This is a genomic window from Bacillus sp. FSL R5-0523, assembly GCF_037975295.1.
In the GTDB taxonomy this organism is placed as follows: Bacteria; Bacillota; Bacilli; order Bacillales; family Bacillaceae; genus Bacillus; species Bacillus subtilis.
The window spans coordinates 2,323,404-2,436,317 of sequence record NZ_CP150251.1; the positions used below are offsets into that span (position 1 = coordinate 2,323,404).

The 112,914-nt window shown below is 44.2% G+C and carries 129 protein-coding genes, 1 tRNA gene, 1 pseudogene and 1 riboswitch (2 of these 132 running past the window's edge); of the genes and pseudogenes, 32 read left to right on the forward strand and 99 right to left on the reverse strand.

Translation table 11 applies throughout. From position 1 onward, the window contains the following. A protein-coding gene (locus NYE53_RS11740; RefSeq protein ID WP_033884655.1) for a TIGR00375 family protein crosses the window boundary here: on the reverse strand, positions 1–1,039 show its 5' portion. It extends 125 nt beyond the left edge of the window; 1,039 of the gene's 1,164 nt are visible here — the first part of the coding sequence; the start codon lies at positions 1,037–1,039; the stop codon falls past the left edge of the window. Next, a complete protein-coding gene (gene nudF, locus NYE53_RS11745) occupies positions 1,036–1,593 on the reverse strand; it encodes an ADP-ribose pyrophosphatase (protein WP_004398600.1) in 558 nt (185 codons plus the stop codon). Before nudF ends, NYE53_RS11740 begins: the two co-directional genes overlap by 4 nt. A 74-nt stretch (positions 1,594–1,667) precedes the next feature. On the opposite strand from nudF, the gene mciZ reads away from it, so the two are divergent. Both mciZ and NYE53_RS11755 read left to right on the forward strand, forming a co-directional pair. Next, positions 1,668–1,790 carry a Z-ring formation inhibitor MciZ gene (mciZ, locus tag NYE53_RS11750; RefSeq protein ID WP_003230420.1) on the forward strand — a complete coding sequence of 41 codons (123 nt, stop codon included), beginning with the start codon at positions 1,668–1,670 and terminating at the stop codon, positions 1,788–1,790. A gap of 62 nt (positions 1,791–1,852) precedes the next feature. After that, positions 1,853–2,773 carry an aldo/keto reductase gene (locus tag NYE53_RS11755; protein WP_021479963.1) on the forward strand — a complete coding sequence of 307 codons (921 nt, stop codon included), beginning with the start codon at positions 1,853–1,855 and terminating at the stop codon, positions 2,771–2,773. A 35-nt stretch (positions 2,774–2,808) separates the two neighbouring features. On the opposite strand, the gene NYE53_RS11760 is transcribed toward NYE53_RS11755, so the two are convergent. Then, the gene (locus NYE53_RS11760; protein WP_003230416.1) at positions 2,809–3,033 is read right to left on the reverse strand and encodes a YqkE family protein; all 225 of its coding nucleotides are present in this window, start codon (positions 3,031–3,033) and stop codon (positions 2,809–2,811) included. A gap of 160 nt (positions 3,034–3,193) precedes the next feature. Between NYE53_RS11760 and NYE53_RS11765 the strand changes: the two genes are divergently transcribed. Further along, positions 3,194–4,111 (forward strand): alpha/beta hydrolase, encoded by a 918-nt coding sequence (locus tag NYE53_RS11765; RefSeq protein WP_339248532.1) that lies wholly within the window; start codon positions 3,194–3,196, stop codon positions 4,109–4,111. 39 nt (positions 4,112–4,150) lie between these two features. On the opposite strand, the gene NYE53_RS11770 is transcribed toward NYE53_RS11765, so the two are convergent. From NYE53_RS11770 to NYE53_RS11800, 7 genes are all read right to left on the reverse strand, one after another. Beyond that, positions 4,151–4,390: a YqkC family protein gene (locus NYE53_RS11770; RefSeq protein ID WP_003230411.1), complete on the reverse strand. Its 240-nt coding sequence runs from the start codon at positions 4,388–4,390 to the stop codon at positions 4,151–4,153. Between the two features lie 12 nt (positions 4,391–4,402). Then, positions 4,403–4,726, reverse strand: a complete 324-nt coding sequence (locus tag NYE53_RS11775; protein WP_003226552.1) for an iron-sulfur cluster biosynthesis family protein — start codon at positions 4,724–4,726, stop codon at positions 4,403–4,405. Next, the gene (locus tag NYE53_RS11780) at positions 4,723–5,754 is read right to left on the reverse strand and encodes a bifunctional GNAT family N-acetyltransferase/GrpB family protein (RefSeq protein ID WP_251187978.1); all 1,032 of its coding nucleotides are present in this window, start codon (positions 5,752–5,754) and stop codon (positions 4,723–4,725) included. The genes NYE53_RS11775 and NYE53_RS11780 overlap by 4 nt, the downstream gene beginning before the upstream one ends. After that, the gene (locus tag NYE53_RS11785) at positions 5,747–6,091 is read right to left on the reverse strand and encodes an antibiotic biosynthesis monooxygenase (RefSeq protein ID WP_251187989.1); all 345 of its coding nucleotides are present in this window, start codon (positions 6,089–6,091) and stop codon (positions 5,747–5,749) included. Before NYE53_RS11785 ends, NYE53_RS11780 begins: the two co-directional genes overlap by 8 nt. A gap of 9 nt (positions 6,092–6,100) precedes the next feature. Further along, positions 6,101–6,571, reverse strand: a complete 471-nt coding sequence (locus tag NYE53_RS11790; RefSeq protein ID WP_004398668.1) for a GNAT family N-acetyltransferase — start codon at positions 6,569–6,571, stop codon at positions 6,101–6,103. Between the two features lie 184 nt (positions 6,572–6,755). Further along, positions 6,756–7,094, reverse strand: coding sequence for a YolD-like family protein (locus tag NYE53_RS11795; RefSeq protein WP_153256174.1), 339 nt, complete (start codon positions 7,092–7,094; stop codon positions 6,756–6,758). Continuing rightward, positions 7,091–8,329 (reverse strand): DNA polymerase IV, encoded by a 1,239-nt coding sequence (locus NYE53_RS11800; RefSeq protein WP_072175567.1) that lies wholly within the window; start codon positions 8,327–8,329, stop codon positions 7,091–7,093. The genes NYE53_RS11795 and NYE53_RS11800 overlap by 4 nt, the downstream gene beginning before the upstream one ends. A 165-nt stretch (positions 8,330–8,494) precedes the next feature. Between NYE53_RS11800 and NYE53_RS11805 the strand changes: the two genes are divergently transcribed. The 3 genes from NYE53_RS11805 (at position 8,495) to NYE53_RS11815 (ending at position 10,695) form a co-directional block, all read left to right on the forward strand. Beyond that, on the forward strand, positions 8,495–8,701 hold the full coding sequence (locus NYE53_RS11805; protein WP_095431485.1) for a YqzH family protein: 207 nt from the start codon (positions 8,495–8,497) through the stop codon (positions 8,699–8,701). A gap of 552 nt (positions 8,702–9,253) precedes the next feature. Next, a complete protein-coding gene (locus NYE53_RS11810) occupies positions 9,254–10,507 on the forward strand; it encodes an MFS transporter (protein WP_123373117.1) in 1,254 nt (417 codons plus the stop codon). A 29-nt stretch (positions 10,508–10,536) separates the two neighbouring features. Then, positions 10,537–10,695, forward strand: coding sequence for a hypothetical protein (locus tag NYE53_RS11815; protein WP_014477259.1), 159 nt, complete (start codon positions 10,537–10,539; stop codon positions 10,693–10,695). Here the strand turns inward: NYE53_RS11815 and NYE53_RS11820 are convergent. The 5 genes from NYE53_RS11820 to NYE53_RS11840 all read right to left on the reverse strand — a co-directional run bounded on the left by NYE53_RS11820 (position 10,692) and on the right by NYE53_RS11840 (position 15,280). Beyond that, positions 10,692–11,078 (reverse strand): VOC family protein, encoded by a 387-nt coding sequence (locus tag NYE53_RS11820; protein WP_004398989.1) that lies wholly within the window; start codon positions 11,076–11,078, stop codon positions 10,692–10,694. The genes NYE53_RS11815 and NYE53_RS11820 overlap by 4 nt on opposite strands. A 4-nt stretch (positions 11,079–11,082) precedes the next feature. Further along, positions 11,083–12,042 carry a type I pantothenate kinase gene (coaA, locus tag NYE53_RS11825; protein ID WP_003245966.1) on the reverse strand — a complete coding sequence of 320 codons (960 nt, stop codon included), beginning with the start codon at positions 12,040–12,042 and terminating at the stop codon, positions 11,083–11,085. Between the two features lie 71 nt (positions 12,043–12,113). Further along, positions 12,114–13,460: a D-serine ammonia-lyase gene (gene dsdA / locus NYE53_RS11830; protein WP_339244855.1), complete on the reverse strand. Its 1,347-nt coding sequence runs from the start codon at positions 13,458–13,460 to the stop codon at positions 12,114–12,116. Between the two features lie 75 nt (positions 13,461–13,535). Next, positions 13,536–14,315, reverse strand: coding sequence for an SDR family oxidoreductase (locus tag NYE53_RS11835; protein WP_014480191.1), 780 nt, complete (start codon positions 14,313–14,315; stop codon positions 13,536–13,538). A 5-nt stretch (positions 14,316–14,320) separates the two neighbouring features. After that, positions 14,321–15,280, reverse strand: a complete 960-nt coding sequence (locus NYE53_RS11840) for an MBL fold metallo-hydrolase (RefSeq protein ID WP_327829327.1) — start codon at positions 15,278–15,280, stop codon at positions 14,321–14,323. A 403-nt stretch (positions 15,281–15,683) separates the two neighbouring features. Here NYE53_RS11840 and proC point away from each other — a divergent pair, with 403 nt between their 5' ends. Continuing rightward, positions 15,684–16,520, forward strand: a complete 837-nt coding sequence (gene proC / locus NYE53_RS11845) for a pyrroline-5-carboxylate reductase (RefSeq protein ID WP_339244860.1) — start codon at positions 15,684–15,686, stop codon at positions 16,518–16,520. Between the two features lie 40 nt (positions 16,521–16,560). On the opposite strand, the gene NYE53_RS11850 is transcribed toward proC, so the two are convergent. Next, the gene (locus NYE53_RS11850; protein WP_085186452.1) at positions 16,561–18,204 is read right to left on the reverse strand and encodes a M20/M25/M40 family metallo-hydrolase; all 1,644 of its coding nucleotides are present in this window, start codon (positions 18,202–18,204) and stop codon (positions 16,561–16,563) included. A gap of 171 nt (positions 18,205–18,375) precedes the next feature. Here NYE53_RS11850 and namA point away from each other — a divergent pair, with 171 nt between their 5' ends. Both namA and NYE53_RS11860 read left to right on the forward strand, forming a co-directional pair. Beyond that, on the forward strand, positions 18,376–19,392 hold the full coding sequence (gene namA, locus NYE53_RS11855; RefSeq protein WP_003230377.1) for an NADPH dehydrogenase NamA: 1,017 nt from the start codon (positions 18,376–18,378) through the stop codon (positions 19,390–19,392). 109 nt (positions 19,393–19,501) lie between these two features. After that, positions 19,502–20,263 carry an alpha/beta hydrolase gene (locus tag NYE53_RS11860; protein ID WP_032726094.1) on the forward strand — a complete coding sequence of 254 codons (762 nt, stop codon included), beginning with the start codon at positions 19,502–19,504 and terminating at the stop codon, positions 20,261–20,263. A gap of 42 nt (positions 20,264–20,305) precedes the next feature. Here NYE53_RS11860 and rpmG read toward each other — a convergent pair whose 3' ends face one another. Together rpmG and rnz are read right to left on the reverse strand one after the other, a co-directional pair. After that, positions 20,306–20,455, reverse strand: coding sequence for a 50S ribosomal protein L33 (gene rpmG / locus NYE53_RS11865; RefSeq protein ID WP_003226511.1), 150 nt, complete (start codon positions 20,453–20,455; stop codon positions 20,306–20,308). 81 nt (positions 20,456–20,536) lie between these two features. Next, the gene (gene rnz / locus NYE53_RS11870; RefSeq protein WP_339244863.1) at positions 20,537–21,460 is read right to left on the reverse strand and encodes a ribonuclease Z; all 924 of its coding nucleotides are present in this window, start codon (positions 21,458–21,460) and stop codon (positions 20,537–20,539) included. Positions 21,461–21,686: 226 nt separating this feature from the next. On the opposite strand from rnz, the gene zwf reads away from it, so the two are divergent. Then, positions 21,687–23,156 (forward strand): glucose-6-phosphate dehydrogenase, encoded by a 1,470-nt coding sequence (gene zwf, locus NYE53_RS11875; RefSeq protein WP_071578650.1) that lies wholly within the window; start codon positions 21,687–21,689, stop codon positions 23,154–23,156. Positions 23,157–23,279: 123 nt separating this feature from the next. Here the strand turns inward: zwf and gndA are convergent, their stop codons facing one another. Then, positions 23,280–24,689, reverse strand: a complete 1,410-nt coding sequence (gene gndA / locus NYE53_RS11880) for an NADP-dependent phosphogluconate dehydrogenase (protein WP_003230365.1) — start codon at positions 24,687–24,689, stop codon at positions 23,280–23,282. 109 nt (positions 24,690–24,798) lie between these two features. After that, the gene (locus tag NYE53_RS11885) at positions 24,799–26,043 is read right to left on the reverse strand and encodes a DNA polymerase IV (protein WP_339244866.1); all 1,245 of its coding nucleotides are present in this window, start codon (positions 26,041–26,043) and stop codon (positions 24,799–24,801) included. A 72-nt stretch (positions 26,044–26,115) separates the two neighbouring features. Here NYE53_RS11885 and mifM point away from each other — a divergent pair, with 72 nt between their 5' ends. The 3 genes and pseudogenes from mifM to NYE53_RS11900 all read left to right on the forward strand — a co-directional run bounded on the left by mifM (position 26,116) and on the right by NYE53_RS11900 (position 28,171). Then, positions 26,116–26,403, forward strand: a complete 288-nt coding sequence (gene mifM / locus NYE53_RS11890) for a membrane protein insertion/folding monitor MifM (RefSeq protein WP_087614861.1) — start codon at positions 26,116–26,118, stop codon at positions 26,401–26,403. Positions 26,404–26,432: 29 nt separating this feature from the next. Continuing rightward, positions 26,433–27,260, forward strand: a complete 828-nt coding sequence (locus tag NYE53_RS11895; RefSeq protein ID WP_339244869.1) for a membrane protein insertase YidC — start codon at positions 26,433–26,435, stop codon at positions 27,258–27,260. Positions 27,261–27,441: 181 nt separating this feature from the next. After that, positions 27,442–28,171 (forward strand): annotated as a pseudogene (locus tag NYE53_RS11900) (DUF2071 domain-containing protein). 40 nt (positions 28,172–28,211) lie between these two features. Here NYE53_RS11900 and NYE53_RS11905 read toward each other — a convergent pair. The 3 genes from NYE53_RS11905 to mce are packed head-to-tail and all read right to left on the reverse strand — an operon-like array spanning position 28,212 to position 31,283. Then, the gene (locus NYE53_RS11905) at positions 28,212–29,327 is read right to left on the reverse strand and encodes a tripeptidase T (protein WP_128738003.1); all 1,116 of its coding nucleotides are present in this window, start codon (positions 29,325–29,327) and stop codon (positions 28,212–28,214) included. Positions 29,328–29,344: 17 nt separating this feature from the next. Next, positions 29,345–30,868: an acyl-CoA carboxylase subunit beta gene (locus NYE53_RS11910; protein ID WP_339248537.1), complete on the reverse strand. Its 1,524-nt coding sequence runs from the start codon at positions 30,866–30,868 to the stop codon at positions 29,345–29,347. Then, the gene (gene mce, locus NYE53_RS11915; protein ID WP_339244872.1) at positions 30,861–31,283 is read right to left on the reverse strand and encodes a methylmalonyl-CoA epimerase; all 423 of its coding nucleotides are present in this window, start codon (positions 31,281–31,283) and stop codon (positions 30,861–30,863) included. Before mce ends, NYE53_RS11910 begins: the two co-directional genes overlap by 8 nt. Positions 31,284–31,372: 89 nt before the next feature. Here mce and prli42 point away from each other — a divergent pair, with 89 nt between their 5' ends. Then, positions 31,373–31,465 (forward strand): stressosome-associated protein Prli42, encoded by a 93-nt coding sequence (prli42, locus tag NYE53_RS11920; protein WP_003226489.1) that lies wholly within the window; start codon positions 31,373–31,375, stop codon positions 31,463–31,465. Positions 31,466–31,484: 19 nt separating this feature from the next. On the opposite strand, the gene NYE53_RS11925 is transcribed toward prli42, so the two are convergent. From NYE53_RS11925 to brxB, 6 genes are all read right to left on the reverse strand, one after another. Then, entirely contained in the window at positions 31,485–32,015 is a 531-nt protein-coding gene (locus NYE53_RS11925; RefSeq protein WP_339244875.1) for a L,D-transpeptidase, read from the reverse strand. Positions 32,016–32,066: 51 nt separating this feature from the next. Further along, a complete protein-coding gene (locus NYE53_RS11930; protein ID WP_123373104.1) occupies positions 32,067–33,035 on the reverse strand; it encodes an aromatic acid exporter family protein in 969 nt (322 codons plus the stop codon). 70 nt (positions 33,036–33,105) lie between these two features. Next, the gene (gene artR, locus NYE53_RS11935; RefSeq protein WP_004398740.1) at positions 33,106–33,828 is read right to left on the reverse strand and encodes an arginine ABC transporter ATP-binding protein ArtR; all 723 of its coding nucleotides are present in this window, start codon (positions 33,826–33,828) and stop codon (positions 33,106–33,108) included. Further along, a complete protein-coding gene (gene artQ, locus NYE53_RS11940) occupies positions 33,821–34,480 on the reverse strand; it encodes an arginine ABC transporter permease ArtQ (protein WP_003230340.1) in 660 nt (219 codons plus the stop codon). Before artQ ends, artR begins: the two co-directional genes overlap by 8 nt. A gap of 80 nt (positions 34,481–34,560) precedes the next feature. Continuing rightward, on the reverse strand, positions 34,561–35,328 hold the full coding sequence (artP, locus tag NYE53_RS11945; protein WP_003230337.1) for an arginine ABC transporter substrate-binding protein ArtP: 768 nt from the start codon (positions 35,326–35,328) through the stop codon (positions 34,561–34,563). A 267-nt stretch (positions 35,329–35,595) separates the two neighbouring features. After that, entirely contained in the window at positions 35,596–36,033 is a 438-nt protein-coding gene (brxB, locus tag NYE53_RS11950; RefSeq protein ID WP_003226477.1) for a bacilliredoxin BrxB, read from the reverse strand. Positions 36,034–36,193: 160 nt separating this feature from the next. Between brxB and NYE53_RS11955 the strand changes: the two genes are divergently transcribed. The 3 genes from NYE53_RS11955 (at position 36,194) to bmrR (ending at position 39,266) form a co-directional block, all read left to right on the forward strand. Beyond that, the gene (locus NYE53_RS11955) at positions 36,194–37,087 is read left to right on the forward strand and encodes a diacylglycerol kinase family lipid kinase (protein WP_339244881.1); all 894 of its coding nucleotides are present in this window, start codon (positions 36,194–36,196) and stop codon (positions 37,085–37,087) included. A gap of 100 nt (positions 37,088–37,187) precedes the next feature. Next, the gene (gene bmr, locus NYE53_RS11960; RefSeq protein WP_339244884.1) at positions 37,188–38,357 is read left to right on the forward strand and encodes a multidrug efflux MFS transporter Bmr; all 1,170 of its coding nucleotides are present in this window, start codon (positions 37,188–37,190) and stop codon (positions 38,355–38,357) included. Positions 38,358–38,429: 72 nt separating this feature from the next. Further along, the gene (bmrR, locus tag NYE53_RS11965) at positions 38,430–39,266 is read left to right on the forward strand and encodes a multidrug efflux transcriptional regulator BmrR (RefSeq protein ID WP_003230325.1); all 837 of its coding nucleotides are present in this window, start codon (positions 38,430–38,432) and stop codon (positions 39,264–39,266) included. A 54-nt stretch (positions 39,267–39,320) separates the two neighbouring features. On the opposite strand, the gene bfmBB is transcribed toward bmrR, so the two are convergent. From bfmBB to NYE53_RS12005, 8 genes are all read right to left on the reverse strand, one after another. After that, on the reverse strand, positions 39,321–40,595 hold the full coding sequence (bfmBB, locus tag NYE53_RS11970) for a branched-chain alpha-keto dehydrogenase complex dihydrolipoyllysine-residue (2-methylpropanoyl)transferase (protein ID WP_339244888.1): 1,275 nt from the start codon (positions 40,593–40,595) through the stop codon (positions 39,321–39,323). A gap of 22 nt (positions 40,596–40,617) precedes the next feature. Further along, positions 40,618–41,601 (reverse strand): 3-methyl-2-oxobutanoate dehydrogenase subunit beta, encoded by a 984-nt coding sequence (bfmBAB, locus tag NYE53_RS11975; RefSeq protein WP_339244890.1) that lies wholly within the window; start codon positions 41,599–41,601, stop codon positions 40,618–40,620. A gap of 13 nt (positions 41,602–41,614) precedes the next feature. Beyond that, a complete protein-coding gene (bfmBAA, locus tag NYE53_RS11980; RefSeq protein WP_339244893.1) occupies positions 41,615–42,607 on the reverse strand; it encodes a 3-methyl-2-oxobutanoate dehydrogenase subunit alpha in 993 nt (330 codons plus the stop codon). 21 nt (positions 42,608–42,628) lie between these two features. After that, positions 42,629–44,053, reverse strand: coding sequence for a dihydrolipoyl dehydrogenase (gene lpdA, locus NYE53_RS11985; RefSeq protein WP_339244896.1), 1,425 nt, complete (start codon positions 44,051–44,053; stop codon positions 42,629–42,631). A 20-nt stretch (positions 44,054–44,073) separates the two neighbouring features. Then, entirely contained in the window at positions 44,074–45,165 is a 1,092-nt protein-coding gene (gene buk / locus NYE53_RS11990) for a butyrate kinase (protein ID WP_049141231.1), read from the reverse strand. 18 nt (positions 45,166–45,183) lie between these two features. Beyond that, on the reverse strand, positions 45,184–46,278 hold the full coding sequence (gene bcd / locus NYE53_RS11995) for a branched-chain amino acid dehydrogenase (protein WP_003230309.1): 1,095 nt from the start codon (positions 46,276–46,278) through the stop codon (positions 45,184–45,186). 11 nt (positions 46,279–46,289) lie between these two features. Then, positions 46,290–47,189 (reverse strand): phosphate butyryltransferase, encoded by a 900-nt coding sequence (gene yqiS, locus NYE53_RS12000; RefSeq protein ID WP_017696446.1) that lies wholly within the window; start codon positions 47,187–47,189, stop codon positions 46,290–46,292. A 124-nt stretch (positions 47,190–47,313) separates the two neighbouring features. Then, on the reverse strand, positions 47,314–49,392 hold the full coding sequence (locus tag NYE53_RS12005) for a sigma 54-interacting transcriptional regulator (protein WP_339244899.1): 2,079 nt from the start codon (positions 49,390–49,392) through the stop codon (positions 47,314–47,316). A 152-nt stretch (positions 49,393–49,544) separates the two neighbouring features. Here NYE53_RS12005 and NYE53_RS12010 point away from each other — a divergent pair, with 152 nt between their 5' ends. Then, positions 49,545–49,781 (forward strand): DUF2627 domain-containing protein, encoded by a 237-nt coding sequence (locus tag NYE53_RS12010; RefSeq protein WP_339244901.1) that lies wholly within the window; start codon positions 49,545–49,547, stop codon positions 49,779–49,781. A gap of 42 nt (positions 49,782–49,823) precedes the next feature. Here NYE53_RS12010 and prpB read toward each other — a convergent pair whose 3' ends face one another. The 9 genes from prpB to NYE53_RS12055 form a co-directional block, all read right to left on the reverse strand. Then, complete coding sequence (prpB, locus tag NYE53_RS12015) at positions 49,824–50,729, reverse strand: methylisocitrate lyase (protein WP_339244903.1); 906 nt, start codon at positions 50,727–50,729, stop codon at positions 49,824–49,826. Positions 50,730–50,745: 16 nt separating this feature from the next. After that, a complete protein-coding gene (locus tag NYE53_RS12020; protein WP_015251743.1) occupies positions 50,746–52,164 on the reverse strand; it encodes a bifunctional 2-methylcitrate dehydratase/aconitate hydratase in 1,419 nt (472 codons plus the stop codon). Between the two features lie 14 nt (positions 52,165–52,178). After that, entirely contained in the window at positions 52,179–53,297 is a 1,119-nt protein-coding gene (gene mmgD / locus NYE53_RS12025; protein WP_336154184.1) for a citrate synthase, read from the reverse strand. Between the two features lie 33 nt (positions 53,298–53,330). Continuing rightward, positions 53,331–54,470 carry an acyl-CoA dehydrogenase gene (locus NYE53_RS12030; protein WP_339244907.1) on the reverse strand — a complete coding sequence of 380 codons (1,140 nt, stop codon included), beginning with the start codon at positions 54,468–54,470 and terminating at the stop codon, positions 53,331–53,333. Positions 54,471–54,497: 27 nt separating this feature from the next. After that, positions 54,498–55,361 (reverse strand): 3-hydroxybutyryl-CoA dehydrogenase, encoded by an 864-nt coding sequence (locus NYE53_RS12035; RefSeq protein ID WP_339244910.1) that lies wholly within the window; start codon positions 55,359–55,361, stop codon positions 54,498–54,500. Positions 55,362–55,385: 24 nt separating this feature from the next. Further along, positions 55,386–56,567, reverse strand: a complete 1,182-nt coding sequence (locus tag NYE53_RS12040) for an acetyl-CoA C-acetyltransferase (protein WP_339244912.1) — start codon at positions 56,565–56,567, stop codon at positions 55,386–55,388. A 126-nt stretch (positions 56,568–56,693) separates the two neighbouring features. Beyond that, positions 56,694–57,425: a glycerophosphodiester phosphodiesterase gene (locus NYE53_RS12045; protein WP_339244915.1), complete on the reverse strand. Its 732-nt coding sequence runs from the start codon at positions 57,423–57,425 to the stop codon at positions 56,694–56,696. A gap of 78 nt (positions 57,426–57,503) precedes the next feature. Further along, the gene (locus tag NYE53_RS12050) at positions 57,504–58,124 is read right to left on the reverse strand and encodes an N-acetylmuramoyl-L-alanine amidase (protein ID WP_077671425.1); all 621 of its coding nucleotides are present in this window, start codon (positions 58,122–58,124) and stop codon (positions 57,504–57,506) included. Positions 58,125–58,143: 19 nt separating this feature from the next. Continuing rightward, entirely contained in the window at positions 58,144–58,440 is a 297-nt protein-coding gene (locus tag NYE53_RS12055) for a hypothetical protein (RefSeq protein ID WP_086344612.1), read from the reverse strand. Positions 58,441–58,747: 307 nt separating this feature from the next. Here NYE53_RS12055 and NYE53_RS12060 point away from each other — a divergent pair, with 307 nt between their 5' ends. Together NYE53_RS12060 and NYE53_RS12065 are read left to right on the forward strand one after the other, a co-directional pair. Beyond that, positions 58,748–58,900 (forward strand): hypothetical protein, encoded by a 153-nt coding sequence (locus NYE53_RS12060; protein ID WP_014480226.1) that lies wholly within the window; start codon positions 58,748–58,750, stop codon positions 58,898–58,900. Between the two features lie 72 nt (positions 58,901–58,972). Then, on the forward strand, positions 58,973–60,091 hold the full coding sequence (locus NYE53_RS12065; RefSeq protein ID WP_339244918.1) for an NADH-dependent flavin oxidoreductase: 1,119 nt from the start codon (positions 58,973–58,975) through the stop codon (positions 60,089–60,091). Between the two features lie 465 nt (positions 60,092–60,556). Here NYE53_RS12065 and spo0A read toward each other — a convergent pair whose 3' ends face one another. The 27 genes from spo0A to NYE53_RS12200 all read right to left on the reverse strand — a co-directional run bounded on the left by spo0A (position 60,557) and on the right by NYE53_RS12200 (position 83,358). Continuing rightward, the gene (spo0A, locus tag NYE53_RS12070) at positions 60,557–61,360 is read right to left on the reverse strand and encodes a sporulation transcription factor Spo0A (RefSeq protein WP_003226427.1); all 804 of its coding nucleotides are present in this window, start codon (positions 61,358–61,360) and stop codon (positions 60,557–60,559) included. A gap of 275 nt (positions 61,361–61,635) precedes the next feature. Continuing rightward, positions 61,636–62,916, reverse strand: coding sequence for a SpoIVB peptidase (gene spoIVB, locus NYE53_RS12075; RefSeq protein ID WP_021480004.1), 1,281 nt, complete (start codon positions 62,914–62,916; stop codon positions 61,636–61,638). Between the two features lie 174 nt (positions 62,917–63,090). Then, complete coding sequence (recN, locus tag NYE53_RS12080) at positions 63,091–64,821, reverse strand: DNA repair protein RecN (RefSeq protein WP_029317928.1); 1,731 nt, start codon at positions 64,819–64,821, stop codon at positions 63,091–63,093. A gap of 36 nt (positions 64,822–64,857) precedes the next feature. Next, positions 64,858–65,307 (reverse strand): arginine repressor ArgR, encoded by a 450-nt coding sequence (argR, locus tag NYE53_RS12085; protein ID WP_015384067.1) that lies wholly within the window; start codon positions 65,305–65,307, stop codon positions 64,858–64,860. Positions 65,308–65,404: 97 nt separating this feature from the next. Then, positions 65,405–66,250, reverse strand: a complete 846-nt coding sequence (locus NYE53_RS12090) for a TlyA family RNA methyltransferase (protein ID WP_003230264.1) — start codon at positions 66,248–66,250, stop codon at positions 65,405–65,407. Continuing rightward, positions 66,247–68,148, reverse strand: coding sequence for a 1-deoxy-D-xylulose-5-phosphate synthase (dxs, locus tag NYE53_RS12095; RefSeq protein WP_003245985.1), 1,902 nt, complete (start codon positions 68,146–68,148; stop codon positions 66,247–66,249). Before dxs ends, NYE53_RS12090 begins: the two co-directional genes overlap by 4 nt. Positions 68,149–68,322: 174 nt before the next feature. Beyond that, positions 68,323–69,213: a polyprenyl synthetase family protein gene (locus NYE53_RS12100; RefSeq protein ID WP_339244922.1), complete on the reverse strand. Its 891-nt coding sequence runs from the start codon at positions 69,211–69,213 to the stop codon at positions 68,323–68,325. Continuing rightward, positions 69,203–69,457 (reverse strand): exodeoxyribonuclease VII small subunit, encoded by a 255-nt coding sequence (locus NYE53_RS12105; protein WP_003226409.1) that lies wholly within the window; start codon positions 69,455–69,457, stop codon positions 69,203–69,205. Before NYE53_RS12105 ends, NYE53_RS12100 begins: the two co-directional genes overlap by 11 nt. After that, positions 69,454–70,800, reverse strand: a complete 1,347-nt coding sequence (gene xseA / locus NYE53_RS12110; RefSeq protein ID WP_339244925.1) for an exodeoxyribonuclease VII large subunit — start codon at positions 70,798–70,800, stop codon at positions 69,454–69,456. The genes NYE53_RS12105 and xseA overlap by 4 nt, the downstream gene beginning before the upstream one ends. 137 nt (positions 70,801–70,937) lie before the next feature. Then, positions 70,938–71,789, reverse strand: a complete 852-nt coding sequence (folD, locus tag NYE53_RS12115) for a bifunctional methylenetetrahydrofolate dehydrogenase/methenyltetrahydrofolate cyclohydrolase FolD (RefSeq protein WP_041053509.1) — start codon at positions 71,787–71,789, stop codon at positions 70,938–70,940. Positions 71,790–71,800: 11 nt separating this feature from the next. Further along, on the reverse strand, positions 71,801–72,196 hold the full coding sequence (gene nusB, locus NYE53_RS12120; protein ID WP_003230256.1) for a transcription antitermination factor NusB: 396 nt from the start codon (positions 72,194–72,196) through the stop codon (positions 71,801–71,803). Positions 72,197–72,459: 263 nt separating this feature from the next. Continuing rightward, the gene (yqhY, locus tag NYE53_RS12125; RefSeq protein ID WP_003230254.1) at positions 72,460–72,867 is read right to left on the reverse strand and encodes a fatty acid biosynthesis protein YqhY; all 408 of its coding nucleotides are present in this window, start codon (positions 72,865–72,867) and stop codon (positions 72,460–72,462) included. Positions 72,868–72,887: 20 nt separating this feature from the next. Continuing rightward, positions 72,888–74,240, reverse strand: coding sequence for an acetyl-CoA carboxylase biotin carboxylase subunit (accC, locus tag NYE53_RS12130; RefSeq protein ID WP_003230253.1), 1,353 nt, complete (start codon positions 74,238–74,240; stop codon positions 72,888–72,890). 11 nt (positions 74,241–74,251) lie between these two features. Then, positions 74,252–74,731 (reverse strand): acetyl-CoA carboxylase biotin carboxyl carrier protein, encoded by a 480-nt coding sequence (gene accB, locus NYE53_RS12135; protein WP_003230252.1) that lies wholly within the window; start codon positions 74,729–74,731, stop codon positions 74,252–74,254. Between the two features lie 155 nt (positions 74,732–74,886). After that, positions 74,887–75,543 (reverse strand): stage III sporulation ratchet engulfment protein SpoIIIAH, encoded by a 657-nt coding sequence (gene spoIIIAH, locus NYE53_RS12140; protein ID WP_003230250.1) that lies wholly within the window; start codon positions 75,541–75,543, stop codon positions 74,887–74,889. Beyond that, complete coding sequence (gene spoIIIAG / locus NYE53_RS12145; RefSeq protein ID WP_015714240.1) at positions 75,544–76,233, reverse strand: stage III sporulation protein AG; 690 nt, start codon at positions 76,231–76,233, stop codon at positions 75,544–75,546. Continuing rightward, complete coding sequence (gene spoIIIAF, locus NYE53_RS12150; RefSeq protein WP_003230233.1) at positions 76,226–76,846, reverse strand: stage III sporulation protein AF; 621 nt, start codon at positions 76,844–76,846, stop codon at positions 76,226–76,228. Before spoIIIAF ends, spoIIIAG begins: the two co-directional genes overlap by 8 nt. 13 nt (positions 76,847–76,859) lie before the next feature. After that, complete coding sequence (gene spoIIIAE / locus NYE53_RS12155; protein WP_003230230.1) at positions 76,860–78,059, reverse strand: stage III sporulation protein AE; 1,200 nt, start codon at positions 78,057–78,059, stop codon at positions 76,860–76,862. Positions 78,060–78,077: 18 nt separating this feature from the next. After that, positions 78,078–78,479 (reverse strand): stage III sporulation protein AD, encoded by a 402-nt coding sequence (gene spoIIIAD, locus NYE53_RS12160; RefSeq protein ID WP_003230228.1) that lies wholly within the window; start codon positions 78,477–78,479, stop codon positions 78,078–78,080. A 6-nt stretch (positions 78,480–78,485) separates the two neighbouring features. Next, entirely contained in the window at positions 78,486–78,692 is a 207-nt protein-coding gene (spoIIIAC, locus tag NYE53_RS12165) for a stage III sporulation protein AC (RefSeq protein WP_003153142.1), read from the reverse strand. Between the two features lie 22 nt (positions 78,693–78,714). Continuing rightward, positions 78,715–79,230: a stage III sporulation protein SpoIIIAB gene (spoIIIAB, locus tag NYE53_RS12170; RefSeq protein ID WP_014477309.1), complete on the reverse strand. Its 516-nt coding sequence runs from the start codon at positions 79,228–79,230 to the stop codon at positions 78,715–78,717. Continuing rightward, positions 79,224–80,147 carry a stage III sporulation protein AA gene (gene spoIIIAA, locus NYE53_RS12175; protein ID WP_015714242.1) on the reverse strand — a complete coding sequence of 308 codons (924 nt, stop codon included), beginning with the start codon at positions 80,145–80,147 and terminating at the stop codon, positions 79,224–79,226. Before spoIIIAA ends, spoIIIAB begins: the two co-directional genes overlap by 7 nt. Positions 80,148–80,222: 75 nt before the next feature. Beyond that, complete coding sequence (locus NYE53_RS12180) at positions 80,223–80,504, reverse strand: YqhV family protein (protein ID WP_004398639.1); 282 nt, start codon at positions 80,502–80,504, stop codon at positions 80,223–80,225. Between the two features lie 144 nt (positions 80,505–80,648). Then, positions 80,649–81,206, reverse strand: coding sequence for an elongation factor P (gene efp, locus NYE53_RS12185; RefSeq protein WP_003226377.1), 558 nt, complete (start codon positions 81,204–81,206; stop codon positions 80,649–80,651). A gap of 24 nt (positions 81,207–81,230) precedes the next feature. Next, positions 81,231–82,292: an aminopeptidase PapA gene (papA, locus tag NYE53_RS12190; RefSeq protein WP_015251726.1), complete on the reverse strand. Its 1,062-nt coding sequence runs from the start codon at positions 82,290–82,292 to the stop codon at positions 81,231–81,233. Beyond that, complete coding sequence (gene aroQ / locus NYE53_RS12195; RefSeq protein WP_120028359.1) at positions 82,289–82,735, reverse strand: type II 3-dehydroquinate dehydratase; 447 nt, start codon at positions 82,733–82,735, stop codon at positions 82,289–82,291. Before aroQ ends, papA begins: the two co-directional genes overlap by 4 nt. Before the next feature lie 86 nt (positions 82,736–82,821). Beyond that, entirely contained in the window at positions 82,822–83,358 is a 537-nt protein-coding gene (locus NYE53_RS12200; RefSeq protein ID WP_003230222.1) for a YqhR family membrane protein, read from the reverse strand. 226 nt (positions 83,359–83,584) lie between these two features. On the opposite strand from NYE53_RS12200, the gene NYE53_RS12205 reads away from it, so the two are divergent. Both NYE53_RS12205 and NYE53_RS12210 read left to right on the forward strand, forming a co-directional pair. Further along, positions 83,585–84,541 (forward strand): DUF1385 domain-containing protein, encoded by a 957-nt coding sequence (locus NYE53_RS12205; RefSeq protein WP_017696209.1) that lies wholly within the window; start codon positions 83,585–83,587, stop codon positions 84,539–84,541. Between the two features lie 39 nt (positions 84,542–84,580). After that, on the forward strand, positions 84,581–84,976 hold the full coding sequence (locus NYE53_RS12210; RefSeq protein ID WP_003226367.1) for an SA1362 family protein: 396 nt from the start codon (positions 84,581–84,583) through the stop codon (positions 84,974–84,976). On the opposite strand, the gene NYE53_RS12215 is transcribed toward NYE53_RS12210, so the two are convergent. The 3 genes from NYE53_RS12215 to lipM form a co-directional block, all read right to left on the reverse strand. Beyond that, a complete protein-coding gene (locus NYE53_RS12215) occupies positions 84,973–85,848 on the reverse strand; it encodes a patatin-like phospholipase family protein (RefSeq protein WP_003230220.1) in 876 nt (291 codons plus the stop codon). The genes NYE53_RS12210 and NYE53_RS12215 overlap by 4 nt on opposite strands. Before the next feature lie 125 nt (positions 85,849–85,973). Next, the gene (gene mntR, locus NYE53_RS12220; protein WP_003236923.1) at positions 85,974–86,402 is read right to left on the reverse strand and encodes a transcriptional regulator MntR; all 429 of its coding nucleotides are present in this window, start codon (positions 86,400–86,402) and stop codon (positions 85,974–85,976) included. A 99-nt stretch (positions 86,403–86,501) separates the two neighbouring features. Further along, positions 86,502–87,338 carry an octanoyltransferase LipM gene (gene lipM, locus NYE53_RS12225; RefSeq protein WP_047182867.1) on the reverse strand — a complete coding sequence of 279 codons (837 nt, stop codon included), beginning with the start codon at positions 87,336–87,338 and terminating at the stop codon, positions 86,502–86,504. A 190-nt stretch (positions 87,339–87,528) separates the two neighbouring features. Between lipM and NYE53_RS12230 the strand changes: the two genes are divergently transcribed. Then, positions 87,529–87,909 carry a rhodanese-like domain-containing protein gene (locus tag NYE53_RS12230; protein ID WP_004398485.1) on the forward strand — a complete coding sequence of 127 codons (381 nt, stop codon included), beginning with the start codon at positions 87,529–87,531 and terminating at the stop codon, positions 87,907–87,909. Positions 87,910–87,943: 34 nt separating this feature from the next. On the opposite strand, the gene gcvPB is transcribed toward NYE53_RS12230, so the two are convergent. From gcvPB to gcvT, 3 genes are read right to left on the reverse strand one after another with little or no spacing between them, the layout of a single operon-like run. Further along, a complete protein-coding gene (gcvPB, locus tag NYE53_RS12235) occupies positions 87,944–89,410 on the reverse strand; it encodes an aminomethyl-transferring glycine dehydrogenase subunit GcvPB (protein ID WP_339244931.1) in 1,467 nt (488 codons plus the stop codon). Then, entirely contained in the window at positions 89,403–90,749 is a 1,347-nt protein-coding gene (gcvPA, locus tag NYE53_RS12240) for an aminomethyl-transferring glycine dehydrogenase subunit GcvPA (RefSeq protein ID WP_339244934.1), read from the reverse strand. Before gcvPA ends, gcvPB begins: the two co-directional genes overlap by 8 nt. 29 nt (positions 90,750–90,778) lie before the next feature. Further along, positions 90,779–91,867: a glycine cleavage system aminomethyltransferase GcvT gene (gcvT, locus tag NYE53_RS12245; RefSeq protein WP_339244936.1), complete on the reverse strand. Its 1,089-nt coding sequence runs from the start codon at positions 91,865–91,867 to the stop codon at positions 90,779–90,781. Between the two features lie 170 nt (positions 91,868–92,037). Next, positions 92,038–92,139: riboswitch (glycine riboswitch) on the reverse strand. Between the two features lie 168 nt (positions 92,140–92,307). Here gcvT and NYE53_RS12250 point away from each other — a divergent pair. From NYE53_RS12250 to sinR, 4 genes are all read left to right on the forward strand, one after another. Further along, the gene (locus NYE53_RS12250; RefSeq protein WP_339244937.1) at positions 92,308–93,981 is read left to right on the forward strand and encodes an SNF2-related protein; all 1,674 of its coding nucleotides are present in this window, start codon (positions 92,308–92,310) and stop codon (positions 93,979–93,981) included. A gap of 20 nt (positions 93,982–94,001) precedes the next feature. After that, the gene (locus tag NYE53_RS12255) at positions 94,002–94,796 is read left to right on the forward strand and encodes a YqhG family protein (RefSeq protein ID WP_003230200.1); all 795 of its coding nucleotides are present in this window, start codon (positions 94,002–94,004) and stop codon (positions 94,794–94,796) included. 183 nt (positions 94,797–94,979) lie between these two features. Next, positions 94,980–95,153 (forward strand): anti-repressor SinI family protein, encoded by a 174-nt coding sequence (locus tag NYE53_RS12260; RefSeq protein ID WP_339244940.1) that lies wholly within the window; start codon positions 94,980–94,982, stop codon positions 95,151–95,153. Between the two features lie 33 nt (positions 95,154–95,186). Beyond that, positions 95,187–95,522 (forward strand): transcriptional regulator SinR, encoded by a 336-nt coding sequence (sinR, locus tag NYE53_RS12265; protein WP_003226345.1) that lies wholly within the window; start codon positions 95,187–95,189, stop codon positions 95,520–95,522. Between the two features lie 92 nt (positions 95,523–95,614). Here sinR and tasA read toward each other — a convergent pair whose 3' ends face one another. The 3 genes from tasA to tapA form a co-directional block, all read right to left on the reverse strand. After that, positions 95,615–96,400 carry a biofilm matrix protein TasA gene (gene tasA, locus NYE53_RS12270; protein WP_014477324.1) on the reverse strand — a complete coding sequence of 262 codons (786 nt, stop codon included), beginning with the start codon at positions 96,398–96,400 and terminating at the stop codon, positions 95,615–95,617. 64 nt (positions 96,401–96,464) lie between these two features. Further along, entirely contained in the window at positions 96,465–97,037 is a 573-nt protein-coding gene (locus NYE53_RS12275) for a signal peptidase I (RefSeq protein ID WP_003246088.1), read from the reverse strand. After that, positions 97,021–97,782, reverse strand: a complete 762-nt coding sequence (gene tapA / locus NYE53_RS12280) for an amyloid fiber anchoring/assembly protein TapA (protein WP_339244943.1) — start codon at positions 97,780–97,782, stop codon at positions 97,021–97,023. The genes NYE53_RS12275 and tapA overlap by 17 nt, the downstream gene beginning before the upstream one ends. 270 nt (positions 97,783–98,052) lie before the next feature. Here tapA and NYE53_RS12285 point away from each other — a divergent pair, with 270 nt between their 5' ends. Further along, complete coding sequence (locus tag NYE53_RS12285; protein ID WP_339244945.1) at positions 98,053–98,379, forward strand: YqzG/YhdC family protein; 327 nt, start codon at positions 98,053–98,055, stop codon at positions 98,377–98,379. 41 nt (positions 98,380–98,420) lie between these two features. Here the strand turns inward: NYE53_RS12285 and NYE53_RS12290 are convergent, their stop codons facing one another. From NYE53_RS12290 to corA, 10 genes are all read right to left on the reverse strand, one after another. Continuing rightward, complete coding sequence (locus NYE53_RS12290; protein ID WP_014480252.1) at positions 98,421–98,600, reverse strand: YqzE family protein; 180 nt, start codon at positions 98,598–98,600, stop codon at positions 98,421–98,423. Positions 98,601–98,671: 71 nt separating this feature from the next. Next, positions 98,672–99,046 carry a ComG operon protein ComGG gene (gene comGG / locus NYE53_RS12295; protein WP_339244947.1) on the reverse strand — a complete coding sequence of 125 codons (375 nt, stop codon included), beginning with the start codon at positions 99,044–99,046 and terminating at the stop codon, positions 98,672–98,674. Beyond that, on the reverse strand, positions 99,047–99,430 hold the full coding sequence (comGF, locus tag NYE53_RS12300; RefSeq protein WP_106073563.1) for a ComG operon protein ComGF: 384 nt from the start codon (positions 99,428–99,430) through the stop codon (positions 99,047–99,049). 25 nt (positions 99,431–99,455) lie between these two features. Then, positions 99,456–99,803 carry a ComG operon protein 5 gene (gene comGE, locus NYE53_RS12305; RefSeq protein WP_327829299.1) on the reverse strand — a complete coding sequence of 116 codons (348 nt, stop codon included), beginning with the start codon at positions 99,801–99,803 and terminating at the stop codon, positions 99,456–99,458. Then, entirely contained in the window at positions 99,787–100,218 is a 432-nt protein-coding gene (gene comGD / locus NYE53_RS12310; RefSeq protein WP_080529538.1) for a comG operon protein ComGD, read from the reverse strand. The genes comGE and comGD overlap by 17 nt, the downstream gene beginning before the upstream one ends. Beyond that, positions 100,208–100,504 carry a comG operon protein ComGC gene (gene comGC, locus NYE53_RS12315; protein WP_003230162.1) on the reverse strand — a complete coding sequence of 99 codons (297 nt, stop codon included), beginning with the start codon at positions 100,502–100,504 and terminating at the stop codon, positions 100,208–100,210. The genes comGD and comGC overlap by 11 nt, the downstream gene beginning before the upstream one ends. A gap of 13 nt (positions 100,505–100,517) precedes the next feature. Then, positions 100,518–101,555, reverse strand: coding sequence for a comG operon protein ComGB (comGB, locus tag NYE53_RS12320; protein ID WP_327829298.1), 1,038 nt, complete (start codon positions 101,553–101,555; stop codon positions 100,518–100,520). Further along, positions 101,542–102,612: a competence protein ComGA gene (gene comGA / locus NYE53_RS12325; RefSeq protein WP_004399124.1), complete on the reverse strand. Its 1,071-nt coding sequence runs from the start codon at positions 102,610–102,612 to the stop codon at positions 101,542–101,544. Before comGA ends, comGB begins: the two co-directional genes overlap by 14 nt. 210 nt (positions 102,613–102,822) lie before the next feature. Beyond that, positions 102,823–103,020 (reverse strand): hypothetical protein, encoded by a 198-nt coding sequence (locus NYE53_RS12330; protein WP_327829297.1) that lies wholly within the window; start codon positions 103,018–103,020, stop codon positions 102,823–102,825. Between the two features lies 1 nt (position 103,021). Next, positions 103,022–103,975, reverse strand: a complete 954-nt coding sequence (gene corA / locus NYE53_RS12335) for a magnesium transporter CorA (RefSeq protein ID WP_015483432.1) — start codon at positions 103,973–103,975, stop codon at positions 103,022–103,024. Between the two features lie 142 nt (positions 103,976–104,117). On the opposite strand from corA, the gene NYE53_RS12340 reads away from it, so the two are divergent. Next, positions 104,118–105,446 carry a hemolysin family protein gene (locus NYE53_RS12340; RefSeq protein ID WP_088467262.1) on the forward strand — a complete coding sequence of 443 codons (1,329 nt, stop codon included), beginning with the start codon at positions 104,118–104,120 and terminating at the stop codon, positions 105,444–105,446. Positions 105,447–105,498: 52 nt separating this feature from the next. Here the strand turns inward: NYE53_RS12340 and rsbRD are convergent, their stop codons facing one another. Next, the gene (rsbRD, locus tag NYE53_RS12345) at positions 105,499–106,335 is read right to left on the reverse strand and encodes an RsbT co-antagonist protein RsbRD (protein WP_327829296.1); all 837 of its coding nucleotides are present in this window, start codon (positions 106,333–106,335) and stop codon (positions 105,499–105,501) included. A gap of 86 nt (positions 106,336–106,421) precedes the next feature. Between rsbRD and NYE53_RS12350 the strand changes: the two genes are divergently transcribed. Beyond that, positions 106,422–106,492, forward strand: a tRNA-Gln gene (locus NYE53_RS12350). A 66-nt stretch (positions 106,493–106,558) separates the two neighbouring features. Here NYE53_RS12350 and mgsR read toward each other — a convergent pair. Next, positions 106,559–106,939 carry a transcriptional regulator MgsR gene (gene mgsR / locus NYE53_RS12355; protein WP_003230147.1) on the reverse strand — a complete coding sequence of 127 codons (381 nt, stop codon included), beginning with the start codon at positions 106,937–106,939 and terminating at the stop codon, positions 106,559–106,561. A 231-nt stretch (positions 106,940–107,170) separates the two neighbouring features. Between mgsR and NYE53_RS12360 the strand changes: the two genes are divergently transcribed. After that, on the forward strand, positions 107,171–107,416 hold the full coding sequence (locus NYE53_RS12360) for a DUF2626 domain-containing protein (protein WP_003226300.1): 246 nt from the start codon (positions 107,171–107,173) through the stop codon (positions 107,414–107,416). Positions 107,417–107,455: 39 nt separating this feature from the next. On the opposite strand, the gene NYE53_RS12365 is transcribed toward NYE53_RS12360, so the two are convergent. Further along, on the reverse strand, positions 107,456–108,091 hold the full coding sequence (locus tag NYE53_RS12365) for an MBL fold metallo-hydrolase (RefSeq protein ID WP_014480263.1): 636 nt from the start codon (positions 108,089–108,091) through the stop codon (positions 107,456–107,458). 156 nt (positions 108,092–108,247) lie between these two features. On the opposite strand from NYE53_RS12365, the gene NYE53_RS12370 reads away from it, so the two are divergent. Continuing rightward, the gene (locus tag NYE53_RS12370) at positions 108,248–108,421 is read left to right on the forward strand and encodes a DUF2759 family protein (protein ID WP_003230141.1); all 174 of its coding nucleotides are present in this window, start codon (positions 108,248–108,250) and stop codon (positions 108,419–108,421) included. Between the two features lie 31 nt (positions 108,422–108,452). On the opposite strand, the gene NYE53_RS12375 is transcribed toward NYE53_RS12370, so the two are convergent. The 4 genes from NYE53_RS12375 to NYE53_RS12390 form a co-directional block, all read right to left on the reverse strand. Further along, entirely contained in the window at positions 108,453–108,767 is a 315-nt protein-coding gene (locus NYE53_RS12375) for an MTH1187 family thiamine-binding protein (RefSeq protein WP_003230139.1), read from the reverse strand. A gap of 2 nt (positions 108,768–108,769) precedes the next feature. Next, complete coding sequence (locus NYE53_RS12380; RefSeq protein ID WP_339244953.1) at positions 108,770–109,831, reverse strand: hypothetical protein; 1,062 nt, start codon at positions 109,829–109,831, stop codon at positions 108,770–108,772. Between the two features lie 61 nt (positions 109,832–109,892). Continuing rightward, on the reverse strand, positions 109,893–111,023 hold the full coding sequence (locus NYE53_RS12385) for a M14 family metallocarboxypeptidase (protein WP_251187984.1): 1,131 nt from the start codon (positions 111,021–111,023) through the stop codon (positions 109,893–109,895). Positions 111,024–111,105: 82 nt separating this feature from the next. Next, positions 111,106–112,914: the 3' portion of an LTA synthase family protein gene (locus NYE53_RS12390; RefSeq protein WP_327829294.1), read on the reverse strand. The gene runs 108 nt beyond the window's last position; only the last 1,809 of its 1,917 coding nucleotides appear in the window; its start codon lies beyond the right edge, outside the window; it ends in the stop codon at positions 111,106–111,108.

Consider the following 112,914-nt stretch of genomic DNA (forward strand, 5'->3'; position numbering starts at 1 on the left):
CCTCGTGAAGAACAGCCATTTCTGTTCCGAAGGCTTTTTTTAGTTTGTCCAGCGTTTTCGGGCCTACACCCGGAACAAATTGCAGCGGGATCTGATGTACATATCGCGGACGCGGGACGCGAACTTCAAGCTGATCACTCAATTCACGCAATCTTTCGCTGACTCCCTTGGTAAATCTGGCATTTCCGCAATTCGCGCACGCTGTTTCCCCGCTTACAGCAGGCTCTCCGCACGCTTCGCAAGCCGTCTGATAATATTTCCCCAATAACGGGTCCAAGCCATAATTTGCGATAATTTTCCTGTCATCTTGTCCCTTTAATGCAAGAGCAAATTCAGTAAAATCAGCTGACTGCACATATAGTTCATTATATTCTCTGCCGATTTTCCCCAACGAATGCGCATCAGAATTTGTTAAAAAAGGATACGGATTCAATTGCGATACGTGTGATGCCATGTCTGTATCACAGCTTAATCCAAGCTCCACCGCGTCTATCATAGATGGATCAAAAACCTCAGTTAAGCTTGATTTAACCCCTTTTCCATATAAGCTTTTATGCGGCGTAAAGATATGGGCGGGGATAAACAAGCCGCCCATATCCTGCACTTTTTTTTGCAGGTTTAAGCCCGTTTCATAAATCCGCTGCGAGCTTAAATGAATATTTTTCAGCCGGGCTGACAGCCAGTTTGAAAACTGTTTCATATCAGCCAGCGTCGGCATAAATACGAGCACATGGATCGGTCCGCTGCAGGCTTCATCATAAATCTCCAGCTCGCTCCCCAATAAAAGAGTCGTGCTGCGATAACGGATTCCTCCCCCATCAAGCTCGCGATATTTTCCAGATGAAATGCCTTCCTCAAGCTCTAGAATGACTTCCGGAGAATGACAGTCGATAATGCCGAGGAGTTCAATTCCTTTATGTTCACTGGCTTCAACCAAAATTCTGTCCAGCGTTAATGTTTTGGCGCCTGTTATTTTGACAGCCCTTCCTGTAAAGGTCCGGCCGATATGAATGTGCAAATCCGCGTAAATCTTTTTCATTTTTGTGCTTGGAGCGCTTCTTTCAGTTGAAGATACTGAATCGCGTAGGCTGTTTTAGCATCATATACTTCACGCGATTCAACCAGCTTTAGCGCATCTTCAAGCGTCACCTCCATCACTTCAACAAACTCGTCCTCATCAAGCTCCCGTTTTTCTTCAAGCACAGAAAGCTCCTCAGCAAGAAAAACGTGAACGATCTCATCTGCAAATCCGGGTGATGTATAAAACGCAGTTATTTTTGTCAGTTTTTTTGCTGTATAACCGGTTTCCTCTTCAAGTTCCCGAAGTGCCGTATACTCCGGCTCCTCACCTTTTTCAAGCTTACCGGCCGGAATTTCAACGATCGTCCGCTCAAGCGGCTTACGGAATTGTTTGACCATGATGATTTTCCCTTCATCTGTGACGGCTAGTACCGCTACAGCTCCAGGGTGTTTCACAATTTCACGTTTACTGGCTTTGCCGTTTGGCAGCTCTACATCCTCGACATAAAGATCAATGACTTTACCCGAAAAGATCTGTTCTTTGGCAATTGTTTTTTCTTCTAATGATTTCATTTCTTCATCTCCCGTTCTGTCTCTATATGATGCCCCATACATTTTATCATACTAGAGCAAAAGGGGGCTTCTTCGTGAAAGTGCACCGCATGCCAAAAGGTGTTGTCTTAGTCGGAAAAGCATGGGAAATTCGGGCGAAGTTAAAAGAGTATGGACGCACATTTCAATATGTGAAAGATTGGATCTCAAAGCCATAAAAGTTGAAACTTTAGCTCCTTTATATTACGGTCAATACAAAGCCTAAAAAAGGAGTGTGCACATGAAAAAGCGCAAATTGGGTACATCTGATTTAGACATTAGTGAAGTCGGACTCGGCTGTATGTCTCTTGGAACTGAAAAAAACAAAGCATTGTCCATTCTGGATGAAGCGATCGAGCTTGGCATCAACTATTTGGACACAGCGGATTTGTATGACCGAGGCCGCAATGAAGAAATTGTCGGTGATGCGATCCAAAACAGACGCCAGGATATTATACTGGCAACAAAAGCGGGAAACCGTTGGGATGACGGAAGCGAGGGCTGGTATTGGGACCCTTCAAAAGCTTACATAAAAGAGGCGGTAAAAAAGAGCCTTACACGTCTGAAAACAGATTATATCGACCTTTATCAGCTTCATGGCGGCACGATAGAGGACAACATTGATGAAACGATCGAAGCGTTTGAGGAATTAAAACAAGAAGGTGTCATCCGCTACTACGGCATTTCTTCCATCCGCCCGAATGTGATTAAAGAATATGTAAAAAAATCAAACATCGTCAGCATTATGATGCAATTCAGCCTCTTTGACAGACGCCCTGAGGAATGGCTCCCGCTTTTAGAGGAACATCAAATCAGCGTAGTCGCCAGAGGTCCTGTTGCCAAAGGGCTCTTAACTGAAAAACCGCTTGATCAAGCTTCAGACAGCATGAAACAAAACGGGTACTTGTCCTATTCATTCGAGGAACTGACAAACGCCCGCAAGGCAATGGAGGAAGTGGCTCCCGATCTTTCCATGACAGAAAAGTCGCTGCAGTATCTGCTAGCACAGCCGGCTGTCGCTTCAGTGATTACAGGCGCCAGTAAGATTGAGCAGTTACGGGAAAATATTCAGGCAGCAAATGCACGGCGTTTAACCGAAGAGGAAATCAAAGCGCTCCAATCTCATGCGAAACAAGACATTTACAAAGCTCATCGCTCATAGCAGAAAAACCAGCACCCGTACAGGCAGGTGCTGGTTTATTTATATTGATGCCAATCCATTTGGCTTTCATTTAGGAGTTCTTCAAAGCTCTTATTTTTTTCGATCTCTTTTTTCTTTCTGATCTGTTCTGCTTTTTCTCTTTCCTGCCTCTTTTCATCCTCTTCCTTCAATTGGCTCTTCATCTCCATAAGCTTTGCTTTGATATCGGATTGAAGGCCGTCTTTTAGCTGGTGCTTATCAGCGGATTTTTGTTTTTTCATTCAGACTTCCCCCATGTTTTGTTTTGAAGACAGTTTATCACGGAGCATATACACTGAACAAGCAGACTCTCTTCTGATTACTTTCTCAGCGAAGCAGTGTTTAGGTATAATGATTTTAAACACGAATTACCTATATTTAGTTGAAAGGTGCTGTGACTTGTTGAAGAAAATCTTTTTGGCCATTGGCGCTCTCGTAACAGCTGTCATCGCAAGTGGAATTGTTTTTTCGAATATGATTCTATTCATCAAGAGAAAAACGGATGAAGACATTATCAAAAGAGAGACAGACGACGGACATGATGTGTTTGAATCATTTGAACAAATGGAGAAAACCGCTTTTGTGATACCATCCGCTTACGGGTACGACGTAAAAGGATACCATGTCGCACCGCATGACACACCAAATACCATCATCATCTGCCACGGGGTGACGATGAATGTACTGAATTCTCTTAAGTATATGCATTTATTTCTAGATCTCGGCTGGAATGTGCTCATTTATGACCACCGCCGGCATGGCCAAAGCGGCGGAAAGACGACCAGCTACGGGTTTTACGAAAAGGATGATCTCAATAAGGTTGTCAGCTGGCTCAAAAACAAAACAAATCATCGCGGATTGATCGGAATTCACGGTGAGTCGATGGGAGCTGTGACCGCCCTGCTTTACGCTGGTGCACACTGCAGCGATGGCGCTGATTTTTATATTGCCGATTGTCCGTTCGCATGTTTTGATGAACAGCTTGCCTACCGGCTGAGAGCGGAATACAGGCTCCCGTCTTGGCCCCTGCTTCCTATCGCCGACTTCTTTTTGAAGCTGAGAGGCGGCTATCGCGCACGTGAAGTATCTCCGCTTGCTGTCATTGATAAAATCGAAAAGCCGGTCCTCTTTATTCACAGTAAGGATGATGACTACATTCCTGTTTCTTCAACCAAGCGGCTTTATGAAAAGAAACGCGGGCCGAAAGCGCTGTACATTGCCGAGAACGGTGAACACGCCATGTCATATACCAAAAATCGGGATACGTACCGAAAAACAGTGCAGGAGTTTTTAGACAACATGAATGATTCAACAGAATAAAAAAGCGAAAGGCCTCTTCGGCTCTTTCGCTTTTTTATGTTACAGAACGTCGGTAATGCCATCCATATTTTCTCTGATCCATTCAATCGCAAGATCTATCGTTGTAAACTCCTGCGTCTCGAAGGTCATTTCATCCTGCAATAGCCAGACATCTTTCTTGATGGACTCTGCTCCTCCAATTGACCAGTGAAGCAAGGTATAGGGATGGTTTTGATTCAGGAAGGATACCCACGTTTTATTTTGTGCTGTGTTCTTCATTGCCTTCAGCTTTTGTTCCACGTTTCGCGTCTCCTACTTTACTAATATGCTCATTCTGGGGCTGAGCATTTCAGCCGGGCTTTTCAGCGCCAATGTTTTGGCTTTTTCATTGTAATCGATCGTCATTTGATCGTCAAAAAACACTTTTTGCGACGATTGGATATACAGCGGAATGCCGTTCGTTTCCAGCTGCTCGCACTGTCCCGTTAATTCTTCTGCCAGCCAGATTGTCGGGACACCGCTTACCGCGCAGCCGCATCCTTCTGCATCGTAACGAAGCTGGGCTTTTTTCCCCGGGTTGGCGTCAAACGCCTGCTGCAGTGCCTGTTTTGCTGCATCTGTCACATGTATGTTCATAAGGTGAAACCCCCGTTTTCATCATTTTTGCTATTGTAGCATACAACACTGCCATTCGCATTGTTTCTGCCTTTTTTCCACCGCTTCGCATTTTCTTCTGCAGTCTTGATCCACTCATCTTTCCCTTGTATGTACTGATTGATGCTGTCAGGGTGCTGGGCCGCCAGCCGTTTTTTGAGAACGGCGTATTCTTTCGCTATGTTTGGATGAGCTCTGAGATAATCTCTGAATAACAGATGCCTTTCAATAGCAGGGTTTCCCTGTTCGTACATATGGACATGATGAGTGCGTTTATTTCCGCCCTTTTGGAAATAACGCCTGCCCGCTATGCCGTTCTCACCTTTTGGTGTATAGCCGTTAGCCTTCATTTGTTCATCAAATTGGCTCACGGCTTCAATGCTTCTGACTTCAATTAACATATCAATGATTGGCTTCGCTGCCATGTTCGGTATCGATGTGCTTCCGATGTGATGAACAGCGATAATCTCCGGCCCGAACACAAGTTTCAGCCGTTCTTTTTCTTCATCGTAACATTCTGCCCATTTTTCGTTGTAGAGAACGACCTCAACTTTTCTTTTCGGATACAAATGAAAGACCGACAGCAATAGACCCTGCGCTGCTTTGACGGTTTCTGCCTTTTGGAATCCGGCCTGTGTATAGAGTGACACGGCCGGGGTATTGTTCTCGGCTGTGACTACTTCGATTTTCTCAGCGTCTTCATTATGATCAATGACAAATTGCAGAAGTGCTCGTCCAATTCCTTTTCTGAAACCGTCAGGATGCACAACAAGCCTGCAAATGGTGAGATGATGCATGTTTTTCTCATATGAAATGACACCGATCAGCTTGCCGTTTTTCCGATATCCCGCAAACCGTTCATGGGATGCTTGAATATCCTTCACCTTCTCTTGTAAAGCGGGAATACCGTCAAAACCGATAATCTCTGTTTCCTTTATGTAGGCGGGGATCTGTACGGCTAAAATCTCACGCGCTATAGTGGCTTCCTTATGCTGGAGAAATTCAATCATTCGTGTTCTCCTGAAACAGCCGCTGTCTGTCAACTTTTGCAACGCGGACTGCATACGACTCGTACCAAACGCTTTTTCCTTTTTCTTTTGCCGCTTGATGTTCAGTTTGATGCCTCCAATGGTTAATTGCGTCCATACTGTCCCAATAGGAAACTGTGATGCCCCTTCCATCCGCTTCACGTACGCTTTCCACGCCTAAAAATCCAGGCTGATCCCCCGCAAGCGATACCATCCGCTCCGCTGCTTCTCCATATCCTGTGTCATTTTCGCTTTTGACAGAAGAAAAAATGACTGCATAGTAAGGAGGCTCAGGTGTTTTTGATAAAAAATCCATTATATTTCCCCCTCATATGTTTTTGACAAACAGTACCCTGTCTTGGCCCGGGCCATCATAGTTTGCAAACACTGAGATGCCATTTACCGTCTTGGTGCCCTTTTCAATATCAAACCCCAATTTTGTGTGATATGCGATTGATACCTTATTCACAGGTGAAGTGACGCACTTTACCCGGGTGCAGCCTCTTTGTTTTACTGTTTCGATAAATACATCATACAATTGTTTCCCAATTTGCATTTTTCTGAAATCTGGATGCACACCGGAAAAATGAATGTACGCCGTTTCAGGATCCGATTGCGATTGAAATCCGATTAAAAATCCCGTCATGCTGTTATGTTCGGATGTAATAAAGCTTGTGTCCTGAAAATGCTCAAAAAATAGTCTCGGCAATTTTTCTTTCAGCTGTCTGCCGCCCCACCATTCATTCAGTACAGACGTTACCATTTCATAATCTGAAGACGTGATTGTTCGAATATCCATTACGATTTGATCTCCCTCCGTCTGGCAAAACGAATGTCAGCTCTTTTTCTCACAATATAAAAATTATATTTTGCCTGGCTGGAATTGTAAATGCCTTCTTTCCTTTATCATACGTTTCCAGACTGCCGAGGGAACAATGTTTCATCATTTTAGCCTATTTCTCCCCCAAGCAGGAGGAGAGACTTTACAGCACAATATCAAGCACTTGATCAAGTTTCAGCTTATAAAGCTGATTCTCGTCTCCTTTTATCCATACTGCTTTTTCAAACTCTTCATACCGGCAGATTTTCCCGGTGCAGCGGACAATTTCACCGTCCTGAAAGCAGCTCACAGTGATATCCTGAGCGAACTCCATCGCGGCGCAAAGCGTTTGATTCATCTCTTCCAGCTTATCGGGGTCAAGGATCGGCTTTTGCAGCTTCTGTTTAAGTCGCTTTCTCTCCAGCAGGCTTTGCTTATGTTCCGGCAGAAACATCCTGCTCCCTTCCCACAGCAGGTTGCCCCTTTTTAAATGATCGTTCATTTATAATGCCCCCCTATTTTAGCCGCACGTTCAAATGCCTGGCCTGCCGCTGTCAGTGACGCCGCCCTGATGATTGCTGTGTCGCCGAATCGATTTTTAATGCCGTCCATCACATAGCCTAGGCTCATTTTCTTTGCATAATCCTGAAATAAATTGAGCTGCCATATGTCATCAGATGAGAGCTGAGACAGATTGACACCGAGACGGCGGACAGGTTTCCCGTCCCAAAATGTAAGAAACAGCCGGCGGACAGCCTCATATACATCCTGCGTAGAATTAGTCGGCTCTGCCAGCTTCACTTGCCGGTTGAAGCCCGTCGGCCAATCAAAATCAGCACCCCGGCAGCTCACTGACACCGTCTGCCCCATGACCCCGGCGTTTCGGCTTCGCCTGCACACTTCTTCACTCAGCTCAAGCAATACGACCTTGATTTCTTTGTCAAAGTGTTCGTAGTCTCTCGGGAGAGTCATTCCATGGCCTATCGCCTTTTGCCCGTCCAGAGACGAAGTTGACACAGGGGAATAGTCGATTCCGTTTGCCGTCATCCACAGCACGTGGCCGTTAATGCCCCATTTCTTTTTTAAAAGATCGAGCGGAAAAGCCGCGAGCCCGCCGATCGTGCTGATGCCCATTCGATTTAAATGATGCTTCATGCGGCTCCCGACGCCAAACATGCTGCCCACCGGGAGCGGCCACATTTCGGTTTTCATATTTTCTTTCGTTAAGGTGAAAATGCCGTTCGTATTCTTTTTGGCAAAATTGTCACACGCAATTTTGGCCAGCGCTTTGTTAGGGCCGATTCCGACCCGTGCATAAACGCCGATCTCCCGCATGATTCTGCCCTGAATGCTTTTCGCGATCTCCATCGGCGTCCCAAACAGCTTCTGGCTGCCTGTAATGTCCATGAACTGTTCATCGATAGAATAAGGCTCCACAAGGTCTGTATACTCCTCGAGAATGGCCGTAATTTGCAGTGATACATCAATATACCGCTGCATACGCGGCCGGAGCACAACAGCCTCAGGACACTTTTCCTGCGCCTCCCACAGCCGTGAAGCATTCACCACACCCTTTTGTTTCGCCAGCGGGCAGGCAGCCAATACGACTCCGCCCCTTTTTTCAGGGTCACCCGAAACAATGACGGGCTTATTTTTCAAATATGGATTTTCCGCTTTCTCTACAGATGCATAAAACGATTGCATGTCAACGAGAAAAATCACTTTTTCTTTCATCATACACACCTCTAAAAAGAACTTATGTTCGTTTTTCATTATATGCGAAAGTATGTTCGTTTTATACTGGTAAATGATTCTTGTCTGACAGAAAATATGATCCAAGGGTTTGAGAGAAGAAAAACATTTAGTAGAATAAAAGCGAAGCATAAGGATAGGAGAGTCATGATGGAGAAATTTGTCGAAAAAATGATGGAACAGGCATTGCGGCAATACGGCAGAAACGTTGCTATAGATCCGTTAAGCCCGTATGAAAAACAAAGCCTGAAAGCAGCTCTAGAAGAGAGACGGAATGAAGAACCAGATGAGGATTTGCATGCTCATATAGAAGATATCATTTATGACTATGTCACAAACCAAGGCTTGTTCTCTTAAACGTATGACTGCCAGTGCTTTCAGCCGCTGATGCGGCTTCACTTTGAAAACACCGCCTGAAACAAATAAACAGTTTCAGGCTCACAGAAAAAAGCAGGATTTTCTCACGCTCCATAGATTCATATGGCCTGGCATAAAATTCCCCTCAGTGCTCGCGCAAAACGGAATAAGCTGTCCATGATCACGCGTATACACTTTTTCGAAGAGATGTGCTCTCTTGTTCTGTCATGCGGCCCATGCCGGTTTTCAGCGTACATCTTGATCTCATATCCGGTTTCACTGCCGATATGATCCACGTTCTGGCGGCTTAAACTAACACACTCTCACTGACCAATCGCTTTGCTTTTCATCGGACATCCCGTCATTTTCCTTCTTCAATTTCAAGATGTAAACTCCGTCAGCCACACGCATCCTCAACGCATAGTATATTGCCATCCATACAATCAGGCATACTACATGTCAATAACGAAATATTTTGAACGATCTATTGGAGAAGGAAATTTTTTCATATATGATAGAGAAAGATCATACATACAGGAGAGAATATAATTCATGAAGAAATGGAAAGACATCCACCCGATCAGCTGGACAATTATAATCGGAACCATTTTCGGCAGAATGGCAACATCGATGAGCATTCCTTTTTTAGCGATTTATTTGACAGCCGTCCAAGGCGCATCAGCTTCCTATGCAGGGCTGGTCATTGCCGCGAGCTCATCAGTCGGCACCCTCGCAAGCTTTTACGGCGGATATATCTCAGATAAATTCGGCAGAAAAAACATGATGCTTGTATCGATTTTCGGATGGATGCTGGTATTTGCAGGCTTTGCGGCGGCATCTCATCTCTGGGTGTTTTTTGTAGTCAACGCATTAAACGGTCTTTGCAAATCACTGTTTGAGCCCGCTTCAAAGGCCTTGCTGTCTGATATGACAGAAGAAAAAACGAGACTGCTAGTTTTTAATTTACGCTATGCAGCTATTAATATCGGCGTTGTCTTCGGACCTGTGCTTGGCCTATATTTCGGCTCATCGCAATCGACTACGCCCTTTTTGGTGCCTGCAGTCATTTACGGACTATACGGAATTGTGCTTGCCCTCCAATTTAAAAAACATCCATCCTTATCAGCACCAGCCCAGTCCCGAAATATGAGCGTGCGGGAAGCGTTTATGGTCACGCAAAAAGATTATCTTTTTACCATTGCTTTGGTCGGCATTACGCTATGCACCTTCGGCTACTCACAATTGAGTTCCACATTCCCTCAGTATATGGCGCAGAGCCCCTTGATCGGCAATGGAACGAAGCTGTATGGGCTGATGCTGACATTAAACGCAATCGTTGTGTTGGCGACGCAATTTCCCATTGTCCATTTTGCAAAACGGTTTTCGCCGCTTTGTTCTCTGATGCTCGGTAATGTGATGGTTAGTATCAGCATGGCCATTTTCACCGTATCGCACGGTGTTCCATCAATTGTGATGATTGTCATCACATTTACAATCGGCGAAGTTCTTTTGTTCTCTATGATGGATTTGTATGTAGACCAGATTGCAAAACCAGGATTAAAAGGCACTTATTTCGGGGCAATCGGTTTTTCACAGCTCGGAAACGTCATCGGCCCTTGGGTCGGGGGGATATGTATAGACCTGTTTGGCGCTGGCCGGCCGATTTATATTTTTTCTGTCCTGAGCGGCATTACGCTGCTCGGCCTGCCATTTTTAGCGTTCGCCTATCGGCAAATGAAAACAGAGACCACAAAACACCGTTCCCGTCTGGAAAAGCCGCTTTACATAAAAAACGGAAGAGAATGAATCTCTCCCGCAAACATGAGGTGAAGAACATGAATATAGGTGATGTGATGTTTCAGCTGTTTGTATTTATTATATTTGCCGCTGTCATCTTTGCGGCTGTTACAGGCTTCAAGTATGCGAAAAACCGAAAAGCGCAGCTGGATCGCATTGAGAAAAAGCTGAACAGCCTGTCCGAAGATCACGATTAACAGCTTGGGGCAACGAGCTCTACCTTAATCCGGTCTGGATCCTCACAAAAGACTGCATAATGCCCGTCTCCTCCGGCAAAAGGATGCCTGTCTCGGTACAACACACGATAACCTTTTGCCGTCAATTTTTCAGTCATCTGATCGACTTGAAGCTTGGATTCAGCATGAAATGCGAGATGGTTCAGACCGACTCGGCATCTATGGTATTCCGGCTCTAGAAATGGCTCTTTCGCCTGCACAATCACTAAGTAAAAACGATCTTTCTTCCAGCTGATGCCTGAGCTCCATTTTTGATACTCTTTATAGCCAAGTTCTTTTAAGAACCATCCCCAAAACCGCCTAGACGCCTCCAAATCAGAGACATACAGTTCGATATGATGCACAATTTCATACCCTCCTTACCAGCACTTCCTCGACCTTATGCCCGTCTCCCTTACGCAAAATGAGATCTGACCTGAATTTAGTCGGCAAAATATTTTCATATAAATTCGGCCGGTTGACACTCTCCCAAATCGAGGCTGCCATCTCGTCAGCCTCCTGATCGGACAAGTCTTTAAATTTATGAAAATATGAATCAGGATTTTGAAAAGCAGTTTCCCGAAGAAGGCGAAAACGCTCTAAATACCAAGTGAAAATCCGGCTTTCCTCCGCATCCACATAAATCGAAAAATCAAAGAAATCGGAAACAAAAATACGCGGGTTTTCCCGGTCATCCTCCAAGGTGGGCGACTGAAGAACATTAATGCCTTCAATAATCACAATATCCGCCTGTTCTACAACCTCGAACACACCTTCCTCGCGGTCATAGGTTAGATGGGAATACACCGGGGCCTTTACGCTGTCCTTTCCTGATTTTAAGTCATTCAAAAACTCAAGCAGCGCCTTTACATCATAGCTTTCAGGAAACCCTTTTCTAGACATCATATTTTTCTTTTTCAGCTCGGCAGTAGGAAATAAAAAACCATCTGTCGTGATAAGGCTCACTTTGGGACGGTCAGGCAAACGCGAAAGCAGCTTCTGCAAGATCCGCGCCGTCGTGCTTTTTCCGACTGCGACACTGCCGGCAATGCCGATAATAAACGGAATTTTGGCTGAATGTGGGTGCTTCAAAAAAACATTGACATGCTTATTGCGTTCAGCAGCAGACTTGACATGTAAATGAAGCAAGCGAACAAGCGGAATATAGATCGTCTCCACTTCTTCAACAGATAGATAATCATTCAATCCTTCCACAGCTTTTGCCTCTTCTTCAGATACAGCAATCGACAAATGCCCCCCAAAACCAGACCAAGACTCCCGATTGTGCTGTGTATATAAAGTATGTAAGTTAAGTTCTTTATTTTTCACTGTTTACACCTGACTCTCTGTAGGTTAAAACCCTTACAAAGATTGTAACGGAAAACCTTTTCACTGTCTGCTTATTTTTCATTTCGTTTTTTTAGCAAATCAGCACCAATTCGGTTATACGCGGCCATTTCATCTTTTGGAACCATGCTTCCTCCCGTTCCCCAGACGACATGTACGGCATGTTCCATCTTATATTTCTGACCATAGCGCCTTCCCTCTTCTGTCGAAAAAAGCTGAATCGGCCCGAACATGCCGGCAAGAGCAGAGGGCTCTAAATATTTATCTTCAGATACAGCCAGCATATGAAGCAAAGTATAAAGCGTATTGTCCTCTACCGTATAACAGCCGCTCAGAAGCGGCTCAATCAGCTTGCCGACAAATCCTGACGGCCTCCCTACGGCAAGTCCGTCAGCAGCCGTCTGATTATCCAGGCCGATATCCTGGACGGAGATCTTCTCGTGAAGTCCTGAATAAAGCCCTAACAGCATACAAGGTGAATGAGTTGGTTCTGCGAAAAACACATGAACATCATCTCCGTATAAAAGCTTCAGCCCAAATGCTACACCGCCCGGTCCTCCGCCGACTCCGCACGGCAGATACACAAACAAAGGCGTCTCAAGACTTGGCTTTATATTCATACAGTCAAGCTGTGTTTTTAATCGGCTTGCAGCAACAGCATATCCTAAGAACAGCTGACGAGAATGTTCATCATCAATAAAATAACAGAATGGATCTTGTTCCGCCTGCCGTCTCCCTTCGTTCACCGCTTCGCTGTAATCTGTTTCGTACTCCATAACAGTGACTCCCTTTTGGCGGAGGAGATCCTTTTTCCACTGCTTAGCATCGGCGGACATATGCACTGTCACGCGAAACCCGAGTGCCGCGCCGATGATGCCGATGCTTAAACCTAGATTTCCTGTCGAACCGACAGCAATCGAATAGCGGGAGAAAAACCCGGTATACCGCTCTTCCTGTAAGATGCGGTAATCATCGGTTTCCCGAAGCATTCCTTCTTGAAGCGCGAGATTTTCAGCATGCTTTAACACTTCATAAATCCCGCCCCTCGCTTTAATCGATCCTGAAATCGGAAGCTCATGGTCACACTTTAAAAGCCATCTTCCCGGAAATGGCTGCTGATATGCCGCTTCCAGCTTTTCCTTCATATGCTGCACCTCAAAAAGCGGAGACTCGATGATTCCTTTACCGCCTTTCGTCTCAGGAAACACCTCGGCAATGTAAGGTGCAAACCGCCGCATTCTTTTTTCCGCTTCCGCTATCTCGGTTGCCCACTCATCTGCACGGGGTAATGGCCCCTCTTTCTTGCCTGAGTTTGCCCAGAATACAGGCTCTGCATCAATCAGTTTCTGAATAAACGGATCTTTAAGCAGAGCATCAAGGACTTCTGAATGAACTGACATTCAACAATCTCTCCCTTCCACTATCAAAAACTGCCTCGTGAGAAACAAGCCACTCCACCACAGGCAGTTCCATCATTATTTTTTCATGAACGCGCGTCCTGCCAGCTTTTCTACAAGAGCTGGAAACAGCTGATACAGCTTAGTGCCAGCATTCATTAAACGCGGAAGATTGATCTCCCGCTTTTTCGTAAAAATTGCAGCTGTAATTTGAGCTGCCACGTCATCAGGATCAAGCATCCAGCGGCCGACATTTTTGGCGTAGTCCCCGCCTTTATCAGCAATGGAAAAAAAGTCCGTCTGAATCGGTCCCGGGTTGACTGTTGTCACATAAATGCCGGTTCCCGAAAGCTCCATCCGCAAAGCGTTTGAGTAACCTAACACGGCATGTTTGGTCGCGGAATACAGGCTAGACTTCGGTGTTGCGATTTTCCCCGCTTGAGAGGCGATATTGATGATATGGCCCTTTTTTTGCTCAAGCATTTGCGGAAGCACCGCTTTTGTACAGGCGATCAGGCCGAAGACATTCACATCAAACATCGCTTTCATGTCATCCAATGTAGAGTCTAAAACCGTTTCAAATATACCGAAGCCTGCATTGTTAATCAGTACATCAACCGAGCCGATCTGATCGCGGACCCGGGCGATATCCTCTAGGCGGCCCACATCCAGAGGAAAAATCTCACACTGTCCGCTCCATTCCTCGGTTATTTTCCTTTTGATTTCTATCAAACGATCCTCGCGTCTAGCCGACAGCAGGACATGGGCTCCTTCAGCCGCGCATAAGTATGCGATTCTTTCTCCAAGCCCTCCAGAAGCACCGGTTATCCAAATCCTTTTTCCCGCTATATGTTTCACCCATTTCACCTCTTCATTGTTCTAAAGTATGCGATGTTTCCTTCCCAATATGACGTGATGGCTTCTTCAGCCTCCAACACATCAAGATGCCCTGCCGTTTCTGACATTGTTAAAAACAATTCCTTTTCATATACAGCAGGAAAAAGCTGCTGACAGACCTGAAAAGCGGTCATCGGCTTTTCAGCCAGCATGCGACGAACATCCTCCGTTCGATTCCTCTGCTTGTCAAAACGCTTCTCAATCAGCGCCTGGACACTGGTGATTGGCTCGCCGTGACCAGGAAATACGATTGTTGGCTCTAGATGAGACAGCCTTCGCAAAGACCGCTGATAATCCACTAAAGGCTTTGACCTGACGTCTCCCGCTTTCGGCGCTTCTATAATCGGATTAGACGAGCTGTTGGCCAGCAGTAGATCTCCGCCAAGCATCCTTCCGCTTTTTTCATGGAACAGAACGATATGCGATTCAGCATGTCCAGGCATCTCCAACACAGACCAGCCCTCAAGCCCGTCAATGCCCATACCTTCACTGATTGTTTTTGTCAGAGATCTCGTACAGGAAAATGCGTACGCTGATCGAATCAGCTTTTCCGCCTTCCCCGTATCAAATGGAACGCCTAATTCAGGCAACAGCTTTTGAAAAAAACGTTTTTGCCAATCCATAAAGGCTTGATTTCGGCTGATATAAGGTTCGTTGAACGCATGCCCAATCACTTCGATTTCATCTGAAAAGACATCAAGCAAGCCTGCATGGTCGGCATGATGGTGAGTCAGTACAACCTGCTCGATATCTGACATTTTCACATTTACAGCGGCAAGCTGCTCTTGTAAGGCTCTGGCAGCCTCTTTTGTATTCGGCCCGGCATCGATAAGTGTCAGCGCATCACCTTTTACGAGGTAAACGATAACATCGCCGACAGCAAACGGCGTCGGGATGCGGATCGCAATTACATCTTCAGTTGTCATCCTTTCGCTCCTTGTCTTCATTCATTATTCATATTTTAGCTTTTTCTCGGTCTTATGTCATTATTGCTGAATGAGAACAGACCTTTTTGAAAAAGCTATTGACATTAGCTTGTCCGCCATTGCATAATGAACAACAAACTAAAACGAGAACATTGGAACGCTATGACGAGGAATAGTATACAAGGCAATGGCCTAAGAGAGCGATACCCCCGGCTGAAAGGTATTGCGGCCCGCTTGTTTGTAGAACCTGCCCTCAAGTCGCGGTTAGGAAAACCTAAACGTTTCCCGCGTTACGGGGATTTGAGCTGAGCACAATTTGTGCTAATGAGGGTGGTACCGCGAACCTTTTCGTCCTTTACGTGATGAAAAGGTTTTTTGTTGTTCTGATAGAAGGAGGATATCAATGAAAAAGATAGGATTTGTCGGCGCCGGGTCAATGGCAGAAGCAATGATCAACGGCATTTTGCAAAGCGGCATCACAAAACCAGAACATATCTATATTACAAATCGCTCAAATGACGAGCGTCTGATTGAATTAAAGGAAACGTACGGCGTGCGTCCATGCAGAGATAAAAATAAGTTTTTCACTCACACCGATATCATTATCCTCGCTTTCAAACCGAAAGACGCGGCGGAAAGCATCGACAGCATCCGGCCATATATCAAGGACCAGCTTGTCATTTCAGTACTTGCAGGCCTTACCATCGAAACCATTCAGCATTATTTTGGCAGAAAGCTCGCGGTCATTCGCGTCATGCCTAATACATCAGCGGCAATCAGAAAATCAGCAACCGGATTTTCCGTAAGCACGGAAGCAAGCAAGAATGATATTATTGCCGCAAAAGCTCTATTGGAAACAATCGGTGATGCAACACTGGTTGAGGAGCGGCATCTTGACGCTGTCACTGCAATCGCAGGCAGCGGCCCAGCTTACGTCTATCGTTATATTGAGGCGATGGAAAAAGCAGCTCAAAAAGTAGGATTAGATAAAGAAACGGCAAAAGCACTCATTTTGCAGACAATGGCAGGGGCAACAGATATGCTCCTCCAAAGCGGCAAACAGCCGGAAAAGCTGCGTAAAGAAATCACCAGTCCTGGGGGCACTACAGAGGCAGGTCTTCGCGCTTTACAGGACTCCCGCTTTGAAGAAGCAATTATTCACTGTATTGAAGAAACAGCTAAACGGAGCGCAGAAATCAAAGAACAGTTTGCCGGTGCCGCCTTAGAGAGACATTCTTAGATGTAAGGACAAAAACAGAAGGCACAGTGCCTTCTGTTTTTTATTTTTCCCGCAGCAGCTGGCCGGCAGATTCTGATTGCTTTAATAGCGCGGAGATCGTAAATGAAAGCAAATCGGGAAGCACTTCAAAGGAATAAGGCATATACAATCTTTCCGTCCATTTATGCGGGTCTTTACCAGCCGGACCGACATTTAAAACCGGGACATATAAAGCCTGATTTTTACCGCTTGGCAATGAATATCCTCTGTTAAAGAGCGGCATATTGCTTGTGTATGCATCAACCTCCTGCTTTTCCAGCTGAAGATAACTCAAGTCCGAAAGTCCAGGGAAGTACTGAACCTCCCGTAATGCAATGCCGTATCGCTCAGCCGCATAATGCTTTAACTGATCTGCTGTATTTCTGATCAATTGATCATCCTTTGAAGAAACAGCTGGATAAAGCGGCGGACTATAAAACAGAACGATGAGCGGCGCATCCTCCTTACAAAGCGAAGCAAGCTCAGAAACAATTTTCGTCGAAAAATCCCTGTCTCCAAGCTCCCCCCTGTTAGCAAAGGCATAATTTAGAGCCCGCTCTGTTTCCGAGATCCCCGCACGCTTTTTTGCACGCGAGACCAGCTCATCAAATGTCAAAACAGTGACGTCCCGCTCAATCGGCTGAAATGGCTCAAATTGTTGAAAATCCTGTGTTTTCTTCCGAACGTTCGACATGATTTCCTCCGCCGCCTGTTCTGCTGTTTTAAGCAGCATCTGATGCAGCTCACTAGCTGAGCGTTTCATTGACAGCACATTAAATAATGTGACAGCTGTATGCGGTGTCTGGACTGAATATGCCTCTTTCAAGTCCTTTTGCATTAAGTTTACCGGCGGCGGAGTGACCTCGCCATCAACCTTTTCGCAATAATCAGCATTCAGTTCAAGCAAACGGTTAATCTCAGATACCATTAAATTTGCGTTTAGGCCTGAAAACGGCTCTCCAACATGTGTCTCAATCCCCTTGCAGAAAAAACCCGCAAGCACCTTTCCAATGCTTCCTGTATAAAAATATTGCTGCTGATCGCCGGGAAATTTTTCAAACATCGGTTCGGCATTCAGGCAAGCGGTTAATGTGATATCATGCTTTTTCTCCATTTCCTTCAATGCAGGAACCGCTTCAATCATGCCTCTTGAATTCACTTCCTCGTCCGGAACCGTTATCAACAGCAGATTGCCCTCAAAATGTCCGTTCATTGCCCTCTCCAGCATCGACAGTTGAACACAAAGCCCCGCTTTCATATCCATCGTCCCTCTTCCGAACAGCCAGTCTCCGCTTTCGGCATCTCTTCTCACACGTTCCGGGAGCAGCTCTTCTTTCTCTAAAAAGGAGCTCAAAAGCTCAGCAGGCTTGCAAGCCATATGTTTAAATTCGCCGTAATCTTCTATGTCAACGACATCAAAATGACTCAGCAGAAGCACTGTCTTTTTGACATTCTTCTTTTTGACTAGAGCCGTAAGAAAAGATCTGCCATCGTCCATCGGATGAAGCGTTACATCATCAGGGTGCTTTTGAAAATAGGGCTTGTCCTTCAAAATAAAATAAAGATACTCTGCAAGCGCTGCCTCGCCCTTTGAACCGGTGATGCTTTCGTATTGCACAAGAGAAGTTAAAAGTGCCAGCAATTCGTCCTTCGTCTGCCAATTCATTGATTTCGCCCCTCCTATGAATAAAAATGCTTCTATACTGAAAAATAAACTGATTTCTCGTCTATTATACAGAAATGTTTGACAAAAGCGGTTCTTTTGAGCAGTTTATATGACGGGAAAGAAATGACTTGATATAATCAATCTCTAAAAACCTTACGGGAGGCGAAAGAAATGGCCAGAAAATTATTTACACCTATTACAATTAAAGATATGACGTTAAAAAACCGCATTGTCATGTCGCCAATGTGCATGTATTCTTCTCATGAAAAGGACGGAAAATTAACACCGTTCCACATGGCACATTACATATCGCGCGCAATCGGCCAGGTCGGACTGATTATTGTAGAGGCGTCAGCGGTTAACCCTCAAGGACGAATCACTGACCAAGACTTAGGCATTTGGAGCGACGAGCATATTGAAGGCTTTGCCAAACTGACTGAGCAGGTCAAAGAACAAGGTTCAAAAATCGGCATTCAGCTTGCCCATGCCGGACGTAAAGCTGAGCTTGAAGGAGATATCTTCGCTCCATCGGCGATTGCGTTTGACGAACAATCAGCAACACCTGTAGAAATGTCAGCAGAAAAAGTAAAAGAAACAGTTCAGGAGTTCAAGCAAGCGGCTGCCCGCGCAAAAGAAGCCGGCTTTGATGTGATTGAAATTCATGCGGCGCACGGATATTTAATTCACGAATTTTTGTCTCCGCTTTCCAACCATCGCACAGATGAATACGGCGGCTCACCTGAAAACCGATATCGTTTCTTGAGAGAGATCATTGATGAAGTCAAACAAGTATGGGACGGTCCTTTATTTGTCCGTGTATCTGCTTCTGACTACACTGATAAAGGCTTAGACATTGCTGATCACATCGGTTTTGCAAAATGGATGAAGGAGCAGGGTGTTGACTTAATTGACTGCAGCTCAGGCGCCCTTGTTCACGCAGACATTAACGTATTCCCTGGCTATCAGGTCAGCTTCGCTGAGAAAATCCGTGAACAGGCGGACATGGCTACTGGTGCCGTCGGCATGATTACAGACGGTTCAATGGCTGAAGAAATTCTGCAAAACGGACGTGCCGACCTCATCTTTATCGGCAGAGAGCTTTTGCGGGATCCATTCTTTGCAAGAACTGCTGCGAAACAGCTCAACACAGAGATTCCGGCCCCTGTTCAATACGAAAGAGGCTGGTAATGCCCATAAGAGATATCCTGTAGAGGATATCTCTTTTTTTATTTTTAGAGAAACGATCGGCTAAGGTTCTCCGTCTCCCTAGTAGAACCAATTAGAGGAGATGACTCCAATGAAATCAGCTTGGATGGAAAAGACATATACAATTGACGGATGTGCGTTTCATACACAGCACCGGAAAGGATCAAGCGGTGTAACGATTGTCTTTGAGGCCGGCTATGGTACTTCTTCTGAGACGTGGAAACCATTAATGGCGGACATTGATGATGAATTTGGCATTTTCACATATGATCGGGCAGGCATAGGAAAAAGCGGGCAAAGCAGAGCTAAACGAACAGCTGATCAACAAGTGAAAGAATTGGAGAGTTTGCTTAAAGCAGCTGATGTAAAACCTCCTTATTTGGCTGTTTCACACTCATACGGAGCTGTCATCACCGGTTTATGGGCCTGCAAAAACAAGTATGATATTATCGGCATGGTCCTTCTTGACCCAGCTTTAGGCGATTGCGCCAGCTTTACCTTTATACCCGAAGAAATGCACAAATCACATACGAGAAAGATGATGCTTGAGGGCACACATGCAGAGTATTCAAAAAGTCTGCAGGAGCTCAAAAAGCGGCAAGTCCACTTAGGAAACATGCCTCTTCTTGTGTTGTCATCAGGAGAACGGACTGAGAAATTCGCTGCTGAACAGGAGTGGCAAAACTTGCACAGCAGCATATTGTCTCTATCTAACCAAAGCGGCTGGATTCAAGCTAAAAACAGCTCCCACAACATCCATCATGATGAACCTCATATCGTTCACTTGGCTATTTATGACGTATGGTGCGCAGCGTGCCAGCAGGCCGCTCCTCTTTACCAGGCAGTCAATTAACGTAAAAAAGACCGGGCCGTAAGGGGTTCCCGGTCTTTTATATTATTTTGTTTCACGGTGAAGGGTATATTTCTTTAAACGCGGTGAATATTTTTTCAGCTCCAAACGGTCTGGATTGGTGCGTTTATTTTTTGTTGTGATGTAATTTCGGTCTCCCGTTTCAGTGCAGGCTAAAGTAACATTTACTCTCATAATTAACATCTCCTTATAAAGCGTAATGATTACGTTTTATTATACAACGTCATCACAAATTGTCAAATAAGAGCTCCGCCTTCAGCCTCGCGGGACGTTTACCTCTAAGAAATCATATGCCGCCACGCTATTGGGGAAAACGTCAACCGCTTCTTTTTGAAGCTCCAAAGAAGCATCTCCCTGATATCTTGCGCTGATATGGGTTAAAATGAGCTGCTTCGCTCTTGCTTCTTTCGCTGTTACAGCCGCTTGTTCCGTTGTACTGTGATAATAATCATAAGCAAGTTTACGGTCTTCCTTAGCAAAGGTTGCTTCATGAACAAGCACATCACAATCCCTCGCAAGCTCTTTTAGTTTGTCACTTACTCTCGTATCACCGGAGAACACAACAGATCTTCCCTTTTTAGGAGGCTCCAGAAAATCATTCCCATTGATGATTCGTCCGTCTTCAAGCGTTACCGTTTCGCCTTTTTTGATTTTCTGATATACAGGTCCGGGCGGGATGTTCATTTCTTTTAATACATCAGCCTTCAAGGAACCCGGTACGTCTTTTTCCTGCACACGGTACCCGAAGGCTTCCACTCCATGAATAACAGATACCGCTGTGACAATAAACTGATCGTCCTCAAACACGATTCCTTCTTCAATTTCCTGGACCGCAAGCGGATATGTCAAATGGGTCTTCGTGACGGCAAGGCTTGTTTCAATAAACGCCTTGATCCCTTTAGGTCCGTACACTGTCAGCTCGTCCTCTCCGCCTTGAAAGGAACGGCTCCCCAGAAGCCCCGGAAGTCCGTATACATGATCGCCGTGCATGTGTGTAATAAAGATTTTCTCTATTTTACGAGGTTTAATCGTTGTATGTAAAATTCGATGCTGTGTGGCTTCCCCGCAGTCAAAAAGCCATACCGAACGCCTTTCTTCAAGCAATTTTAATGCCACCGACGTTACATTTCTCGCCTTGGCGGGAATGCCGGCTCCCGTCCCTAAAAAAAGTAATTCCACGTTTCCTTCCTCCTACTAGAACCAGATACCTACAAGAATACAGGATCAAGCGCAAAATGTGAATCTTGCCTCTGAAAAGAACAATCCTTTCGTGCTAGAAACATTTTTTCAGCATTCTGCTTAAAAAAGGGCTTAAATGTTTGCTTTCGTTGAATTTTAGATTTAAAATGAAGGAAATATACGGGGTGTACTAAAATAAAGCTTCGAATAAAGTGAGGTACTTTTAGTGAAAACAAACCAACAACCAAAAGCAGTAATTGTCATATTCGGTGCAACTGGAGATTTAGCAAAACGAAAATTGTATCCGTCTATTCACCGTTTATATCAAAACGGACAAATCGGAGAAGAGTTTGCAGTGGTAGGAGTTGGAAGAAGACCTTGGTCTAATGAGGATCTTCGCCAAACGGTTAAAACATCCATTTCCTCATCTGCAGATAAGCATATAGATGATTTCACGTCTCATTTTTACTATCACCCGTTTGACGTGACAAACCCTGGTTCTTATCAAGAGCTAAACGTATTGCTTAACCAGCTGGAAGATACATATCAAATTCCTAACAACAGAATGTTCTACTTGGCAATGGCTCCTGAATTCTTTGGAACGATTGCAAAAACATTAAAATCAGAGGGTGTAACAGCTACAACCGGCTGGTCCCGCCTTGTCATCGAAAAACCGTTCGGCCATGATCTGCCAAGCGCACAGGCATTGAATAAAGAAATCCGCGAAGCATTTACGGAAGATCAAATTTACAGAATCGACCATTATCTAGGCAAACAAATGGTTCAGAACATTGAAGTGATTCGATTTGCCAATGCGATTTTCGAACCGCTTTGGACAAACCGCTACATTTCAAACATCCAAATCACATCTAGCGAATCACTAGGCGTTGAAGACCGCGCAAGATATTACGAAAAATCAGGCGCCCTTCGCGACATGGTGCAAAACCATATTATGCAGATGGTTGCCCTTCTAGCAATGGAGCCGCCGATCAAATTGAACACAGAAGAAATCCGCAGCGAAAAAGTGAAGGTGTTGAGAGCACTTCGTCCTATTGCAAAAGATGAAGTGGATGAATACTTTGTGCGCGGACAATATCAAGCCGGTGAAATTGACGGTGTGCCTGTTCCTTCTTATACAGAAGAAGATAATGTCGCTCCTGACTCCAATACAGAAACCTTTGTTGCCGGCAAGCTCTTGATTGACAACTTCAGATGGGCTGGTGTTCCATTCTATATCCGTACCGGAAAACGAATGAAAGAAAAGTCCACAAAAATTGTCGTTCAATTTAAGGACATTCCGATGAACCTGTACTACGGCAATGAAAACAACATGAATCCGAACTTGCTTGTCATTCATATTCAGCCTGACGAAGGCATCACGCTTTACTTAAATGCTAAAAAGCTTGGCGGAGCAGCACACGCGCAGCCAATCAAACTCGATTACTGCAGCAATTGCAATGACGAGTTGAATACCCCTGAAGCATATGAAAAACTAATTCACGACTGTCTTCTTGGCGATGCAACAAACTTTGCACACTGGGATGAAGTTGCCCTTTCTTGGAGCTTTGTCGACTCTATTTCTGAAACATGGGCAGCAAACAAAACCTTATCTCCTAACTACGAATCAGGCTCAATGGGACCAAAAGAATCTGATGATCTTTTGGCGAAAGACGGCTTACACTGGTGGAATATATAATAAGAAGAAAAAAGCCGAAAATGTTTACAAGCATTTTCGGCTTTTTTACGCTGTCACAAAGGTATAACAATCTCTTTAATAACAAAACCCCCAAAGCTTAAGAGCTTCGGGGGTTTTTATTGATTACTTCATCCATTCAGTATGGAAGATGCCTTCTTTGTCAGTACGCTCATAAGTATGAGCGCCAAAGTAGTCGCGCTGTGCTTGGATTAAGTTTGCAGGCAGTACGGCTGTGCGGTAGCTGTCATAGTAGGCTAAAGCGCTTGAGAATGATGGCACCGGCACACCTTGGGCAACTGCAAGTGAAATCACTTGGCGAAGCGCTCCTTGGTAGCTTTCTACAATATTCTTGAAATAGCTGTCAAGAAGCAGGTTGTCAAGCTCAGGCTCGCGATCGTAAGCTTCTTTGATCTTCTGAAGGAATGCCGCGCGAATGATGCAGCCACCGCGGAAGATCATAGCGATTTCACCATATTTCAGATCCCAGTTGTATTCTTCAGAAGCAGCTTTCATTTGGGCAAATCCTTGCGCGTATGAGCAGATTTTACTCATGAACAACGCTTTTCTGACCGCTTCAATCAGCTCTTCTTTATTTTCTGTAACAGGCTTCACTTCTGGTCCTGAAAGAAGTCCGCTCGCTTTCACACGCTCTTCCTTCATAGCTGAGATAAAGCGTGCGAATACAGATTCAGTAATAATCGGAAGCGGAACACCTAAGTCAAGTGCGCTTTGGCTTGTCCATTTTCCTGTTCCTTTTTGGCCTGCTTTATCAAGAATCACATCAACAAGCGGTTTGCCTGTTTCTTCGTCTTTTTTCGTAAAGATGTCAGCTGTAATCTCAATCAAGTAGCTGTCAAGCTCACCTTTATTCCATTCAGCGAAAACTTCATGAAGCTCATCAGCAGAAAGGCCCAGCACCTGTTTCAGAATGAAATATGATTCAGAGATCAGCTGCATATCTCCGTATTCAATTCCGTTGTGCACCATTTTTACGTAATGGCCGGCGCCGTCCGGACCGATATATGTCGTACAAGGTTCTCCGTCAACTTTTGCAGAAATGGCTTCAAGAATCGGTTTTACAAGCTCATGTGCTTCTTTTTGTCCGCCAGGCATGATAGAAGGTCCTTTAAGTGCCCCTTCTTCTCCGCCGGAAACGCCTGTTCCGATAAAATGAATGCCGCTTTCAGCGAGTTCTTTGTTACGGCGCTGTGTATCTTTATAGTATGTATTACCGCCGTCAATTAAAATATCATCCTTCTCTAGATGAGGAAGAAGAGATTGAATTGTCGCATCTGTTGCAGTTCCCGCTTTAACCATTAATAAGATTTTGCGCGGTGTTTCCAAGGATTGGACAAATTCTTCAATGCTGTAAGTGCCAACAACATTTTTTCCTTTTGCCTCCTGTAAAAACTCCTCAGTTTTACTGCTTGATCTGTTGTAAACAGAAACAGAAAATCCCCGGCTTTCGATATTTAAAGCCAGATTTTTACCCATGACCGCAAGTCCGATAACGCCGATTTGTTGTTTTGACATATTCTAACGTCCCTTCTGCAAACGTTTAATCATTTTAAAATTTAAATTAAAATAAAATGATATTTATAATAAAGAAATTACCATACATTCACCCTTTTTTTCAAGCGATTCAGCTTTTCTTTTCATCTTGAAAAAAATCTTTATTAAAGCTTGTTCCCTTTGTTTTGCTCTCCTCTTTTTTTAACGTTGCCCCTTTTCTGATCAGTTTGGTACCGTACTTTTTATTCAGCTTTTCCATCATCTGCTGAATGGGCTCATCCTTCGCATCTTCATTAAAGCTGAACAAATCGAGCTGTTTATAGGCCTGCTCTTTTTCTACTAAATCCGTTCCGGTAATGCCAAGCAGCCTGACAGGATTTTTATTCCAATGTTTAAAAAAGAGGTGCTCCGCTTCTTTCAAAATTTCATTTTTTTGATCAATCGGGTTTCTCAGCGTGGTGCTTCTTGTGATGGTTTTCCAATCCGCATATCTAATCATAATAAAAAGCTTCGAAGCCATGACTTCCTTGCGCTGTAAACGGTCACTCACAGAAGCCGCAAGCTTTCTAAAGACGCCTAACAGCTCTTCTTCATCACTGGAATCATGGGAAAGTGTCGATGAGTTGCCGACGCTTTTAAATTCGTAAATGCGCTCCGGGTCAACCGGCGAATGGTGAATGCCATTTGCTTTATTTTTAAGGCGCGGACCGTTGATGCCAAGCAGGCGCTTCAGAGAGTGTTCATCAGCTGCAGCTAGCTCTCCGATTGTATGGATGCCGAGTCCCTTCAGTTTTTCCGCTGTCTTTTTGCCGACTCCGTGCATCTCTCCAACAGGAAGCGGCCACAGGATATCAGGCACTTGCCTCTTTCTTAAAATCGTAATTCCAAGCGGTTTTTTCATATCAGACGCCATCTTAGCGAGAAATTTATTCGGCGCGATCCCTATGCTTGACGGGAGCAGCAGCTCTTTTTGCAGCCTGCTTTGGATTTCTTTTGCCGTCTCTAGAGCGCGGCTGCTGTATGGTGTATCGGTCATGTCCATATAGCCTTCGTCGATGGAGACAGGCTCCACCAGGTCAGTATATTCACGAAGAATGGTAAACATCGCTCGTGAAGAGTTTCTATAGCGGTCAAAGTTCGGCGGAAGAACGATGAGCTCAGGACAATGGCGCTTCGCTTGCCAAACCGGCATCGTTGTTTTGACGCCGCGCGCTCTTGCTTCATAGCTGCATGTTACCACAATGCCCTTTCGCTCCTTTACGTTTCCGGCAACTGCGACCGGCTTCCCCCGGAGAGCCGGATCATATGCCATTTCAACCGATGCATAAAAGCTATTCATATCAATATGGAAAATAATTCGGCTCTTTCCCGGCATAAACAAATCTCCTTTTCGGTCATTAGACAACTGCTTGTACATATAGTAAAATGAAGGTACTGAATGGATGTGATTAAAATGTTTGTGGAATCGATAAATGACGTTTTATTCTTAGTCGATTTTTTCACAATTATTCTTCCTGCTCTGACGGCAATCGGGATTGCATTCCTCTTACGAGAGTGCCGTGCGGGCGAGCAATGGAAATCAAAACGAACAGATGAACATCAGACGGTCTTTCACATTAACCGAACAGACTTTCTTATTATTATATATCATCGCATTACAACTTGGATACGTAAAGTCTTCCGCATGAATTCGCCTGTGAACGATGAGGAAGACGCCGGTTCTCTTCTTTTATAAACCGCATTTATAAAAAGGAGGAGAACAAATTGGTAAAAACATATCAAAAACTTTTGGCTATGGGTATCTTTTTGATCGTATTATGCTCGGGCAATGCTGCATTTGCAGCGACGAATCAGGTGGGGGGCCTCAGCAACGTAGGTTTTTTCCACGATTATTTAATCGAACCGTTTTCCGCTCTGCTTAAGGGTGTTGCCGGGCTGTTTCACGGAGAATACGGACTCTCTATTATCCTCGTAACCATTATTGTACGTATGGTTGTACTGCCTTTGTTTGTTAATCAGTTCAAAAAACAGCGCGTGTTCCAAGAGAAAATGGCCGTTATTAAACCTCAGGTTGACAGCATTCAGGCCAAATTGAAAAAAACGAAGGACCCTGAAAAACAAAAAGAACTGCAAATGGAAATGATGAAGCTGTATCAAGAGAACAACATCAATCCGCTTGCTATGGGATGCCTCCCAATGCTGATTCAGTTTCCTATTGTGATTGGGTTTTATTACGCGATTCGCTCTACACCTGAAATTGCGTCACACTCGTTTTTATGGTTCAGTTTAGGACAATCAGATATTCTCGTGTCTCTTAGTGCGGGAGCAATGTACTTTATTCAGGCCTATATCGCTCAAAAACTGAGCGCGAAATATTCCGCTGTCCCGCAAAACCCAGCGGCACAGCAATCCGCAAAATTGATGGTGTTCATCTTCCCTGTGATGATGACGATTTTCTCGCTTAATGTGCCGGCAGCCCTCCCGCTGTACTGGTTTACAAGCGGACTGTTTTTGACAGTGCAAAACATCGTCCTTCAGATGACGCATCATAAAAGTAAAAAAACAGCCGCTCTTACTGAGCCGGTGAAATAAAAAAGCAACCCCGCGCGAAAAGCCGGGGTTGTTTTTTGTTACTTGCAAAGCATACCGCACCAAACAGTCTTGTTTATCATGGCTGAAGCAGAAATGGCCATCCTAAAAAACAGCCGTATCGTTAAAAAAGAAGGAAATCGGGAATACCTTTACTCACCTCCAACCGAAAGGAGCATATACGTTGACGGAACACTTTCAGCAAAAAAACATTTCTGTACCTGAAGGAATCTGGATCATGAGACAAACCTGGAATGATGTCTTATTTGCTCACTGGCCTGTTGAAGTTTCTATCCTTCGCGCTTTGGTACCGTCCGTTTTAGAATTAGATACATATAACGGGCAAGCTTGGATCAGCATGCTTCCCTTTATGCTCACGAACCTGAGGGCGCGTTATCTTCCTGCCATTCCCGGTGCGCGTGCATTTCCTGAGCTTAACCTCCGCACCTATGTCACGTATAAAGGCAAGCCCGGCATTTATTTTTTTAGCTTAGATGCCGATCATCGGCTGGCCGTCCTTGGCGCTCGCACATTCTTTCATCTGCCTTATTTTTATGCGGATATGAAAGCCAAAAAAAAACGGTGATCGCATTGACTATGTCAGCAAGCGGAAAAATGACAAAGAAGCAGTATTCCGCGCCGCATACCGACCCATTTCAGCGCCTTTTACAGCAGAAAAGTATTCGCTCGATTACTGGCTGACAGAACGATACAGGCTCTATACTACCAATCAAAACAAACTCTATTACGAAGACATCCATCATCATCCATGGCTGTTGCAAAACGCCGAAGCGGAAATTTCAGTCAATACGGTGACTGATGCTCACGGCATTACATTGCCAGAGTCAGACCCCTTGCTTCATTACGCTAAAAAACAGGATGTGTTATTTTGGCCGCTTAGGAAATGGAGCTAAAAAAACCCGATGCGGGAAATAGCACTCGGGTTTTCTTTTTTTATTTTGCTGCCTCTTCAATAATGGCAACAACCATTTCTGCCGTTTTAACGAGCTCTTCGACCGGCATTTTTTCATTTTTAGTATGAATTTGCTCATAACCGACAGCAAGATTGACCGTCGGGATGCCATGACCAGCGATTACGTTCGCGTCGCTTCCGCCGCCGCTCGTTTGCAGCTCGCTTGGACGTCCGATTTTAGCAGCCGCTTTTTTCGCGATTTCAACAACTTGGTCGCCGTCTTGATATTTAAAGCCCGGATACATAACCTCAATTTCGACTTCTGCGCGTCCGCCCATATCAGCTGCGGCCTCTTCAAAAGCAGCTTTCATTTTTTGAACCTGAGCTTCCATTTTCTCAGGAACTAAAGAGCGCGCTTCAGCAAGAATATGAACTTCGTCGCACACAATGTTTGTTTGTGTGCCGCCTTCAAACCGGCCGATATTAGCTGTTGTTTCTTCATCGATACGGCCCAATGGCATTTTTGAAATGGCTTTGCTAGCGATTGTAATCGCTGAAATGCCTTTTTCAGGTTCAACCCCGGCGTGCGCGGTTTTCCCGAAAATTGCCGCTCTTACCTTCGCCTGTGTCGGCGCGGCCACAATAATATTTCCGACTTTTCCGTCTGAATCAAGAGCATAGCCGTAGGATGCAGTGATCATAGAACGGTCAAGAGCCTTCGCTCCGATCAGACCTGATTCTTCCCCTACTGTGATGATGAATTCAATCGTGCCGTGTTCAATGTTTTCTTCTTTCAGCACCTTAATCGCCTCAAACATTGCAGCCAATCCCGCTTTATCATCAGCGCCTAAAATCGTCGTGCCGTCAGTTTTGACGTAACCGTTCTCTACAACTGGTTTTACGCCGTTTCCGGGTACAACTGTGTCCATATGAGATGTAAAATAGATCGTATCTGTTTGTTTTGTCCCTTTTAGCGTACAAATCAGGTTACCGGCTCCGTGGCCCGTGATATCCATTGTATCGTCTTCTTTAACGTCCACACCTAAATCAGAAAATTTTCGTTTCAGCACTTTGCAGATTTCAGCTTCGTGCTTTGTTTCTGAGTCAATTTGGACAAGCTCTAAAAATTCTTCCAGCAGGCGTTTTTCATTCACCATTTGTAAGTCCCTCCATGTTAAAGCGGTATGTTACCGTGCTTTTTTTTCGGTCTCTCTTCTGTCTTATGTGCAAGCATATGAAAAGCTTGAATCAGTCTTCCCCTTGATTCTTCCGGCAAAATGATGTCATCGACCATTCCACAAGCGGCCGCTTTGTATGGGCCGGCGTTTTGCTTTTTGTATTCAGCTGTTTTTTCGCGTTTCGTCTTTTGCGGGTTAGCTGAAGCTTTGATTTCCTTTTCATACAAAATCGATGCCGCACCTTCTGGACCCATCACTGCGATTTCAGCATTCGGCCATGCAAACACAAGGTCCGCTCCGATCGCTTTGCTGTTCATGGCCACATAGGCGCCGCCGTACGCTTTTCTAATGATGAGTGTGACTTTTGGGACAGTCGCTTCAGCATAAGCAAACAATAATTTTGCTCCATGCCTGATGATTCCATTGTGCTCTTGCTGAATACCCGGCAGAAACCCCGGGACATCTTCGACAGTCAATAGCGGGATATCAAATGCGTCACAAAAACGGATGAACCTTGCTGCTTTATCAGCAGCGTCAATCGTCAGGCTTCCCGCCAGATGCTTCGGCTGGCTCGCCACGATGCCGATTGCTTTTTCACCCAGCCTTGCAAACCCAATGACAATGTTCTTCGCAAAAAATGGCTGAATCTCAAAAAAAGACTGCGGGTCAGCCAGCTCCCTGATCACCTTCCGAACATCATAAGGCTTTGTCGTATCAGCAGGGACAAGATGGTTTAATAACGGTCTGGACGCCTCTTTCTCTGGCTTCGGCTCTGTTGTCCGGCCATTCAGCGGCAAATAAGACAGCAGTTTTCTCACCCCTGTCAGAACCTCCTTCTCCGTATGCCCGGAAAAGTGGGCGTTTCCGCTGACGGCATTATGTATCCCCGCTCCGCCTAAGCTCTCCGCATCAACCTGTTCCCCTGTCACTTTTTCAATCACCTTCGGGCCGGTAATAAACATCCGGCCGGTCTGTTCAGCCATAAATATAAAATCTGTGAGTGCCGGAGAATATACAGCGCCTCCAGCGCACGGCCCTAAAATAACCGATATTTGCGGAATGACTCCGGAATATAAGACGTTTCGGTAAAATATGTGACCGTATCCATCTAATGATACCACACCCTCTTGAATTCTCGCACCACCTGAGTCATTCAGCCCGATAATCGGCGCCTTATTTTTTGCTGCCAGATCCATCAAAGCGCAGATTTTCCTGGCATGAGTTTCGCCAAGCGCCCCTCCGAACACTGTGAAGTCTTGCGCAAATACATAAACTGAGCGGCCGTCAATTGTGCCGTACCCTGTCACGACCCCATCCCCTAACATGCGCTGTTCTCTTGTTAACACTTGACTTTCCATGAAGGGGTGTAATTCGATAAAGCTGTCCTGATCTAGAAGAAATATGATCCTTTCCCGAGCAGTGAGCTTGCCCTTTTGCCGCTGCTGAGCCAGCTTTTCCCGTCCTCCGCCTTCTTCTGCCTGCTTGCGTTTCGTGTATAAATGATCCATGTGCTCATTCATGTTCATTGTGTTGATCTCCTTTCGGTTCACAAAGCTCTACAAGAACACCGTTTGTTTCCCGAGGGGAAATAAACGCGATCTTTTTCCCGTTCGCTCCCTGTCTTGGGTACCTGTCAATCAATTGAACATGCCGGTCAGACAATGCTTGAAGCTGTTCAGATAGGCCGTTGCACAAAAACGCAATATGATGCAGTCCCTGCCCTTTCTTCTCCAAAAATAAATGGACGGGGCTGTCAGCTGTCAACGGCTCTATCAGCTCAAGTTTGACGCCACCAGCTTGAAAAAAAGCAACATTCACCTTTTGCTCTTTAACCGTTTCTTGATGAAGAAATGCAAGCCCCAATACATTTTCATAAAAGCTTCTAGCATCTTTTATCGAAAAAACGGCTATCCCGATATGGTCAAGCCTGTTCATTTGCATCCCTGCTTTCGCTAATAGATATCGCTTGTCCGCCCATTCAAAACACGCTAAAATATAGACAGATTGTTTAAGGAGTGAAAATCATGTCTCAAAAACTGATGAAAAGCGTTTTGATCGTGATTTTGGGAGTTTTTATTCTTTCAACTGTACTCTCAGGAATCGTCATGTTTTTATAACGATAAAAAAGCAGGCGCCTTATTCAATGGGAATATCCTGCTTTTTTATCAGAGCTTTATGCTCGATGGCAATCTCCTCAAAAGAGCGGTTGTCGTCCGTGATCAGCACTCTCGTTCCTACTGGTATCGTTTGAAACAAATGAACGACCTCATCGTTATGCATACGTATACAGCCGTTAGACACAAATTTCCCTACTGATTCCTCTCGGTTTGTCCCATGAATTCCATAAATCCGCCCGTCCGTTCCTTTCGCGTCAAATCCGATCCATCTGGCCCCAAGCGGGTTGTCAGGAGATCCCCCTTCAATATTTTTCTTTCTGTAGTAAGGATTTTCCGCTTTTACCGTTACCGAAAACTCTCCTTCAGGCGTCAAATCATCTGTTTTTCCAGTCGCCACACTGTACACGCCTTCTACTTTGTTGTCGAGGATAACAGCAAGTTCATTTGTTTGCTTGTTGACAATAACATATGGATCACCCGGCAGCGGATTTTCGCCGAGATGCCAAATCGGTGAAATTATCATAAAAATCGAACATAAGAAAAAACGCATAAGCTCCTCCTTTTTCATTAGGTTGACCAATGAAGGAAGAGCTCATGCGAATCATCCGAGTGATTTTTGCGCTTTTATTCCTTTAAAATAACTTTTAATCACTAAATATTGTTCCATTTCGCCGAGAAGATGGAAGAGAGCGGCCCTCGCTTCAAATTCCTCTCTAGTCGCCGGAAGCGGCATCTCCTCAAATTCTTTTCTCATGTCAGCAAGTCTTTTCAGAAATTTGTACGCTGTATTCCCAGGGTGTATCGCCTCCCGCAAATCATGAATAAATTCAGCGATCATTTTTCCCTGATCTACCGTAATGGAGATCGATGTCACTTTAGGGAGAAGGCGTTCGATAATTTCAAATTGCTTTTCTCTCATTTTAAAATAATGATAATGCAGATTTTCATAACGCAAAATGTGGTTTTGCACATCTCGATATGCCAGGTTTTTAGCCTCCGTAATGAGCTGGTGCGTTTCCGGAATTTCTTTTCCTGACCAATCTTGCTCACCAGTTAACAAGTACCGTTCGATTTCTGCAAAAATGACAGCAAAGTTATCCTCTATCTTTTTGCGGTAGGCAACCAGTTTCCGGTCAAGACTAGGCATATACAAGTTCATCAATAGAGCGACGCCGATGCCAACCGTAATCAGCTGAACTTCATTCCAGATGAAAGCAAGCGTAATGCCGCCGGACATGTATAAATGAAGGATAATAACGGAACTGGTGACGATACCCTCGTTAATTTTTAACAAAACCGTTATCGGAATGAATATCAAAAGAAGCGCTCCGATAACAAACGGGTGGTAGCCAATAAGCTCGAAAAAGAGATAAGAAAAAACAATTGCCAGACAGCATGCCGCAAAGCGGGCCCATGAGGCCTGAAGCGACCGTTTTTGTGTGATTTGTATGCACAAAATGGTGATAATTCCTGCTGATGCGAAGTTTTGCAAATGCAATAACTGGCTTATATAAATAGCCAAAGCTGTTCCAAGCGCGGTCTTTATTGTGCGGTAACCAATTTTAAACATGTCGGACTCCATTTCTATTTGTTTCTTCAATAAAAAAGAAGAGGCTGCCAGCCTTCTTCTTTTTTATATTCTATAATATTTTCTCTAAAAAGTCCTGCGCTCTTTTGGATTTTGGCGACATAAAAAATTCCTTCGGATTGCCGTCTTCGACAATCATTCCTTGGTCCATAAACAGCACGCGGTCTGCCACTTCTTTTGCGAAGCCCATTTCATGTGTGACAATCACCATGGTCATGCCGGTTTCGACCAGCTCTTTCATCACCTGTAGCACTTCTTTGACCATCTCCGGATCAAGGGCGGAGGTCGGCTCGTCAAACAGCATGATGTCCGGATTCATCGCAAGAGCCCTGGCAATCGCGACACGTTGTTTTTGTCCGCCAGACAAACGGTTTGGATAGTCATTTCGCTTTTCAAACAAACCGACTTTGCGGAGCAGGTCCTCAGCTTTTTCCTGTGCTGCCTGTTTTGATTCTTTTTTTACATTGACAGGCGCGTACATGATGTTTTCGAGAACCGTTTTGTGCGGAAAGAGATGAAAATGCTGAAAAACCATCCCGATGTTTTCCCGGACCTTTAATGTGTTGGTTTTTGGCTTCGTAATCTCTGTGTCTTTTATTGTAATGGTTCCGCCGTTAGGCTTTTCCAACAGGTTTAAACAGCGTAAGAACGTTGATTTGCCTGAGCCTGAAGGACCGATCACGGCAACAACCTCACCCTCAGCGATTGTTGTTGAAATGTTTTTTAATACTTCGTGTTTCCCAAATGATTTTGACAGCTTTTCAACCTTAATCATTGGATTTCAGCTTCCTTTCTACAGCCTTGCCGATAAACGTTAAAATCAGGACAAGCACATAATAAATCAATCCCGCGATAATGAGCGGCTCAAGGTAATTGTAAGTGGCGGCGCCAGCTTGATATGCGCGTCTCATGACATCACCAAGCCCGATGACGGTAACGATCGCCGATTCTTTTGTTAACGTAATTAATTCATTCACAATTGCAGGTGATATATTTTTGAAGGCCTGCGGCAGCAGCAGATCCTTCATCATTTTTCCATACGGGACACCGAGTGCAACAGCAGCTTCTTTTTGCCCTTTATCAATGGCATTGATTCCGGCTCTGATAATTTCCGATACATAAGCGGCGGAATTCAAAGACAATGCGACAACCGCAGCCCAAAACTGGTCAATTTGAAATCCGAGCAGCTGAGGAAGGCCAAAATAGACAATCATAAGCTGCAGCACTAAAGGCGTGCCTCGGAACACTGATGTATAAAAATCAGCGATCCAGATAAACGGGCGGAATGTGCTGATCTTGCATAAGCTTAGCACAATACCGAGTATAAGTCCGATAATAGCAGATACAACAACAATTTTTAATGTAATTGCCAAGCCTTCTAATATAAAAGGAATTTGGGGGATCGTTGCTGAAAAATCCAAATTCATAGCCTTTGTCTCCTTTTCTTACAGGAAAAAAGATTTCCTATTCAATAAAAAGGCTCAACGAAAAAGTTGAGCCGCTTTTTTTACTTCTCGCCAGTGAACCATTTTTTCTTCAATTTCTCAAGCTCTCCGTTATCTTCCATTTCCTTGAGCGCTTTATTGAATTTGTCTGTCAGTTCACTGTCCTTTCTGAAAGCAATTGCTGAACCGGCTTCTTCCGCTTTCGCATCAGGAATCACAAAGCCTTGCAGGTCATCATTTGATTTGAAATACCCTTCTGCAACAATGTCTTCAATAATCGCGGCATCGAAGCGGTCAGATTTGATTTCCTGCACCAAATCAGAAATTCTGTTGCGGTCTTCTGTTTTAAAACCATATTCCGGAGAAAGCTCTTTCCCCTTCTCTTCCTGAATAGAGCCAAGCTGAACGCCAACTGTTTTTCCTTTCAGGTCTTTCAAAGATTGAATGCCGCTGTCTTTTTTGCTGACAATCATATGGTTCGCTGTGTAATACACATCTGAAAAATCAACTTGTTTTTTACGCTCAGGCGTTGGTGTCATTCCTGACAGAACAAGATCCACCTGTTTTGATTTAAGCGCTGTAATTAAGCTGTTGAAGTCCATATCCTGCACTTCAATTTCATAGCCTGCCTTCTTCGCCAGAGCTTTTGCCAACTCTACATCAAAGCCGACAATATTATCGCCTTCTTTATATTCAAACGGTTTGTAATCCGCCGAAGTACCCATAATTAATTTTTTCTTGCCGCCTTCTGAACCTGAATTGCTTGAGCCGCAAGCAGATAATGCAAAGGTAATGCAGGCAGCTACAAGTAATAAGAGCCATTTTTTCATGATCCATTTCCCCCGTATTCATTACTTTTGGTGTATTTGAATATTTATTCGTTAATTTGTATTTTAAACAGTTTCTTATTTTTATGCAATACTATTTTTAAAAATTATCTTCAAGCTTATCTTTCCAGTGATCTCTTTTTGATATTACTAGATAAAAATAAAATCACTGTACAATCCGATTGAATAATCCTTTAATATTTATTCATATACCCTTGGAAATTTATGCACAAAAAAACCCGGGCCGCTTGGGCATCCGGGTTGTTCGTCTTATACTTCTTCACAATATTCTTCAAAGGCTTCCTGCAGCTTTGCCACTACGGCCATCGGCTCGTGCCCTTCAATTTCATGGCGCTCTACCATTTTCATGATCTTTCCGTCTTTCAAAATCGCAAAGGACGGAGAAGATGGCGGATAACCTTCAAAATAGTCACGCGCACGCGCTGTCGCTTCTTTGTCCTGTCCGGCAAAAACGGTGACGAGCTGATCAGGTCTTTTATCATAGTGAACGGAATGGTAGGCTGCCGGTCTTGCAATTCCTCCGGCGCATCCGCAAACAGAGTTTACCATGACGAGCGTCGTTCCTTTTTTCGTAAGTGCCTCATCCACCTCTTCGGCTGTTTTAAGCTCGGTGTATCCGGCAGCTGTTATTTCTTGTCTCGCTTGGCGGACAATATCATTCATAAATAAATTAAAGTCCATGTTCAATGAAGACCTCTCCTTTTTCATCATCTGTTCTTATGATAGCAAGGAAACGTCCATATCGGCAAATGACTTTGCTTCGCCGTGCACTTTTTTTGCTCTTCGTTTACTGCTTACAGAAAAAGGGGATTATATAATAAGAAGTAAAATAAAGGAGCAGTTGTATATGAGCCACAGGAAAGCGTTACTGATTCATAACGGAAATGCCGGCAACAAAAATATAGAAAAAGCACTTGGTGCTGTGGTGCCGGTTTTATCTCACCATTTAGATGAGGTGATTATTAAGCAGACAAAGAAAAAGGACGATGCGTATCATTTTTGCCAATCCATTGATGATTCTATCGACACCGTCTTCATTCTCGGCGGCGACGGCACGATCCATCAATGCATAAATGCTATCAGCGCTCTAGAAAGAAAACCAGCGGTCGGAATTTTGCCCGGCGGCACGTGCAATGACTTTTCAAGAGTGCTTGGCATCCCTCAAAATCTTGCAAAGGCCGCGGAAGCACTTATGGCAGGAAATAAAACCAGCGTAGACGTATGTCAGATGAATGACCGTTATTTTTTAAATTTCTGGGGGATCGGCTTAATTGCAGAAACGTCGAATCAAATCAACGAAACGGAAAAAGCATTATTGGGAAAAATCAGCTATTTTACAAGTGCATTGCGAACCGTCTCATCCGCTGCATCGTTTCCGATGACATTGAAAATTGACGGAAAAGAAATTAAAGAAGAAGCCGTTATGCTGCTTGTGATGAATGGCCAATACATTGGAACGAATCGAATTCCTTTGCCCGATGCCAGTATTGAAGACGGCTTACTTGATGTTCTCATATGCCGCAACACCAACCTCACCGCGCTGCGGGAGCTGATGAGCATGGAACAGGGTTCAATTGATCGTTTTACCGGAGAGTTGTCCTATGTCCAGACTTCCCGTATCGAGATTGAAACAGACACTGCCAAAAAGGCGGATATGGATGGAGAAGTTTATACACATACACCCGCAGTCATTCAGGTTCTGCCGCAGCATATCGACATGCTTGTTCCCGCAAATGAATAACTGTCATAAGGCTTTAGAAAGATTTTGCAAATCCGTTGACTCTCCCCTAGGAGGAGGTCTTACTGTATAAGGGATACACACTTGAAAAAGGGGAAGTCATATGGAGAAGAAAAATATTACCTTAACGATATTATTAACCAATTTATTTATTGCTTTTTTGGGGATCGGGCTTGTGATTCCAGTAACGCCGACCATTATGAATGAATTGCATTTATCGGGGACCGCGGTCGGCTATATGGTTGCCTGCTTCGCTATTACACAGCTCATTGTCTCACCAATAGCCGGACGATGGGTTGATCGCTTCGGGCGCAAGATCATGATCGTGATCGGCCTGTTGTTCTTTAGTGTGTCGGAGTTTTTATTCGGCATTGGAAAAACAGTTGAGATGTTATTTATCTCCCGTATGCTGGGCGGTATCAGCGCAGCCTTCATTATGCCCGGGGTCACGGCTTTTATTGCAGATATCACGACCATTAAAACGAGGCCGAAAGCGCTCGGTTATATGTCAGCCGCTATTTCAACAGGATTTATTATCGGCCCCGGCATCGGGGGATTTTTAGCAGAAGTCCATTCCCGGCTGCCTTTTTTCTTTGCGGCAGCTTTTGCACTGTTAGCAGCCATTTTATCAATCCTCACGCTGCGCGAGCCGGAACGAAACCCTGAAAATCAGGAAATAAAAGGGCAGAAGACAGGCTTTAAACGGATTTTTGCCCCCATGTATTTCATAGCTTTTCTCATTATCTTGATTTCGTCTTTTGGTTTAGCATCATTTGAATCTTTATTTGCATTATTCGTGGATCATAAATTCGGATTTACGGCCAGCGACATTGCCATTATGATTACAGGAGGAGCGATTGTTGGCGCTATTACGCAAGTCGTCTTATTCGACCGCTTCACAAGATGGTTTGGCGAAATCCATTTAATTCGGTACAGCTTAATTCTCTCGACGAGTCTGGTATTCTTGCTGACAATGGTACATTCATATGTTGCGATTCTGCTGGTTACAGTCACCGTATTTGTCGGATTTGATCTTATGCGGCCTGCGGTAACGACTTACCTGTCAAAGATTGCGGGAAATGAACAAGGATTTGCCGGCGGTATGAATTCAATGTTTACAAGTATCGGCAATGTATTCGGGCCAATTATCGGCGGAATGCTGTTCGATATTAATGTAAACTATCCTTTCTACTTTGCAACGGTCACCTTAGCCATAGGGATTGCACTGACCATTGCTTGGAAAGCGCCTGCACATCTTAAAGCCAGCACGTGATAAGAAGCGTATTCTTTGTGTACTGCAAAGAATGCGCTTCTTCTTTATACTGATGACAGAAGGAGTGATGGCATGAAGGAATCATATTACTCAATTGGGGAAGTTTCAAAACTGGCAAACGTGTCGATTAAAGCGCTCCGTTATTACGATAAAATTGATTTATTTAAACCCGCCTACGTCGACCCGGATACCAGCTACCGCTATTATACAGATTCTCAGCTCATTCATCTGGATTTGATCAAATCATTGAAATATATCGGCACACCTTTAGAAGAGATGAAAAAAGCACAGGACTTAGAGATGGAAGAACTGTTTGCTTTTTATACAGAGCAGGAGAGGCAAATCAGGGAGAAATTAGACTTTTTATCAGCCCTGGAGCAAACCATTTCATTGGTGAAAAAGCGGATGAAACGGCAGATGGAATATCCCGCGCTCGGTGAGGTGTTTGTTTTAGATGAAGAAGAAATACGGATCATTCAGACAGAGGCAGAAGGAATCGGGCCTGAAAACGTGCTCAATGCCTCCTACAGCAAATTAAAAAAATTTATTGAGTCAGCAGATGGATTTACGAACAATAGCTACGGCGCTACTTTCTCTTTTCAGCCCTACACCAGCATTGATGAAATGACTTACCGTCATATTTTCACGCCTGTATTGACGAATAAACAGATTTCATCAATTACGCCGGATATGGAAATCACAACGATCCCTAAAGGGAGGTATGCGTGTATCGCGTATAATTTTTCGCCTGAACATTATTTTCTCAACTTACAGAAGCTTATCAAGTATATCGCAGACCGCCAATTAACAGTTGTCAGTGATGTTTACGAGTTAATCATACCGATTCATTACTCCCCGAAAAAACAAGAAGAATATCGTGTCGAAATGAAAATACGAATCGCTGAATAATAGAAAAAGAGCATTTTTTGAAACAAAACTTCAAAAAATGCTCTTTTTTCTTATTTAGTAAACAGATGTCTTCTCGTCAATCGATTCTAAAATTTGTTTCACTCGTCCCAGGAATCGTCCGCACACGAGACCGTCAAGCACTCTGTGATCTAAGGACAGACACAGATTAACCATGTCTCTGACAGCAATCATGCCATTCTCCATGACAACCGGGCGTTTGACGATGGATTCTACTTGAAGAATCGCAGCCTGAGGGTAGTTGATAATGCCCATCGACTGAACAGAGCCGAACGAACCTGTGTTGTTGACGGTAAACGTGCCTCCCTGCATGTCATCTGCAGTGAGTTTTCCGTCTCTTACTTTTTTAGCTAGGCCTGTAATATCTTTCGCAATGCCTTTAATTGTTTTTTCATCAGCGTTTTTAATCACCGGAACAAATAAAGAATCCTCTGTGGCAACTGCAATTGAAATATTGATATCCTTTTTCTGAATAATTTTGTCGCCCGCCCACATGCTATTCATTTGCGGGAATTCTTTTAACGCCTGAGCGACCGCTTTTACAAAAAAGGCGAAGAACGTTAAATTAAAGCCTTCTGTCTTCTTAAAGGAATCTTTTATACTGTTGCGATATGCAACCATATTTGTGACGTCGACTTCCATCATCGTCCAAGCATGCGGAATTTCTGTTTTGCTTCGCTTCATATTGGAAGCAATTGCTTTTCTTACACCTGTGACAGGAATTTCTTTATCACCGGCTGCAGACGCAGGATATGACGTCTCTTCTTTTGGCTCAGGTTTTGATGCAGACTTCGGTGCAGGAGCTGCTGTTTTCGGCTCCTCAGGATTCTGTTCTTGCACGCCGCCTGTTTCAATTAAGCGCTGAATGTCTTTTCGTGTGATGCGCCCGCCGGCACCTGTTCCTGTTACTTGTTCAAGATCAATGCCATGCTCTCCGGCCAAACGGAGTACAGCTGGCGAGTAGCGCTTTTTATTGGGCTGATCAGCTGCTTCGGCACTTTTTGCAGCAGGCGTCTCATCGGCTTTTGAAGCAGCTGGCTGTTCTTGTTTTTGTTCAGCCGGATTCGCGCCTTCTGTTTCAATTTTGCAAATCACTTCTCCGACTTGCAGGGTTTGGCCTTCTTCTCCCACAAGCTCTGTTATCGTACCAGTAAAAGAAGACGGAACCTCTGCATTTACCTTATCTGTCATGACTTCCGCGATTGGATCGTATTTGTTCACTTTATCACCGGGGGCGATAAGCCATTTGCTGATCGTCCCCTCTGTTACGCTTTCTCCAAGCTGCGGCATCGTCATTTGTTCAATTGCCATGATTGTATCCTCCCTTACGTCTTTAAAACTCCGCTAATTCTCTCATCGCCGCTTCCACTTTATCAGGATTGACCATAAAGTATTTTTCCATTGACGGCGCATAAGGCATAGCCGGAATATCAGGACCTGCAAGCCGTTTGATCGGCGCGTCTAAGTCGAACAGACAATGCTCGGATATAATTGCGGCTACTTCGCTCATGATGCTGCCTTCTTTTGTATCTTCTGTGACCAAAAGAACCTTTCCAGTTTTGGACGCAGCTTCGATGATGGCTTCTTTATCAAGCGGGTAAACTGTTCTTAAATCCACCACATGCGCTGAAATGCCATCTTTTTCGAGACGTTCTGCAGCTTGTAAGGCGAAGTGGACACACAGGCCGTATGTGATCACTGTGATGTCGTCGCCTTCCCGTTTTACGTCAGCCTTGCCAATTGGCAGGACATAATCATCAGCCGGAACCTCTCCCTTTATCAGACGGTATGCCCGCTTGTGCTCAAAAAACAGCACTGGGTCTTCATCACGAACTGCGGCTTTTAAAAGCCCTTTCGCGTCATATGGTGTTGATGGCATGACAATTTTCAGTCCTGGCTGGTTGGCGAAAATTGCTTCGACTGATTGAGAATGATACAGTGCCCCATGCACGCCTCCGCCGTATGGCGCTCTGACGACAATCGGACAGCTCCAGTCATTGTTGCTGCGGTAGCGAATTTTAGCTGCTTCAGAAATAATTTGGTTGACTGCCGGCATAATGAAATCAGCAAACTGCATTTCAGCAATCGGTCTCATTCCGTACATTGCCGCTCCGATACCGACTCCTGCGATCGCAGATTCAGCAAGTGGCGTATCCATAACGCGCTCTTCCCCAAATTGTTCATAGAGTCCGGCTGTTGCTTTAAACACACCGCCTTTTCTTCCTACATCTTCCCCAAGGACGAAAACGCGAGAATCTCGTTCCATTTCTTCTTTCATCGCCAAATTGATTGCATCAATATATGACATTACTGACATTTGTTCTTCCTCCCTACTTCGCATACACATAATCAAGCGCTGACTCAGGAGCTGCATAAGGGGCGTTCTCCGCTTCATCCGTCGCTTCATTTACGATTGCCATAATTTCATCCAGCATGGTTTGTTCTATCTCATCGGACAGCAGGCCTGTTTCCTTTAAGTAAGCTTGATAAGTAAGCAGGGGATCACTTTTTTTCGCTTCCTCTACTTCTTCACGGCCTCTGTAGCTGCTGTCATCGTCATCACTGGAATGTGGTGTAAGGCGGTAAGAAATCGTTTCAATTAATGTCGGGCCTTCTCCTCTGCGTGCCCTTTCGCGTGCTTCTTTGACCGCTTGATAAACTTCCATCGGATCATTTCCATTCACAGTTACGCCAGGCATCCCATAGCCTATGGCACGGTCGGAAATGTTCTCACATGCGACTTGCTTATCGTAAGGCACTGAGATTGCGTATTTGTTGTTTTCACACATGAAAATAACCGGCAGCTTATGGACAGCGGCAAAGTTTGCCCCTTCATGGAAATCGCCTTGGTTTGAAGACCCTTCCCCGAATGTAACAAAGGCTGCGATATCCTTTTTCTCCATACGTCCCGCAAGCGCAATACCGACTGCGTGCGGCACTTGCGTTGTAACCGGAGATGATCCCGTCACAATGCGGTTTTTCTTTTGTCCGAAATGTCCCGGCATCTGGCGGCCTCCTGAGTTCGGATCTGCTGCTTTTGCAAACCCGGACATCATTAAGTCCTTTGCTGTCATGCCAAACGCGAGCACGACACCCATGTCTCTGTAGTACGGCAATACATAATCCATTTCACGGTCAAGTGCGAAAGCCGCTCCTACCTGTGCTGCTTCCTGTCCTTGACAAGAGATTACAAATGGAATTTTGCCAGAACGGTTTAACAGCCACATTCTTTCATCGATTTTTCTTGCTAACAGCATGGTTCTATACATATCAACGGCTTCCTGATCAGTCAGCCCTAGTGCTTGATGTCGGTTTGTACTCATTCAAACCCCTCCTTTATGCTTTTAAAAATGAATGGCTTTGCCATCTGCGGCAAGCGCTGCTTCTCCAATTGCTTCAGAAAGCGTTGGATGCGGGTGAATCGTTTGCCCGACCTCCCACGGCGTTGCGTCCAGCACTTTGGCAAGACCCGCTTCAGAAATCATGTCGGTGACATGCGGGCCGATCATATGAACGCCGAGAATATCATCTGTATCTCGGTCCGCCACGATTTTGACAAAACCGTCGCTTTCACCGTATACAAGCGCTTTTCCAATCGCCATAAATGGGAACTTGCCGATTTTGACATTATGCCCGTTCGCCTTTGCTTCGTCTTCGGTTAAGCCGACACTGGCAGCTTCAGGGCTTGAGTAAATGCACTTCGGCACAAGCGTCGGATCAAGCGGATGCGGATTGAGACCTGCAAAATGCTCAACAGCAATAATTCCCTCATGTGAAGCAACGTGAGCTAACTGCAGGCCACCGATTACGTCTCCGATTGCATAAATATGAGACTCCTTCGTTTGGCAGCTTGCATTGACTGAAATCATGCCATTTTCAGTAACAATATCGGTGTTCTCTAGACCAATGCCTTCGATATTTGCCTGTCTGCCGATGGAAACAAGCATTTTCTCAGCAGAGTAGGTAACGGTTTCTCCGTCTTTTTCCGCTTGTATGCTGATATCATCTGATGTTTTTGTCATTGTATCAGGCAGCACTTTTGCCCCTGTTATGAACTGGATGCCTTTTTTCTTAAGAAGACTTTCCATTTCTTTTGAAATCTCTAGATCTTCAGTCGGCAATATGCGATCCGCGTATTCAATAACCGTTACCTTCACACCAAAATCATGAAGCATAGACGCCCATTCGATACCGATAACCCCTCCGCCGACAATGATGATTGATTGTGGCAGCTCCTCCATTTGGAGCGCCTCATCTGAAGTCAGTACAGACTTACCGTCCGCTTCAAGACCCGGAAGCATTCTCGGTCTTGATCCTGTTGCAATGATCACTTGTTTCGGGATCAGCATGTCATTTTCTTCGCCATTTCCCCGCTCAACAGAAATTGTTCCCGGCAGCGGAGAGAAGATTGACGGTCCAAGGATACGTCCATATCCGGTGTACACGTCAATTTTTCCTTTTTTCATTAAATGATTTACACCCGCTGCAAGCTTATCAACAACGGCTTGCTTACGCTGCTGCACTTTTTCAAAGTTGAGGGACACGCCAGCCGTTTCCACCCCGAATTGATCGGCTTCACGAGCTGTCCGATATACCTCTGCGCTTCTAAGCAGCGCTTTACTCGGGATACAGCCTTTATGCAGACATGTTCCTCCGAGTTTTTCCTTTTCCACAACGGCTGTTTTTAAGCCGAGCTGAGCGGCTCTGATGGCCGCAACATAACCGCCGGTACCGCCGCCCAGAATGACTACGTCATACTCAGTTGCCATGGTGACTCACTCCTGTCTGTCTATTCAATACGATATTGTTTGGATTGCTCTTCGCCCAGCAACACTCTGAGCGCCCCTTGGGCAAGAGACTGCAGTTCATTTTCACCCGGATAGACTAAAACGTCTGAAATCCAATCTATGTATGATCTGATAGCAGAAACAAAGCTTTTGCCGTACGCAAGGCCTCCCGTCAGCACAATCGCTTCAACTTCGCCTTTTAACGCCGCGCTGGCTGCCCCGATTTCCTTTGCTACCTGATATGCCATGGCATCATAAATGAAGCGGGCTTTTTCATCGCCCCCCTGAATCATCTGTTCCACTTTTACTGCATCATTTGTACCGAGATAGCCTAAAAGTCCGCCGGTGCCAACAAGCTTTTTCATGATTTCTTCTTTTGTATATTCCCCTGAAAAACATAGATCAACAAGATCTCCCGCAGGCACTGTTCCTGCTCGTTCAGGACTGAATGGCCCCTCGCCGTGCAGGCCGTTATTGACATCTACCACTCGCCCGCGGTCATGGACGCCAATTGTAATACCTCCGCCCATATGGGTAATAATCATTTTCATGTTCTCATATCGTTTGCCAAGAGAGGCTGCCGCTTTACGAGCGACAGCTTTTTGGTTTAACGCATGGAAAATGCTTTTCCGTTCAATTTCAGGCATGCCTGAAACTTTCGCAAGCACTGACATTTCGTCTACGACAACAGGGTCGACGATATACGAAGGGATATTCAGGCCATCAGCGATTTCCCGCGCGATAATGCCGCCGAGATTAGAAGCATGCTGACCGGCGTAGCCGCTTTTCAAATCCTCAATCATCTCATCATTCACTACGTAGGTCCCGCCTTCAATTGGCCGGAGAAGGCCGCCTCTTGCGCAGACTGCATCAAACTTTGAAATATTGATTCCCTGTTCATGAAGCGTTTCGAGAATATGGTTTTTACGAAATTCATACTGATCAATAATTCGGTCAAATCGCTGCAGCTCTTCTATGTTGTGTCTCAATGTTTTTTCAAAAATACTTCTTTCGTTATGAAAAACACCGATTTTCGTTGAAGTTGAGCCTGGATTAATTGTGAGAATGCGTTTTTCGTCATGTAGCACTTTCATAACCTCCAGATCAATTTCTTAACGTCTGCTTAATACACTGTGGCCGTTTTGCAAAAACTGGCTTCTTGAGCGGCGCATGCGTTCAATTCGTTCCTCTGCCAAGCGGTCAGCCGCTAAATATGCAGGAATGCCGTCACGCTGAGAAATCTCTAGTACACGCTCGATATTGCCGTAAATGCCTTCAACTTTTTTCAATGCACGTTCTGCATTATAGCCGTAAAGCTCATCTGCCACGTTGATAACACCGCCCGCGTTAATCACGTAATCCGGTGCATAAACGATGCCCATTTCGTGAATTTGATCACCATGGCGTGTCTCTTTTAATTGGTTGTTAGCCGCACCTGCGATCACTTTCGCCTTCAGCTGTTTAATGGTGTCGTCGTTAATAGTCGCACCAAGGGCACACGGCGCATAAATATCGCAGTCTTGTGAATAAATGTCATCAGGATCTACAGCACGGGCGCCAAAATCTTCAACTGCACGCTGTACAGATTGTTTGTTGATATCCGTAACGATTAAGTTTGCTCCTTCTTCATGCAGGTGGCGGCAAAGGTTATAGGCTACGTTCCCAACACCCTGTACAGCAATGGTTTTTCCTTCAAGAGAGTCGGTTCCGAAAGCAGCTTTAGCTGCTGCCTTCATTCCTCTGTACACCCCGTACGCTGTGACTGGGGACGGATTTCCAGAAGAGCCGAAAGCAGGAGAAATCCCTGTGACATAGTCTGTCTCATCATGAATGATATCCATATCCTCGACCGTTGTACCCACATCTTCAGCCGTGATGTATCTGCCATTCAGCCCTTGAATATAGCGGCCAAACGCGCGGAACATTTCCTCATTTTTGTCTTTGCGTGGATCGCCGATAATGACTGTTTTTCCGCCGCCAAGGTTTAAGCCTGCCGCCGCGTTCTTATAGGTCATGCCTCTTGCCAATCTGAGCGCATCTTCAATTGCCGCTTCTTCATTTTCATATGTCCACATTCTCGTTCCGCCAAGCGCCGGACCAAGCGTTGTATCATGAATGGCGATAATCGCTTTTAATCCAGATTGTTCATCCTGGCAGAATACCAATTGTTCGTAATCGTATTTCTCCATATATTTAAAAAGTTCCATGTTCGTTCCTCCTAATGTGTGTATTCTTCAGATGCGCATATTGCCAGCGCAATGGAATAAAGTTTATTTTCAGCAGAGTCCGCTCTGCTTGTTAAAGCAATCGGTGCTTTTGCTCCTGTAATGACAGCCGCCACGCTGGCCTTGGCAAAATAAATCAGTGATTTATATAAAATATTGCCGGCCTCAATTGTTGGGACGAGAAGGATATCTGCGTTGCCCGCTACGTCTCCCGAAATTTTTTTCTGAGCCGCGGCAATTTGTGAAACTGCGTTATCCAAAGCAAGCGGTCCATCAACAATGCAGCCTTTGATCTGGCCCCTTTTGTACATTTGAGCTAGAGCAGCTGCATTCACGGTCGCTTCCATTTTAGGGTTCACCGTTTCGACCGCTGCAAGGGCAGCTGCTTTTGGCATATTGTTCCCCACTGCATGGGCCACATGAACGGCATTTTGCAAAATCTGCCGGAGCTCTTCCAGCGAAGGAGCAATATTCATTGCCGAATCTGTCACAAACATCAGCCGGTCAAAATCCGGTATATCGAAGACAGCCACGTGAGAAAGGACACTTGCTGACCGAAGCCCCTCCTGTCTGTTCAAAACCGCTTTAAGCAAAACAGAAGTCGGCACATTGCCTTTCATTAAAACGTCCGCTGTTTTATGATGCACAGCACGAACCGCTAATTTCGCCGATTCCTCAGGAGTATCGGCATGGACGATTTCCACTTGATGCCCTTGCATGGATGATGTCAGCTCGTTCAGTTTTGTGCTGTCGCCCGTTAACAAGAAACGGGCAGATAGGTGCTCGGCTGCCAGCTTTACAGCCCGGATCACTTCCTCATCCTCAGCATGAGCAACCGCAATGGTCTTATTTTTGTGTATCGACGCTTTGCCGATTAAATCTTTCAGCTTCATCTGTTACCACCTTTCTTGTTTCGACTCCGCCTTTTATTATGCAAGTTCCATGCCAGCTCTTAAGGGTGCTGTCATACCAGGTATATTGAAACATTCGTGCAGATGTTTGCGTTTATTCTGCAAATTATTGCATGCCTTCATTTGCAAGGCCATATTTATCCATTTTGTAATATAAGTTCCGAATGCTGACACCGAGAGCTTTTGCTGTTTTTGTCCGGTTAAAATGATGCTTTTCAAGCGTTTGCTGGATCAAATGCGCTTCAAATTTTTCTACTGCGACAGACAGCTTTTCGCCTTCAATATCCGGAAAATCAAAACCTGTCCCCTGATCTGTGTCATTTTCTTTTTGCTCAAGTTCAAATATAGGCAAATGATCTTTTTCAATCCATTCCATATGCGGATTGAGAAAAATCATGGCTCGTCCAAGGACATTTTCAAGCTCGCGTACATTCCCAGGCCAATGGTAAGCAGATAAGGCGCGCAAGGCTTGCTGCGAGAGCCCTTTTACATTCCTGCCGTAATCCCGGTTGATCTTTTGGATAAGTCTGACGCTTAGTGCTTCAATGTCCTCCAACCGCTGACGCAAAGGCGGAATGGAGATGGGATAGCGGTTGATCCGGTAATACAGGTCTTCGCGAAACTTTCCATCCGCCATCGCCTTTTCAATATTTACATTTGTCGCCGCGATCACTCTGACGTTGACAGGGATCGCTTTCGTGCCGCCCACTCTGACGATTTCCTTTTCTTGAAGGACGCGTAGCAATTTGGCCTGCATATTTTGTGTCAGCTCACCGATTTCATCTAAGAAAATACTACCGTTATTTGCTTCCTCAAATAAACCCTTTTTACCGCCGCGCTTCGCTCCTGAAAACGCACCATCCTCATAGCCGAACAATTCTGATTCGAGCAGGTTTTCAGAAAGGGCTGCACAATTCACGCGAATAAATTTATTGTATTTCCGGTCGCTTTCGTTATGGATGGCATGGGCGAACAGTTCTTTTCCTGTTCCTGATTCCCCGCGCAGCAAGATGGTTGCCGGTGTTTTCGCACCGAGCTTCGCCTGCTCAAGCGCAACCAGCATTTGCTCGCTTTTGCCGATAATGTCGTCAAACGTGTATTTCGCTTCAAGCGTGCGAATAATTTGTCTGGCGCGATTAAGCTCCGCTGTCAGCATTTTAATTTCGGAAACATCGTGAATCACGCCGACGCTGCCTTTCAAAATCCCGTCCACAATCACCGGTGCTACATTAACGATGACCTCTTTTTCATTCGGGCCGACCTTCATTCTGACACCGCGGACAGGACGTCTTGTTTCAAGCACCTTTAAATGCATGCTTTCGCCTTCGGAAATATCAGTGTTTGCAGGCTTGCCGATGACTTCTTTTTCAGAAAGCCCCGTCATTTTCGTATACGCTTTATTGATTAGCAGGCCGATGCCGTTTTCATCAACGACAGAAATCGCCTCATCGGAGGATTGAATAATTGCCTCCAGCATCGTACGGACCTGCTTTAAGTTGGTCACTTCCTCTGCCAGCTCGACCGCATCAGTGATATCTTTAAACACACAAAGAGCCCCGAGCAGACGTCCGCCTTCATCAATAATCGGCAGTCTTGTGGTCACAATTTGCAAATGGTCGCCTAACAGCTGCTTCTGGTTGTATTCAGGCACTCTTGTTTTTAAAATCCGCGGCATCTTAGTGCTCGGAATCACTTCTTTTATTGGGCGCCCAATGACTTCCTCACGTTTTTTCCCGACCATTTTTTCGGCCATATGGTTAAAGAGAATGATTTCTTCATTGATATCAATAAAAATCATTCCATCATGGGTGGAATTAAAAATTCTGTCATATTTATAGGTTTGCTCTTTTAGCATTTGAATCAGGTGCTGCTTTTCTTCCATCAGCTGAAAAACGATGTATGCCATTTTTCCCGGCATGACAATGGTATCTTTATGCTTTTTTTGAAGGAGCTCGTCAAACACGTCTTGATCGCCGGTGGTATGAATGACGATATCCGGTTTTTGTTGTATGTAAGGTTTCCAATCAGATGAAACGGCAATCCCATACTGTTCTGCTTCTTTCAATCCCGGCGCCTCGGGGTCTTTGTCAACTACGGCAATGATATCTATGATGGCTGTTTTAATCAGAATATGTAATAACGCCGTTCCCCTTTTGCCGGCACCTACTATCAGTACCTTTTGCATCCCGATACCCCTTTGTATGAAAAAATTTGCACACCTATTTATTCCGTTGCAATAATTTGCACAACCCTATGTTACCACGTTTTCTTCTCTTGACAAAATATTTTTTCCGCTGGACAATAAAGGAAATGAAAAGATAAAGGGGTTTTCTGAAGATGAGCCGACTTCTTGCGCTTTTAATATTAGTCATCCCCGGGGCTATTTCTGCTTTAGGCATTAAACTGATGAGAGATACACTTTTCGGCCATACAATCAAGCCATTTTCAGCTCTTTGGCTCCAAGGGTTTTCAGGATTCATCTTTTTTGCGATCGGCCTCTATGTGCTGGCCGGGTTCATTTTATACAGAGACAGAAAACGCAATCAAGTCAGCCCGCGATTCAGAAAACGATAGCTGAAAAAAAAGCCGGAGAATGCTCCGGCTTTTTTTGTTGCATTATTCGTCAGGCAAAACGGACTTGGCAATCGTTTTGTCTAACGCTTCATAGTCATAATAAGAAATCTTATCGTACAGTTCTTTTCGTGTCTGCATATCATGAAGTCCTTCTTTTTGTGAGCCGTGCTCCTTTATCAAACCAAACATCCGCTCATAAGCTTTTGCCGCCGCTCGAAGCGAGGTGACAGGATATATCACCATGTGAAACCCCATATCTTCGAATTCATCGGCACGATAATACGGCGTTTTCCCAAATTCAGTCATATTCGCAAGGAGGGGAACGGAGATACGCTCAGCAAACTGGCGGAATTCATTCTCCGCCTGTAGCGCTTCCGGGAAAATTGCGTCCGCTCCCGCCTCAATGTAAGCCTCTGAACGTTTTATTGCGGCATCAAGCCCTTCCTGCGCCCTGGCATCAGTACGGGCAACAACAATAAGGGAGGGGGCCGTTTGTTTAATGGCTTTTATTTTTTGCGCCATTTCCTTGATCGGAACTAGCTGTTTGCCATTTAAATGTCCGCATTTTTTTGGGAGCTGCTGGTCTTCTATTTGAACGGCTGCTACCCTGGCTTCAAGCATCTCCCGGGCTGTTCGGGCGGCATTTAACACACCGCCAAATCCCGTATCGATATCTACAAGCAGAGGCAGATCAGATGCACGCACAAGATCTTTGGCCCGTTCAGCTATCTCTGCCGATGTGATGATCCCTAAATCAGGCAGCCCCCTGCTGGCTGTATAGGCAGCACCGGACAAATAAATAGCAGAAAAACCGGCTTCTTTCGCAAGCAAAGCAGCCATCCCGTCATGGGCGCCGGGAATTTGAAGAATGTCCGGTGCTGACATCAGCTTGCGGAAACGCCCGGCAAGCTCCTCTTGTGACGATTGCTTATTGACGATCCACGACATGAAACAAATCCCCCTTTTACATGCAGAACATGTCTACGAATTCATTTACGCGCATCGTTTGTAATGTCTCATAGCTGGTACAGCGCTCATAAATGTGTTTGTGCTGTTTATCAGGAAAATGGGTTTTGAGATTGTCAGAAAACTTTTCCAGCAGTTTCGGCACTGCTTCCTCTCTTCGAAAACGATGGCCGAGAGGAAACTCACATTCCACCATTTCCGTGCTCGTTCCGTCTTTAAAATGAACCTGAACGGCATTTGAGATGGAACGTTTATCAGGTTTCAAATAATCCTCGGTATATGTTTTATTTTCAGTCACTTCCATTTTATCACGAAGTTTATCTATTCTCGGATCACTCGCTGTTTCAGCTTCATAATGCTGTGCAGTGATATCACCAAAAAGCAAACCGATTGCTGTAATGTATTGGAGACAGTGATCGCGGTCTGCCGGATTGTGGAGCGGGCCTTTTTTATCAATGATTCGGATAGCGGATTCATGCGTTCTGATGACAACACGGTCAATCTCGTCAATCCGGTTCTTTACCTGCGGGTGAAGAATGACGGCGCACTCCGCCGCTGTCTGGGCGTGAAATTCCGCAGGATAAGACACTTTAAATAACACATTTTCCATGACATAAGCGTCGAGCGGACGGGCAAGCTTGATCTCTTTCTTATTGAATAAAACGTCTTGGAACCCCCAACCCGGTGCACTCAGGGCTGTCGGATAACCCATTTCCCCTTTTAACGACATCAGCGCCAAATGAACACCTCTGCTCGTTGCATCTCCTGCCGCCCATGATTTACGCGAGCCTGTATTCGGTGAATGGCGGTAAGTCCTCAATGCTGCATTGTCAATCCATGCATTCGAAAGCGCATTTTTGATTTCTTCTCTTCCGCCGCCCAAAAGCTTTGCTGCAACAGCGGTTGTCGCAACTTTGACAAACAGCACATGGTCAAGGCCAACTCGATTTAAGCTGTTTTCTAACGCCAGCACACCTTGGATCTCGTGTGCTTTGATCATCATCTCAAGTACGTCGCGTACCGTTAACGGCTCTTTTCCTTCAGACAGCCTCACTCTTGATACATAATCAGCAGCGGCAAGGATTCCTCCCAAGTTATCGGATGGATGCCCCCACTCCGCCGCCAGCCACGTATCGTTGTAATCGAGCCAGCGAATCATGCAGCCGATATTAAACGCTGCCCTCACAGGATCGAGAACATATGACGTTCCCGGCACTTTGCTTCCATTCGGCACAGTCGTTCCTGGAACAATCGGGCCAAGCAGCTTTGTGCATTCCGGATACCGTAGCGCCAAGATCCCGCAGCCCAGGGTATCCAGCAATACATGCCCCGCTGTAGTATACGCTTCGGCACTAGTAATCTCTTTCTCAAGCACATAGTCTGTGATTTCTTCGATAACACGATCCGTTTTCGGCATTCTACCAGTTCCTTTCATGGTTTTGTTTGATATCGCGGGCCCATGTAACTGACACGGGGACGGAAGAGCCGATTATTGGCATGCTGTTCTATCACATGGGCGCATAAACCGGACGTTCTCGCGCTGAAAAAGACCGGCGTATATAAAGGAATCGGTATGCCGAGCATCCAATACACTGGGGCAGCATAGTAATCCAAATTCGGGTAAAGCCCTTTTTCCTTCTCCATCAGCCGCTCACCCGCTTCGCACATCTCATATAAACGATGGTCACCGGCTTTATCGCATAATTGCTGCAGCGCCTCTTTCATCATGAGTGCTCTCGGGTCCATTTTTTTCATATACACCCGGTGGCCGAAGCCCATGATTTTTTCTTTTCTTTTCAGTTTTGTTTGCAGAAGCTGCTCAAAATCAGATGTCGTTTTTGCCTCCAAAAGCAAATACATCACAGCTTCGTTTGCTCCTCCGTGAAGATTCCCTTTCAGGGAAGCGACAGCTCCAGTCAAAGCGCCATAAAGGTCTGAATGTGTAGATGCAATGACCCTGGCCGCAAAGGTTGAATTCGGCATCTCATGCTCACTGTACAGGACGAGCGACCGGTCAAAAATCTGTTCTTCCAATGAAGACGGCAATTTCCCTGTCATCATGTAGAGAAAATTCGCACTGTAGGATAGGGTTTGAAGCGGAAGAATCGGTTCTTTCTTATTAATGATCCTGTAGCTGGCAGCAGTGAGGGCAGGCATTTTCCCAAGAAGCTGATAGGCGCGTTCTTTGTTTGCGGAAGGAGACCGATCATCAATTTGCCGATCATAGCCAGCAAGTGCCGACAGGCCGGTACGCAGACTATCCATTGGATGAGTGTTCTCAGGGAGCAGCTCAAGCAGACGGAGATGATCAGCAGGCAGGCTTGCGGCACTGTTTATTTTACGTTCCAGCGTCTCCATTTCACTTTCTTCTGGCAGCCTGCCCTCCAGCAATAAATAGACAAGCTCCAGATAGCTTTTTGTTTCAGAAAGTTCTATTAAATCATAGCCTCGTATCAAAATCTGGCTGGACTGCGTGTCGAGATAAGAAATATGAGTTTCTGCCGCAATCACACCGTCCAACCCTGGAGAATAATGCTGGTTCTCCTCCATATCCTCAACCTCCGTTTTTGCGTTTTTTGTCTATCAGGTTCCGCCAAGCAAATACTTGGAAATAATCAGTCTTTGAATCTCGTTCGTCCCTTCATAAATTTGCGTCACCTTTGCATCGCGAAGCAGGCGCTCAACTGGATAATCCTTCATATAGCCATATCCCCCATAAATTTGAACGGCGTCTAACGCTGCCTTCACGGCTGCATCGGAAGCAAATTGTTTAGCCATAGACGCTTCTTTTCCACAATTTAGGCCGCGGTTATGAAGGTCTGCGGCGTGGTAGACAAGATGTCTTGCCGCCTCTGCCCTAGTCGCCATGTCAGCCAGCTTAAATGATATGCCTTGATTGGCTGCGATCGGCCTTCCAAATTGCACTCGCTGCTTCGCATAATCAACGGCATGCTCAAGAGCCGCCTCTGCAATTCCGAGGGCCTGTGCCGCAATGCCGATCCGGCCGACATTTAAATTCGCCATGGCAATGTGAAAGCCCTCCCCCTCTTTGCCAAGCAAATTGGCTTCAGGCACTTCTGCATTATCAAAAATCAGTTCCGTAGTATTGGAGCCATAAAGCCCCAGCTTTCTTTCTTTTTTTCCAACGGTAAAACCGGGTGTGTTTTTTTCAACAATAAAAGCCGAAATCCCGTGCCTGCCTTGATCTGGAGCTGTTAAAGCAAATGTGATATAGATATCAGCTGCTCCGCCATTCGTGATGAATATTTTCGATCCGTTTAATAGATATTTGCCGTTCTTTTTGATTGCTGTTGTGCGGAGGCTCCCGGCATCCGACCCCGAGTGAGGCTCCGTTAGTGCAAATGCGCCCAAATGGTCTCCTGACGCGAGCTTTGGTATATATTTCATCTTCTGTTTTTCGTTGCCGAAATACAGAATCGGATTCGTGCCGACTGAGGTATGAACGGAGAGTATCACGCCGACAGCCGCACTGATTCTAGAAATCTCATGAATCGCCAAAATATAAGAAACAACGTCCGCCCCGGCACCGCCGTATTGTTCCGGCACCGGTATTCCCATCAGTCCGTGTTCACCCATTTTTTTGATCAGCTGAAATGGAAATTCGTCCGTTTTCTCCATGATTTCCGCAGCGGGAGCAATTTCTTTTCGTGCAAAATCACGCACCATTTTTCGCATCATGACTTGCTCTTGGGTTACATGCAACTCGGCCACCCCCGGATGGAATAGACTTCAGGAAGTCCTCTCCTCATAGTCATAAAAACCGCGTCCGCTCTTTTTGCCAAGCCAGCCTGCTTTGACATACTTGCGGAGCAGCGGGCATGGACGGTATTTGGAATCGCCAAGGCCTGAGTGAAGGACTTCCATAATTGATAAACACGTATCCAGTCCGATAAAATCCGCTAATGCAAGCGGACCCATCGGATGATTCATGCCCAGCTTCATCACTTCGTCTATTGCCTCCGGCTTCGCCACTCCCTCATACACGCAATAGATGGCTTCATTAATCATTGGAAGAAGCACACGGTTGGAAACAAACCCAGGAAAATCATTGACTTCTACCGCTGTTTTCCCCATCTTTTTCGCTAATGCCATAACATCTAAGGCCGTTTCTTCTGATGTAGCCAAGCCGCGAATCACTTCAACCAGCTTCATTACAGGGACGGGATTCATAAAATGCATGCCAATAACCCGTTGAGGCCGGCTTGTTACAGCAGCGATTTCTGTAATAGGCAAGGAAGATGTATTGCTGGCCAAAATCGTATGAGGCGGGCACATGCGATCAAGTGTTTTAAACATCTCAGTTTTTGCCGCCATGTTTTCTGCGATAGCCTCAATCACAATGTCCGCATGCTCTGCCTCCTCAAGCGTTTGAGAAATCGAAATGCGGCTGATTACGCTCTTCACTTCCGTCTCGGTCCTTTTTCCTTTCTCAGCATCGCGGGCCAGCTGTTTCTTCAGCCGTTTCAATCCTGCCTCCGCGGCCTCTGGATTTACATCATATATCCGCACATAAAAGCCCGCGTCGGCAGCTGTTTGAGCAATTCCGCTTCCCATCTGACCTGCGCCAGCTACCATGATTTGTTTGATTTCCATTCAAATCCCCTTTTTCATCATGTTTTAATGAACCTGCACTAAGACGGCGTCTCCCTGTGCTGCCCCGCTGCAAATAGCGGCAACGCCCAGCCCCCCTCCCCGCCGCTTTAATTCATAAACAAGCGTCATGAGAATTCTCGCCCCGCTCGCGCCGATCGGATGGCCGAGCGCGATCGCACCGCCATTTACATTTACTTTTTCAAGATCGAAACCTACGATTTTTTCACATGTCAAAACAACTGAAGCAAAAGCTTCATTTACTTCAAACAAGTCAATATCTTGGACAGTTAAACCGTTCTTTTTCAGGAGCTTGTTAATGGCAAATCCCGGCGCTGCCGCCAGCTCGTGCGCTGGCATTCCCGTAGTTGAAAAACCAAGAATTGTAGCCAGAGGCCGTTTGCCAAGCTCGGCAGCTTTTTCCTCAGACATCAGCACGAACGCGCCGGCTCCGTCATTGACCCCGGGAGCATTGCCGGCTGTGATAGAACCGTCACTTGTATAAATCGGAGCAAGTTTCGCGAGCTGATCCAGACTTGTGTCACGGCGAATCCCTTCATCTTTATCAACAACGTTTGGTTTTCCTTTTCGGCCGATCCAGTTGACGGGAACAATTTCATCCTGAAACTTCCCTTCATCGGCTGCCTTAGCTGCCCTTGCATGACTTCTCAACGCCCATTCGTCCTGCTCCCTTCGTGAGATTGCATATTCCTTGGCAGCTGTATTTCCGTGAACAGCCATGTGCACCTCGTCAAACGCGCACGTTAATCCGTCATACACCATTAAGTCCCTAAGCTCGCCGTCCCCCATCCGTGCTCCCCAGCGCCCGGCGGGAACGGCATACGGAATATTGCTCATGCTTTCCATTCCCCCGGCAACAAGTATATCCGCATCCTGCGCCCGAATCATTTGATCACATAAAGTGACAGCGCGAAGGCCGGAAGCACAGACTTTATTCAGTGTTTCTGACGGCACACTCCAAGGCATTCCCGCCAGACGGGCAGCTTGACGGGAAGGTATCTGCCCTGAGCCGGCCTGGACAACCATGCCCATGACGTTTCCTTCTACATCATTTCCAGAGACTCCAGCCCGTTTCATCGCCTCCTTCATCACAATGCCCCCAAGCTCAGCAGCTTTCACCTCTTTCAAAACTCCGCCGAATTTGCCAAATGGCGTTCTTGCAGCACTTACAATGACTGTTTTCCTCATGGTTTCACCTCATTCAGAAGATAGATAGCGCTTACAATTTCTAGTTGTCTTCTATGAATGTATGCTTTGAAACGGGCATGAATGAATGAAAAAAGAAGGCTGCGTCAAACAGCCTCCTTCTAACAACTATTCATTTTTCAGCAATGCCGAAGCCTTTTCTGGAAAGTCGGTAAACATGCCGTCTGCTCCCGCTTCAATGAGACGCTTCATATCTTCCGGACGATTGACTGTATACGGCCTTACCTTAATCGAACTGTTCCTCATTTTCTTTAGCACTTCATCTGTGGCCCCTGGGCTGTTTAACTTCGGGTGATAGCCGGAAGCCGGAATAGACGCGATATATCGATCTGCCTGGTAAAGCACATCTGAAGTTAATACTGCCCGTTCGATATGCGGCGCAAGCCGGGCGCATAGCGCCAAGCTGTCATGATTAAACGTGGATAGGATGACTCTGTCCTCTACATTGAATCGCTTCACTGCCTCCAGCACTTTTTCTTCCATTCCCTCATAGCGGATCACGCTGTTTTTTAATTCAATGTTGATGAGAAAATCCTTTTTTACCGCCCACGAGAGCACATCTTCTAGCAGCGGCACTTTTATATCGCTGTACGCTTGATCGTGACCAGCGGCCGCATTCGCAGTCTTTACCTCATCATAGGCTGTATCCTTCACGAATCCTTTAAGTGATGTCGTGCGATTAAGTCTTTCATCATGAATCACAACAATGCGTCCGTCTTTCGTCAGCTGTACATCAAGCTCTATCCCATCCGCTCCGGCTTCAATTCCTTTTTCAAATGCAAGCATTGTATTTTCGGGAAATTGACCTGAGGCCCCCCGGTGGGCAAAAATCTTTGTCATCGTTTCACCTCAAACCCTAAAGTTTTCTCCATTATACTTATTTTGTCGGCTCCACTCTAGGATTAAGGCTGTATCAATCTACTGATCATAATAAGAATCAATGCCGTTGACAATCGCATCTGCGGCCTTTTGCTGGTATTCTTCACTTCCCAGCTTGTCCGCATCAGAGCTGTTCGTGATAAACCCAAGCTCCGCCAACACACTTGGCATTTGTGAATATGTAATGACGTAAAAGTCTGATTCTTTCACGCCCCTGTCTCTCGTTTGTAAGGAAGAAACGAGCTCTGACTGAATATCGGATGCGAGACGCCGGCTGCTCTCCCCTTCATAATCAGATTGAAAATACGTTTCTGTTCCTGAAGCTGAAGCAACCCCTGAATTCACATGGATGCTGACAAAAAGGTCAGCCTGATTGGCACTTGCCTTAGCCACTCTTTCCTCCAAGGTCAGAAAATGATCGTCAGACCGGGATGCAACAGGATTGGCTCCCTCCTCTTTTAGTTTGTCTGTCACATGCTCTGAGACAGCCAAATTAATATCCTTTTCAAAGAGCCCGTTTCCGACCGCTCCACTGTCTTCACCGCCGTGTCCGGCATCAATATACACTGTTTTTCCTTCTATCGGCTCTGCTGCCTGTGCACAAGGCGCGAGCGTCAAAGCCAATCCGCACAGCGCCAAGCTCCTCCATAACATTCTCAACTTACTCCCTCCGGTTTTTTTATGACGAGTTCTTTCGCAGCTGAATATCTTCCAGCTGTAAAGTTCCATTATCCTTCTTTGTATATTTCACCAGGACATGTGTCTGATCTGGCAGTGATTCACATTCATTACGTTTATCCTTCGGAACTTGTATCATGGTTTCTTCTCCATTAAGAGAAACCGCAATCGTATGAGGATCAGCCGAGCCAATGTATTTTCCCTCTTCGGTAAACCTTGGCACTGAGTCATCCGCACTTGCAACACTGCACCCCGAAAGAAAGAGCGCAGTAAACAGCAAAAGAACCGTTTGTTTCACATGACCACCTCTTCCTGATGTTTGGCTTTTATCTTTGACCAGAATGGCGAATTTGTAAAGACAACGCGAATGCAGGCGAGCAAGTTCCATGATTTTCAAAAGGGCTATACGACCCGATCATTTCCTGTTGTTAGAAAGATAACGAGCAGATTTGTCTATGAGGATGGCTCTAATTGAGGCGCCAATTAGAAAAAATTAGCGGAAAGAAGCAACTATTTATTCATTTTAAAAAATTTGAGAATAGGGTGAGCAAAACGTTTGACGGGTGGGTCAGCCAAGCGTAACCTTTTAAAGGATATTTACTTTATTGAAAGAAGTTAAAGCCATGAAAAAATTCGTTCTGCTGCTGGCGGCAGCTGTCATCACATGCTCCATCGGCCACCAAATCAGCGGCGGCTACAAAGGCCCCGAAAAAGAGCGGCGAAAACATCACTCTGCACTCAAGATATTCAGTCGGTAGAGCAGATCAATTGCATTAATTTTTACATATAGGCTAGAATATGTGCGAATTCAAACGAAAGAAGATGATCAAATGAATCCTAAGTATAAGCCACTTTTTGAACCATTTACGTTTAAAAGCGGCGTTACAATCGACAACCGGATCGCAGTAGCACCGATGACTCATTACGCTTCTAATGAAGACGGTACAATATCTGAAGCAGAGCTCGACTACATCATCCCCCGTTCAAAAGAGATGGGAATGGTGATTACAGCCTGCGCAAATGTTACACCGGACGGAAAAGCATTCCCCGGGCAGCCGGCCATCCATGACGATTCCAACATTCCAGGTTTAAAAAAGTTAGCACAAGCCATTCAGGCACAAGGCGCTAAAGCCGTTGTACAAATTCATCACGGCGGTATTGAGTGCCCGTCTGAGCTCGTTCCTCAACAGGATGTTGTAGGGCCAAGTGACGTGTTTGATAACGGCAAACAAATTGCTCGCGCATTAAAAGAAGAAGAAGTGGAAAACATTGTGAAGGCGTTTGGAGAAGCGACAAGACGCGCCATTGAAGCCGGCTTTGACGGTGTCGAAATTCACGGTGCAAACGGCTACTTAATTCAGCAGTTTTATTCTCCGAAAACCAACCAGCGCACGGATCGCTGGGGAGGAAGCGATGAAAAACGATTAGCCTTCCCGCTCGCTATTGTCGATGAAGTGAAAAAAGCCGCTTCAAAACATGCGAAGGGTGCGTTCTTAGTCGGATACCGTCTGTCTCCGGAAGAACCTGAGACACCGGGGTTGACAATGACTGAAACTTATACGCTTGTTGATGCTTTAGGGGATAAAGAATTGGATTATCTTCATATCTCACTGATGGACGTGAACTCAAAAGCGCGCCGCGGTGCAGATCCGACTCGCACACGCATGGACTTATTGAATGAACGTGTCGGAAACAAAGTGCCGCTGATCGCCGTCGGTTCCATCCATTCCGCTGATGACGCGCTTGCCGTCATCGAAAACGGCATTCCGCTAGTCGCTATGGGACGCGAAATTCTAGTTGACCCTAACTGGACGGTAAAAGTAAAAGAAGGCCGTGAAAAGCAAATCGAAACAGTGATCAAAGGCACAGATAAAGAAAAATATCATTTGCCTGAACCGCTATGGCAAGCAATTGTGAACACGCAAGGCTGGGTGCCTTATAAAGATTAATGTGCAAAGACTGCCGAAACGATTCGGCAGTCTTTTTTCCCTTTATATAAATAGTTTATGTACACATCTAAACAGCAAAAGAAAGAGCTCCCCACCTACTTCGAAAAGAAAATCTAGGAAAAACCCCTCACGCTTTCTTGCTTTTTTCTTTTTCATTCGTACGTCTCCTTTTTACATGAATACGCCTTACTTACGATTTTGCAGGAGAAAGGTTTCATTTTATAACGGAAACATCTAGAGTCGATCATGCTTCGTGATCCTATAAGATGAATGAATGGACCAAGAGTGCAGGTAATACCCCCATTTGCTTTCCTTACTTTTCAAACCTATCCTTTACTATATGCGGATACTTACTATTCTTCTCCCATACTAACAAATGTCCTCAAAACAAAACGCCTCCTATTTATCAGCGCAAACTAATAAATAAAAGACGTTTGATTTAATGACCACTTAATAAGCTCATGTTTAAGAAGCCTTATGTTCTAATCTCAGCTTATCCGCAACCATTGCAATGAATTCCGAATTTGTCGGTTTAGCTTTTGTCATGCTGACAGTATAACCGAACAACGAGGAAATGGAATCAATGTTTCCTCTGCTCCATGCCACTTCAATTGCATGGCGGATCGCTCTTTCTACACGGCTTGCGGTTGTGTTAAATTTTTTGGCGATGTCCGGATAGAGGACTTTTGTAATGCTGCCGAGCAATTCGATGTCATTGTATACCATTGAGATTGCTTCGCGCAGATAGAGATAGCCTTTAATATGGGCTGGGACGCCGATTTCATGGATAATGCTTGTGATGCTCGCGTCGAGATTTTTCTTCTTTGGTTCAGGCTGGCTGCTGCGTATAATACTGCTTTGCGATGATGGCGCACGATGCGTCACACTGCTGGCATTTCCGCTGACCTGGCGGATATGACCGACAAGGTTTTCCATATCAAACGGTTTGAGAATAAAGTAGGACGCGCCTAAATCGACGGCCTTTTTCGTGACATCTTCCTGTCCAAAGGCTGTCAGCATAATGACATTCGGCTGTTTTTTCAGATCTGATTCCCTCAGCCTCTCTAAAACCGCAAGTCCGTCTAAATGCGGCATAATAATATCTAATACGAGCACATCGGGATCTTTTTCTTTAAACAGCGACAGGCATTCCTGTCCGTTATAAGCAACGCCGATCACTTCCATGTCTTCCTGTCCTTCTATATATTCACTTAACAGGCTTACCAGCTCTCGATTATCATCAGCAACACAAACTTTAATTTTCTCCACGTTTCTTCCTCCCCAAATGTAGTTAACAGGATTCACCCTTGCTACATGTTTACATTCGACAAAACCGCTATATACCCTCTAAAAAAATCATAATCACCAATATTAGTGGCATATCTTTGTTATTCTATGTTTTTCTCTGTTTTTCGACTAAAAATGAAATTTGACAAACAAGGAAACGTGAATTTGTCGAAAAATCTTCTTTTGTATATTTTACCGTATGTATTCTGAGAAGTGAAGAGGGATCAAAATAAAAAAACTGCCGGAAACTCCGGCAGTCAGCTTGCTTTTTCTTTTCCGTAAATATCGATTCCTGCTTCTGACAGCATCCATTCAATATGAACACCGTAGCCGCTTGTCGGGTCATTAACGAATACATGGGTGACAGCGCCGATCACTTTTCCATTTTGAATGATCGGGCTTCCGCTCATCCCCTGTACGATGCCTCCTGTTTCTTTCAACAGCCTTGGATCAGTAATTTTCAACACCATTCCTTTTGTCGCAGGGAATTTTTGCGGCGTTGTGCTGACGATTTCAATATCGAATTTTTCTACTTTGTCATCATCAATAACCGTTAAAATTTCAGCCGGCCCTTTTTTGACTTCGGTAGAAAACGCAACCGGCAATGCTTGATCTGATATGTTGTTTTGAATCGGCTGATGCAGCGTGCCAAAAATTCCAAATGGGCTGTTTCTGTTAATATCCCCGATCGTTTTGCGTTCTGAGGAAAATCGCGCCAGTTTTTCTCCCGGATTACCGCCTGTCCCTTTTTCAATTGATGTTACAGTGGATTTAACAATTTCTCCATTCTCCACTACAATTGGTTTCTTTGTGTCCATATCGGAAATCACGTGGCCAAGTGCTCCGTATTTTTTTGTTTTCGGTTCATAAAAGGTCATAGTGCCGATGCCGGCAGCAGAATCTCTGATATATAACCCGATTCTGTATTTACCTTCTCCTTCATCCTTTTCTGGGATCAGCTTCGTTTTGATTTTCTGTTTATCACGTTTGATCAGTAAGTCTAAAGATTCACCAGTTTTTCCAGCCTTTTGAATAAACGGGGCTACATCATTCATTTTTTCAATTTTCTGTCCATTCATCTCAATAATGATGTCGCCCGCTTCAATTCCGGCCGTTTCTCCCGGAGATTTTTTGCCTTCACTTGTATTGATTTGATGAAATCCGACGACAAGAACACCGACAGAATGAAGTTTTACGCCTATTGATTGTCCGCCAGGTATAACTTTTAAATCAGGAAGAACGTGCACCTTTGTTTTTTTAATTGGAAATCCGGCAAGATCGTATACTAATTCTGACTCACCAGATTTTTTGCCCGTCACCTTGATTTCATGCGGATCTTTCTTTACTGTAAACGCTTCTGAGGATTCTGATGGCTGAGCGTTTACCGATAAACTCGTTTCAATCGCTTGTGTTTGGGTTTCAAATACTCTCATTTGCGTTGGAATCAGTAAATATTCTTTTAGCGGTTTGCATAAACCTACACTTAATAACGAAACAAGGAGAATTAAACCTACTGCTTTTCTGATGTTATCGGGCATTCACTACTTCACTCTCCTCGCTCCTATCCCACACCTTCTTTATGACTTGCTGCTACATCATTTAATTTTGCCTTCTGACGACTTATTTATAACTGTCATATGAAGAAAAACATTGGATATACTGATGAACGAATGGATGTGCACGAAAAAAATAAGCTGCGCTTCTCACGCAGCTTACCCAGTTGTTTTGACTTGATCCGCTTGTTTTAAAAGTTCTTTCGCATGGCGTTTCGTTAAATCGGTTACTTCGACACCTGCAATCATGCGCCCGATTTCCGCTACCTTTTCCTGCTTAGAGAGCGGCTTGACACGTGTCGTCGTTCTGCCGTCTTTTAACTCCTTCGCAATATAAAGATGCGTATCGGCCATGGCAGCCACCTGAGGCAGGTGTGTAATGCACAGCACTTGTGAACCTATTGACACCTTATGGATCTTCTCAGCGATTGCCTGTGCGACCCTGCCGCTTACACCGGTATCAACCTCGTCAAAAATGATCGATGTCACATCCTGTTGTGAGGAAAAAATGCTTTTTATGGCAAGCATCACCCGTGACAGCTCTCCACCTGAAGCGACTTTCGAAAGGGATTTCAGCGGCTCGCCTGTATTGGTTGAAATTAAAAACTTCACCAGGTCAATCCCTTGTTCAGTCAGCTGAACGGGCTGGCCGTTTACAAGCGGCGCCTCTTCATTGCGTGACGCTGTTCTGACCTTAAATTCCGTATCAAAAGTTGATTTTTCCATGTACAGGCTTTTTAATTCCCGATGAATCTCATCAGCCAGCTTTTTCGCCCATGTTTTTCGGATTTGTGACACATTTGCCGCTTCCACTGCGACATCTTTGCCGACGGAGTCAAGCTCCTTTTTCAAGCTTTGAAGGTGGCTGTCCCTGTTTTCAATTTGGTCAATCTCTTCTTCAATTTTAGAAGCATATTCCAAAATGTCTTCAACAGTGGCACCGTATTTTCGTTTCAGCTGTTTGATTTCATTAAGTCGCGTCTCAATATAGTTCAGGCGTTCCGGATCAAATTCAAGCTCATCCAGCATATTTCTCATCTGAAATGTGGCATCCTCAAGCAAATAGTAGGAGTTCGAAACACTTTCAGACATTTTTTTCAGCGGTTCGTTTATATCAGATATATCTTCAAGCTGCGCTGATGCCATTCCGACCCAGTCCAATCCGCCCTGCTCACTGCGAAGCGCGTTATATGCATTCTGCAGCGACTCATATATCTTCTCAAAGTTTGAAATTTGCTGGCGCTCTTCTTGGAGCTGTTCATCTTCGTTAAGCTCAAGCTTTGCCGATTCGATTTCTTCGAGCTGAAATTGAATAAGATCAAGACGATGGGCCATTTCCTGTTCGCTTTCAGAAAGCTGCTTAAGCTTTTTGAGCAGCTTCATATACCGCTGGTACCCTTCCTGATACGTTTTGAGCGCGCTTTCCACTTCGGCCCCGGCAAACTTGTCCAAAAGCTGGAGATGATTTTCGTCTTCCATTAACAGCTGGTTATCGTGCTGCCCGTGAATATCTAATAAAAGCCTGCCGATCTCTCTTAGCGAAGCAATCGTGACAAGCTTGCCATTGACACGGCAAACGCTTTTCCCGCTCGTGCTGATATCCCTTCTCATGACGATCATTTCATCTGAAACGTCGATTCCCTGCTCAGCGCATACGCCTAAAACAGGATGGCCGCTCTCCAACAGAAACAGCCCTTCAAGTTCGGCTTTTGCTTCCCCATATCTAACAAATTCAGATGATCCGCGGCCTCCGACTAAAAGAGAAATGGCATCTATGATAATGGATTTGCCGGCTCCGGTTTCTCCTGTTAAAACCGTAAGCCCGCGTTCAAAAGAAACCGTCAGTTCCTCAATAATGGCAAAGTTTTTAATCGATAGTTCAGCTAACAAACAGCATTACACCTCTTATCTTTGTTAGAATTTCTGTTACAGCAGTTCAAGGAGCCTGTTTTTTACACCGTCTGTATCTCCAGGAGTCCGGCAAATAATTAAAATCGTGTCATCTCCGCAAATGGTCCCCATAATTTCATCCCAGTCCAAATTGTCCATCAGCGCCCCGATTGCCTGAGCATTGCCCGGCATCGTTTTCAGTACGATCATATGGCTTGCAGAGTCTATTTTCACAAATGCGTCCATCAAGGCCCGCTTTAGCTTAGACAGCGGATTGAAACGCTGGTCCGCCGGAAGACTGTATTTGTAAGAACCGTTATTTGTAGGCACTTTTACAAGGTGAAGTTCTTTAATATCCCGTGATACCGTGGCTTGCGTTACTTTGTATCCATCCTGCTTTAGCATGTCGACCAATTCATCCTGCGTTTCGATTTCATTGCTTGTAATGATCTCTCTGATTTTAATATGCCTCTGGCCTTTGTTCATGTAAGCACCTCTATTTCCAAGCTTATCTGTTCTTTTATGTTATATGATTCTCTGCACATTGTACATGAATGCAGAAAAAAGGAATAATAGCGCCCTATTATTCCGGTACATCTGCTTTTTTTTCTTTTAACGTCTTATGTGCTTCTTCTACAACGCGCATGATCTCTTCTTCCGGCAGCTCCTGGCCTTCCTGTCCCTCTCCCGGCCAATGCAAATGAAGGAGAAACTCAATATTTCCGTCTCCTCCCGTGATTGGAGAAAATGACAAGCCTTTACAGATATAGCCTTCAGCGGCAGAAAAACTGATCATTCGCTTGAGCACATCAGCATGCACTTTAGGATCTCTGACAATCCCTTTTTTTCCGACGGATTCCCGTCCCGCTTCAAACTGAGGCTTAACTAGAGCCATGCAGTCGCTGCCCGGTACGAGTAAAGTCCTTAGGACAGGCAGGATGAGCCGCAGTGAAATAAAGGACACATCAATTGTGGCAAACTCCGGCATGCCCTTTGTAAAGTCTGCCGGTGTTGCATAACGAAAGTTCGTCCGTTCCATCACGACGACCCGTTCATCCTGTCTGAGCTTCCACGCAAGCTGATTATAGCCTACATCCACAGCGTATGACTGTTTAGCTCCATTTTGCAAAGCGCAGTCCGTAAAACCGCCGGTGGAGGAGCCAATATCAATCATAATTTTATCTTTGACAGAGACGGGAAATTCCTTCAGCGCTTTTTCGAGCTTTAAGCCGCCCCTGCTCACATACCTCAGCGGGTTTCCTTTGACGGTTAACGGAAGGTCGCGGTCAATTTTTTCTCCAGGCTTGTCCAAGCGGTTTTCGTTTGAATAGACGATCCCCGCCATAATGGCTCTTTTGGCTTTTTCACGCGTTTCCGCCAGCCCTCTTTCCACTAATAATACATCTAATCGTTCTTTCTTTGACGTCATGATCCAATTCCTTTGTGTGTCTTTGGCGGCATCAGTAATCTAATACGATTTGCCACCTGCTGTTTTGTCAGTCCAATTTCCTCAAGAAGCGCAGTGACACTTCCGTGTTCAATAAACCGATCAGGTATACCCATTCTGTCAATCGGAGTATGATATTCACCTTGATCATGAGCGAATTCTAAAATCGAGCTTCCGAAACCGCCTTCTAAGACCGCTTCTTCAATTGTTAAAATTGGCAAGCCTTCTTTTAGGATACTCTTCATCATCTTTTCATCAATCGGCTTAATAAAACGCGCATTCACAACGCGCACGGAAAGGCCTTCTTTCTGCAGCTCTTCAGCTGCTTCAATCGCCATTTCGATTGTTGTGCCGAATGTTAAGATGACAGCATCGTTCCCTGGACGCAGCACCTCCCACGTACCGATCGGAATCGTTTTCAACTGTTCATCCATTTTTACGCCGAGTCCGTTTCCGCGCGGAAAACGCATCGCTATCGGGCCTTCGTCATAGCTAAGTGCTGTATGAACCATGTGCTGGCCTTCATTTTCGTCTTTCGGCATCATTAAGACCATGTTTGGAATGTGGCGCATAAACGCAATATCAAACACGCCTTGATGTGTCTCTCCATCAGCGCCAACGAGTCCTGCACGGTCAATTCCAATAAACACATTGGCGTTTTGGCGGCAGATGTCATGGACAACTTGGTCATATGCCCTTTGCAGGAAGGTTGAGTAAATCGCCAAAAACGGCTTCATACCCTGCATTGCCATAGCTGCCGCCATCGTTGCGGCATGCTGTTCTGCGATTCCTACGTCGAACATCCGGTCAGGGAATTCCTTTGCGAAACCTTCGAGCTTTGAACCGACAGGCATAGCCGGCGTAATGGCTACAATGCGTCCGTCCTCGCGCGCCATTCGCTGCACAGTTCCGCTGACAAGACCGCTCCACGAAGGAGCTGCGGCTTTCGGCTTTACAAAGTCACCGGTATTAATTTTATATGGTCCGGTACCATGCCATGTCCCAATCGTATCGGTCTCAGCCGGTTTGTACCCCTTCCCTTTTTTCGTGATGACATGCAGAAGAACAGGGCCTTTCGTTTTTTTGGCGTATTGAAGATTCTCAATCAGCTCATGATAAGAATGTCCGTCCACTGGGCCCAAATACGTAAAACCGAGCTCCTCGAAAAACATTCCGGAGACGAGCATGTATTTCAGGCTGTCTTTGACTCGTTCCGCAGTGGCGGCAAGCTTGCCCCCAACTGCCGGAATCTTTTTAAATAAGTATTCAAGCTCATCTTTGACCCACTGGTATTTCCCCGCAGTACGGAGCCGTCCGAGCATAGAGTGAATGGCACCGACATTCGGTGCAATACTCATTTCATTATCATTAAGGATGACAATCATGTCTTTTTTCTCGTCGCCGATGTGGTTAAGGGCTTCGAGCGCCATACCGCCGGTCAGCGCGCCGTCACCTATGATCGGAATAATATATTCATCCGTTCCTTTAATATCACGGGCAGCTGCCATTCCCATCGCGCCTGACAGAGAAGTCGAGCTGTGCCCGGTTTCCCAAACATCGTGCTCGCTTTCACTCCGCTTTGGAAATCCGCAAAGCCCTTTGTACTGGCGAAGCGTCGCAAATTCTTTTCCGCGTCCTGTCAGCAGCTTATGGACATACGATTGATGGCCTACATCCCATAAAAATTTGTCTTTCGGGCTGTTAAATTCCTTATGCAGAGCAACAGTAAGCTCTACGACACCTAAGTTTGGGCCGATGTGGCCGCCGGAAGCGGATAAACTTGTAATTAAAAACTGACGGATTTCATCACTTAATTTCTCTAATTCATCAATGGACATGTTTTTTAAAAACGACGGGTCCTGTATTGATAAAAGATCCAAAGCGGATCAACTCACTTTCAGCATGAATTTCTGCAATGATACATGTCTTTTGCATGCCGAGCTGACAATAATCTCAGACATAAAAAAAGACAAACGCGCTTTTCCTTTTCATTTTTCATATAAACTGCTTACATTTTACCATATCTCGTGCAGCCGCTTCAAATTAGGATCGTTTTAGTGATCTCTTGCCGCAATTAAATCACAAAGCTCATATAAAAGTTCTTTTTGAAGAGAGAGTCCGCCGATCAATCGCTTCGCCTCTTTTATATGAACATCCAATTTATGTTTGGCCCCTTCCAATGAAAGAAGCGACGGGTATGTCGATTTGTCATTTGTGGTATCCGAGCCGACACGTTTGCCGATTTTCTCTTCACTGCCTTCTAAATCTAAAATATCGTCTCTGATTTGAAATCCGATTCCAATGTGGCTGCTGAAGGTACGCAGTGTTTCAATGTCTTCCTCAGGCGCATCAGCCAAAATAGCACCGGCGATTACACAAAAGCCAAGGAGCTTGGCAGTTTTCCGTTCATGAATGGATTCGAGCTCTTCAAGCGTGACTTGTCGGTTTTCCGCTTCCATATCAGCTACTTGCCCACCGACCATGCCTTCGGTGCCTGCCGCTGAAATCAGTTCATTCACAAGCCGCAGGCGCTTTTCTGCTGACACCTCGTCTGACACGTGGGCGGTAATCAGCTTAAAGCTTTCTGTGAGCAGCCCGTCACCCGCTAATACTGCCGTCGCTTCACCAAACACTTTATGGTTTGTCGGCTTCCCACGGCGCAAATCGTCATCATCCATGCATGGAAGATCATCATGAATTAACGAATACGTGTGAATCATTTCGACAGCACAGCCGACCGGAATGCCGTCTTTTTCGCTTTTTCCATATGCGTTTAAAACAGCCAGTACAATCAGAGGCCGCAACCGCTTTCCGCCGGCCTCTAGAGAATACAGCATAGATTTCTTTAATGAGTCCGGCATATCCAGCTTTTCTGTATAGACAGAGAGCTGATTTTCAATTGTTTTTTTCCGGTCCGCCAGAAAGCTCGTTAATTTATTTGTCACCTTCGTCTTCCTCCTGAACACTGAAAGGTGCCAGTTCGCCGTCTTCTTTTAAAATGAAGTCCATTTGCTTTTCGACTTTTTGCAGCTTTTCATGGCACATTTTTGACAGAGCCATGCCTTCTTGGAAATAGTTAATGGCTTGCTCTAGAGGCACATCTCCCTCTTCAAGCTTTGATACAATGCTCTCAAGCCCTTTCATCGCTTCTTCAAATGTCATGTTTTCATTTTTTTTCACGTCTGTCATTTTTCTTCCCCTCTCTTTTCTAATACTTCACAGGTCAGCACGCCATCCTTCAGCTTGACTTCAAGCCGGTCCTGCTCTTCTATTTGACTGACACTTTTAATGAGTTTATCTTCTTTATAAGCCAAGCTGTATCCTCTCTCCATCACTTGAAGAGGACTTAGTGCATTCAGCTTGCCAAGAATGGTTTGAAATTGGGAATGCAGCTGCTTCATTTGGATATTCATATTTTTTCTCAGCTGATTTGTTTGTTCCTGGTATCGTGTTCTCGCTTGTTTCAGCTGTTCATGAGGATGCAGTGCCTCTAACCTGTACGTTTCACGCTCCAGCTGTCTGCTTTTCCGATCTAAAAGAGCGGTCAGCTGTGCTTGAAACTGCTGGTACGCGAGGTCAAACTGCTGCTCTTTTTGCGCATACAAACGCTTTGGAAAACGAAAGGCATAGGACGATTGCAGCGTTTGAATCCGTTCTTTTTTCTGGCCGAGGTGCTGCTGCATCGCCCTTGTCATTCTGACTTCCGCTGTTTTTGTCCGTTCGATTAAATCAGTGGTATGAGGCACAGCAATCTCAGCTGCTCCTGTTGGCGTCGCGGCTCTGATATCGGCGACAAAATCACTGATCGTAAAATCCGTCTCATGTCCGACTGCCGATATAATCGGAATATTGGAAGCAAAGATGGCGCGTGCTACAATTTCTTCATTGAATGCCCACAGTTCTTCTATCGAACCGCCGCCTCTCCCGACAATTAATACGTCGCAAATCTCTTTTTCATTTGCCTCTTCAATGCGCGTAACGATGGATCTGCTCGCATTTTCACCTTGTACGAGCGCTGGAAGAACAATGACTTTTACAAGGGGATATCTTCTTTTTAGAGTTGTAATAACGTCTCTGACAGCGGCACCCGTTGGAGATGTCACAACCCCGATTGTGGCTGGAAATGCGGGGATTTGTTTTTTGTAGCGGTCGTCAAATAAACCTTCTCCGGCAAGCTTCTTTTTTAATTCTTCGTACGCTAAATAAAGCGCTCCAACCCCGTCAGGCTGCATTTCTTTGGCATATAATTGATAGTTTCCGCTCGGTTCATATACGGAAATTCCGCCTCTTACCAGCACTTTCATTCCGTTTTCAGGTTTAAAAGGCAGACGCTCGCTTTGTCTCGCGAACATCACCGACTGCATTCTTGCGTTTTCGTCTTTTAAAGTGAAATAAATATGCCCTCGTGTGTGTATCTTTACATTCGACAATTCGCCTTTAATCCAAATATTTTCAAGGTGAGGATCTACATCGAATTTTCGTTTTATATACTTTGTCAGCGCTGAGACGGTCACATACGCTGCTTCACCCATGTCTAAAAACTCCTCTCCTAAGCATTCCTGCACCATAACTAAAGAAAACCCGCCCTGGCTTTAGGAGCCTGAAGAAGCGGGTATCGTGCTCATATTCAAGGCGGGCAAACATTTCGCCTGTGAATATCTCCAATTATCTATGATAACGTACGTTTCGCAGATTTAACAGTATTATGCGCAAGCATCGTGATGGTCATCGGACCTACTCCGCCCGGAACCGGCGTGATGAAGGACGCTTTTTCCTTTGCCCCTTCAAATTCAACGTCTCCGCAAAGCTTTCCGTTTTCCAGACGGTTAACGCCGACGTCAATGACAACAGCGCCCTCTTTGATCTGGTCTGCATTGATGAAGTTGGCTCTGCCGACTGCCACCACCAGGATGTCCGCTTTTTTCGTATGTTCAGTAATATTTTCTGTTCTTGAATGACAGTAAGTAACCGTCGCGTTTTCATTTAATAAAAGCTGGCCGACAGGTTTGCCGACAATGTTGCTTCGGCCGACTACAACAACCTCTTTACCGGAAAGGTCAATATTGGTTTTCTTCAAAAGCTCAACAATTCCATGAGGCGTGCAAGGAAGAAACGTATCTTCGCCAAGCAGCATTTTCCCTACGTTTAACGGATGAAAACCGTCTACATCTTTATCAGGGGAGATACGTTCGATCACCGCTTTTTCAGAAATATGGTCTGGGAGCGGAAGCTGAACGAGAATGCCATGAAACTCAGGGTCTTGGTTATATTGATCAATAATGGAAAGCAGTTCAGCTTCTGTGAGGCTGCTGTCAAATTGATCGAGCTTGAAATTCATTCCCATTGTCTCTGCCGCTTTTTTCTTTCCTCGCACGTAAGAGTGAGAAGCAGGATCATCTCCAATCAAAATAACCGCCAGTCCGGGAGTGACGCCTTGCTTTTTAAGCTCTTCTACCTCTTTTGCCAATTGTTCGCGTTTTTCTCTAGCCGTTTCTTTTCCGTCGATGATTGTTGCAGTCATTTTCTTTCCTCCTATGATTGTTCAATATCAGATTTAATGTTAGAAAGAACCCCGTTTACAAACTTTGTCGCTTTGTCATCACCAAACCGTTTTGCCAGCTCAATCGCTTCGTTCATGGAGACATTCACCGGAATGTCTTCGGCATATGCCATTTCATATGCTGCCAGGCGCAAAATCGCACGGTCAACATTGGCAATCCGATCGAGCTTCCAATTCACCAGATGCTTGGAGATCATTTCATCCAGCTGGTCTTGGTGTTCCAATACCCCGTGTACAAGCTGTTCAAAGAAAGGATCTGTTTTTTCTTCATCCAGTGCGTGTTCTATGGCTTCATTCACTGCAATATCGCTGACATCAATTTGAAATAGTGCCTGCAAAGCTTTTTCTCTTGCTGTTCTTCTTTTCATTTTCTTTCTCCTTTGATCCTCTTTATCCGCTTGTCGTTAAGCCACAAAGAGATCATAACATATTTTTTTCGTATCCGCATATTGAAATCAAGGTTTTTTTACCCTATTGCCGAATATTTTCACACACCTTAATATGATTATTCGGATTTCACGTTCATGAAGAAACTCGGCTATGTAAGCCGGCTTTCTTCATGCTTTGAAATAAAGGGTAACGTGTAAAAAAACCAAAGGGCCGCCCTCCCCTTGGTTTCGTGTTAAGCCATTTACATTTCTTCGTCGATTTGGACTTCTTGGGCTTTTGTGTCAAATTGAATGCCGACGATGTGAATATTGATCTCGTTAATCGAAAGAGACGTCATATTTAATAAGGTTTGACGAATGTTTTCCTGAACGGATGCTGCAACTTTCGGAATCGAAACGCCAAATGTAACGACACAGTATACATCGATCGTAATTCCGTCATCCGCCAGGTCGACTTTGACACCTTTGCCATGATTCACTTTGCCAAAGCGCTCGACGACGCCTGTCGCAAAGTTTCCGCGCATTTCGGCAACACCATCAACTTCTGATGCTGCAATGCCGGCAATGACCTCAATGACCTCCGGTGCAATCTCAACCTTACCCAAATGCGTATCTTCGTGATCCATTTTAAGCAAGCTGTTGTCTTTCATTCAATTCACCTCCGTAAAAATTATGAGCCCATTACATCATATGTTTCTAAAAATTTCGTATTAAACTCTCCGCTCACAAATGTTTCGTGTTCAAGCAGTTTTAAATGGAAAGGGATTGTTGTCTCAATGCCTTCGATGACGAATTCGCTCAATGCGCGCTTCATGCGGGCAATCGCTTCATCCCTCGTTTTTCCGTATGTGATTACCTTTGCAATCATGCTGTCATAGTACGGTGGGATGGAATAGCCAGGGTACGCAGCTGAATCGACACGGACACCAAGACCGCCAGGAGGCAGGTACATTTTAATTTCACCAGGTGACGGCATGAAATTTTTACTTGGGTTTTCTGCGTTGATTCGGCATTCGATGGCCCAGCCTTCAAATTCAACATCTTCTTGCTTGAGGCTCAGTTCCATTCCTGATGCCACTTTGATTTGTTCCTTGATCAGGTCAGTTCCCGTCACCATTTCTGTGACTGGGTGCTCTACCTGAATTCTCGTGTTCATTTCCATGAAGTAATAGCGCTGTTCATTGTAGTCATAGATAAATTCAACTGTTCCAGCACCTGTATAGCCAACCGCTTTTGCAGCCTTTACCGCTGCATCCCCCATTTGCTCCCTGATTTCTGAATCAAGGGCAGGAGATGGTGATTCTTCCAAAAGCTTTTGCAGGCGTCTTTGGATCGAGCAGTCGCGTTCGCCCAAATGGATCGTATTTCCGTAGTTATCAGCAAGCACTTGGATCTCAACGTGGCGAAAATCTTCTATGTATTTTTCGATGTATACACCTGGATTTCCGAATGCAGTTGCCGCTTCCTGCTGTGTAATCTTAATGCCATTAATCAGTTCCTCTTCAGTGCGAGCAACCCTAATTCCTTTTCCGCCTCCGCCTGCGGTGGCTTTTATAATTACAGGATACCCAATTTCATTAGCAAGCGAAACCGCTTCTTCCACATTTTCTATAATTCCCTGTGAACCCGGTACGATTGGCACGCCGGCCTGTTTCATCGTTTCCCGCGCAACGTCTTTTGTTCCCATTTTTGAAATGGCGTCAGCGCTCGGGCCGACAAACGTGACATTCACTTCTTCACATAATTCAGCGAAATCAGCATTTTCAGCTAAAAATCCGTATCCCGGATGAATGGCGTCCGTGCCAGTCAGCTTTGCAACACTCACAATATTTGTAACGTTTAAATAGCTGTCTTTTGATGCTTTCGGTCCGATACAAAAAGCTTCATCGGCCATTTGAACATGAAGGGCATCTTTATCAGCTTCTGAATAAACAGCGACAGTCTCAATTCCGAGCTCTCTGCAGGCTCTGATGATTCTGACAGCAATTTCTCCTCTGTTGGCGATCAATAGCTTTTTAATCATGTTCAGTCTCCTTACTCCGCTTTTACAAGAAATAGAGGTTGTCCGTATTCGACCAGCTGGCCGTTTTCTACTAATACTTCAACGATTTCGCCTTTCACTTCTGCTTCGATTTCGTTGAAAAGCTTCATCGCTTCTACAATGCAAACAACTGTGTTTTCATTTACTTTTGAACCGGCTGTTACATACGGGCCAGCTTCCGGTGATGAAGAAGCATAAAATGTTCCTACCATTGGTGAAGTGATTTTATGCAGATTCTCATCTTGCTTTGGTGCTTCTTGGGCAGGTGCCGCTGCTTGCTGCGCTTGCGGCTGAACTGCCTGCGGAGCCTGTGCTTGTACAGGTGCTGCCGGTGCCTGCTGCATGACTTGAACCGTGCCTGCTTCGTGTTTTTTCAGTTTTAAGGATACACCTTCATTTTCATATACGAATTCGTCAATTGTAGACTCGTCAATTGCTTTAATCAGCTCGTGGATTTCTTTGATATTTAACATTCAATCGCACTCCTATGTATGAAATTTCTTTTTTATAGGTTACTACTAAAAGTACATACTATGTTCATCTTACAGGAGCGGACTTTTGAATTCAACTCTAATATGACAGCAACGCAAAAAGCCCGCTTGTTTAGCGGGCTTCTTTTTCCTCTTTCTTACTTGGATGGTTCAAATGTGACAGCGACATCTTTCATTGTTTTGATTTCTTTTGCGACAAGGTCTATAATGGCTGTCGCCTTCGATTTGGAGTGTTTGTCTGATTTGACTGTAATATTGATTTTATCTCCTTCAGCATTAACGAGCGCATCCTCGTAACCTTGTGTTTTAATCAGCGTTTCCAGCTGTTTTTCTGTTCCTTCCACTTCACTGAGAGCCGTCATTTTATCGTATGCTTCGCTTTTCTCCTTGGCTGTTGCATCATCGCTTGACACAATCGCATTCAGCTCTTCTCTTTCTTTGCTTCTGGCATCTTCTAAATCAAGACGGTACGTTGTAAACAGATCATCATCGGCTGTTTCCGTAACAACAGTTCCTTTTTCACTGGCTTCAGCGGATGTTTCCTTGTCTGCTGATGAATCTTTCGTTCCCTTTGTTCCATCTTCTTTTCCTTTTTCAGTTTCTGTACCGCTTTTTTCCTTCGTGTCTTGCTTGGCAGGCGCTTTTTCAGTTGCGACCTCTCCGCTGTCAGACGCGCTTTTTTCACTTTGCATCTGCACAGCGTTTTTGCTTTCCGGCGACATGATATAGTAGACGCTTAACACCACGACAAGACTGAGCATTGTTAATAGCCAAACGGTTTGTTTTTTAAGCATTTATGAATCCTCCTTTATTTTTTTAGGGGCAACCGCAACCCGGTGGCTTGGAACATCCAGGACCCGTGTCACCGCTTCGATAATGGTTTGTTTTATTTGAACGTTGTCCACTCCTTGAGCAACAACGAGTACACCGCGTATATCAGGTTTTTTCGTTTGGACGACGACAGGTGTTTCTTTATCGCCGTTTTTGATCATGACGATTTCTTCCTCCGATGTTTGGTCTGTAACGCTTCTTGTTCCGCCTTCTTTGTCAGTTTCTTCAGTGGTTGTATTTTTGTTTGATTTGTTTTTTTCGTATACTTTCAGCGACGTTGCATCTACATTCACGACAACCGAGACATCGTCCACACCAATGATTGTTTCAAGAATTTCTTTCAGCTGATTTTCGTATTCTTTTTCATAGTCATCGATCGAGTCTTTAGGTTTATCAGATTTTGAGGCTTTAAACACTTCAGCTGTTTTCTCTTTGCTGTCTGCGGAATGTTGCGATGATACGGCCGTTATCGTTTTGGCGTTTTCTGTTTTCTCAGGTGAAGAAAACAGCTGGCTGACAAGCATAAAGGAAACTCCGAGAACAAAAACGAATAGAAAGTAATGATATTTGGTCAGCTTCGGCTTTTCGCCGTCCTTCATTTGTCCCGGAAGAAACTGCTTTTTCAATACATTCCATAATCCGTTTTTATTCATTGCCGACACTCTCCCCGCCTTCCATATGAACCGTAATTTTCTCACTTCCGATTTCCCAAATGTCCGCGAGCTGCGTTTGTATCTGTTTGGCTTCTTTTTGTTCGGCTGCTTCTTTCGTTACGTATGCATGATCTGTATCAATGTGGACCGGCGCGACCGTTTGGACCGTTTTTTCAGAAGACGGGGCCATATACACGCTGATTGTTTTAATATCCTCTTCTGAATCTACCTTTTCTCCTGCCGTGAGTTTGATGCGGCCTACTTTATATTCATCATGACTGAATCTCTCCTCCGCTTTCTTTTTTAGTTGGACAGCCATTTCTTCTAGAATATATGCGCGCTGGGAAGCTTGTATTTCTATTTTTTTTGAATTGATTTGATTTTTTATGTCGGCAGACTCTGACTGCCCGTTTTTTGTGAGATATTCAAAGATGACTTCGGGGTCTGTCTTGAAAAGTTTAAAAATCGGCGTAAGCATGACGACAATCAAGAGCAGGCTGACTACCATTTTTGCGTACTTTTGCATGCTGGAGCTCGGCAACAGCATATCAATCACAATTGCAAATAGGATAAACAACACGATGGTGGTAAGCCATTCCGTTAAAAAACTCATTCGCCTGCCTCCTTCATTTCATCATCATCGTGAGGTTTCCGGCTGTGATTATGACAGTAAGGCTTAAAAAAAACATGAGAGACACAATGGCGAGAGCTGCAAAAATATAAATGACGCTTTTGCTGATGACGTCGAGGCAGGTGATGACGGGCCCGCCTCCTAGCGGCTGAAGAATCGCGGCTGCCAGCTTATAAATAAAAGCGAGGGAAAGCACTTTGATTGCCGGAAATGCCGCAATACAGATCAAAATAGCGACACCGAGAATCCCTACCGTATTTTTCAGCAGTAAAGAGGCGCTGATTACTGTATCTGTTGCGTCTGTAAACATTCGGCCAAGCACAGGAATAAAATTTCCGGTTATAAATTTAGCCGTCCTGAGCGTAATGCCGTCTGTCACTGCAGCTGAGGCTCCCTGAACAGAGATGACGCCGAGAAAGATGGTAAGAAAAACAGCCAGTGCTCCGATGGCGATATTTCTGAGCAGGTTAGCCAGCTGCGTTACTTTGTATTGTTCAGTCATCGTGCTGACAATGCTCAGAATCGCTGATAAAAAAATCAGCGGCATGACGATATTCTGAATCAAGAGACCGCTCGTGTTCATCAGGAAGAGGATAACAGGATGAAAGAAGGCAGCAGATACAGCTCCGCCTGAGGAAGCCAAAAGCGCCAAGAGGAGCGGAATGAGCGCCAGGATAAAGCTGGTCATCGTCTGAATCGCCTCAGTTGCATAGTTAATTGCCACATGAAAGCTATTAAGCGCAAGGATAATCAGCACCATGTACACAATTGAGTAAGCGACCTTACTGACGGTGCTTTGCTGAAAAGCATTTTGCAAAAGCTGCAGAATGACGCAAAAAATCGTGAGCAAAATCAATGTGCCCAGCAGCTTTCCGTTGGCAAGCACTTCATGAAACAAGTAAGAAAAGAGAGCTTTCAGCCATTCTTGCGGTGAGAATGATTTATCGCCATTGATAAACTCCATTAAGCTGCCTTTTTGGCTTTCCGGCAGCAGTCCGCCGTATTCTGTCATAATGTCATTCCAAAATTCCCCGATCTTATCTGTTTCAAGCGAGGCTGCTGTCCTTTCCGCTAATTGCTCGGCTGTTTCAGCATGGTCTTCCGTTTGTTCTGCATTACCAGCTGCTTGTACAATTTCTGCACGGCCTGCTATGATCAGCACGGCCAAAAGCAAAACCCATTGAAAGCGCTTCAATCTACCGCCTCCTTTCGGTTATGACATAGAAGGTATAAGTCCGAGAATCGTTTCGATAATGACGGTTAAAATAGGCACAGCCATTACGAGTATTAAAATTTTCCCCGCCAATTCTATTTTCGAGGCGATGGCTCCTTGACCGGCATCTTTTGTGAGCTGTGCCCCGAATTCAGCAATATAGGCGATTCCGATAATCTTTAAAATGGTTTCAACATAGACCATGTTGACATTTGCATTAATCGCAATTTTTTCTATCATTCGAATAATGTCGTAGATTTGGTCTACCAAATAAAGAAAAATGGCACATCCGGCAAAAACGACGATTAAAAACGCAAAAGTCGGCTTTTGTTCTTTTACAATTAAAGAAAGGAAGGTGGCGATCAGCCCTAAACCTACAATTTGAACAATGTCAATCTGCAAGCCCCCCTATCCTTGGAATAAAAACACAGCTTTTATCTTTTTAAATAGGTCATCTACAATCGTGGCGACCATAAATAAAATATAGATAAAACCTAACAGCGTCACCCACTGAGCGTATTCTTTCTTGCCCATCTGATCCAATATCGTGTGTAAAAAAGCGACCACGATTCCCACTCCGGCAATTTGAAATATGACATTCACGTCTACTCCCATTTTATTTTTGCTCCCCTCACGTTTACATCAATAGAAGAATGAGTAACAAGCCCGCTAAAAAGCCCAAACTTTTTATCATCTTTTCATTTTTCGCTTGCGCCTGCTCAGCATCCGCTTCAGAGGCTTCCAAATGTGTCAGCGCCAGCTTGATGTGCTTTTGCTGAGAGATTCGATCATGAATCCCGAGCGTCTCGCCAAACTGCTTCAGCACTTCGTATTCGCTTTTTTTCAAAGACAGGGTATCCCATACCTTCTTTAAGCTTTGCTCCCACGCCGTTTTCGCGGAATCACTTCCCTTGTCCAGCTGATCACTGAATGCGGAAAAAAGAGCTGAAACAGGCTGTGCGAGCTGTTTGGCAATCTGCTGTGAAGCAGTATGAAGCGGTGTATGGCCGTACATGATTTCAGCCTCGAGGGATTGAAGCGCCGCACGCAGCTGGCGGATTTGCCGCGGCCGTTCTGTATAAATCTTCGCCATCTCAAAACCTGTCCATGTTGTCGCTACCACAATGAATACAGCGCCCAGCAGCTTCAGCATGTTTTCACGCCCGTCGTCCTAGACAGCACATTTCCGTCTTTGTCATAAATTTGGCTCACTGTGCCCGGCCCTTTTGCTCTTGATAATTCCAAATAGCGGTCAAAGGCTCTTTCTTCCCACAAACGCTTCAATGAAGGCCGCTTCATCAGGTCGGATATGCTCCAGCCATGCGCCGATACGATTACTGAAACACCGGCATGCAGTGCCTCCAGAAGTGCATCTGTATCTTCCATACGCCCGATTTCATCGACAATCATCACCTCAGGGCTCATAGATCGAATCATCATCATCAGCCCTTCAGCTTTTGGACAGGCGTCTAACACGTCAATTCTCTGACCAAATTGATGCTGCGGAATGCCGCGAAGACATCCGGCAATTTCTGACCGTTCATCGACGATTCCTGTCTTAACGGGCAGCATGGGTTTTTTGCCGGTGCTTGAGAGCCTCGCAAGGTCCCGGAGAAGTGTTGTTTTGCCGGTTTGGGGCGGTCCGATAATCAGCGTATTCAGCCAGCTGCTTTGATATAAGTATGGAAGCAGTGGCTCCGCAATCCCCAGCTTTTGCCGGGCAATTCGTATATTAAAAGATGCGATGTCACGGAGGCCTTTCACACCTCCGTTTTCCGTAATGACTCTGCCCGCCAGTCCGACTCTGTGGCCGCCTCTGATCGTGACATACCCTTTCTTCAGCTCTTCTTCAAGTGTATACATACTATAGTTGCTGAGCCGGCTCAGGATCAGATGGGCATCCTCGGCCGTGCCCGCATAGGACAAATAAACAGGTTGTCCTCTTCGAATCAATTCAACAGGGCGGTTGATCCGAATTCTGACTTCTTCGATTTCCAGCCATTGTTGTTCCGGTATTTCAGAAAGGGCGTTTTTCATGGATTCAGGGAGAACCTCAGCGATTTCATTCAACAGAGCCTCCTCCTTTCTACCGATTGGCTTCTTTAAAATGTATGATGTGAGGCAGACTTTATGACAAGCCTCTCTTTATTTATGAACACCCGCCAAAATCAAGACAACACCCGTAAAAATCAGAATCAGCTTTGCATACGAAAGCTGCCCGGCAATTTGGTAGATTCCGACAGTCATCGTAATGATAAAAATCAACGGACCGACAATAGCGAGAATGCTGTTAACCACAACCGCCTTCCGGACATCGTTGGTCACAAGCATGACAATTGCTGCCGTCAGCTCAATCATAGAGGATAAAACTCGTAATCCCGCCATTGTTAAAACAGTAGAATTGATATTTCCAAGTAAAAATTTCATAGCACTCTCCCAACCTCCCATTTTTTTATATGATATGCTCTAGCTTGCTGAAGTAGTCTTGTCATTTTCGTATAAAAGAAAGATTCTGTTTTTGGGCACAAAAAAAGCCTGCTCCCATTTGGGAACAGACTTCTTTTTTTCTTTCTATGCTCTTGAAACGTAAGAACCGTCTGATGTATTGACAACAAGTGTGTCGCCTTCATTCACAAAGAACGGCACGTTTACAACAAGCCCGGTTTCAGTTTTCGCAGGTTTTGTACCGCCTGACGCTGTATCACCTTTAATACCAGGTTCAGTTTCAACAACTTTCAGCTCAACTGTGTTTGGAAGTTCGATACCAAGTGTTTCATCCTGGTACATCATGATATGCACAGACATGTTTTCTAGCAGGTATTTTAATTCTTCTTCGATTTGAGTTGCGCTCAGTTCAAGCTGCTCATAAGAAGAAGTATCCATAAATACGTGCTGATCTCCGTTTGCATATAGATATTGCATTGTTTTGGTTTCAATTTGCGCTTTCGCTACTTTTTCACCAGCGCGGAATGTTTTTTCCTGAATCGCGCCAGTGCGAAGGTTGCGGAGTTTAGAGCGGACAAATGCCGCACCTTTTCCAGGTTTTACGTGCTGGAAGTCAACGACGCGCCAAATGCCGCCATCTACTTCAATTGTTAATCCTGTACGGAAATCGTTAACTGAAATCATGTTTAATGTCCTCCTATATTCCAATCACAAAATAATAAGTTCTTTTGGGGAATGGGTGATTGTCCGGTTGCCGTTTTCTGTAATCACGATGTCATCTTCAATGCGGACACCGCCTGTTTCTGGTATGTAAATGCCCGGCTCCACTGTGACCACCATACCCGGTTCAAGGATAGCTGAAGATCTGACGGATAATCCCGGCGATTCATGAACTTCCATGCCGAGCCCGTGCCCGGTTGAATGGCCGAAATAGTCACCGTAGCCTTTTGCAGCAATATGATCCCTTGTGAGGGCGTCAGCCTCTTTTCCTGTCATTCCCGGCTTAATATGTGCGACGCCAAGCGCCTGAGCATCAAATACAACCTGATAGATCTCCTTCAATTGATCACTGGGCTGACCTACAGCGACCGTCCGGGTAATATCAGAACAATATCCTTTATAATAAGCGCCAAAATCAAGCGTAACAAGGTCTCCGCTTTCAATCAGTTTGTCACTGGCCACACCGTGCGGAAGGCTTGAACGAAGGCCTGAGGCGACAATCATATCAAAAGAAGAGCTGTCTGCTCCCTGGCTTCTCATATAAAACTCCAGCTCATTGGCAACAGCGATTTCAGAAATGCCGGGTTTCATAAACGTCAAGATATGTCTGAAGGCATCATCTGCAATCTTCGCAGCTTCCTCTAATATCTTAATCTCTTCACTAGACTTAATCAAGCGCAACTTTTCCACGGATTCAGCCACAGGCACTAATTCGGCATCACTGATAACGGCGCTGTATGAAGCGTAAGTGCCATATGTCATACTGTTCTGTTCAAAGCCGAGACGCTTGATGCCAAACGATTCAACAGTGTCGGCAGTGGTCTGAATCAAGCTGCCGCCATGTTCAATGATCTCAAAACCCTTTACCTGAACCTTCGCCTGCTCAGTATAACGAAAATCCGTAATAAACGCTGCTTTGTCACCCGATATAACAGCCAAACCCGCCGAACCTGTAAACCCTGTCATATAGCGTACATTCGTGCTGCTTGTAATCAGCATGCCGTCAATTCCCAGCTGTCCAAACAGGTTTCTTAATTTCTCTAGCTTCATCTTGATTCTCCCCCTTGCTGGCTTAATAAGTAGCGAACAGCAAGCTTGTAGCCTTCAGCTCCAAGACCGACAATCTGCCCTTTCGCAACAGGAGCGATAACCGACTGATGCCTGAATTCTTCCCTGGCGTATAAGTTTGATAAATGCACCTCTACCACAGGAAGACTGATGCTTGAAACAGCATCCCTGATCGCATAGCTGTAATGACTCAGGGCGCCGGGGTTCAGAACAATCCCGCTGTATTGCTCCTCAGCCTCATGTATCGCATCTATCAAATCACCTTCGTGATTAGACTGGAAGAAAGTGAGCTGGATATGTAAGGCTTCAGCAAACTGAAAAAGATCTGTTTCAATATCGGTCAGTGTCTGGCCGCCGAATACTTCAGGCTCACGACTCCCAAGCCGGTTAACATTCGGTCCGTTCAAAATCAAAAAATGAGGCACATAATCTCTCCTTTTCGCGAGGGTTTCTCATGTAAAAAATGTTCACTTCTCGTGAACATTTTATCATACTGGAAAAGGATTATACACTATTCTCTATGCATTCCCAGCGCACGTGCAAGCTTTTCCGAATTCAGCTCATTGTATTCAAATGAAATGGAATACCCGACAAACAGCCCGTAAAGCAAATAAATGCAAATGGTCGTAATAATTGTATCTGATGTCAGTTCGGTCACCGTGCGCACATCTGGAAAAATCGGATTAAAGACAAAAAACACGAGCAGCCAAAGCACCAAGCCGTATAAAATACCCGGCCACATTGTTTTTAAACGTTTCAATAGAAGAAAATAAAGAAACGCTGCGCCAATTGAAATTACTCCAATTAAAATGATGCTGATTACTGTTCCCAGCCCATGTTTTTTCCACTCTCCGAGCACAAACGGCTGCAATATCATATTCGGGCTGATTTCGGAAAAATGAAACAAATATGCGATATAAGCAACGAAACTCCAAAGTACGCCTCCGCAAAAACCTGTTGCCGCCACCCTTCCGGCCATTGAAACAGGCGGCTTTTGCTTCTCATTCAATTCTTCATTTTGTTCTGTATCTTTTTCGCTTGTCATCATGGCACCTCCAGTTAAAGTGTGCCCAAAAAATGAAATGTCAATAAAAAAGCTCACACTTTTTGACAGCTGCGAGTAAAATTTGAAAATAAAGGGTATAATGCATGTAGAAAAAGCAAGGCTATGGCAATTTTTTCAGCCTGTCAATCTAGAGGTTTAGCGTTGTTTCCTGTACAATAGAGTGAAAGGAAATGGTTAGCAATCCTAAAGAAATAGGCAGGTTGATAATATGTCAAAACATAAAGTTCCGCCCGCTTACGGCGGGCAGGCTGTTGTGGAAGGCGTTATGTTTGGCGGAAAGCATCATTACGTTACAGCCATCAGAAGAACGGATGGAAGCATTGACTTTTTTAAGCTTCCACGCAAACACAACCCGAAACTGAACATCGTGAAAAAGATACCGTTTTTACGGGGGATCGCGGCCATTATCGAAGCGAGTGCAAACGGCACAAAGCATTTGAATTTTTCAAGCGAACGTTACGGGCTCGATCCATCTGAAGACGAGACACTTGAGCAGGAAGAAAAAAAATCCTCTGGGCTGTCTATGTATCTCAGCCTCGCAGTTATAGGCGTCCTATCATTTTTGTTCAGTAAATTCGTATTTACATTGGTTCCAGTTTTCTTAGCTGAACTGACAAGGCCGATTTTTTCCTCGGACACAGCGCAAATCGCGGTTGAAAGCCTGTTTAAGTTGATTTTGCTGCTCGGTTACATCTATTTTTTGTCCATGACACCGCTTATTAAAAGAGTGTTTCAATATCATGGAGCCGAACATAAAGTCATAAACTGTTATGAACAGAATTTGCCAATTACTGTGGAGAATGTCCAAAACCAATCTCGGCTTCATTACCGCTGCGGATCAAGCTTTATTTTATTTACGATTATTGTCGGCATGTTTGTTTATTTACTCGTTCCGACAGATCCGCTTTGGCTGCGTGTTATAGATCGTGTCGCACTGATACCGGTCGTGCTTGGTATATCCTTTGAAGTTCTGCAGCTGACAAACAAAGTGCGTGACATTCCCGGTCTGAAATTACTTGGGTACCCGGGACTTTGGCTTCAGCTGTTAACCACAAAGGAACCTAAGGATGACCAGGTTGAAGTTGCCATCGAAAGCTTTAACGAACTTCTCAGACTCGAAGCATTGTCTGAGCAAAATCAGAAGCCTTCTCACAACGTCATCTAAAATCCGTTGCCCTGCTATTACTTTCGGAGGTGGACAGTTATGAATCATCGTGTACAACCTATTATTGCTGTATTAATTGCGCTGGGAGCGTTCGGTTTCCTCTATGTGCTGGTAACCAATCCCGGAGAAATGGCAAAAATGGCGGTAACCGTCATCGTGGCAGGTATCATTATTTATTTTATTGTGAAATATGTAATGAATCGAAATGCGGGCAGCGAAGGAGCAGCCTTCAAAAAAGCGGCGAAACAATCGCGGCGCCGGATGAAAGAACAAAAAGCAAAACACCGCGCCGGACATAAGGGACGTGTCAGCCACCTGCGAAGCGTTCCGAGCGCCAGCAAGCCTAAGCCGATGATTCTCAAGAAAAAAAGCCAGACTCAGCTGACTGTTATAGAAGGGAAAAAAAACAAAAAGAAAAACAGAGCGCTTTTTTAATAGGTCCACTGCTTTAAAAACAGCTCTGTCCGTCTTTTACCTAGCTCAATCAGGGCTAGTTTTTTTTGTTGTGTTAAATGAAAATCAGTGGCCATTACGTCATCGACAGGGAGAAAAATGATATTTTGTTCATAGCGTGACGCAATGTGCCTTGCGTCATGAGCATCCTTCATCGTTTCAAACAGGGCGCCGAACAGTTCAAAAGCGTTGCGGATATTTTTTTTCGGACGCTCTCTTTCACGCGGCGCAAGCGTGACACCGATCACAGGGCGCTTTCTTTCCTTTGAAAACAGCCAGATTGGAAAATTGCTTAACACGCCTCCGTCGACAACCGTGGCGGTGCCTGTGTCCGTTTTTAATTTTATCGGTTCAAAGAAATACGGGATGCTGCAGCTCATTCTGACCGCTCTGGCAACCGGGAACATATCTGGATTTAACCCGTAACGGGCCAAATCGTCCGGCAAAACAATCATGGTGCCGTTTGTCAAATCAGAAGCAATAAGGCGCAGAGACCCTTTCTGCAAATCGCCGAAAACCCTTATGCCTTTCGCTCTTAACAGATCAGCAATCCATTTTTCTATCGTATCGCCTTTGTATAAGCCAAGACGCCAGTAGATGGAAACCCACTGGAGCATCTTTAAGGGGAGAAATGAGTACCTCTGGTCCAGCAATTTCTCTCCGTCCACTTCTTCAATTAAAGCGTGGATTTCCTTACTGGTGTAACCTGACGCAATGAAAGCGGCAATAATGGCGCCGGCGCTTGTACCCGCAACTCTTTTAAAGCGGAAGCCTTTTTCCTCAAGCACTTCATAAGCGCCTGCGAGCGCAATGCCTTTTACTCCTCCGCCGGAAAAAACACCGTCAATATACATCTCATTCCCTCCCCCTCCATCCGATCGTTTATTACCATTTTAAGAAAACACGCGAAGAAATAGACCAACGAATGACGGGTGGCGTCAGCGTATCAAAAAAGACGGCCTCCTTCGAGACCGCCATTTTACTGATTATGATGTTCTGTTTTCTTTTGGATTGATTTCAGATCTTTTTTACGGGCATCATCTTCTTCAAAATATTGAACAAGATCCCCGATGCGATCAATACTGTTCCAGCTTAAATGATGTTCGATTCCTTCGACATCGTTATATATTTTCTCTTCATCAACACCAATGATTCTTAAAAACTGCTCAAGCAATTCATGTCTGTATACCAGCCGTTTGCCTATTTTTTTCCCTTTAGACGTTAACACGAGACCGCGATATTTTTCATAAATTAAATATTCGTCTTTATCTAGTTTTTGAACCATTTTTGTTACAGAGGAGGGATGGACTGCCAATGCTTCCGCGATATCGGAAACTCGTGCATATCCTTTTTCTTCAATCAGCATATAAATCTGTTCAATATAATCTTCCATACTTGGTGTTGTCATCGAAACCCTCCCAAAAAGCACCTTATCTTTATAAACCATTACAAGTTTACACTAATGAACTTGAAAAAACAAGGATGCTCCGCGGGTCAAAAGCCCTGTTTACCGCTTATAATTCCATTCATCTGAAGCGTACTTTGTTTCAGCCAAGTGATGAACAAAATCAAGCTCTTCCTGAGAAAGTTCATATGGCTCCAAATGAATGTTAAGACCTGTTTCAAATCCTTCTTTAAAGGCTTGACGAGCCTCATCCATCGTCACCCGCTTTTCAGTGAGTTCATTAATGGCAACCGCTTTATTTTTGAAATTGCGCTGCATCCGCTCTCTTACTCTTTCACTTGGATATAAGAACAGATCGAACAGCTTGTCCTCATCTAAATCAAGAAGAATGGAGCCATGCTGAAGAATCACGCCTTTTTGTCTCGTTTGCGCGCTTCCCGCTACCTTGCGCCCCTCAACCACTAGCTCATACCACGAAGGCGCGTCAAAACAAACAGATGACCGCGGATTTTTTAAGCTTTCTTTTTCTTTTTCAGTTCTCGGGATGGCAAAGTAAGCGTCCAGACCGAGATTTCTAAAGCCTTGAAGTATGCCTTCTGAAATAACCCGGTAAGCCTCAGTAACAGTCGCCGGCATCTCGGGGTGCTCTTCCGAAACAATTACGCTGTATGTCAGTTCCTGATCGTGCAGCACACCTCTCCCGCCGGTCGGGCGTCTGACGAATCCGAGATTATATTTATGTACTGCTTCAAAATTGATTTCCTTTTTAATATTTTGAAAATACCCTACAGAAAGTGTCGCCGGATTCCAGCCGTAAAAACGGATAACCGGGGGGATTTTCTTTTCGCTGTGCCAATATAAAAGCGCTTCATCAAGCGCCATATTGAATGCAGGACTTGCATTGCCTGAGTCTATAAACCGCCAAGTTTCTTTTTGCATTTTAAGACCTTCCTTACCGTTTTAATAGAATCAGTTTATCAAACTGTCGGGAAAATGAAAAATATTTTAGTTCCATTATAGATGACAATCACGCTGTGCTTTACTATAATAGTATTTGTCGAAAACGGCTCTATGACCTTGTTTTATGATGCAGGGTTTTGATTTTATATGCTAAAGGAGTAGAATCACATTGTCTAATATGATCGTTTTGATTATTTTTGCTGCGTTTATCATCTATATGATTGCTTCATATGTCTATCAGCAGCGAATTATGAAAACACTTACCGAAGAAGAATTCCGCGCGGGTTACCGCAAAGCGCAGCTTATTGATGTTCGCGAGCCAAATGAGTTTGAGGGCGGACATATTTTAGGCGCCCGCAACATCCCGCTTTCCCAGCTGAAACAGAGAAAAAATGAGATCCGTACGGACAAGCCTGTTTACCTGTACTGCCAAAACAGTGTCCGCAGCGGACGCGCGGCACAAACCCTGCGCAAAAACGGCTGCACTGAGATTTACAACCTAAAAGGCGGCTTTAAAAAATGGGGCGGAAAGATTAAAGCGAAGAAATAAAGCAAACAGCTGTCTGGTAGACAGCTGTTTTTATTTATCTTTCTACCGCCTCGTATCTGAGCACCGGGTGTCTCGCCGCTTTTGTTTCATCCATTCTTTTTACAATCGTTGTATGCGGGGCCTCCTGAACAAGCTCCGGATTCTCCTCCGCTTCTTTTGCGATTTGAATCATAGCACCAATAAACGCGTCCAGTGTTTCCTTTGATTCGGTCTCTGTCGGCTCGATCATGATGCATTCTTCAACATTAAGCGGGAAATAAATCGTCGGCGGATGATAGCCGAAATCAAGGAGCCGTTTTGCAATATCAAGCGTACGCACTCCCAGCTTTTTCTGCCGCTTCCCTGATAATACAAATTCATGCTTGCAATGGCGGTCAAACGGAAGATCGTAATAAGGCGCGAGCTTTCTCATCATATAATTGGCGTTTAACACTGCGTTCTCAGTAACAGCCTTTAATCCGTCAGGCCCCATGGAGCGAATATACGTATACGCTCTCACATTAATGCCAAAGTTGCCGTAATACGGCTTCACACGGCCGATCGCATGAGGGCGGTCATAATCAAACGTAAAGCGCCCTTCTTTTTTGACTAAAACTGGCTTTGGCAAATAAGGAATCAGATCTTCTTTTACGCCGACAGGGCCTGAGCCGGGGCCTCCGCCGCCATGAGGGCCTGTGAATGTTTTATGCAGGTTGAGGTGCACCACGTCAAATCCCATATCTCCAGGTCTCGCCTTGCTTAAAACGGCATTTAAATTAGCGCCATCATAATACAGTTTCCCCCCCGCTTGGTGTACAATTTCCGCCATCTCTGTAATCTGCTCCTCAAACAAGCCGAGCGTGTTCGGATTCGTCAGCATAAGAGCTGCAGTTTCTTCATTCACTGCTCTTTTTAAATCCTCTAAATCAACAAGCCCATTTTCATTCGATTTCACCGTAACGGTTTCAAAGCCTGCTACTGTTGCTGATGCAGGATTCGTCCCATGCGCGGAATCAGGGACAATGACCTTCGTCCGCTTGAAATCCCCGCGAGCTTCATGATAGGCACGGATCATCATCAGCCCCGTCCATTCGCCGTGCGCTCCGGCAGCAGGCTGAAGCGTAACCCCATCCATTCCCGTTATTTCTTCAAGGTGCTTGCTTAAATCATATAAAAGCTCTAATGCGCCTTGCACCGTGTCTTCATCCTGAAGAGGATGAATCGCAGCAAAACCAGGTATACGTGCGATTTTTTCATTGATTTTCGGATTGTATTTCATCGTGCAAGAACCGAGAGGATAAAAACCGGAATCCACCCCGTGATTGCGTTTGGACAGCGCTGTATAATGGCGCATGATGTCCAGCTCTGAAACCTCCGGCAGCGCTGCGTCTTCGTCACGAATATAGGTGTCTGACAAGAGGTCCCCCAATTCGATTTCCGGTACATCGAGCTCCGGCAGACTATAGCCGATTCGGCCTTCTCTTGAAAGTTCAAAAATAAGTGCCTGGTCCTGATTACTCATGGCGATCCCCCAATTCCTGAATGAGTGCGTCAATTTCTTCTTTTGTTCTCAGCTCCGTTACAGCAATCAGCATATGGCAGTCCAGCTCCGGATACGTCAACCCAAGATCATATCCGCCAATCATGCCTTTTGCCAGCAAACGCTTGTTCACAGCTCTCACCGGCTCATCCAGTTTGATGACAAATTCATTAAATATCGGCCCGTCAAACATAACAGTAAGGCCTGCTTTTTTTGCTTCTTGCTTTGCATAGTTGGCTTTTAAGAGATTTTGGCCGGCTATATCTTTTACGCCGTTTTTTCCGAGAGCAGTCATGGCCACTGATGCTGCCAGCGCATTTAAAGCTTGGTTCGAGCATATATTTGATGTTGCTTTATCTCGGCGGATATGCTGCTCCCTGGCTTGCAGGGTAAGCACAAAGCCTCTTTTTCCGTTTTCGTCTTCCGTTTGTCCGACGAGACGGCCCGGCACCTTTCGCATTAATTTTTTAGTAACGGCAAAAAAGCCGCAATGCGGGCCGCCGTAAGCTGAAGGAATGCCGAAAGGCTGCGCATCACCGACGACGATATCAGACTGAAACTTGCCCGGCGGAGTGAGAAGACCTAGCGCAAGCGGGTTAGCTGAAACAATAAACATGGATTTCCCTTGATGAGCGATAGGCTCAATATCCTTTAACGGCTCGATCCGGCCGAAAAAATTCGGGTACTGAACGATCACTGCGGCTGTGTTCTCGCAAACGGTTTGGCGCAATGCATCAAGATCCGTAACGCCATCCGCAGCGGGTACTTCAACAACATCAATATACTGACCTTTTGCGTACGTTTTCAGCACTTCTCGCGATTCAGGATGCACGGTTTTTGACACAACGATTTTTTTCTTTTTCGTGTGGCCTGAAGCAAGCATTGCTGCTTCCGCCAAGGCTGTTCCGCCGTCATACATCGAGGAGTTTGCGATATCCATGCCTGTCAGTTCACAGATCATCGTTTGGAATTCAAAAATAGCCTGGAGCTCTCCTTGTGAAATCTCTGGCTGATAAGGCGTATATGCGGTATAAAACTCAGAGCGCGAAATGACATGATCCACAATGACAGGCTGATAGTGGTCATATACACCCGCTCCTAAGAAAGAAGCGTATTGTACGGTATCACGATTTTTAGAGGCCAGCTTTGTCAGTTCTCTTGTTAATTCTGTTTCTGATTTCGCTTTTTTAATTTGATACTCTTTTTTATATTTGACATTTTCCGGTATATCAGCAAATAAATCATCGATGCTGCTTACGCCGATAGTAGCAAGCATCTCCTGTTTATCCTTTTCTGTTGCGGGCAAATAACGGTGCTTCATGTGTTGTCTCCTCTCTCCAAGAAAAAATATTAGCGTTTATAAAATGGTGTTTTGACAACCTTTGCTTTCACTAATTTTTTGCGAATCTCTACATCTACAACAGTCCCGATCTCACTCGTTTCCAAATCAATTAAGGCAAGGCCGACGTTTTTCCCTAATGTCGGTGACTGCGTGCCGGTTGTCACCTTTCCGACAGACTTGCCATTTTGGAAAACCTCATATCCGTGCCGCGGTATCCCTTTTTCAATCATTTCGAGACCGACCAGTTTGCGTTTCGCTCCGTTTTCTTTTTGTTCACTCAATACTGACTTACCGAAAAAGTCAGACTCCTTTTTGTGCTTTACAGCAAAGCCTATACCTGCTTCAATCGGTGTAATATCCCGGGTCAGCTCCTGACCGTAGAGCGGGAGCTTCGCTTCAAACCGGAGTGTATCACGTGCACCGAGACCGCATGGAATCAATCCGTATGCATCCCCTGCATCGATGATTTTTTTCCAAATATGCATAGCATCATCACTGCGGCAGTAAATTTCAAACCCGTCTTCTCCCGTATAGCCAGTGCGTGAAATAAGTGCTTTGCGGCCGCTGATATCGGCTTCATCAATAAACGCAAACGGCTTTAATGCAGACACATCTGCCTCTGTCATATTTTTTAAGACCGCTTCTGCTTTCGGTCCCTGTACAGCCAAGAGCGCGATTTGATCTGACTGATTGTCAATCTGCACATCACCTGCTGCATGTTCTTTCATCCAAGCCAAGTCTTTATCTATATTAGAAGCATTAATGACAAGCAGATAGCGGTTCTCCCCTTTTTGATAGATAAGCAAATCATCGACGGTTCCGCCATCCGGGTAACACATCGCTGTATATTGAGCACGGCCTGGCGTTAACGCGGAAACATCATTTGTCATCAATCTTTGCAAAAAAGACAGACTGTCGTTCCCTGACACTTCGACTTCTCCCATATGAGATACATCAAACAAACCGGCTGCAGTTCGGACAGCCTCGTGTTCTTTTTTTATAGAAGAAAATTGAACAGGAAGCTCCCAGCCTCCGAAATCAATCGTTTTTCCTCCATATTCCTTATACAGGTCAAATAACGGCGTTCTTTTCAGCATCTAATTCCTCCCCTTTATCAACGGCGCAGCTAAAAACATACAAAAAAGGACAGAGAAACACCTCATGTAAAATGAAGGTTCTCTGTCCTGGCACCTGAAAGTTTACTTTGCATACGCAAAGACGTCCCCTTTGGTGGTTTGCGCATCCGCACAAACACTCTCCAGAGTTGCGTCGAGCAAGAGTTCTTTTGCCTGAGAGATTCACTCCGCAGTTTGCTCCTTCGGCGCCTGTATCCCGAGGTTTTCGGTCAGGTCTCTCCCCTTGCTGTCATTCGCTCATATTTTCATGCTGTTATGGACATACTATAGCAATATCTTACATCAAATACATACTCATATCCTACCATCATCACTATATGCTGGGCAACAGCAATTTGGGCAGATTTTTCTAATATTATTCATCTTAAGAATCGAAGAATAAGAAAGGCGGTTTTAAAGCAATGAATACAGAAATGATCTACGATGCAAAATGGCCTGAAGAATTTGCTGAAAGACTGAAAAACGATGGCCCTTGGGCAAACTGGGAACTGTACAAGCTCTCTGCAGAAATCCAGAAAACATTAGCAATTCCAGAGTTTGAAGGTTTACGGGCTCCTTTATATCTGCCTTCCTTTACGCCGCTCCCCCACCAGCTTGAGGTGGCGCAAAAAGTGGTTGAAAAAATGAACGGGAAAGCGATTTTAGCAGATGAGGTTGGTCTCGGGAAAACGGTTGAAGCTGGACTGATTCTAAAAGAATATATGATTCGCGGGTTAGCAAAAAAAATTTTGATCCTTGTGCCCGCTTCCCTTGTGTCACAATGGGTCAAAGAGCTTCAGGAAAAATTTTTGATTCCGGCTGTTGAACAAAAGAAAAGCTATGTGTGGGAGCAATGCGATATTGTCGTCTCATCAATAGACACCGCGAAGCGCTCGCCCCATCGCGAAATCGTTCTGTCAATCCCATATGATCTTGTCATTATTGATGAGGCACACAAACTGAAAAATAGCAAAACGAAGAACTATGAATTTGTCCGGAATCTCGTAAAAAAATATTGCCTGCTTCTTACCGCGACGCCAATCCAGAACCGTATCGAAGAGATTTTCAATTTGGTGTCCTTATTAAAACCCGGCCATTTAGGCAGTCAGAATCACTTTCAGGAGGAGTTCGCCAAGAAGAAATCCAGTTTAGAAGCGCATGAACATTTAAAAGATCTTGTGAATAAAGTCATGATCCGTAACAGGCGGCATGATACCGGGCTGAATTGGAAACAGCGCCATGTTGAAACAGTGCCGATTGAATTTTCTCCATCAGAGCAGGCGCTTTATGATGAAATTTCTCGTTTGAAGGAAAGTATCAATAAACCAGCCAGCATGTTCTCGATTATGACCTTGCAAAGAGAATGCTGTTCGAGCAGAGAAGCGGTGTATATGACGCTGAAAAAGATGCTTGATCAAAAAGAGAAACAAACACCTGCCATTGATGAGGATACGATTTCAGTTTTAATAGATCGCATTAATCAAGTGACACAAAACTCTAAAGCGCTTCAAGTTGTTGATTTGATCAAAAAGATCGACGATAAGGTCATCATTTTTACAGAATACCGTGCAACTCAGATTTATCTGCAGTGGTTTCTTCAGCAAAACGGCATCAGTTCTGTGCCGTTTAGAGGCGGATTTAAACGTGGGAAAAAAGACTGGATGAAGGATCTTTTCCGCGGAAAAATCCAAGTCCTTATTGCAACTGAAGCAGGCGGTGAGGGAATTAACCTGCAATTTTGCAATCACATGATCAACTATGACCTGCCATGGAATCCGATGCGACTTGAGCAAAGAATCGGAAGAATTCACAGACTCGGGCAGGAGCGTGACGTGCATATTTATAACATGGCGACAAAACATACGGTGGAAGAGCATATTCTAAAGCTTTTATATGAAAAAATTCATTTGTTTGAAAAAGTGGTCGGTGAACTTGATGATATTTTAACAAAAATTCAAGTGAACAATTTTGAAGAGCACCTTCATGACATTTTGTATCACTCAGCAACAGAAGAAGAAATGAAAATAAAAATGGATAACTTAACCTCATTTTTGTCTTATAAAAAACAGCAGCCTGCTGAAAAAAGAGGATCTTAGCCTGTAAGGAGGTTTTATTAGTGAGACAGCAAGAGGTTCACGATTTTCTGCTGCGTTTTTTTCAAGCAAACAGCTGCCAAATCGTCGATCAAGGCTTAGGCTATATGACAGTGCAGCTTACAGTTGAAATGGACAAACAGATCATGAACCGCCCTTTCTACTGGCATTGGCGCGAGAAGACAGGCGGTGATCCGAATCCAATGAAAATCACTTTTATTACAGATAAAGAAAATGCGCCAAAAGACCTAGATGGTGAATTTATATATTTTGGGGCTCCGCGTCTTTTTCAAATATTTAAAGCTGTTAAACAAAATGGGAGATTTACCAGAATGTATGAGAAAATTGAATCAGCCGGAGCTAAAGTCCCACTTCAGCCTTGGCTTGGTATAAATGTCACGATTTCATACCAGTCCGACATGAAAAAGGATAAGTTATTGTCACTAGGTCTTCACCTAGTCTCTGGAACGATTATTGAAGATTTTCAAAGCAAGCTGACCCAGTTTTCACTGACGTCTCAAATATGTGACTATTGCTTCACCATTTCACCTATGATCAAACCAGAAAGCGGACTTAAGCGTATGGAAAACTATATTTCCAAATCCGCTATGCAGGAGCCGTCCGACTGGGCGGAACAGGCGGTTAACAGGTGGAAGAATGATATGACATTGCTTGATAAGTTTTACGAGCATATAGAAGAAAAACCAGAAGAATACCATCTAGAAAAACAGGCGCTGAAAACCTTGTATCAACCAAAGATTTCAGTTGAAATTGAAAATGGCGGATTGTTTTATCTGCAAAATAATATTTCAAGCTAACTTTTTTACCATTCGACACCGTTCTCGTTTTTTTTAAGAAAATGCGATTATAATAAAAGTATATTGGAAAAAAATTCTGGTAATTGTATTGGCAAATGACTTCCAGAGACTAATGAAGCATACAATGAGTCATGGCCGGACTGGCTGAAATACATAAACAAGTATTTTAGGAGGAGAAACTGCATGAAAAATGCAAAACAAGAGCACTTTGAATTGGATCAAGAATGGGTTGAATTGATGATGGAAGCCAAAGAGGCAAATATCAGCCCGGAAGAAATACAAAAATATTTACTTTTAAACAAAAAGTCTGCTCATCCTGGTCCGGCAGCCAGAAGTCATACCGTAAATCCTTTCTGAATGTGCTATAATATCACAAGGAAGGTGATGACATTGATTGGCCAGCGTATTAAACAATACCGTAAAGAAAAAGGCTACTCACTATCAGAACTAGCTGAAAAAGCTGGGGTAGCGAAGTCTTATTTAAGCTCAATAGAACGAAATCTACAAACGAACCCCTCCATTCAATTTCTCGAAAAAGTCTCCGCTGTTCTGGACGTCTCGGTTCATACTTTGCTCGATGAGAAACATGAAACCGAATACGATGGTCAATTAGATAGTGAATGGGAGAAATTGGTTCGCGATGCAATGACATCCGGGGTATCGAAAAAACAATTTCGTGAATTTTTAGATTATCAAAAATGGAGAAAATCCCAAAAAGAGGAGTAGTGCCTGAGCAGAGGCACTAACTCCTCTTTTGTCAATAAACATCGAGACGGCCCAGTGATAATTTACTGGGCCGTCTCTTTTTATTGCTGTTATTAATTTTTATCCTCGCTGTGCGCTTTTTCATTTTCTTTCACGTAACCATCTTTATCAGTATGGTCCTTTTTGATTGTCAAGCCGTTCCACTGTGTAGCTTCGAATGAGAATTGAAGCTTAATGGAGTTGCCTTGATATTTATTTTGAACCATAAGCCCGTTTTCATCTTTTGTTTTATCATCCTTGAATTGGATTTCCATTTGAACCTGATCGAAGTCAGTTGGTGTTTTTGGAACACCATCATATTCAGGAGCGGTTTTACCATCAATTGTTGCTACATTGACTTTACCGCTTGCATTTAAGAATTTAGGGTCAATTTGTTTTTTGATTTTTTCAGCAGCCGCTGCATCATTTTTAGCAGACATCAAATACAAGTCTTTAAGGTTCGCATCATCTAAAATAATGTTTTTCGGGTAGCCATTGCCGCCCTCTTTTCCAACTGTCAACAATGTCACTTCAAACTGGCTGAGGAAATCTTCTGGAGATGTATTGCTGCCGCCATTTGCTTTAAAATCTCCATAATTAAGCGCCATTAAAACTTCTTTGATCGCAAGTGATCCGTTATTTTCAAATTGGAAATCCTTTGTCAACTTATCTCCCGGCTTTAGATTTGATAAGTTCACACTCGCTGAATTTTCTTTAGCAGATAAATCAAGCGTACCTGATGCAAAAGTAGCATCCTTTGATTTAATGTCGTTAAATGCTGCCCATGTTCCTCCTCCAACTAAAGCTAATCCTAGTGCTGCAGAAGCAACTCCTAAACTCAATTTCTTTTTCATACCCATGGTTAAAACTCCCCTTTTATTGAATGTTTTATATCGAAACCTGTTGCCAGGTTTACAACTGAAGTTAAGTGGACATGGTGCTGTCCTTTGTATCTGTTTCCAAGGCCTTTGTCTTTCTTTCAATTTCTCTAATGGCGCTGCTGATCGTCACAAAAGCGTACACTAACAGCATCACGCCGGGAACAATCAATAATACAGCCGTTCCAATTGGCTGGCTGGCAAAATGAAGCATATAGCCGGCATATGGAAGCTGAAAACCTGTGTATTGCGCGCGAACATTTTCGTCCGATACAGGCGCTGAATCAGCTGCAGCATTATTATCACCTTTTGTTTTAAATAACAAATGGTCTCCTTGCTTTGTTATGTCAACAATTCTGTGGGTGACCGCCGTATTTGCATCCTGCATAAATGTAATAACGTCACCTTTTTGAAGCTCTTTCACATCAGTGATTTCTTTGACCAATATTAAGGAACCTGTATTGAACTCCGGCTCCATCGAACCTGACAGAACTGATTTCAATGTATACCCAAACACAGCCGGCTCTCCCCCGGATGAACGTGTTGAAATCACGACAAGTGTCAGCACAATAATAAGAGTAAAGATGATCACGTATAAAATATTACTGATCAGCTTCATTGCTTTTTTCATCCTCTTCCCCGCTTCCCTTCTGGTCTGATTGAGTTTCATTTTCTTTGGTTACAGCTTCTTGAGATGTTTCTTCTTTCATTGTTTTTTCCTGTATATCCTTTTGTGTTGTTTCATTCTCCTTTTTGACGTCCGACTTTGTTTCTTTTTTAGGGACTGTCGGTTTTTCATCGCATTTTGCAAGCGTCATAGGCTCCGACCATTCAAATGTACTGCCGTTTGCCGGGTAGCCTGCAGGTTTATATACTTTAAATGCATAAATGCCGGGTTTCATTTTTTTCTTCGTCTCAATTTTATAAAGTGAATCGCTGATTTGATTGGAGACAAATCCTTTTTCGATCACGTTCCCATCCTTTAACGGTTTTCGGGCATTTTCAAGCTTATGAAGCTCCCACTTCCACTTTGATTTCTTAAGTTTCTCACCTGTATTTTCGAGCTCAGCAAATAAGGTGATAGGTGAGCATACAGTTCCTTTCGTATCCGTTTGATCTGATATGTGCAAATCACTTTGATCCCAGCGGTTATCATAATGGCAGTTTTTATCTGTATGCTGAAAGTCTTTACACGTTTGAAGTGAGACATCAAATGTTTCAATATCATGAAAAGCAGCGCTTGTATCATCGGAAAATTGTAAGCATATTGCGGCAGTCAGACTGAAAATGACTGAAAGCTGGAAGATTAGCAGAACTTTCAGTTTCGTCTTCGCCTTTTGCTGATTGTAAAACAATCGAAACATATCTTACCTCCTGTAAAACACTGTAACTTGATATGACAATCGTTCTTTTTAAAGAACTACACAAGTAGAGTATAATCAACGATTTATAGATTTAAAAACACCAAAATCACTCATTTTGTTCGTTTAAAAGAATGTTTTCATCATATTACAAAGTCTTGCTCAGTATTGCTCATCTTTTCAATTTTTTTGAAATTTTTGGGATTGTTATGTGAGAATTTAAATGCATATCCCGTTATTATTTGGTAATAATAAACAAGAAAGGGTGACAGCATGATGATCAAACAATGTGTGATTTGTCTATCTCTTCTCGTCTTTGGCACCACAGCCGCTCACGCAGAAGAAACACCGCTTGTAACCTCCCGTCACATGTCCAAATGGGAAGAGATTGCTGTAAAAGAAGCAAAAAAAAGGTACCCGCTCGCACAGGTACTGTTCAAACAAAAAGTATGGGACCGTAAAAGAAAAGATGAAGCAGTGAAGCAATACCATTTAACTCTGAGGGAAGGATCAAAAGAATTCGGCGTTTTTGTGACGATTTCATTTGATCCTTATAGCCAAAAGGTCAATAAAATCGCCATATTAGAAGAATATCAATAAGGTCCTCCATTTTTTGAAGGACCTTATTCGTTTATTTGCGGTTATTTTTTCCGTTTCAGCCAAAGCCGGAAGCCATAGGGTAAAATACCGAACCACTGCTGAGAAGCAGGCGTTTTTGTTTCTTTCCGCACCTCTTTTCGTTCTTTTCGCTCATCTCTCGGAGTATCTATATATTTGACAAATTGCTGCGTCATATATTTAACATAATCATTCGTTTTCACGTGATCACCTCATCATTCAATTATTATGAAGTGTTGTCTCACATGACTTTTTTTATACCCTTTACACTGTTTTATTCTGTCCATCTCAGCAGTTTTTTCTGTTTTTGATCAAACACGATCTGTGCAGTTCTTTCTGTTCCCGACTCAGTTGACACTCTTAAGTTGATTTCTTTTTGTTCTTTTATCGATGTATCATGAATGTAATAAGAAACCCGTCCATATGGAAATTGCTGCGTACCCTCCTGGCCTTTCCGTTTCTCTAGAACGTGCCGAATCGAAAGAAGCGCCCCATTTTGAAGCAAATTCTCTCCTATGTATAACTCTTTTGTTTCCTTCTCAAACATGCAGCGTGAAATATATTGAACAGCAGCAAAGTTCACGATTAACAGCACAAGCGCTGACACAAAAAGAACAGCTGGATAAATAAACCCTCTTGTACGATACATTCACCCCCCTCCTAAATACGAATAGACTGGAAAAGCAGTTTGATACACTTTTTGGTCCTCACTCTCAATTTTCAGCAAAACAACACCATTTTCAAAATCAGCTTTCATGGCAGTAATATGATCTAAAATCGGAACATGCCCTTTGCCATCCACTCTTTTTCTTATCATTGAATGATAAATGTCAAAACGGATGTCTTGTCCGGAAAGATTGGTGCAGATTAACACGCTCCCATGCTCGGCTGTCTTAACTGCCTGTGACTCCTTGCATTCATTCATCATCTGTTCTATCGAAATCATCCATTCTTGCTGTGTGAAACCGTCATGTTCCTGCTGTCGAGACAAAAACAGATGGAAAATCGCAGCTAACGATCCTGATATGAGCAAAAAGACTGAGAGCGAAAATAATACGTTAAGAAGCGTGTAGCCATTCTGTCTGCAGGATGCTGAGGCAATATGATTTTTCTTTATAAGCTGCGGTTTTGATACATACGTTTTGATATTCGCCCTCCTCCTCCCACTTCATTGCATAGATATGATTGTTCTTTGTAATCGTTTTTGACGCGGCTCCTTCACCACTCATGACATATTTGCTAATGCTCTCATTCATCATCTGATAGCCAATTTCTCGTGATTCCGCCATTTTTTCATCAGACATCAGCTTGTCCCACAAGGGGACGACTGTCAGCAGCACAAACAGCCACAGGCTTAGCGCAGACATTGTTTCTATTGTAGAAAAACCTTTATTTTCTCTCCACATTGACTCTCCCGCTCCCTAGATAAACTGTTATGTCATAAGCGTCATGGCCTATTACTCGTATTTTTCCGCCTGCATTCGGGTGCCCTTTCTCATTAAATTCCAAACGGTCTTTTAATGTCAGCAGTTCTATAGAAAGTCCCGTTGCATACGGACGTTCAATGACCGTATCACCAATGACTAATTGATATTCTTTTTTATGAAAGAGAATTTTTGTTCTTTGTTGACGGGAAATAGCAGTCTGCTGTGTGAGCATAATATCATTTTTCAGCTGCCTTGCTGCCTGTCGGACAGCTGTATTGTCATAAGCAGGAGGAAGTGTAGTGAAGACGGCCACCAGGAGGATAGAGGCAAGGCTTAACACAAGCAAACTTTCTAAAAGGGTAAACCCCTCCTCCTCGTTTAATTTAATGTTCAACCTTAACTTCTCCGCCGGTGATGATAATGCGCTTCCCATTTGGACAGACAGCATCCTTTTTCACATAGCCCTCTGACTGTAAATCGGCAAGGCTCGGAGTTTGTCCTTCATGATCAAGCTCAAATGCAGTCATTTGTGCCTTAACCATGTTTTGTAAGCCTTCACAGCCCTTTTTTTGAATGGTTTGGTTATGTTTCGTGACGTTCGGTATCGTAATTAAAAGCAAAATCGAAATAATAAAGAGCACGATTAACATTTCAACAAGTGTAAATCCTTTCTCATTCATCAGCCTCTTCCTTTCACATTTGATTCATCATCTGATACATAGGCACAAGCATAGATAAATACACAACTAAGATCATCGCTGCAACAAATCCATAAATCATTGGCTGAAGGATGCCTGTCCATTTTTGCGCTTTGTGTTCCAGCCGCTGTAATATGAATTGGCTGTATGTGAAAAGCTCTCGATCCAATCGGCCGCTCAGCTGGCCGTGAGATATGACTTTTGATAAATCAGTTTCATAAAAAGGGCTTCCACAAATAGCGGATTCAATTGACTCACCGGCTTTTAGCCGTTCAATCAATTGTTCAGCCTCGCAGCGGTAGAAAGGGAGAAACGTTTGATGTTTAAATGCATTAAGGCTGTCATAAATTGAGAGGCCTGATTTTAAAAGGCTGCTTAGCTGCAAAGAAAAAAAGTAGCTGTTAAACAGCTTGACAAGCTTTCCAATCAAAGGAATCCTGACACAAATCAGCATTTGCCGGGCAGGTGATTTTTTCTTAAACACAAGCCAATAATAAATCCCGATACCTGCTGTAAAAAGAGCCAGCAAAATGATCACAAGATCAATATGCTGAAATAAAGCAAAAAGCATATCGGTTGAACGTGAGGTTTCCATATTCATCGATTGATAGATACCGGAAAACTGAGGAATGATGATGGACTGTAACATATAAAACATGACAGCGACCGTAAAGATGAGGAAAATCGGATAGCGCAGCACTCTTTTCATTTGGTCTGCCTGTGCAATTTTTCGTTCCAGCAGCTCTCCGCTCTGGATCATTGAAGCAGGCAGTTCACCATGTGTTTCAGCAAAATAACAAATACCTACGGCTTCCTTATGAAATGACAAACTCTTTAATACTTGATAAAACGGAGCCCCTTCCCTCAAACAAGTGACCGTATCAGTCAAGTCAGCCGCCTGCCTCTTATTCATCTGAAGTTCCATCAGGCGTAATCCATCCAGAAGCGTATATCCGCCCGCAGTCATTTCACCGAGCCGCTTTAATAACCTGGCTTGATCCTTTAACGACCAGACTTTTCTAATCTTTTTCATGATAAACCCACCGGTCATAGTTGTTTGTCGTTAAATAGCCGAGCGCAATTCCTTTTCTGATAATTTGACGAAGCGTTTGATATTGGTAATTTGCATGATTTCCTTTTGCCTCCTGGATACATTGCTGAAGATTTTTCCCGTAAAGAAGCTCATAAACGCTAGCTCTCCTGGTATTTCGTGATTGGCGGCAATACACTGATGAACATCCGTTTTCACAAAACGGGCAAGCCAAATCAACCAAGCGCTGAGCCGCTATTGCAATGACAGTCTGTTCGATTTCATTCATATTGATACCGAATTCAAGCAGTCTGTAAATTGCGCCCTTTGCGTCTCTCGTATGAAGGCTCGTCAGTACCAGATGTCCCGTCATCGCTGCCCGCACCGCAATTTCAGCTGTTTCCGCGTCTCTGATCTCACCTAAAATAATCATATCGGGATCATGGCGCAAAATTGCTTTCAGACCTGCGGAATAAGTTACACCGGCTTTTTCATTCACCTGAACCTGAAGAACATCTTCGTCCCTTGTTTCAACAGGGTCCTCTAATGTGACAATATTTCGATTAAAGTGTTTTTTTGCATATTGAACGAGAGAGTATAATGTGGTAGTTTTTCCAGAACCAGTCGGCCCGGTAAAAATGAGCATGCCATGGGAATGTTTTAAAAACGAGAGTAATGTGGCTCCTGTCTTCGGAAATAGCGACAATTTATCAATCGAAGGGATATTGTATTGGGGCATCACTCTGATCACGAGGCTTTCTTCATTAATTGTGGGCAGCGTTGACATTCTTAAATGAACATTTCCCTCTTTCAGCTTTAACGTAAGCGAACCGTTTTGCGGCTTTCGCCTTTCACCTATATCCATTGCTGAAAGAAATTTAAAATGTGAAATCAGTCTTACGCACTCTTCTTTTTTCATGTCCCTTTTTTTCAGCAAGGCATGATCGACCCGAAAATGAATGATAGCATCTCGCTCCCTCGGCACGATGTGAATATCAGAAGCCTTTGTTAGATATGCCTCTTCGATCAAGTTTTTGCTTACCTTTTCTATTGAATCCAATTTGATTCCCTCTCCTTTCAACGCATATTGTAGAAAAAGAAGAAACGGTAATCAAACAAGGAAAACGTGATTTTGTGAGATGTTATATGCTGAAAAACCAATTCTTTCTGGCAAGAAAAAAATTTTCAACTGAATGTGCCCCTTTCATTATAATTTTCCCAATAATAAAAAAGCAGACATGGTCACCATGCCTGCTTGATTCCATTTTCATTATGCTGTTTTCGCTTTTTGACCAGTATCTTTCTCAACGGAAAAGTCGCCTAATGCAACAATACCGGTCATTGGGTCATTTTCAAGAATCGATAAACTGCGGATTTGATGCTCTGTCATAAGCGCCTTGACATCGTATCCGGTCACCCTGATATGTCTGGTGAAAAAGCGGGGCACGCTGCACAAAATATGAAACATCCTATAGAGTCCGCCTTTTTCGAGGTTTCTTTTTCTTCTTCCGCTCCTGCAGCATATCTCCCGTCCAGCCTTTTTTTCTCAAATAGAGATAGATCAGAACTGTAGATGTGACAATCAATAAGAGGGAAAAGAGATATCCGTATTTCCAATTCAGTTCCGGCATCACTGAAAAGTTCATCCCCCATAAGGCACCCAGAGCTGTAATCGGCGTAAAAAGCGTCGTGAAAATGGTCAGTGCTTTTACAATTTCATTCCCCCTATGTGAGGTAATGACTTCCTCAGAATGCAGCAGATTGTTAAGCTCCCCTTCAAATTCGCTGATGTATGTAAATCCCCTGTCAATTTTCAGTTGTGTCCGCTGATAATCCTTTTTCTCTTCATTTTGAGGTAAAAAGGTTTCTTTCAACGCCATTTCAATTTTTTTAGCGCTTAGTATCAAATTTTTCCAAATCATCAGTTCATGGCGCAGGAGATGAACGCGGTTTAAAATGCTTTTGCTATTGTCGTCTTTAATCTGCCATCTAAGCTTTCTCAGCTTTACTTCAAATTCATCAACACCGATTAAATACGCATTCATTAGTTCGCCGAGAAGAATTAAAAACCCCTCTATCGCATTGTCCGCTCTTTCCATTTGCCGGACAACTTCTTTTCCTTTAATCTCTCTCAAAATTGAAAAATCAAAGTTGATTGTAAAAAAATATTGTCTGGTGATATAAAAGTGAAAAACAGTATGGTCTTTTTCTTCACCAAGCCCCTGATCATAAACAATCGACCCAAATACCGCTTCATTTTCCGTTTCAGTTGTATCTACTCGTAAAAAATTAACGTGATGGTTATTTTCAAACCACTTTTCACACTGAGGCCAGTGAGAAAAATGGATTAGATCCCTTGCCTTACTTCTTTCTTGAGGCCCCATTTGGTACCAAAACCAATCCTTTCCCGTATGTGCCTTCATGTCAAGCTCCTCCAAACTTTTGTTCTTTATTCTTTAATTGCCCAATAACCGCGTCACTAAACCAGTCTGCCGCTTCAACACATGTTTTATGAGCATTTTCAGGTGGTATGGAATGTAGAAAGACATCGGAAAAGGGAGGTGCATGCCTTCCTTGGAGAAGGCAGTTGTTTTGGAATTTGTCAATTTACTAGCAGTCGCTATTCTCATTTTGTTAACAGGATTTTTTGTTGCCGTAGAATTTTCAATCGTAAAAGTGCGGCGATCCAAAATTGATCAGCTTGTCGCAAAAGGAAAGAAAGGTGCTAAAGCGGCAAAGCATGTCATCACTCACCTTGATGAATATTTATCAGCCTGTCAGCTGGGCATCACAGTCGCAGCCTTAGGACTGGGATGGCTTGGGGAACCGACTGTGCAAACTCTGCTTCGACCGCTTTTTCATAAAGCAGGCTTAAATGAATCGCTTACCCACCTGCTTTCACTCGTCATCGCATTTTTAGCGGTTACGTATTTAAATGTCGTTATCGGGGAGCTGGCGCCAAAGAGTTTCGCCATTCAAAAAGCAGAAAGCATTACCTTGTTGTTCGCTAAACCGCTTATTTGGTTTTATAAGATCATGTTTCCATTCATTTGGCTGTTGAACCACTCTGCCCGATTGATTACAGGAGTGTTTGGACTAAAGCCGGCATCAGAGCACGAGCTGGCATATACAGAGGAAGAACTTCGGGTCCTATTGGCTGAAAGCTATAAAAGCGGCGAGATCAGAAAAAGTGAATTAAAGTACATGAATAATATCTTCACCTTTGATAAACGAATGGCAAAGGAAATTATGGTGCCGCGAAATGAAATGGTCAGTTTGTCACTAGATGAAGACTCCATTTCAAATCTTCAGGAAACAGTCAAGCAAACAAAATATACACGGTACCCAGTTGTAAGAGAGGATAAAGATAACGTTATTGGCGTGATTAATATGAAAGAAGTGCTGTTTTCCATGCTGACGAAAGATTTTTCAATCAAGAAGCATCAAATTGAACCTTTCGTACAGCCCGTTATCCATGTCATTGAGACGATTCCTATTTATAAACTACTGCTGAAAATGCAAAAGGAACGCACTCATATGGCGATCCTCATAGATGAATATGGCGGGACGTCCGGTTTGGTCACTGTCGAGGATATTATCGAAGAAATTGTAGGAGAAATCCGTGATGAATTTGATGCGGATGAAGTGCCTCATATCCGCGAACTTGGAAAGGATCATTACTTGTTAAATGCAAAATTATTAATCAGCGATGTTAACAGCTTGCTTGGAACCGATTTATCAGATGCAGAAGTAGACACCTTGGGCGGCTGGTTTTTGACACAAAACATAGACGCTGAGCCTGAAAGTGCCATAGAATATGATGGCTACTCTTTTAAGGTAAAAGACATCAACAGCCATCACATTTTATTTATAGAAGTTAAAAAAGCTGAATAGCCCGTGAAAGGCTGTTCAGCTGCTATCTTTCAAGATAAACATGGCAAAGGCATCAACACTCTTTTATTTTAAACCCTTTATTGGCCAGGGCTCTAGCAAGACTTTGCTCGGTTTTCACATTCGAAAAATCCAGACCCAGCTTCACGACAGTTTGGGCAATTTCCGGCCTGATTCCTGAAATAATCGTCTCAATGCCGAGCAATTTGGTGCTGTCAATCACTTTAAAAATTTGATAGGCTACCATGGTATCAACGATAGGAACGCCCGAAATATCTAAAAATAAATACGAGAGCTTTAACGCTGAGCACTGCTCCAGCACAGACTCCAAAATCGTCCTCGCTCTGTACGTATCAATTTCACCGACAAGCGGAAGAATCCCAATTCCATCAGTAATCGGCATAATCGGCGCACTCAATTCATTAATCATTTCTTTTTGCGCGTTTAATTGTATCATGGTCACCTGGTGATATTCTTCTGTAAACACTTCGATGATCTCATCAATGTTTTGATTCAAGATCCGGCCCCACTCATAAAATTCCTGAATGCTGATGTCTTGAGAAGAAGCTTCGCTGAATTTCTGAATCCATTCAAACATGATGTGCCTGAAGGTGTTAAACTGGCCGACACTTTCTGTTACCGTCACTTCATGAACGGCACGGTCTCTGGCGCATTGAAGAGACCACCGGTTAAGCTCATCCTCTACGTCTTCTTTTCTAAGGGATTTTGCTACGATGGTCACCAATAATTCATGCTGGTCTTTTAACTTTTGTTCTAGTTTTTGCTGATCTTTCGCTGAATTCAGCCAGCTGCCTTTTGACGTACAAACTTCCAGCCATTGTTGCGTGATATCTTCTTTGTGCTCTGTTAAGTGCTGATCAAGAGCTATCATCTTAATGAGTTACCTCCTGTTTTTGAAAAATGTACGCTATATATGTATAACGCGTCTGCCTTTACACATACTATGTTTAGATTCAATGGGCTATAGCCAAGCGGTAAGGCAATGGACTTTGACTCCGTGATCGTTGGTTCGAATCCAGCTAGCCCAGTTTCTGAACAGGTGAAAAACCGAAGATAAGCTGATTCGAATAAATCAGCGGATCTTCGGTTTTTCATCATGCAGATTGATGAACCGTTTTCTTCTTCGATAACTTCAACAGTTCTCCCGGGTTATAACCAATCACCAGCTTTTTGTTGTCTACTAGAATCGGGCGTCGCAAAAGCTTCGGCTTCTCGATTAAAAGTTCCAGCACCTCATTTACCGTCATTTCTTCAATGTTTAAATTTAAATTTTTGAAAGTCTGGCTTCTTGTCGCCAAAATTTCATCAATTCCTTCTGTCGTTAACGATAAAATGTACTTTAATTCTTCTCTTGTCGGGGTTTCTCTGAATAAATGCCGTTCGTTAAATTCAATTTGATGTGCTTTAAGCCAATGTTTTGTTTTTCGGCATGACGTGCAGCTTGGATATGAGTAAAAAGTTAATTGTTGTTCCATTCGTTTTTTCCTCCTCAGTTAACCATCTCTTTGTAGAATAACTACCCGGATCATTTTTCATTTAAACCATTTACAGAACTTTTTTCGGATTATTTTTAAAAAAACATTCATACAATAGAAAACACAATCAAAGGGACAAATTCCATTTGTATATTAATAATGAAAATGTTTACATTTCTAGGTGTGATCTATTATAATAACAGTCAGAGGGACTCTCGGGAGGGGATAAAAATGAATCGCATGTTCCGGGTGTTAGGTTTTTGGACGGGAATTTTTGCAGTCATGTTTTATTTAGGTGATATGAAAGATGCTTCCCTTTTATTTTTTGGACAGACGATCTTATTTGTGTTTTTATCGTATTTGAACTTAACCGAACGCATGTATATTTATATTTTTGGCGCTTATTTAACAATTTTCTTCGCCGGCTTTACATATTACTCGATTTTTATTATGGTGCCCGGCGGCGGAGGCCATTAAATGCAGAAAGAGACAAACCTTATCGGTTTGTCTCTTTTTTTACAATGAAAACCCATTTAAAAACGGATTTTGGTCCTGCTCAGTCAGTACGTCTGTTTCAGGTCCATGGCCGCTTAACACCAGCGTGTGTTCCGGAAGTGTAAGCAGTTTTTCATGAATGGACGTCAGCAGTGTCTCTTGATCGCCGCCTATTAAATCCGTACGTCCTATACCGCCTTGGAACAAAACATCTCCGGAAATGACCAAGTCTGCATCTTTCACGTAGTAAGACACACTGCCTGGTGAATGCCCCGGCGTAAATAATGTTTCCAAATGAAACGGCCCGATATTCAACTCACCGTCACCTTCAATTAAATGATCTGCAGGCTTAGCTGTGACTTCTATCCCTCGCAGCATGCCGGAGCCGTTTAAAGAAGCGTCCGTAAGCCAATTTTTTTCATTTTGATGCAGGTAAACAGGGATATCCCATTTTTCTCTCACTTCATCAAGTGCCCCAATATGGTCAAAATGGGCATGTGTAAGCAAAATGGCTAAAGGCGTCAGCCCTTTTTCTTTTATGTATTGATTGATTTTATGTCCCTCGCCGCCCGGATCAAAAATCAGGCATTGATCATCACTGATGAGAAAATATGCGTTCGCTTGAATCGGCCCTACTGGCATTCGTCTCCATTTCACTATTATCACCTCTTTCTTTTTTATGCTCTTATTATGAGGGTTTTTAAAAAAAGATTCAAACAATCGCAATGAAAACGCTATCGACAAACCTATAAAAAACAGGTAGAATAAAACTGGAAAGAATTGCAGGTTTTTCAATGTAAAGGGGGCTGTGTTATGTTACTTGTCGTGATTTTCGGCCTTGTCGCTCTTTTCGCTTTATGGGGAGTCTTGCGTTCTGTTAGAAATAAAAATATACTCGGGTTTTTATTAGCCGGTGCCACCTTATTTGTCTTTGGCTGGTTTACCGTGATGACCGTAATAAACAGCGGGTATCCAACCGCACATTAAAACCTGTATCCGATCGGATACAGGTTTATTTTTATGGCTGTAAATGTTTATTGACACTTTCTATTTTGCTCTCAAGCGTCGTTTTTTTGTCACGCCTGTCATCGATACGGATATTCGTTGCCACTCTGTGCAATCCTTTTTGAAATGGCGCTTCGTGAATTGCCTGAATGACTGCAAAAAGGTCACTGAGTTCTCCCTCGATCAGCGTATTCATCGGTGTCAGCTGATATTTGATTTTCCCTTCTGCTTGATATCCTTCTAATATCTTTTGCACATCGGCTACGTAAGCACTGACACTGGGTGTTTCCGTACCGATTGGGATAATGGTTACATCTGCGATAGCCATCGTTATTCCATCTCCTTTTGATCAATGATGAGTTGCTTCGTTTCATGTGATTTCAATAAAATAATTTGCTCAAAATGAAAGCCGTATAACGCATATTTCCCGTTCGGAGATATTTGAATCGGCTCCATTTCCCGCAGAGACACAAGATCTTTTGTCTCTCCCGATGCTACATTGATTGCTGCGAGCTTATATGCATCGCCGCTTTGTTTGAATGTATAAAACAGGCCTCCTACTTCATCATAGTCATACTCCATTGGAGCCAAATTTGTATATTTCGCTTGGAGTGGCCATTTCGCTGTAACAGGTGATGTTGATTGCGGCGTTTTAAACTGATACGTCCCTTTTCCTCCGGAAGCTGATTTGACAGTAAAACTCATTTGATGGAAAGAATCGAAGAATAGAACGTCATCCTCAAGCTTCTGTTCCGTCTTAGAAGCTGTATCGAACGTATATAAAGGCCCTGTTTTATCGTCTCTTCCCTCTTTTACATAATCAAATGTATTTTTGGATGTCCAATGAATGAACGGAACCTGTACTGGGCTTAAGAAAGATTCGTCTTTTTTAGCATTCACCTGATATGTATGGAAATCCCAGTTTTCATTGAATTCCGTCACCATCATTTGATAAGGATCATACTGATTCCAAGCAGCCTCAAGCTCATACGTTTCGTAATCTTTTTCGTAAAGCGTCTCCCCTTCTGCATTAAGCAAAACCACTGCCGTCTTTTGGCTATGTGTGATTTGCAGCAGAATCATCTGCTCCCTCGCATTGATTTGAACATCAACGATTTGACCATCCGTTTGATAGAGCTTTTTCGCTTTGCCTGTAAAGATGCGGTACGCAAAAAGCTCTGTTTTCGTCGGATTAGACGCAGTATATAATATTGTGCTGTTATTCAGCCAGCCTTCCGCCCCATCCGCTTTTTCCGCGGAAAGCGGTATGATGTCTTTTTTCTCATCTTTTGCCGCCGATGCCTGTTTTTGCTGCTGATGAGATGGTTCGCATGCCGATAAACTAATCAGCAATACCGCCAGCAGAATAAAACAAACTGATCTCATCAGCATTCCCCTCCGATCATCTTTATTCTCTCATATTTGCTTCGGCAGGAAAAAGAAAAAGTTTCAGTTACTCATGAAAAAATAACGCCCTCCACAAGATGCCGCTTGTGGCGTTATATATGTGTGAAAACTGCTGAAACGGCAAAGGATTTTGGCCTTTTCCAAGTTCCACCGTATACCCTTCCTTAAAATAATGGTGAATAAACCAATCACGAAATCCAGCATAGCTGTCTATATCCCTTACTCCCTTATAAATGTTCCCGCTTAACTCCTCAAAATCCTTTATGACGGCAGCAGATTCCTCAGGTTCAAGGCCTTTATAGCCCCAATAAATTTCTTCTCCTTGAGTATGAAGAGCCAGCAGTCTGTCAGGCGGATTCTCCGTGATCAGCCGGTACATCGCAATAGATTCCGGCTCCGTAAGCGGAGAGATTCCCGGAAAATCGCGGTAGCTGGGTGCTGTCGGTTTTCGGTATTTTTCAATTTCCCATAATGATGGAAATTGTTTATTTAAATCAACCCCGTTTATATTCGCCTTCCATTCATTAAAATTTGGACGATGTTCATTTAGCCTTTCAAGCTCATCTCTTCTGGCTCCCATGACTTCTGATCCGTTTAAAACAAGATCAACGCCATCCGGATTGACAAGAGGAACGAAGGATAAGGATGTGCTGTTAAACAGCTTTATGGGAGAAAAGCCAAAGAAAGGCGAATTGCAGCATAATGACATACAGTATACCTTAAACCATTTTAGCAGGACAGACGTTGTAATCCACTCATTCGCATGAAATGACGCGTTCATATGGACCTTTTTTACGGCATGCTCCCCACCAGCCTTCAGCTCCCAGATAGGCCTGCCGAGTACAGAACGGCCAATTTCCCGGCATGAGACAAACGGAAAAACATCAATAATCTTCTTTATTTCCTTTTCAACAGCTGAATCATCATAGATTTTCTCTTGCTCAATCCAGCTATCAGAAAGTTTCAGCTGCCGAGGCTGTAAAAAGCGCTTTATGTCCTGAATGGTTTGAAGCTCTTTGCCGCTATGCTCCTCTATCACATAACCAGGGCAATACAATTGATGTTTTTGTGCGAAGCGATTTGCACTTTTAAGCAATTCCTCGTCTATCTTCAGTTCTTTCGCCACTCTGGCCAAATTGTTCTTGATCTCAGGTTTCACCGTAATAAACGCCATCATCATCCCCCTTTTTTGTTACTATATGACAGCGTATTTAAAAAAAGAAAGCCTCCCGCTCACTTTGATGCGGGAGACATTGTGATTACGATGCCTGATCAAGCATTTGTTTTTCTTTCCGTTTTGACGAATTGTCCAGCCTTTTCTGATCATAAAAACGCAACAAATCCCCATAAATGATTTCATCAGAAAGTGATAGCTCCTGTTTTGCTTTATCAGCAAATGCTTCACATTGTTTTGTCTCTTCTAACGGTTTTCCCGTCTCTTTGTCATAACACGCACCGTCTGTATAAACAACCTGATCTGTGATAAAGCTCCCGTCCCGGAGCACCGTAAAGTCCAGTTTTTCGTCTGAAAGCAGATCGTTGCCGAATTGAATTTGATCTTTCGTATCAATCCCTAAAAGATTCATCAGCGTCGGCCTGATATCAATCTGCCCGCCTACTGTTTCAATGGTTTGCGGCTTTTTATCAGTAATACCCGGAATATGAATGACCAGCGGCACTTTTTGGAGCTGTACCTCTTCAAATGGGGTTATTTCTTTTCCTAAAAACTGCCCCATCGCTTCATTATGGTTTTCTGATATACCATAATGGTCACCATATAATACAATAACAGAGTTGTCGTATAACCCGTCTTCCTTCAGCTTTTCGATAAACCGTTTTAGCGCCTCATCCTGATAACGCACTGTCGGAAAATATTTATTTAGCGTCTGGCTGCTTGAATCATATTCATCAATCAATTGATCCTCTTCATCAAGATCAAACGGGAAGTGGTTCGTCAGTGTAATCAGCCTCGTGTAAAACGGCTGAGGCAGATTTTTCATCAGCTCTGAAGACTGCTCAAAAAATTCTTTATCCTTCAGTCCCCAGCCGACTGAATTTTCGTCAGTTACATCATACGAGTTAATATCAAAAAACGAATCATATCCAAATGAGTCGTACATTAAATCACGATTCCAAAAGCTCTTATTATTAGCGTGGAGCACCGCTGAATAGTATCCGCTGTTTTTCAAAATTTCAGGAGCGGCCATATATTGATTGCCCGCATTCGTAAAAAACACGGCACCTCGTCCAAGCGGATACAGTGAATTGTCCACGATAAATTCAGAATCCGAGGTTTTCCCCTGGCCTGTTTGGTGGTAAACATTATTAAAGTTGTAGCTCTGTTTTATAAAGTCATTCAGAAAAGGCGTGATTTCTTCTCCATTCAATTTTTCATTAATCACGAAGCTTTGCGTCGACTCTAAGGATACGAGAATGACGTTCCTTCCTTTTGCAGCGCCGAATAAGCGTTTGTTGGCATCCTTCGCATTAGCGGTTACGTAGTTTTCAATTTCCGTCAGGCTGTTGCTGTCTGCCAACGCTCTCTGTGCGGATTGCTTTGACTGAAGAACGCCATCGTAAATATGAAAATTAAACAGGCTAATGTTTTTAACAAGCATTTCTCTGTCAAATGAGCGTGTCAATAGCTGGGGTCTTTCCGCCTCAGACAAGCCCAGATTGAAGAAATAAACAGAAGCAACGAACAAAAAATAAGCCGCCCGTTCATTTTTCGTTGAGGGAATGTCCGATTGAAAAGCTTTTTGCCGGATGTGAAGCCATATTAAAACCGCAATATCTACAGCTAATAGGAGGTCTGTGAGCTCAAGAAGTGTTCCGATGCTGCTTCCGAGATCACCCATATTGCTCGTTTGAAAAAGAACAGGGATTGTTAAGAAATCATTGTAAAAACGGTAAAAAACCATATTTGCCAGCAATACAAACGTGACAAGACAGCTCATCGCGATAATGTAGCGATTTCTGTTTTTGCCTTTTAAAAACAGGCTGAGGCCAAAAATAAGTAACAAAAAACTCAATGGGTTGATAAACAGAATAAATTCCTGTGTTAGATT

Excerpts from the sequence above, each read along its gene's own strand:
- accC (WP_003230253.1), bottom strand. The coding sequence starts at position 74,240 with ATGATTAAAAAGCTATTGATCGCCAACAGAGGAGAAATTGCTGTCAGA.
- rpmG (WP_003226511.1), bottom strand. The coding sequence starts at position 20,455 with ATGAGAGTAAATGTTACTTTAGCCTGCACTGAAACGGGAGACCGAAAT.
- NYE53_RS11905 (WP_128738003.1), bottom strand. The coding sequence starts at position 29,327 with ATGGTGAATGAAAAACGCCTGCTGGAAGAATTTTTAGAGCTTGTCCAA.
- bfmBB (WP_339244888.1), bottom strand. The coding sequence starts at position 40,595 with ATGGCAATTGAACAAATGACGATGCCGCAGCTTGGAGAAAGCGTAACA.
- gcvPA (WP_339244934.1), bottom strand. The coding sequence starts at position 90,749 with ATGAAGCACCGTTATTTGCCCGCAACAGAAAAGGATAAACAGGAGATG.
- tasA (WP_014477324.1), bottom strand. The coding sequence starts at position 96,400 with ATGGGTATGAAAAAGAAATTGAGTTTAGGAGTTGCTTCTGCAGCACTA.
- NYE53_RS12035 (WP_339244910.1), bottom strand. The coding sequence starts at position 55,361 with ATGGAAATCAAACAAATCATGGTAGCTGGCGCAGGTCAGATGGGAAGC.
- gndA (WP_003230365.1), bottom strand. The coding sequence starts at position 24,689 with ATGTCAAAACAACAAATCGGCGTTATCGGACTTGCGGTCATGGGTAAA.
- NYE53_RS12205 (WP_017696209.1), top strand. The coding sequence starts at position 83,585 with ATGTCAAAACATAAAGTTCCGCCCGCTTACGGCGGGCAGGCTGTTGTG.
- NYE53_RS11800 (WP_072175567.1), bottom strand. The coding sequence starts at position 8,329 with ATGATGAAAGAAAAAGTGATTTTTCTCGTTGACATGCAATCGTTTTAT.
- NYE53_RS12370 (WP_003230141.1), top strand. The coding sequence starts at position 108,248 with ATGTTACTTGTCGTGATTTTCGGCCTTGTCGCTCTTTTCGCTTTATGG.
- NYE53_RS12105 (WP_003226409.1), bottom strand. The coding sequence starts at position 69,457 with ATGACAGACGTGAAAAAAAATGAAAACATGACATTTGAAGAAGCGATG.
- comGG (WP_339244947.1), bottom strand. The coding sequence starts at position 99,046 with ATGTATCGTACAAGAGGGTTTATTTATCCAGCTGTTCTTTTTGTGTCA.
- NYE53_RS12010 (WP_339244901.1), top strand. The coding sequence starts at position 49,545 with ATGAGCCGACTTCTTGCGCTTTTAATATTAGTCATCCCCGGGGCTATT.
- bcd (WP_003230309.1), bottom strand. The coding sequence starts at position 46,278 with ATGGAACTTTTTAAATATATGGAGAAATACGATTACGAACAATTGGTA.
- artQ (WP_003230340.1), bottom strand. The coding sequence starts at position 34,480 with ATGAATTTGGATTTTTCAGCAACGATCCCCCAAATTCCTTTTATATTA.
- NYE53_RS12250 (WP_339244937.1), top strand. The coding sequence starts at position 92,308 with ATGAATACAGAAATGATCTACGATGCAAAATGGCCTGAAGAATTTGCT.
- accB (WP_003230252.1), bottom strand. The coding sequence starts at position 74,731 with ATGTTAAATATCAAAGAAATCCACGAGCTGATTAAAGCAATTGACGAG.
- NYE53_RS11780 (WP_251187978.1), bottom strand. The coding sequence starts at position 5,754 with ATGATTGAATTTCTCCAGCATAAGGAAGCCACTATAGCGCGTGAGATT.
- NYE53_RS12375 (WP_003230139.1), bottom strand. The coding sequence starts at position 108,767 with ATGGCTATCGCAGATGTAACCATTATCCCAATCGGTACGGAAACACCC.
- NYE53_RS11760 (WP_003230416.1), bottom strand. The coding sequence starts at position 3,033 with ATGAAAAAACAAAAATCCGCTGATAAGCACCAGCTAAAAGACGGCCTT.
- NYE53_RS12360 (WP_003226300.1), top strand. The coding sequence starts at position 107,171 with ATGAATCGCATGTTCCGGGTGTTAGGTTTTTGGACGGGAATTTTTGCA.
- NYE53_RS12210 (WP_003226367.1), top strand. The coding sequence starts at position 84,581 with ATGAATCATCGTGTACAACCTATTATTGCTGTATTAATTGCGCTGGGA.
- NYE53_RS11815 (WP_014477259.1), top strand. The coding sequence starts at position 10,537 with ATGAATATAGGTGATGTGATGTTTCAGCTGTTTGTATTTATTATATTT.
- artR (WP_004398740.1), bottom strand. The coding sequence starts at position 33,828 with ATGATTAAGGTTGAAAAGCTGTCAAAATCATTTGGGAAACACGAAGTA.
- tapA (WP_339244943.1), bottom strand. The coding sequence starts at position 97,782 with ATGTTTCGATTGTTTTACAATCAGCAAAAGGCGAAGACGAAACTGAAA.
- NYE53_RS12380 (WP_339244953.1), bottom strand. The coding sequence starts at position 109,831 with ATGCTGATGAGATCAGTTTGTTTTATTCTGCTGGCGGTATTGCTGATT.
- mntR (WP_003236923.1), bottom strand. The coding sequence starts at position 86,402 with ATGACAACACCAAGTATGGAAGATTATATTGAACAGATTTATATGCTG.
- comGB (WP_327829298.1), bottom strand. The coding sequence starts at position 101,555 with ATGAAAAAGATTAGAAAAGTCTGGTCGTTAAAGGATCAAGCCAGGTTA.
- efp (WP_003226377.1), bottom strand. The coding sequence starts at position 81,206 with ATGATTTCAGTTAACGATTTCCGTACAGGATTAACAATTGAAGTAGAT.
- comGE (WP_327829299.1), bottom strand. The coding sequence starts at position 99,803 with ATGTGGAGAGAAAATAAAGGTTTTTCTACAATAGAAACAATGTCTGCG.
- NYE53_RS11805 (WP_095431485.1), top strand. The coding sequence starts at position 8,495 with ATGGAGAAATTTGTCGAAAAAATGATGGAACAGGCATTGCGGCAATAC.
- NYE53_RS12385 (WP_251187984.1), bottom strand. The coding sequence starts at position 111,023 with ATGATGGCGTTTATTACGGTGAAACCTGAGATCAAGAACAATTTGGCC.
- lipM (WP_047182867.1), bottom strand. The coding sequence starts at position 87,338 with ATGCAAAAAGAAACTTGGCGGTTTATAGACTCAGGCAATGCAAGTCCT.
- yqhY (WP_003230254.1), bottom strand. The coding sequence starts at position 72,867 with ATGAAAGACAACAGCTTGCTTAAAATGGATCACGAAGATACGCATTTG.
- NYE53_RS11930 (WP_123373104.1), bottom strand. The coding sequence starts at position 33,035 with ATGTTTAAAATTGGTTACCGCACAATAAAGACCGCGCTTGGAACAGCT.
- NYE53_RS11850 (WP_085186452.1), bottom strand. The coding sequence starts at position 18,204 with ATGAATTGGCAGACGAAGGACGAATTGCTGGCACTTTTAACTTCTCTT.
- NYE53_RS12200 (WP_003230222.1), bottom strand. The coding sequence starts at position 83,358 with ATGATGACAAGCGAAAAAGATACAGAACAAAATGAAGAATTGAATGAG.
- spoIIIAB (WP_014477309.1), bottom strand. The coding sequence starts at position 79,230 with ATGCTGAAGCTGCTGGGCGCTGTATTCATTGTGGTAGCGACAACATGG.
- bmrR (WP_003230325.1), top strand. The coding sequence starts at position 38,430 with ATGAAGGAATCATATTACTCAATTGGGGAAGTTTCAAAACTGGCAAAC.
- NYE53_RS12180 (WP_004398639.1), bottom strand. The coding sequence starts at position 80,504 with ATGAAATTTTTACTTGGAAATATCAATTCTACTGTTTTAACAATGGCG.
- NYE53_RS11925 (WP_339244875.1), bottom strand. The coding sequence starts at position 32,015 with ATGCGTTTTTTCTTATGTTCGATTTTTATGATAATTTCACCGATTTGG.
- NYE53_RS12065 (WP_339244918.1), top strand. The coding sequence starts at position 58,973 with ATGAATCCTAAGTATAAGCCACTTTTTGAACCATTTACGTTTAAAAGC.
- NYE53_RS11795 (WP_153256174.1), bottom strand. The coding sequence starts at position 7,094 with ATGAACGATCATTTAAAAAGGGGCAACCTGCTGTGGGAAGGGAGCAGG.
- bfmBAB (WP_339244890.1), bottom strand. The coding sequence starts at position 41,601 with ATGTCAGTAATGTCATATATTGATGCAATCAATTTGGCGATGAAAGAA.
- NYE53_RS12215 (WP_003230220.1), bottom strand. The coding sequence starts at position 85,848 with ATGTATATTGACGGTGTTTTTTCCGGCGGAGGAGTAAAAGGCATTGCG.
- NYE53_RS12330 (WP_327829297.1), bottom strand. The coding sequence starts at position 103,020 with ATGTTTCATATTTTGTGCAGCGTGCCCCGCTTTTTCACCAGACATATC.
- spoIIIAG (WP_015714240.1), bottom strand. The coding sequence starts at position 76,233 with ATGAATAAAAACGGATTATGGAATGTATTGAAAAAGCAGTTTCTTCCG.
- dsdA (WP_339244855.1), bottom strand. The coding sequence starts at position 13,460 with ATGTCAGTTCATTCAGAAGTCCTTGATGCTCTGCTTAAAGATCCGTTT.
- NYE53_RS11860 (WP_032726094.1), top strand. The coding sequence starts at position 19,502 with ATGAAATCAGCTTGGATGGAAAAGACATATACAATTGACGGATGTGCG.
- folD (WP_041053509.1), bottom strand. The coding sequence starts at position 71,789 with ATGACTGCAACAATCATCGACGGAAAAGAAACGGCTAGAGAAAAACGC.
- artP (WP_003230337.1), bottom strand. The coding sequence starts at position 35,328 with ATGAAAAAATGGCTCTTATTACTTGTAGCTGCCTGCATTACCTTTGCA.
- NYE53_RS11885 (WP_339244866.1), bottom strand. The coding sequence starts at position 26,043 with ATGCCGGGAAAGAGCCGAATTATTTTCCATATTGATATGAATAGCTTT.
- prli42 (WP_003226489.1), top strand. The coding sequence starts at position 31,373 with ATGTCTCAAAAACTGATGAAAAGCGTTTTGATCGTGATTTTGGGAGTT.
- comGC (WP_003230162.1), bottom strand. The coding sequence starts at position 100,504 with ATGAATGAGAAAGGATTTACACTTGTTGAAATGTTAATCGTGCTCTTT.
- NYE53_RS11910 (WP_339248537.1), bottom strand. The coding sequence starts at position 30,868 with ATGAATGAGCACATGGATCATTTATACACGAAACGCAAGCAGGCAGAA.
- proC (WP_339244860.1), top strand. The coding sequence starts at position 15,684 with ATGAAAAAGATAGGATTTGTCGGCGCCGGGTCAATGGCAGAAGCAATG.
- argR (WP_015384067.1), bottom strand. The coding sequence starts at position 65,307 with ATGAACAAAGGCCAGAGGCATATTAAAATCAGAGAGATCATTACAAGC.
- yqiS (WP_017696446.1), bottom strand. The coding sequence starts at position 47,189 with ATGAAGCTGAAAGATTTAATCGGCAAAGCGTCGATACACAAAAATAAG.
- NYE53_RS12005 (WP_339244899.1), bottom strand. The coding sequence starts at position 49,392 with ATGCAAAAGGTACTGATAGTAGGTGCCGGCAAAAGGGGAACGGCGTTA.
- NYE53_RS12275 (WP_003246088.1), bottom strand. The coding sequence starts at position 97,037 with ATGAAGCTGATCAGTAATATTTTATACGTGATCATCTTTACTCTTATT.
- corA (WP_015483432.1), bottom strand. The coding sequence starts at position 103,975 with ATGAAGGCACATACGGGAAAGGATTGGTTTTGGTACCAAATGGGGCCT.
- NYE53_RS11775 (WP_003226552.1), bottom strand. The coding sequence starts at position 4,726 with ATGAACATACATGTGACAGATGCAGCAAAACAGGCACTGCAGCAGGCG.
- nusB (WP_003230256.1), bottom strand. The coding sequence starts at position 72,196 with ATGAAAAGAAGAACAGCAAGAGAAAAAGCTTTGCAGGCACTATTTCAA.
- spoIIIAH (WP_003230250.1), bottom strand. The coding sequence starts at position 75,543 with ATGCTTAAAAAACAAACCGTTTGGCTATTAACAATGCTCAGTCTTGTC.
- xseA (WP_339244925.1), bottom strand. The coding sequence starts at position 70,800 with ATGGGTGAAGCAGCGTATGTGACCGTCTCAGCGCTGACAAAGTATATA.
- buk (WP_049141231.1), bottom strand. The coding sequence starts at position 45,165 with ATGAAAGTGCTACATGACGAAAAACGCATTCTCACAATTAATCCAGGC.
- NYE53_RS12260 (WP_339244940.1), top strand. The coding sequence starts at position 94,980 with ATGAAAAATGCAAAACAAGAGCACTTTGAATTGGATCAAGAATGGGTT.
- mmgD (WP_336154184.1), bottom strand. The coding sequence starts at position 53,297 with ATGGAGGAGAACCAGCATTATTCTCCAGGGTTGGACGGTGTGATTGCG.
- NYE53_RS12285 (WP_339244945.1), top strand. The coding sequence starts at position 98,053 with ATGATGATCAAACAATGTGTGATTTGTCTATCTCTTCTCGTCTTTGGC.
- NYE53_RS11790 (WP_004398668.1), bottom strand. The coding sequence starts at position 6,571 with ATGGATATTCGAACAATCACGTCTTCAGATTATGAAATGGTAACGTCT.
- prpB (WP_339244903.1), bottom strand. The coding sequence starts at position 50,729 with ATGTCGTGGATCGTCAATAAGCAATCGTCACAAGAGGAGCTTGCCGGG.
- NYE53_RS12045 (WP_339244915.1), bottom strand. The coding sequence starts at position 57,425 with ATGACAAAGATTTTTGCCCACCGGGGGGCCTCAGGTCAATTTCCCGAA.
- NYE53_RS11840 (WP_327829327.1), bottom strand. The coding sequence starts at position 15,280 with ATGACAACTGAAGATGTAATTGCGATCCGCATCCCGACGCCGTTTGCT.
- lpdA (WP_339244896.1), bottom strand. The coding sequence starts at position 44,053 with ATGGCAACTGAGTATGACGTAGTCATTCTGGGCGGCGGTACCGGCGGT.
- gcvPB (WP_339244931.1), bottom strand. The coding sequence starts at position 89,410 with ATGAGTAATCAGGACCAGGCACTTATTTTTGAACTTTCAAGAGAAGGC.
- papA (WP_015251726.1), bottom strand. The coding sequence starts at position 82,292 with ATGAAGCTAGAGAAATTAAGAAACCTGTTTGGACAGCTGGGAATTGAC.
- rsbRD (WP_327829296.1), bottom strand. The coding sequence starts at position 106,335 with ATGATAGCTCTTGATCAGCACTTAACAGAGCACAAAGAAGATATCACG.
- mce (WP_339244872.1), bottom strand. The coding sequence starts at position 31,283 with ATGAACAGGCTTGACCATATCGGGATAGCCGTTTTTTCGATAAAAGAT.
- NYE53_RS11755 (WP_021479963.1), top strand. The coding sequence starts at position 1,853 with ATGAAAAAGCGCAAATTGGGTACATCTGATTTAGACATTAGTGAAGTC.
- gcvT (WP_339244936.1), bottom strand. The coding sequence starts at position 91,867 with ATGCTGAAAAGAACGCCGTTATTTGACCTGTATAAGGAATATGGAGGA.
- namA (WP_003230377.1), top strand. The coding sequence starts at position 18,376 with ATGGCCAGAAAATTATTTACACCTATTACAATTAAAGATATGACGTTA.
- NYE53_RS12090 (WP_003230264.1), bottom strand. The coding sequence starts at position 66,250 with ATGACGTCAAAGAAAGAACGATTAGATGTATTATTAGTGGAAAGAGGG.
- NYE53_RS12340 (WP_088467262.1), top strand. The coding sequence starts at position 104,118 with ATGCCTTCCTTGGAGAAGGCAGTTGTTTTGGAATTTGTCAATTTACTA.
- spoIVB (WP_021480004.1), bottom strand. The coding sequence starts at position 62,916 with ATGCCCGATAACATCAGAAAAGCAGTAGGTTTAATTCTCCTTGTTTCG.
- nudF (WP_004398600.1), bottom strand. The coding sequence starts at position 1,593 with ATGAAATCATTAGAAGAAAAAACAATTGCCAAAGAACAGATCTTTTCG.
- NYE53_RS11955 (WP_339244881.1), top strand. The coding sequence starts at position 36,194 with ATGAGCCACAGGAAAGCGTTACTGATTCATAACGGAAATGCCGGCAAC.
- NYE53_RS12040 (WP_339244912.1), bottom strand. The coding sequence starts at position 56,567 with ATGAGGAAAACAGTCATTGTAAGTGCTGCAAGAACGCCATTTGGCAAA.
- NYE53_RS12020 (WP_015251743.1), bottom strand. The coding sequence starts at position 52,164 with ATGCCGAAAACGGATCGTGTTATCGAAGAAATCACAGACTATGTGCTT.
- spoIIIAC (WP_003153142.1), bottom strand. The coding sequence starts at position 78,692 with ATGGGAGTAGACGTGAATGTCATATTTCAAATTGCCGGAGTGGGAATC.
- NYE53_RS11810 (WP_123373117.1), top strand. The coding sequence starts at position 9,254 with ATGAAGAAATGGAAAGACATCCACCCGATCAGCTGGACAATTATAATC.
- spoIIIAF (WP_003230233.1), bottom strand. The coding sequence starts at position 76,846 with ATGAGTTTTTTAACGGAATGGCTTACCACCATCGTGTTGTTTATCCTA.
- bmr (WP_339244884.1), top strand. The coding sequence starts at position 37,188 with ATGGAGAAGAAAAATATTACCTTAACGATATTATTAACCAATTTATTT.
- mgsR (WP_003230147.1), bottom strand. The coding sequence starts at position 106,939 with ATGGAACAACAATTAACTTTTTACTCATATCCAAGCTGCACGTCATGC.
- bfmBAA (WP_339244893.1), bottom strand. The coding sequence starts at position 42,607 with ATGAGTACAAACCGACATCAAGCACTAGGGCTGACTGATCAGGAAGCC.